This window comes from Methylomonas sp. PHL2-19 (assembly GCF_059331595.1).
The window spans coordinates 2,132,698-2,248,040 of the sequence record NZ_CP196839.1 but is presented as its reverse complement, the minus strand read 5'-3'; the positions used below and the strand labels follow the sequence as shown (position 1 = coordinate 2,248,040).

Annotated in this window: 93 protein-coding genes (2 of these 93 only partly in view); 50 read left to right on the top strand and 43 right to left on the bottom strand. The window is 53.9% G+C overall.

Translation table 11 applies throughout. From position 1 onward, the window contains the following. Both ACR02O_RS10555 and ACR02O_RS10550 read right to left on the bottom strand, forming a co-directional pair. Positions 1–837, bottom strand: the 5' portion of a protein-coding gene (locus tag ACR02O_RS10555; RefSeq protein ID WP_494523335.1) for a hypothetical protein. 534 nt of this gene lie to the left of the window's left edge; the window shows 837 of its 1,371 coding nt (coding positions 1–837); the start codon lies at positions 835–837; the stop codon falls past the left edge of the window. Between the two features lie 104 nt (positions 838–941). After that, positions 942–1,982, bottom strand: a complete 1,041-nt coding sequence (locus ACR02O_RS10550; RefSeq protein ID WP_494523334.1) for a M14 family metallopeptidase — start codon at positions 1,980–1,982, stop codon at positions 942–944. 264 nt (positions 1,983–2,246) lie between these two features. Here ACR02O_RS10550 and ACR02O_RS10545 point away from each other — a divergent pair, with 264 nt between their 5' ends. Then, positions 2,247–2,603 (top strand): Imm51 family immunity protein, encoded by a 357-nt coding sequence (locus ACR02O_RS10545; RefSeq protein ID WP_101055290.1) that lies wholly within the window; start codon positions 2,247–2,249, stop codon positions 2,601–2,603. A gap of 148 nt (positions 2,604–2,751) precedes the next feature. On the opposite strand, the gene ACR02O_RS10540 is transcribed toward ACR02O_RS10545, so the two are convergent. The 8 genes from ACR02O_RS10540 to ACR02O_RS10505 all read right to left on the bottom strand — a co-directional run bounded on the left by ACR02O_RS10540 (position 2,752) and on the right by ACR02O_RS10505 (position 13,073). Then, complete coding sequence (locus ACR02O_RS10540) at positions 2,752–4,182, bottom strand: glutamate-cysteine ligase family protein (protein WP_494523333.1); 1,431 nt, start codon at positions 4,180–4,182, stop codon at positions 2,752–2,754. A 111-nt stretch (positions 4,183–4,293) separates the two neighbouring features. After that, entirely contained in the window at positions 4,294–4,653 is a 360-nt protein-coding gene (locus tag ACR02O_RS10535; protein WP_458137103.1) for a DUF4186 domain-containing protein, read from the bottom strand. A 9-nt stretch (positions 4,654–4,662) separates the two neighbouring features. Continuing rightward, on the bottom strand, positions 4,663–5,676 hold the full coding sequence (locus tag ACR02O_RS10530) for a dihydroorotate dehydrogenase-like protein (RefSeq protein ID WP_458137102.1): 1,014 nt from the start codon (positions 5,674–5,676) through the stop codon (positions 4,663–4,665). Continuing rightward, entirely contained in the window at positions 5,669–9,301 is a 3,633-nt protein-coding gene (gene nifJ, locus ACR02O_RS10525; protein WP_458137101.1) for a pyruvate:ferredoxin (flavodoxin) oxidoreductase, read from the bottom strand. Before nifJ ends, ACR02O_RS10530 begins: the two co-directional genes overlap by 8 nt. Before the next feature lie 306 nt (positions 9,302–9,607). Beyond that, positions 9,608–10,150, bottom strand: a complete 543-nt coding sequence (locus ACR02O_RS10520) for a hypothetical protein (RefSeq protein ID WP_319963160.1) — start codon at positions 10,148–10,150, stop codon at positions 9,608–9,610. A gap of 92 nt (positions 10,151–10,242) precedes the next feature. After that, positions 10,243–10,707 (bottom strand): SRPBCC family protein, encoded by a 465-nt coding sequence (locus tag ACR02O_RS10515; protein WP_458137100.1) that lies wholly within the window; start codon positions 10,705–10,707, stop codon positions 10,243–10,245. Positions 10,708–10,875: 168 nt separating this feature from the next. Beyond that, positions 10,876–11,247 (bottom strand): hypothetical protein, encoded by a 372-nt coding sequence (locus tag ACR02O_RS10510; protein WP_458137099.1) that lies wholly within the window; start codon positions 11,245–11,247, stop codon positions 10,876–10,878. A 68-nt stretch (positions 11,248–11,315) separates the two neighbouring features. Further along, complete coding sequence (locus ACR02O_RS10505) at positions 11,316–13,073, bottom strand: L,D-transpeptidase family protein (protein WP_458137098.1); 1,758 nt, start codon at positions 13,071–13,073, stop codon at positions 11,316–11,318. A 382-nt stretch (positions 13,074–13,455) separates the two neighbouring features. Between ACR02O_RS10505 and ACR02O_RS10500 the strand changes: the two genes are divergently transcribed. From ACR02O_RS10500 to ACR02O_RS10485, 4 genes are read left to right on the top strand one after another with little or no spacing between them, the layout of a single operon-like run. Continuing rightward, positions 13,456–14,745 carry a hypothetical protein gene (locus tag ACR02O_RS10500; protein ID WP_458137097.1) on the top strand — a complete coding sequence of 430 codons (1,290 nt, stop codon included), beginning with the start codon at positions 13,456–13,458 and terminating at the stop codon, positions 14,743–14,745. Positions 14,746–14,759: 14 nt separating this feature from the next. Beyond that, complete coding sequence (locus tag ACR02O_RS10495) at positions 14,760–14,975, top strand: DUF2905 domain-containing protein (protein WP_458137096.1); 216 nt, start codon at positions 14,760–14,762, stop codon at positions 14,973–14,975. Between the two features lie 25 nt (positions 14,976–15,000). Further along, positions 15,001–15,504 carry a YqiA/YcfP family alpha/beta fold hydrolase gene (locus ACR02O_RS10490; protein WP_458137095.1) on the top strand — a complete coding sequence of 168 codons (504 nt, stop codon included), beginning with the start codon at positions 15,001–15,003 and terminating at the stop codon, positions 15,502–15,504. A 17-nt stretch (positions 15,505–15,521) separates the two neighbouring features. Next, positions 15,522–15,695 (top strand): rubredoxin, encoded by a 174-nt coding sequence (locus tag ACR02O_RS10485; protein ID WP_319963167.1) that lies wholly within the window; start codon positions 15,522–15,524, stop codon positions 15,693–15,695. A 19-nt stretch (positions 15,696–15,714) separates the two neighbouring features. On the opposite strand, the gene ACR02O_RS10480 is transcribed toward ACR02O_RS10485, so the two are convergent. The 4 genes from ACR02O_RS10480 to ACR02O_RS10465 form a co-directional block, all read right to left on the bottom strand. After that, a complete protein-coding gene (locus ACR02O_RS10480; RefSeq protein WP_458137094.1) occupies positions 15,715–16,071 on the bottom strand; it encodes a hypothetical protein in 357 nt (118 codons plus the stop codon). A 105-nt stretch (positions 16,072–16,176) separates the two neighbouring features. After that, positions 16,177–17,142, bottom strand: coding sequence for a protease modulator HflC (gene hflC, locus ACR02O_RS10475; RefSeq protein WP_458137093.1), 966 nt, complete (start codon positions 17,140–17,142; stop codon positions 16,177–16,179). Next, complete coding sequence (gene hflK, locus ACR02O_RS10470) at positions 17,139–18,116, bottom strand: FtsH protease activity modulator HflK (RefSeq protein ID WP_458137092.1); 978 nt, start codon at positions 18,114–18,116, stop codon at positions 17,139–17,141. Before hflK ends, hflC begins: the two co-directional genes overlap by 4 nt. Before the next feature lie 119 nt (positions 18,117–18,235). After that, on the bottom strand, positions 18,236–21,499 hold the full coding sequence (locus ACR02O_RS10465) for a bifunctional diguanylate cyclase/phosphodiesterase (RefSeq protein ID WP_458137091.1): 3,264 nt from the start codon (positions 21,497–21,499) through the stop codon (positions 18,236–18,238). A 314-nt stretch (positions 21,500–21,813) separates the two neighbouring features. Here ACR02O_RS10465 and ACR02O_RS10460 point away from each other — a divergent pair, with 314 nt between their 5' ends. Beyond that, positions 21,814–22,359, top strand: coding sequence for a peroxiredoxin (locus ACR02O_RS10460; protein ID WP_458137090.1), 546 nt, complete (start codon positions 21,814–21,816; stop codon positions 22,357–22,359). A gap of 58 nt (positions 22,360–22,417) precedes the next feature. Here ACR02O_RS10460 and corA read toward each other — a convergent pair whose 3' ends face one another. After that, the gene (corA, locus tag ACR02O_RS10455) at positions 22,418–23,383 is read right to left on the bottom strand and encodes a magnesium/cobalt transporter CorA (RefSeq protein ID WP_033155758.1); all 966 of its coding nucleotides are present in this window, start codon (positions 23,381–23,383) and stop codon (positions 22,418–22,420) included. A gap of 36 nt (positions 23,384–23,419) precedes the next feature. After that, the gene (locus tag ACR02O_RS10450) at positions 23,420–24,625 is read right to left on the bottom strand and encodes a hypothetical protein (protein ID WP_415880448.1); all 1,206 of its coding nucleotides are present in this window, start codon (positions 24,623–24,625) and stop codon (positions 23,420–23,422) included. Positions 24,626–24,772: 147 nt separating this feature from the next. On the opposite strand from ACR02O_RS10450, the gene ACR02O_RS10445 reads away from it, so the two are divergent. Next, positions 24,773–27,484: a cation-translocating P-type ATPase gene (locus ACR02O_RS10445; protein WP_494523332.1), complete on the top strand. Its 2,712-nt coding sequence runs from the start codon at positions 24,773–24,775 to the stop codon at positions 27,482–27,484. A 118-nt stretch (positions 27,485–27,602) separates the two neighbouring features. Here ACR02O_RS10445 and ACR02O_RS10440 read toward each other — a convergent pair whose 3' ends face one another. Both ACR02O_RS10440 and ACR02O_RS10435 read right to left on the bottom strand, forming a co-directional pair. Next, complete coding sequence (locus ACR02O_RS10440; RefSeq protein WP_171695882.1) at positions 27,603–28,400, bottom strand: flagellin N-terminal helical domain-containing protein; 798 nt, start codon at positions 28,398–28,400, stop codon at positions 27,603–27,605. A 62-nt stretch (positions 28,401–28,462) separates the two neighbouring features. Next, the gene (locus tag ACR02O_RS10435; RefSeq protein WP_171695883.1) at positions 28,463–28,852 is read right to left on the bottom strand and encodes a hypothetical protein; all 390 of its coding nucleotides are present in this window, start codon (positions 28,850–28,852) and stop codon (positions 28,463–28,465) included. A gap of 316 nt (positions 28,853–29,168) precedes the next feature. On the opposite strand from ACR02O_RS10435, the gene ACR02O_RS10430 reads away from it, so the two are divergent. After that, on the top strand, positions 29,169–29,459 hold the full coding sequence (locus tag ACR02O_RS10430) for a hypothetical protein (protein ID WP_494523331.1): 291 nt from the start codon (positions 29,169–29,171) through the stop codon (positions 29,457–29,459). 150 nt (positions 29,460–29,609) lie between these two features. Here the strand turns inward: ACR02O_RS10430 and ACR02O_RS10425 are convergent, their stop codons facing one another. Beyond that, complete coding sequence (locus ACR02O_RS10425; RefSeq protein ID WP_494523330.1) at positions 29,610–30,575, bottom strand: MlaA family lipoprotein; 966 nt, start codon at positions 30,573–30,575, stop codon at positions 29,610–29,612. A 233-nt stretch (positions 30,576–30,808) separates the two neighbouring features. On the opposite strand from ACR02O_RS10425, the gene tfpB reads away from it, so the two are divergent. Continuing rightward, positions 30,809–32,590 (top strand): type IV pilus assembly ATPase TfpB, encoded by a 1,782-nt coding sequence (gene tfpB / locus ACR02O_RS10420; protein ID WP_415880442.1) that lies wholly within the window; start codon positions 30,809–30,811, stop codon positions 32,588–32,590. A gap of 151 nt (positions 32,591–32,741) precedes the next feature. On the opposite strand, the gene ACR02O_RS10415 is transcribed toward tfpB, so the two are convergent. The 5 genes from ACR02O_RS10415 to ACR02O_RS10395 all read right to left on the bottom strand — a co-directional run bounded on the left by ACR02O_RS10415 (position 32,742) and on the right by ACR02O_RS10395 (position 40,696). Next, positions 32,742–32,897: a hypothetical protein gene (locus ACR02O_RS10415; RefSeq protein ID WP_165786410.1), complete on the bottom strand. Its 156-nt coding sequence runs from the start codon at positions 32,895–32,897 to the stop codon at positions 32,742–32,744. 204 nt (positions 32,898–33,101) lie between these two features. Further along, the gene (locus tag ACR02O_RS10410) at positions 33,102–33,818 is read right to left on the bottom strand and encodes a YebC/PmpR family DNA-binding transcriptional regulator (protein WP_494523329.1); all 717 of its coding nucleotides are present in this window, start codon (positions 33,816–33,818) and stop codon (positions 33,102–33,104) included. A 182-nt stretch (positions 33,819–34,000) separates the two neighbouring features. Further along, complete coding sequence (locus ACR02O_RS10405; RefSeq protein ID WP_494523328.1) at positions 34,001–37,267, bottom strand: bifunctional diguanylate cyclase/phosphodiesterase; 3,267 nt, start codon at positions 37,265–37,267, stop codon at positions 34,001–34,003. Between the two features lie 24 nt (positions 37,268–37,291). Beyond that, a complete protein-coding gene (locus tag ACR02O_RS10400; protein ID WP_494523327.1) occupies positions 37,292–37,921 on the bottom strand; it encodes a biliverdin-producing heme oxygenase in 630 nt (209 codons plus the stop codon). Positions 37,922–38,038: 117 nt separating this feature from the next. Beyond that, complete coding sequence (locus ACR02O_RS10395) at positions 38,039–40,696, bottom strand: putative bifunctional diguanylate cyclase/phosphodiesterase (RefSeq protein ID WP_494523326.1); 2,658 nt, start codon at positions 40,694–40,696, stop codon at positions 38,039–38,041. 473 nt (positions 40,697–41,169) lie between these two features. On the opposite strand from ACR02O_RS10395, the gene ACR02O_RS10390 reads away from it, so the two are divergent. Continuing rightward, on the top strand, positions 41,170–41,817 hold the full coding sequence (locus tag ACR02O_RS10390) for a DUF2076 domain-containing protein (protein WP_319962600.1): 648 nt from the start codon (positions 41,170–41,172) through the stop codon (positions 41,815–41,817). A gap of 313 nt (positions 41,818–42,130) precedes the next feature. Here ACR02O_RS10390 and katG read toward each other — a convergent pair whose 3' ends face one another. Further along, positions 42,131–44,353 carry a catalase/peroxidase HPI gene (gene katG / locus ACR02O_RS10385; protein WP_458137083.1) on the bottom strand — a complete coding sequence of 741 codons (2,223 nt, stop codon included), beginning with the start codon at positions 44,351–44,353 and terminating at the stop codon, positions 42,131–42,133. Between the two features lie 285 nt (positions 44,354–44,638). Here katG and ACR02O_RS10380 point away from each other — a divergent pair, with 285 nt between their 5' ends. From ACR02O_RS10380 to ACR02O_RS10295, 18 genes are all read left to right on the top strand, one after another. Beyond that, positions 44,639–45,514 carry a LysR substrate-binding domain-containing protein gene (locus tag ACR02O_RS10380; protein ID WP_033155321.1) on the top strand — a complete coding sequence of 292 codons (876 nt, stop codon included), beginning with the start codon at positions 44,639–44,641 and terminating at the stop codon, positions 45,512–45,514. Positions 45,515–45,834: 320 nt separating this feature from the next. Then, positions 45,835–46,116, top strand: a complete 282-nt coding sequence (locus ACR02O_RS10375; protein WP_458137082.1) for a hypothetical protein — start codon at positions 45,835–45,837, stop codon at positions 46,114–46,116. 37 nt (positions 46,117–46,153) lie between these two features. Beyond that, a complete protein-coding gene (gene hemP / locus ACR02O_RS10370) occupies positions 46,154–46,345 on the top strand; it encodes a hemin uptake protein HemP (protein WP_033155322.1) in 192 nt (63 codons plus the stop codon). 82 nt (positions 46,346–46,427) lie between these two features. After that, positions 46,428–47,213 carry an energy transducer TonB gene (locus ACR02O_RS10365; RefSeq protein WP_494523325.1) on the top strand — a complete coding sequence of 262 codons (786 nt, stop codon included), beginning with the start codon at positions 46,428–46,430 and terminating at the stop codon, positions 47,211–47,213. Between the two features lie 3 nt (positions 47,214–47,216). Then, complete coding sequence (locus tag ACR02O_RS10360) at positions 47,217–47,957, top strand: MotA/TolQ/ExbB proton channel family protein (protein ID WP_458137080.1); 741 nt, start codon at positions 47,217–47,219, stop codon at positions 47,955–47,957. After that, positions 47,957–48,379 (top strand): ExbD/TolR family protein, encoded by a 423-nt coding sequence (locus ACR02O_RS10355; protein ID WP_458137079.1) that lies wholly within the window; start codon positions 47,957–47,959, stop codon positions 48,377–48,379. Before ACR02O_RS10360 ends, ACR02O_RS10355 begins: the two co-directional genes overlap by 1 nt. 262 nt (positions 48,380–48,641) lie before the next feature. Then, positions 48,642–50,843 carry a TonB-dependent siderophore receptor gene (locus ACR02O_RS10350; protein ID WP_494523324.1) on the top strand — a complete coding sequence of 734 codons (2,202 nt, stop codon included), beginning with the start codon at positions 48,642–48,644 and terminating at the stop codon, positions 50,841–50,843. 12 nt (positions 50,844–50,855) lie between these two features. Beyond that, positions 50,856–51,980: a PepSY-associated TM helix domain-containing protein gene (locus tag ACR02O_RS10345; protein ID WP_458137077.1), complete on the top strand. Its 1,125-nt coding sequence runs from the start codon at positions 50,856–50,858 to the stop codon at positions 51,978–51,980. Beyond that, complete coding sequence (locus ACR02O_RS10340; RefSeq protein WP_494523323.1) at positions 51,926–52,210, top strand: hypothetical protein; 285 nt, start codon at positions 51,926–51,928, stop codon at positions 52,208–52,210. The genes ACR02O_RS10345 and ACR02O_RS10340 overlap by 55 nt, the downstream gene beginning before the upstream one ends. A 353-nt stretch (positions 52,211–52,563) precedes the next feature. Continuing rightward, positions 52,564–54,999: a TonB-dependent hemoglobin/transferrin/lactoferrin family receptor gene (locus ACR02O_RS10335; protein ID WP_494523322.1), complete on the top strand. Its 2,436-nt coding sequence runs from the start codon at positions 52,564–52,566 to the stop codon at positions 54,997–54,999. A gap of 14 nt (positions 55,000–55,013) precedes the next feature. Then, positions 55,014–55,259, top strand: a complete 246-nt coding sequence (locus ACR02O_RS10330) for a hypothetical protein (RefSeq protein ID WP_101055249.1) — start codon at positions 55,014–55,016, stop codon at positions 55,257–55,259. 145 nt (positions 55,260–55,404) lie between these two features. Further along, a complete protein-coding gene (locus ACR02O_RS10325; RefSeq protein ID WP_458137074.1) occupies positions 55,405–56,136 on the top strand; it encodes a VPLPA-CTERM sorting domain-containing protein in 732 nt (243 codons plus the stop codon). 121 nt (positions 56,137–56,257) lie between these two features. Beyond that, positions 56,258–57,259, top strand: coding sequence for a ChuX/HutX family heme-like substrate-binding protein (locus ACR02O_RS10320; RefSeq protein WP_494523321.1), 1,002 nt, complete (start codon positions 56,258–56,260; stop codon positions 57,257–57,259). Positions 57,260–57,327: 68 nt separating this feature from the next. Then, positions 57,328–57,873 (top strand): HugZ family pyridoxamine 5'-phosphate oxidase, encoded by a 546-nt coding sequence (locus tag ACR02O_RS10315; RefSeq protein WP_033155328.1) that lies wholly within the window; start codon positions 57,328–57,330, stop codon positions 57,871–57,873. Positions 57,874–57,976: 103 nt separating this feature from the next. Continuing rightward, positions 57,977–58,879: a heme/hemin ABC transporter substrate-binding protein gene (locus tag ACR02O_RS10310; protein WP_033155329.1), complete on the top strand. Its 903-nt coding sequence runs from the start codon at positions 57,977–57,979 to the stop codon at positions 58,877–58,879. Continuing rightward, the gene (locus ACR02O_RS10305) at positions 58,876–59,970 is read left to right on the top strand and encodes a FecCD family ABC transporter permease (RefSeq protein WP_458137072.1); all 1,095 of its coding nucleotides are present in this window, start codon (positions 58,876–58,878) and stop codon (positions 59,968–59,970) included. The genes ACR02O_RS10310 and ACR02O_RS10305 overlap by 4 nt, the downstream gene beginning before the upstream one ends. 1 nt (position 59,971) lies before the next feature. Then, on the top strand, positions 59,972–60,787 hold the full coding sequence (locus tag ACR02O_RS10300; protein ID WP_494523320.1) for a heme ABC transporter ATP-binding protein: 816 nt from the start codon (positions 59,972–59,974) through the stop codon (positions 60,785–60,787). A 491-nt stretch (positions 60,788–61,278) separates the two neighbouring features. After that, positions 61,279–61,995: an HNH endonuclease gene (locus ACR02O_RS10295; protein ID WP_084153201.1), complete on the top strand. Its 717-nt coding sequence runs from the start codon at positions 61,279–61,281 to the stop codon at positions 61,993–61,995. An 82-nt stretch (positions 61,996–62,077) separates the two neighbouring features. Here ACR02O_RS10295 and ACR02O_RS10290 read toward each other — a convergent pair whose 3' ends face one another. Continuing rightward, entirely contained in the window at positions 62,078–63,121 is a 1,044-nt protein-coding gene (locus ACR02O_RS10290) for an IS110 family RNA-guided transposase (protein ID WP_494522208.1), read from the bottom strand. Positions 63,122–64,184: 1,063 nt separating this feature from the next. Here ACR02O_RS10290 and ACR02O_RS10285 point away from each other — a divergent pair. From ACR02O_RS10285 to ACR02O_RS10255, 7 genes are all read left to right on the top strand, one after another. Continuing rightward, a complete protein-coding gene (locus ACR02O_RS10285; protein ID WP_494523319.1) occupies positions 64,185–65,462 on the top strand; it encodes an HlyD family secretion protein in 1,278 nt (425 codons plus the stop codon). A gap of 8 nt (positions 65,463–65,470) precedes the next feature. Further along, a complete protein-coding gene (locus tag ACR02O_RS10280; protein WP_494523318.1) occupies positions 65,471–66,619 on the top strand; it encodes a cupin domain-containing protein in 1,149 nt (382 codons plus the stop codon). 50 nt (positions 66,620–66,669) lie between these two features. After that, a complete protein-coding gene (locus tag ACR02O_RS10275; RefSeq protein WP_168030509.1) occupies positions 66,670–66,915 on the top strand; it encodes a hypothetical protein in 246 nt (81 codons plus the stop codon). 430 nt (positions 66,916–67,345) lie between these two features. Continuing rightward, positions 67,346–67,609: a hypothetical protein gene (locus ACR02O_RS10270; protein WP_171695909.1), complete on the top strand. Its 264-nt coding sequence runs from the start codon at positions 67,346–67,348 to the stop codon at positions 67,607–67,609. A gap of 300 nt (positions 67,610–67,909) precedes the next feature. Beyond that, entirely contained in the window at positions 67,910–68,338 is a 429-nt protein-coding gene (locus ACR02O_RS10265) for a hypothetical protein (protein ID WP_458137067.1), read from the top strand. Positions 68,339–68,532: 194 nt separating this feature from the next. Further along, positions 68,533–71,298, top strand: a complete 2,766-nt coding sequence (locus ACR02O_RS10260; protein ID WP_494523317.1) for a M16 family metallopeptidase — start codon at positions 68,533–68,535, stop codon at positions 71,296–71,298. Beyond that, positions 71,285–73,393: a peptidase domain-containing ABC transporter gene (locus tag ACR02O_RS10255; protein WP_494523316.1), complete on the top strand. Its 2,109-nt coding sequence runs from the start codon at positions 71,285–71,287 to the stop codon at positions 73,391–73,393. Before ACR02O_RS10260 ends, ACR02O_RS10255 begins: the two co-directional genes overlap by 14 nt. A 66-nt stretch (positions 73,394–73,459) precedes the next feature. Here ACR02O_RS10255 and ACR02O_RS10250 read toward each other — a convergent pair whose 3' ends face one another. After that, positions 73,460–73,705, bottom strand: a complete 246-nt coding sequence (locus ACR02O_RS10250; protein WP_033155341.1) for a hypothetical protein — start codon at positions 73,703–73,705, stop codon at positions 73,460–73,462. 53 nt (positions 73,706–73,758) lie between these two features. Continuing rightward, positions 73,759–73,968 (bottom strand): hypothetical protein, encoded by a 210-nt coding sequence (locus tag ACR02O_RS10245; protein ID WP_494523315.1) that lies wholly within the window; start codon positions 73,966–73,968, stop codon positions 73,759–73,761. Between the two features lie 435 nt (positions 73,969–74,403). Here ACR02O_RS10245 and ACR02O_RS10240 point away from each other — a divergent pair, with 435 nt between their 5' ends. From ACR02O_RS10240 to ACR02O_RS10225, 4 genes are all read left to right on the top strand, one after another. Then, positions 74,404–76,596, top strand: coding sequence for a TonB-dependent receptor (locus tag ACR02O_RS10240; protein WP_494523314.1), 2,193 nt, complete (start codon positions 74,404–74,406; stop codon positions 76,594–76,596). A 119-nt stretch (positions 76,597–76,715) separates the two neighbouring features. Next, entirely contained in the window at positions 76,716–77,426 is a 711-nt protein-coding gene (locus tag ACR02O_RS10235) for a PepSY-associated TM helix domain-containing protein (protein WP_033155344.1), read from the top strand. A 3-nt stretch (positions 77,427–77,429) separates the two neighbouring features. After that, complete coding sequence (locus tag ACR02O_RS10230; protein WP_494523313.1) at positions 77,430–78,113, top strand: Fe2+-dependent dioxygenase; 684 nt, start codon at positions 77,430–77,432, stop codon at positions 78,111–78,113. A gap of 524 nt (positions 78,114–78,637) precedes the next feature. Continuing rightward, positions 78,638–80,647 (top strand): TOL_0244 family TonB-dependent receptor, encoded by a 2,010-nt coding sequence (locus tag ACR02O_RS10225; RefSeq protein WP_494523312.1) that lies wholly within the window; start codon positions 78,638–78,640, stop codon positions 80,645–80,647. Positions 80,648–80,783: 136 nt separating this feature from the next. Here ACR02O_RS10225 and ACR02O_RS10220 read toward each other — a convergent pair whose 3' ends face one another. The 10 genes from ACR02O_RS10220 to ACR02O_RS10175 form a co-directional block, all read right to left on the bottom strand. Next, positions 80,784–81,170, bottom strand: a complete 387-nt coding sequence (locus ACR02O_RS10220) for a NifB/NifX family molybdenum-iron cluster-binding protein (protein ID WP_494523311.1) — start codon at positions 81,168–81,170, stop codon at positions 80,784–80,786. 226 nt (positions 81,171–81,396) lie between these two features. Beyond that, positions 81,397–82,260 (bottom strand): class I SAM-dependent methyltransferase, encoded by an 864-nt coding sequence (locus ACR02O_RS10215; protein WP_494523310.1) that lies wholly within the window; start codon positions 82,258–82,260, stop codon positions 81,397–81,399. 34 nt (positions 82,261–82,294) lie between these two features. Then, positions 82,295–85,015, bottom strand: a complete 2,721-nt coding sequence (locus ACR02O_RS10210; RefSeq protein ID WP_494523309.1) for an EAL domain-containing protein — start codon at positions 85,013–85,015, stop codon at positions 82,295–82,297. 6 nt (positions 85,016–85,021) lie between these two features. Beyond that, on the bottom strand, positions 85,022–88,321 hold the full coding sequence (locus ACR02O_RS10205; RefSeq protein ID WP_101055209.1) for a PAS domain S-box protein: 3,300 nt from the start codon (positions 88,319–88,321) through the stop codon (positions 85,022–85,024). Between the two features lie 3 nt (positions 88,322–88,324). Continuing rightward, entirely contained in the window at positions 88,325–88,945 is a 621-nt protein-coding gene (locus tag ACR02O_RS10200) for a YfiR family protein (RefSeq protein WP_240618119.1), read from the bottom strand. Positions 88,946–89,068: 123 nt separating this feature from the next. After that, a complete protein-coding gene (locus tag ACR02O_RS10195; protein WP_494523308.1) occupies positions 89,069–91,531 on the bottom strand; it encodes a TonB-dependent siderophore receptor in 2,463 nt (820 codons plus the stop codon). Between the two features lie 285 nt (positions 91,532–91,816). After that, complete coding sequence (locus ACR02O_RS10190; protein WP_494523307.1) at positions 91,817–92,266, bottom strand: roadblock/LC7 domain-containing protein; 450 nt, start codon at positions 92,264–92,266, stop codon at positions 91,817–91,819. 20 nt (positions 92,267–92,286) lie between these two features. Continuing rightward, on the bottom strand, positions 92,287–92,700 hold the full coding sequence (locus tag ACR02O_RS10185) for a roadblock/LC7 domain-containing protein (RefSeq protein WP_033155353.1): 414 nt from the start codon (positions 92,698–92,700) through the stop codon (positions 92,287–92,289). Positions 92,701–92,733: 33 nt separating this feature from the next. Next, positions 92,734–93,282: a V4R domain-containing protein gene (locus tag ACR02O_RS10180; protein ID WP_051669630.1), complete on the bottom strand. Its 549-nt coding sequence runs from the start codon at positions 93,280–93,282 to the stop codon at positions 92,734–92,736. A gap of 23 nt (positions 93,283–93,305) precedes the next feature. Then, positions 93,306–94,133: an OmpA family protein gene (locus tag ACR02O_RS10175; protein WP_494523306.1), complete on the bottom strand. Its 828-nt coding sequence runs from the start codon at positions 94,131–94,133 to the stop codon at positions 93,306–93,308. Positions 94,134–94,449: 316 nt separating this feature from the next. Between ACR02O_RS10175 and ACR02O_RS10170 the strand changes: the two genes are divergently transcribed. After that, on the top strand, positions 94,450–95,244 hold the full coding sequence (locus ACR02O_RS10170; protein ID WP_101055199.1) for an EAL domain-containing protein: 795 nt from the start codon (positions 94,450–94,452) through the stop codon (positions 95,242–95,244). 3 nt (positions 95,245–95,247) lie between these two features. Here the strand turns inward: ACR02O_RS10170 and amrS are convergent, their stop codons facing one another. Beyond that, positions 95,248–96,330, bottom strand: a complete 1,083-nt coding sequence (gene amrS / locus ACR02O_RS10165) for an AmmeMemoRadiSam system radical SAM enzyme (protein ID WP_494523305.1) — start codon at positions 96,328–96,330, stop codon at positions 95,248–95,250. Between the two features lie 155 nt (positions 96,331–96,485). Between amrS and amrB the strand changes: the two genes are divergently transcribed. The 8 genes from amrB (at position 96,486) to ACR02O_RS10125 (ending at position 105,116) form a co-directional block, all read left to right on the top strand. Then, positions 96,486–97,265, top strand: a complete 780-nt coding sequence (gene amrB, locus ACR02O_RS10160; protein ID WP_494523304.1) for an AmmeMemoRadiSam system protein B — start codon at positions 96,486–96,488, stop codon at positions 97,263–97,265. Next, positions 97,252–97,809 carry an AmmeMemoRadiSam system protein A gene (amrA, locus tag ACR02O_RS10155; RefSeq protein WP_494523303.1) on the top strand — a complete coding sequence of 186 codons (558 nt, stop codon included), beginning with the start codon at positions 97,252–97,254 and terminating at the stop codon, positions 97,807–97,809. The genes amrB and amrA overlap by 14 nt, the downstream gene beginning before the upstream one ends. A gap of 204 nt (positions 97,810–98,013) precedes the next feature. After that, the gene (zwf, locus tag ACR02O_RS10150) at positions 98,014–99,480 is read left to right on the top strand and encodes a glucose-6-phosphate dehydrogenase (RefSeq protein WP_494523302.1); all 1,467 of its coding nucleotides are present in this window, start codon (positions 98,014–98,016) and stop codon (positions 99,478–99,480) included. A 31-nt stretch (positions 99,481–99,511) separates the two neighbouring features. Continuing rightward, positions 99,512–100,222, top strand: a complete 711-nt coding sequence (gene pgl, locus ACR02O_RS10145) for a 6-phosphogluconolactonase (RefSeq protein ID WP_033155358.1) — start codon at positions 99,512–99,514, stop codon at positions 100,220–100,222. 104 nt (positions 100,223–100,326) lie between these two features. Next, complete coding sequence (gene edd, locus ACR02O_RS10140) at positions 100,327–102,147, top strand: phosphogluconate dehydratase (protein WP_494523301.1); 1,821 nt, start codon at positions 100,327–100,329, stop codon at positions 102,145–102,147. A 141-nt stretch (positions 102,148–102,288) separates the two neighbouring features. Next, positions 102,289–103,734, top strand: coding sequence for a decarboxylating NADP(+)-dependent phosphogluconate dehydrogenase (gnd, locus tag ACR02O_RS10135; protein ID WP_445368547.1), 1,446 nt, complete (start codon positions 102,289–102,291; stop codon positions 103,732–103,734). Between the two features lie 89 nt (positions 103,735–103,823). Then, positions 103,824–104,453 (top strand): bifunctional 4-hydroxy-2-oxoglutarate aldolase/2-dehydro-3-deoxy-phosphogluconate aldolase, encoded by a 630-nt coding sequence (locus ACR02O_RS10130; RefSeq protein ID WP_171695930.1) that lies wholly within the window; start codon positions 103,824–103,826, stop codon positions 104,451–104,453. A 108-nt stretch (positions 104,454–104,561) separates the two neighbouring features. Continuing rightward, positions 104,562–105,116 (top strand): cytochrome b, encoded by a 555-nt coding sequence (locus tag ACR02O_RS10125; RefSeq protein WP_445368546.1) that lies wholly within the window; start codon positions 104,562–104,564, stop codon positions 105,114–105,116. 54 nt (positions 105,117–105,170) lie between these two features. Here the strand turns inward: ACR02O_RS10125 and ACR02O_RS10120 are convergent, their stop codons facing one another. The 3 genes from ACR02O_RS10120 to ACR02O_RS10110 form a co-directional block, all read right to left on the bottom strand. Then, positions 105,171–105,584: a Dabb family protein gene (locus ACR02O_RS10120; RefSeq protein WP_445368545.1), complete on the bottom strand. Its 414-nt coding sequence runs from the start codon at positions 105,582–105,584 to the stop codon at positions 105,171–105,173. A 61-nt stretch (positions 105,585–105,645) separates the two neighbouring features. Further along, entirely contained in the window at positions 105,646–106,659 is a 1,014-nt protein-coding gene (locus ACR02O_RS10115) for a M48 family metallopeptidase (protein ID WP_458137058.1), read from the bottom strand. Next, entirely contained in the window at positions 106,660–107,697 is a 1,038-nt protein-coding gene (locus ACR02O_RS10110; RefSeq protein ID WP_494523300.1) for a YjgN family protein, read from the bottom strand. Positions 107,698–107,910: 213 nt separating this feature from the next. Between ACR02O_RS10110 and ACR02O_RS10105 the strand changes: the two genes are divergently transcribed. Continuing rightward, positions 107,911–109,491: a methyl-accepting chemotaxis protein gene (locus ACR02O_RS10105; RefSeq protein WP_494523299.1), complete on the top strand. Its 1,581-nt coding sequence runs from the start codon at positions 107,911–107,913 to the stop codon at positions 109,489–109,491. Positions 109,492–109,627: 136 nt separating this feature from the next. Here the strand turns inward: ACR02O_RS10105 and ACR02O_RS10100 are convergent, their stop codons facing one another. Next, positions 109,628–110,194, bottom strand: a complete 567-nt coding sequence (locus tag ACR02O_RS10100; RefSeq protein ID WP_171695937.1) for a thioredoxin family protein — start codon at positions 110,192–110,194, stop codon at positions 109,628–109,630. A gap of 97 nt (positions 110,195–110,291) precedes the next feature. On the opposite strand from ACR02O_RS10100, the gene ACR02O_RS10095 reads away from it, so the two are divergent. Beyond that, on the top strand, positions 110,292–115,343 hold the 5' portion of the coding sequence (locus ACR02O_RS10095) for an AAA family ATPase (RefSeq protein ID WP_494523298.1). 69 nt of this gene lie beyond the right edge of the window; only the first 5,052 of its 5,121 coding nucleotides appear in the window; its start codon is at positions 110,292–110,294; its stop codon lies off the right edge, out of view.

Genomic DNA, 115,343 nt, shown 5'->3' with positions numbered 1-115,343 from the left:
CGCGATGGCTACCAAGGCGGCGCTGACCACGCTGACCACCCGGGTGGTGGCGGTAAATCTGACGCTGACCCGATCAAGCAAATGGTCGAAATTCAAACATATTTTCGCCAGAAAATCGCTGGATGCTTCTTGTAGCAAGGCATTGGCCTCGCGCACGTCGTGCGCCAGTTCCGGGTTGGATTTTTCAAATTCCAGCGCCAGCATCCGCGCGTTTTTCAAGGTAGAGGCCGGATCTTCGATACCATTGTCGTGCAGCACGGATTTCAACTTGCCCAGCAGATCGATTTGTCCGGCGACGATTTTCTCCAACTGCTGAAATTTTTGTTTTTTGGTTTCGGCCTTTTCTTTTTTGATCTTGGCAAGCAAAGCTTCAATATCCAGACGCTTAAAAAACAGCGGATATTCCAGCAGTTTGCTCTCCAGGGCCTCCGTGGCTTGGCCAACATTGATGGTTTTATTGGCTAGCCTGGCTTTGATCTGTTCGAATTCGGTTTTGATCGACACATCGTAGCCAGCCGCTAAATCCAGCAAAATCTTGATAAATTCTTCGCGATGGATCACTTCGCCGAACTGAAAAAATTGCAACCACGCCGGCAGTCGGCAGCGACAGCGGCCGCCGATAGTCCGTTGCGTCAGGGTTAAGGCGGCGATGGCCTCGGCCTCGGTTCGGGAAAAGCGGGCATCCAACAATTCCAGCAAGTCGGCCAAACCGGTGCGCAGATTGCGGCCGCGGCTGGCCAGTAAATTCAAAATGCCCTGACTGATTAAGGTTACCGCCATGCTGACGATCAACATCACCACCGATAAACCCAGTAACACGTCGAGTGACTTCAACATTATTCTTCTCCTTTGGAAGGCCGTTGCGGCCGAATGAATCTAACATTCCCGCAAAAGCGGCGTCCAGGATTTTGGTTTTAAGCGCTTCCCGCCGCAACACAAACTCAAATGCCAGTCTCCACAGCCAAGCGCTCCATCAAATAACACAAACAGTCCTGGCGGATGACTCGTTCGTCCAGGGTTAGCATGGACGGCATCGTTTGCCGGGTGATCTGCACCTGGCCATCCGTAACAGTCAGAAATTGCTCGGTCACCGGCTTACCGTCGTTGTCCCTGGCGATCAACGGCATTTGTGCAGAATCGGTTGTCCCCAATACGGTGCCGATCGGAATCTCCGTGAAATTCAGGCTTTCCAGTTCCGGATCGAGACGCAGATTGGCCGTGGCATCGCTAAAGCTATAACTGACATCTTCGGCAACAGTCACTTGCGCGACCGTGTGATAAAGATCCACATCCTGCTTCGCGACCGGTTGAGCTGGAAATTCATGCAAGTGCAGGCAACTGTCGAGAAATTGAAACGCATGTTCGGTACCGTGTGGCTGGCCGGGACGGCCGCATTCCAAAGTCACCGCCGGACAAAACTCGGCAAAGGCACTGGACTGCGTCCCCTTGGGATGGGTGAAATACACCAGCAAGCGGCCGAACAGCGCACCCAGATGCAGAAAATCCTTATCCAATTTGTTGATGCAGGCGTAATGCGGATTCAAACCGGTATTGTTATGCACATCCACGCTGGCAAACACCTTGCGCTCGCGCATGATCTGGCAAATCTGCGCCGCCCAAATCGTCTCCGGCGACTCGGGTAACGCATTGCCGGGCCAGATGCGGTTGAAATCCGGCTGGCCGTCCAGTCGTCTTAAATTGAAACGCGCCGCCTGGGTATTGCCGAAAAACAGCGTCAAGCCGCGCGGCAAGCTTTGGCAATGATATTTTTGCAGCAGCTTTTGCACGGCCAGGAAGCCGGTGGATTCGTTGCCGTGCAGCAAGACTGAGACGAACAGGGTTTCCGGGCGTTTGCCGGGGAGGTGGAAAAGCGTGGGCCCGGGGATTAGGGTGTGTAGGTTATTAACCGAAATATCCAGCAAACCGTTTGGCAGGCTGTCGAATTGTTTGGGGATGCAATTGGCGAGTGAAATCTGTGGCATAACGAATTTAACTGATTTGCTTGGAGCAATTCTATCGTTATTTTCAGGCTGACATAAATGAAACCGGGAAAACCACCTATGCTTACCGGGCCACAGCCTTATTAACCCGGCCCTATTTATCCCTGGTGCCCCGTTAAGGCTGAGCTCGCAGAAGCCTGAGGTGGCTGGCCCTTCGTTAAACTCAGTACCCTCAGGGCAAAGGCGAATGGCATTTCCGATCTACGCACCCGCTACATTTCACTAAATTTACATCCCGAGGTCCTTATGGATAAAGACAATACAGACAAGACTACCTATGCGCCTTTCGTTCTTCTCGACTCGGGAGAATACCGGTCTCTAATACTTTCCGACCAGGATATGGTTGAGAAATTGCATGTATTCGAAGAGCGGGCTGACGAAGGCTGGAATGGCAACGGTTACGACTGGAACTCAATTGCTCAAGTCGTACTATTCGAACAACTGCCCGATTTACAAGATGAGCTCGATTTCGATCCGGAGGCGGGAATGTTTTCCGCACAAGGATCACGTTCTGCGCTGGAACGTCTCGGAAAAGCAATGTCATTGGCCTTTAACAACGAAGAGGTACTTCGAGATCTGCTGTCACGGGCTGAACTTGATTGATCGGTTGGCGTAGAACATTTGTTTATCATTCCCACGCTCCAGCGTGGGAATGTAGCCCGCACCGCTCCAGCGGTGCACATCGGGACGCTGGAGCGTCGTGCAACCCTGTTCCCACGCCGGAGCGTGGGAACAATGATGTTGTGCTTATTCATATCCCCCACCCGGCAACCGCTTCCTCGCTCCGCTGCCGCTGCAAATAAACCCGCGTCAGCTCCGCAAATTCGCCCGGATTTTCCTTGATAAACCGCCGCTGCCAGTGGCTGCCGGTCTGTTGATTGGCTAGGCGCTGGCGAATCACATCCAGATAATTCTCACAATCAGCAGTGCAGATGCCCAAAGCCTGCAAGCCCTGAACGGCACGCGGCACTAGCTCCTGCTCGATCAGCACCGCCAACCGTAGTTTATGTTCACCAAACCAGACGACATGGCTATCCAAACCGTGCCGCGCCGCTTGATAAAAATTATCCTTGGCCTGGGCGAAGGATAACTCCGCCCCGCCCGCTTGCCGTTCGTCGGCCAGATTTTTCACCAGTCCATAATAAAAGGCGGCGTTGGCAATCATGTCCAGTACGGTCGGCCCTGCGGCCGGCGTACGGTGTTCGATACGGATATGCGGCGTACCGTCGGCATCGAAACCCACCAGCGGCCGGTTCCAACGCCAGATCGTGCCGTTATGCAGGCGTAAGTGTTGAAACGCTTCCGGCGCATCGTCGAAATACTCCGGCAGCAGAACCGGAAAATGCTGCTGGTTTTCTACAAAGCATTCCAGGATCGAATGCCGGGCAAAATCGGAGCCAAAACTGACCCGGTGCAAGGGCCCGTCGGCGGCCCCGGCATAGCCGCCGGTGGCGATGGCCTGTTCGAACAAGGGAATACGGGTTTCCGCCCAGATATCCTTACCAAACAAAAACGGCGCGTTGGCAGCCAATGCCACCATCGCCGCCGAAGCAATGATAGCCGCGTTGTAAACGTGATGGGCAATGTTCAAAGGACATTGGATATGCAATTGAAACGAGGTGGTGGCGGCCTCCAGCATCACATCGTGATGCTCTATTTTCAGATGTTCATGCCCGCATATATCCAGCACAATCGGCCGGCCTCGGCAGCGCAAAATCTGTTGATTCAAGGCCCGGTAGCGATTCATGTCCGACATATTGCCCAAATGCAGATCGCTTTGCTGCAAGGTTGGCAAGGTGCCTATCGCCAACAAATGCAAATCCCGTTGCCGGGCGTGCTGTTCGGCTTGCTGCCAGGTGTTTTGCAAATCCTGATGCATGCGACTGAATACGTCGCCGGTCAACGCCAGCGGCGGCGTGTTCAGTTCGATATTGAATTTGGCCAGTTCCGGACCGGCCATCGGGTGGGCAAAAGAGTGCAGATAGTCCTGATTCATCGGTGCCGGCCGCATGTTGTCGTCCAGCAGCCAAGCTTCGATTTCAAAACCAGCCACCGGCTCGGCTTCCGAACAAGCGCGGCTGTTAATCAGCCTGCCGAGCAGTTCGGTTTCTGCGGATAGACGCTCGCGGAAACTCTGAAAGTCGGCATCTTGATAGATTGCGGCATGAATTTCTTGACCCATGACATTTGCGCTCGTAGTCCGGCGGAATAGCGGGGAATAGTAAGACCATTGCAGCTAAAGCACGAATTTAATCCATTTATGCGAATTACATATCTGCCGTTATCTGGCTGATTAAATATCGGTAACAGCAATCTTTAACCACCGCTCCAACACATTACAAACATAGGTTTGTTCGTCGTCACTCAACTCCCTGCCCTGCGGAATTTTATGCCATTTTTCCAGGCATCCTCGACAGCAGCAGGCGGTGGCGTGTTGCGCGACGAATACCGGATGGCCGCGAAACGGGGTTTGTTTGCCGTCATTGCGCGGCTCGGCGGCGGCCAGGCGCTTTTCGACAAAGTCCCTGGCGTGGCTCAATACCGTTTCCAGGCCTTTGCTCTTTAGATAATCCCGGTCTTTGGCATTAAAACGAAACTGGCTGCGGAATCTGGATTTAGCCAAACCGGCGAATAGTTCATCCAAATCCCGCACGGCTTCAGGCTATCTCAACACACCGGCGGACGGCGTGTAACTGTCCAATACATGGATGTAATTGGCACGCTCATACGCGCTAGGGTCTATGGCGTGTTGCTGGCTGACGCTGCCTTTCAGTTGGTTGATGGAATCGTATTCGTGTTCGATCAGCCATTGTTCCAGCTCCGCGCGAATTTCGCTGAGTTTGCCCACACCTTGCGCCAACAACACGCTGCACAGATGCACCACGTCCGCGCCCGCCAGCAAGGCTTTGATCACATCCGCGCTATGGTGAAAACCACCGGTGACCGCCAAGGACAATTTCACGCGACCATATAGCAAGGCCGTCCAGCGGATACGCAGCAAGGCTTCGGCTTGCGAAGACAATTGCAGTTTCGGCACCACTTCCAGGGTTTCCAAATCAATATCCGGCTGATAAAACCGGTTGAATATCGCAATACCATCCGCACCGGCGGCTTCCAGGCGTTGGGCGAAATGAATCGGCGAGCTGAATTGCGGACCGAGTTTTAAGGTCAGCGGCACACTCACCCGGCTTTTCAACTCCCGCAAAATATCCAGATAGCGGTTTTCCACCATTTCGCTGCTTTCATCGGCATTAGCCGCCAGATGGTAGATATTCAGTTCCAGGGCGTCGGCCCCGGCTTGTTGCAAGGCTTGGCCGTATTCGATCCAGCCGCCCTGGGAAATGCCGTTCAGGCTGGCGATCACCGGAATATGCAAACTACTTTTCAAGCGTTGCAGATGTTCCAGATATTGTTCCTGGTAAGTCAAAATATGGTCCGGCACAGGATGAAAGGAATCGGCCTCGCCATAGCCTATGCCCTGCCCGTAAAAAAACCGCTCCATCTGTTGCTGTTCGGCTTCGATCTTTTCTTCAAACAAGGAAGACATGACGATGGCCGCCGCGCCGGCATCTTCCAGGCGGCGGGCGCTGTCCAAGTCCTTGCTCAGCGGCGATGCTGAAGGCACCAAAGGATGCGCCAGTTTCAGGCCCAAATAATTTGTCGTTAAATCAACCATGTTGGCTCTCCTGGGCAAGATCGGCTTTCAGTGCGGCTTTGGCTGCCGCGACACTGGTGGCATCGCTCCATTCCAGCGCGGCCAGTTGTTGATAGTAGCGGTAGCGGTTTTTAACGTCCTGCTGCGCCTGTTTCAAAAACGCTTCGGCATGGTCGGGATGACTTTGCCAGAGCATGCTGAAGCGGGTTTCGCTCATCACAAACTCGCGCAGCGGCACCGACGGTTCCGCAGAATCCAATTGCATCGGATTCTTGCCTTGCTGGATGCGGCCGGGATTGAATCTAAACAAAGGCCAATGCCCGCTTTTTACTGCCAGATTTTGCTGTCTATGGTTGTTGGACAAATCCACACCGTGGGCTATGCAAGGCGCGTAGGCGATGATGATGGACGGGCCATTGTGGGCTTCCGCTTCCAAGAAGGCGTTGAGGGTTTGTGTGTCCTTGCCGGCATAAGCCACATGAGCCACATAAACATTGCCATAGTCCAGCGCCAGCAGCGCCAGATCTTTTTTCGCGGTGGCCTTACCACCGGCCGCGAACTTGGCCACCGCACCCAGCGGTGTAGATTTGGAAGTCTGACCGCCGGTGTTGGAATACACTTCCGTATCCAACACCAGGATATTGACGTTACGGCCGCTAGCCAATACATGATCCAGACCGCCATAACCGATGTCATAAGCCCAACCGTCGCCGCCGATGATCCAGACGCTTTTCTTGCACAGATAATCCGCCAGGGGCAACAGGGCTTGCGCGGCTGCTTGCTTCAGCGAGGGTAAATGCTGTTTTAATTCGGCGACGCGTTGGCGTTGTTCGTAAAGGCCGGCTTCATCGGCTTGGTCGGCGTGTAAAATCGCATCGACCAATTCGCCGCCCAAGGTTTCCCGTAGCGATACCAGTAATTCGGCCGCATGCTCAGCTTGTTTATCGATTGCCACCCGCATGCCCAAACCGAACTCGGCGTTGTCCTCGAACAAGGAATTATTCCAGGCCGGCCCCCTTCCCTCGGGATTTTTGGTCCAGGGCGTGGTCGGCAAGTTGCCGCCGTATATCGACGAACAGCCGGTGGCATTGGCTACCACCATCCGGTCACCGAATAGTTGTGATGCCAGCTTCACATACGGGGTTTCGCCGCAACCGACACAGGCGCCGGAGAATTCAAACAAAGGCTGTAACACCATCGAGCCTTTGATGGTGTTGGTTTTTAATAAGCGGCGATCGTATTCCGGCAAGGACAAGAAGTAATCCCAGTTTTGACTTTCCGGTTCGCGCAGCGGCGCTTGCGGCCGCATGTTCAAGGCCTTGCGGCTGGCGTTGGATTTGTCGCGGATCGGACAAATGTCAACGCAAAGTCCGCAGCCGGTACAATCTTCCGGTGCCACCTGATAACTGATCGACAGGCCGGCAGGAAAATCTTTACCCAGCATCGCCGCGTGCTTGAAGGTTTCGGGCGCATTGCTCAAGGCTTCGCTGGGCACGATTTTGCTGCGGATCGCCGCGTGCGGACAAACCATCGGGCATTTGCCACACTGGGTGCACAAATCGGTTTCCCAGACCGGAATCTCCAGCGCCAGATTGCGTTTTTCGTAGGCAGCGGTGCCGGTCGGGAAGGTGCCATCTACAGGCATTGCACTGACCGGCAAGGCATCGCCACGGCCAGCGATGATTTCACCGGTGACGCGACGAATAAATTCGGGTGCGCTATCGGCAATCAACGCGGCAATATCGAAACCGCTGTCGGCTTGCTTGGGTAAGGGCACATGGCGTAAGCCAGCCAAAGTTTCGTCGATGGCTTTGAAGTTTAAATCGACAATGCGCTGGCCTTTTTTGCCATAGGTTTTTTCGACGGCATGTTTAATCGCGGCAATGGCTTGCTCCTGCGGCAACACCCCGGAAATCGCAAAAAAACAAGTCTGCATGATGGTGTTGATGCGTTTGCCCATACCGGATTTTTCCGCTACCGCGTTGCCGTCGATCAGATAAAAACGGATTTTCTTATCCAGCATTTGCTGCTGCATCTTGCGCGGCAATGTCTCCCAAACTTCATCAGGCGACGCAGGGCTGTTTAATAGAAACACCGCTTTGTCGGCAGCGTTGGCCAGCATGTCATAGCGTTCCAGAAATACGGTTTGATGACAGCCGATGAATTGGGCGTCGTTCTCACCGATCAAATAGGTGGAACGAATCGGCTTCGGCCCAAAGCGCAGATGCGACACGGTAATTGCCCCGGACTTTTTAGAGTCGTAAACAAAATAACCCTGGGCATATAAATCGGTTTCTTCGCCGATGATTTTGATGGTATTTTTGTTCGCGCCAACGGTGCCGTCGCTACCCAAACCGTAAAACATGGCTTGAAAGGTTTGATCGTGGGTATCGGTGCGGTAAGCGGGGTTCCAATCTAAGCTGGTGTGGCTGACGTCGTCGTTGATGCCGACCGTAAAGTGATTCTTCGGTCTGTCGTTTTTCAGTTCGTCGTAAACCGCCTTGATCATGCCCGGCGTGAATTCCTTGGACGATAAACCGTAGCGGCCGCCCACCACTTTGGGCAGGCTGGTAAATTTTTCGCCGTCGCTGAAGGCTTGGGCCACGGCGGCCAATACATCTTTGTACAAAGGCTCGCCGTCGGCACCCGGTTCCTTGGTGCGATCCAGTACCGCGATTTTTCGGCAACTGGCCGGCAAGGCGTCGATCAAATGCTGCGGTGAAAACGGCCGAAACAAGCGCACTTTCAACAAGCCCACCGCTTCGCCCTGGCGATTCAGATATTCCAGGGTCTCTTCCACCGCTTCGGCGCCGGAACCCATAATCACGATTACTCGCTCGGCTTGCGGCGACCCGACGTATTCGAACAAGCGGTATTGACGGCCAGTCAAACCGGCTAGCCGGTCCATGGTTTGTTGGGCAATCTCCGGGAGTGCAGCGTAGTAAGGATTAACCGACTCGCGACCCTGGAAATACACGTCCGGGTTTTGCGCGGTACCACGCAGCACCGGCTTATCCGGCGTCAAGGCCCGGCCGCGATGCTCGCTAACCCAGCTGTCATCTATCATCGCCCGAATGACGCTGTCGTCGATCTCGACAATTTTGGCGACCTCGTGTGAGGTGCGGAAGCCGTCGAAAAAATGCATGAACGGGATGCGGCTTTGCAAAGCCACGGCATGCGCGACCAGCGCCAAATCTTGCACTTCTTGCGGCGAGTTGGAACACAACATCGCGTAGCCCGTCATCCGCGCCGCCATCACGTCGCTATGATCGCCAAAGATCGACAAGCCCTGGCAAGCAAGTGAACGGGCGGCGATATGAAACACCGTCGGGCTCAGTTCGCCGGCGATTTTGTACATATTCGGCAGCATCAACAACAGGCCTTGCGAGGCAGTGAAGGTGGTGGCCAAGGTACCGGCTTGCAGCGCGCCATGAATGGTGCCGGCCGCGCCGGCTTCGCTTTGCAGTTCGACTACGCGAGGTACGGTACCCCAAAGATTGGGTTGATCGCGGGAGGCCCATTCGTCGGCCCATTCGCCCATCGCCGAGGACGGGGTAATCGGGTAAATTGCGATCACTTCATTGAGTTTATAAGCAATGCTGGCCGCAGCCTGATTGCCGTCGATGGTGAGGGTTTGCTTTTGCATGGGATAACCTTTTCAGGAAATAAAACGGGGGGCCGTCGGGCAAAGCCGACGGCTTTTTTATGATGCTCTAAGCATAGTCAAAAATTGCCTGACTAATTTTTAGTCAATTTAAAGATGTCCCAAACAGGACGGGCGATTGGCTGGTTTGCTCACGATTTGATCACAAGTTTATCCACAACTTCTGTGTATAACTGTACTTTTGGACAATGGCTGCCACCGATAACAATAGCCTAAAACCCATAGACTCAAGCTGATTATTCCTCCCCCAACGGCTTATCCGCCGCCTAACATTTGCAAATCCTGCGTTTATTCAGCCCAGTCGTCGCGCAGTACGATAGGCATCACTTGATCTTCGACTGCAATCACGGCCTTATTCAACACTACCAATTGTTTATCCTCGACAAACTGCACACCCAACATATAAAAAATCGGCCCCCAAAACGGGTTGATCATCAAGCCACCGAGTATGCTTTTCGCGCTACGTTTCAAATTTTTTAACGGGTTAAAAGCGACAGCCAGTGTTTGCTGGGGATGCTCGGCGAATACGTCGGTGATCGGCTTAAAAGTCTGTTTATCCCGGCTTTCCAGTTCATCCAAGGCAACCGAGAGCTTGCGAGCCATTTTGTAAAAATGCAGACGCGCCGCAGTCGCCGATACCGCGAAGGCAATCGCCATCAGCGGCAACAGAATACTGGGCGGCAACAAGGGAGCGAAAGCCGGCGCCAGCAATACCAAGCCATATCCCAACATGACGGTATCTTCCCCGCGCTCGACATCGCGGTCCAGATTTTTAACGATAGCAACCACTTGATTGCCGGACTGATCCAAATAACCTTTGTCTTGAGCCATATTCGTCTCCTTCAGGTTGAATGTGCAGGGTCTTGATTAGATGCCTGCGGTTAAAAAAAGTCAACTGCCAAACCGATACCAAATTGCATGCGCTACGGCCCGCCAACGCCCCACTTTGCTTGCAGATAATCGCGGCGCGTATCGAAAATACGCTGCAACTTATCGCCGATAAAGCCATGCAACAACTGACCCAACCAGCCGAAGGGCATCGTATAAAACACGATGTCTTCCAATACGATGCCCTCCTCGCAAGGTCTTAGACACACTTCATGGCTCCAGAATCCAAATGGACCAACCGCTTGTTGATAGACAAACCGGTTGGGCTTATCGCAGTGGCTGACTTCCGACAGCCAGGACATGGGCACCCCCAAAACCGCCTTCATCCGGTAACGGATCAATAAGCCAGGGTAAATATCCTCGGGCACCGGCGAAGTAATATCGACATGAAAAAACTCCGGCGTAATTTGATTTAAATAGTGCGGAGAGGAAAAGAACGCCCACGCCTGCTCCTGACTGAGCGCCAAGCGTTGCTGGCGGTGGATGTGGTAAATTTTCATGATACTGGCGGACGACGATGCTGAGCTACTGCGATAGCCAGCAATCTACCGTAAAAATATTTTTGCGGTAGTGCTGCTTATGCACCGCAGTGACGCGGATACGAGAGCCCGGTCATCAGAACACCCGCAGGCGAGGCAAGATCCGGGTAAACCCAAACAAACCGAAGATTAGAGAGTCTTGCCGCTTTCTGCCTTGATTTCAGCAATTAAATCGCCGAGGTTTTCGCGTTGTCTCAGCACGAAATTTCGGCTTTCCACTGCGGTGCGACTACCCAGCACGATGATGTCCTTGCGGTGTTTATGCGCCAAATACCCGGCCAGCAAACCACCGGAGAATAAGGCAAGCGGATGGCGGATCAGTGCACGGGTGATGCTTTTGCTGGCGTGCGTCAACCCGGAAATCACGATACCCATCACGACACCTTTGACCAAAATCTCGCCATTGGTCGGCGGTGCCATTCTAACTTTCTTGCCTTTGCGCGCCGGCGATTTCTTAACTTTCTCGGTAACCGCCTGGTTTACTATTTTTGCTTGCGTCATATCCCTGTCTCCCAAAAAACCACACTCCGGATAACAGCATAATCCAAAACCCTTAAAACTGAACCCCGTTAACCGCCGCCGGCACTATTTACCGCTTTACTGACCAATTGTTGTTTAGCGCCCGGATTGGCGGCTTTGCTCAAAGCGGTTTGTAACAATTGATCTTGACCATAAATATCCGGGTAAAAGCGCGGTTTATCGTCAAGGCCCACAAACACAGTGGTATAAAAAAACAACACAGGTATCGATTTTTTCAGCGTGACCCGTTGAGTTTTGGGCCCGGCCATGGCTTGCTGTATCGTTTGTTGGTCCCATTCGGCTTGGTCGCCCAGCACAAATTCCGCCAGCTTTTCAGCCTCCGCCACTCTAACGCAGCCGTGACTGAGATCGCGGCGATCACGATTAAACGCGGCTTTGCCCGGCGTATCGTGCAAATACACATCGGCTTTGTTCGGAAAAATAAATTTCACCCGTCCCAAGGGGTTGCTGCTGCCGGGTCGCTGCCTGGCGCGGACCCGCCCGCTCTTGATTTCGTCGACGATGCTGTCCTGATTTTCCTCTTCATCGTCGTCGGCGTCACGTCCCACCAATTCTATATCCTGATTCGCCAGAAACTCTTCATCGCTCACTAACTTGGGCAGCATTTCCTTGTCCATAATACTTTTCGGGATATTCCAATACGGCATGAATTCCAGATATTTCATTTCTTCCCAGAGTACCGGCGTCTGATTTTGCTCGGCTTTGCCGACGATGACTTTCATCGTCAAAGGCTGTTGATCGTCACGGGAATTGAAAGCCCATAACTGAAACGCCGGAATATTCACAAATATCCTCGGCCCTTCCGGCAACTCAGGCATCCAACGCAAACGCTCCATGGCTAATTCAAGCATCGCAATTTTTTCGGCCGGCGTTTGATTCAATAAGGCCAGAGTTTGTTTACCGATCACCCCATCGGCTTTTAAGCCTTGTTGCTGCTGTAAGCGTTGCACTGCTTCCGTCGCGGCCGCATCGTAAAGTGTTTCCGTGTTGCCGGCACCAACAACGTCTTCCGCTTTCAGTACACCCAACTCCGCCAAACGCTGGCGTAACTCGGGCAATTGCGCGTCTTGCTCGCCTGGGCGCAACGATTTGGCAAAAAGCAGTTTTGGCTTCTGCGCCCCAGTATTTTGCTGACGATAAGCAGCCAACAAAGTCTTTAACTGCTGATATTGCTTGAATTTTGGCGCCAGCGCCGCCGGCAGTTCGGCAAGGGATTGTTGTTGGATATGTTGATTCAGCGATACGGCGACCTCGCTTGCCGATTTGGCGGCAAACTGTGGGGGATAATTGAAGTCGCGCGGATCAACCCGGCCAATATGCAGATCATGCGCGTAATGCACCAATGCTATCGACAAAGCCACGTCGTAAGAGACCAACTGCGTCGTTGCAGTGTGTGGCAGCGCAACGGCTTGTTGTATGTAGCCGCGCAAACGCTCAACTTCATAAACGTCCGGATTTAAACCATCGACTTTGGCATTGCTCAGCAAGCTCAAAGCGTCTTCGCGATTTTTCGCGGCTCGACCTTCCCCCAGCCAAATCAGCTGGTTGGCATTCATCTGATACAGCTGTTTTAGTGCGTCGCTATACTGCGAAAAATCCGCTTGCGACAGCAAAGGCTGCTGTTTGCCGGCTAGTAACGATTGTATGGCTTGCCCTACAGAAGGCTCCGGGCTCTGGCTGCTGGCGGATTGCGAAAAACCATACAACAGCATCAGTACCGTCAGCAGATACGGTGGAAAGTTGCGCCTGGTTGTTTGATTGGTGCGTGATACGGCTTGCTGGGTCATGATTTTTGCAAGTTCAAATTCGGACAAAGGTTGCCATATTGACAAAATACGGGCTCAAGTTCTAGTTTTGCCCGATAAAAAGGGCTTAATGCCATACAGTTCAGCGATCATTGCCGCACCCTAAAAAGTTACGGCTAAAGTGATGCTGCTATCGGCAAAATACCGTGCAGGCTCAAGTTTCACAAGTTTGGATCATGCTGTTCAGAACATGTCGATCAGCATGTACGCTAGCTAACAAAATAAGCTCAACCGCCTGTTTGTAAATGATTTTTGCCGATCTAGCAGGCATCTGTATAAGAATTTACCGATTAACGGACAGGCGTATCGCGCTAGAATAGCGGCGTAAATTCTGTTTCAGCACCCATCCGCGCCTATCGTTTTCATGCATCCCCATCCAGAACCCGAGCAAACACCTAACGCCAGACAGCTAAATAGCGATTGCCGCTGCTCATCACTAAATCGCACAGCGCTGCGTCGCGAACTGAACAGGCTGGACGAAAACGGCGATTTGTATCGGATGATTGCGGAGGAGCGGCCGAATTTATTTGCCGAGTCCGCGGTGTTTATCGATCAAGCTTGCCTGGACCAACAATTGGCAATCATCGCCGCGCTGGAACACGTAATTGCCTTGCCGGCGTATCAACAACAGGTACTTACATACGCACCGGACGCGGCGCGGTTTTTAGCCAAAGCCCATGGCGTATTTCTAGGCTACGACTTTCATTTGAGCGCCGACGGCCCAAAACTAATCGAAATCAATTCCAATGCCGGCGGCGCGATGATTAATGCGTTATTGATTCGCGCGCAAAACAGCTGTTGCGAAATCGCCGGCAACCAGCAGCCTGGCACACTTAAATTGCCTGGGCAGGATACTCAGCCAGCCGAAACCTTATTTATCGACATGTTTTACCGGGAGTGGCGCGCGGAGCGTGGCTTGGCGCCGCTGCGCAGCATTGCCATTGTCGATGAAGACCCACAAAATCAATACCTGTGGCCGGAGTTTCTGTTGTTTAAACAGTTGTTCGAACAACATAAAATCAAAACCGTAGTCTGCGACCCCAAGGCCTTGCGCTATGACGACGGCGCACTTTGGCACGGTGATCTGCAAATCGATCTGGTTTATAACCGCTTGACCGACTTTGGCTTGGAATCTCTAAAATGCCGGAGTTTACGAGAAGCCTATCTGGCCGATGCAGTCGTGCTGACGCCGCACCCCAGAAATCATGCGCTGTATGCCGACAAAAGAAATCTGGTCTGGCTGGGCAAAGACGACTTTCTGCGTACAATCGGCGTCGATGAGCGTACCCGAACACTATTGCGAGAAGGTATCGCCCACACGATGCTGGTTGATGCGCAGAATGCCGATCAGTTCTGGGCGGAACGTAAGCAGCTGTTTTTCAAACCCGCCAGAGGCTATGGCAGTAAAGCGGCGTATCGCGGCGATAAATTGACCCGGCGCGTTTTCGAGGATATTTTGCAACACGATTATGTAGCGCAGACGCTGGTAAAACCCAGCGAACGGCATCTGGATGCCGGCGAGTTAAAACTGGATTTGCGCCACTATGTCTATCAAGGCCAAACCCAATTGCTCTGCGCCCGCCTCTACCAAGGCCAAACCACCAACTTTCGCACGCCGGGCGGCGGTTTCGCGCAAGTGGTAGTCATTCCGTAACGCATAGGAAAAAAATGGAACCCGGTAAAGCACTCATTACTATCGGCTCGGCCATCCTGGTGCTCGGCTTGGTTCTGAATTACGCCCCATGGTTGGTGAATTGGTTCGGCAAGCTGCCTGGGGATATTCGGATTCAGAATAAAAACTGCTTCGTGTTTATACCGATTACATCGATGATTGTGGTCAGCTTGCTGATCACATTGCTGGCCAACTTGTTTTTCCGAAAATAATCTTTCCGACAGCGAGAAAAAGACTATGAGCAAACTGGTGATATACAACCACGGCAAGGACAGTATTCCCTGGGGCGAAAAGCCATTGGCACTGGCGGAGGTCGCCAAACGCCAAGGGTTTGAATTTATCAGCCCGGATTATCAAGCCAGCAACGATCCGGACTGGCGCGTGCAACAGCTATTGGCGCTGGATGTATCGGGATATGAAACGATAGTGCTGGTGGGCTCCAGCATGGGCGCTTATGTTTCGACCGTCGCGGCGGAAATCATCAAGCCGAAGGGTTTGTTTTTGATTGCGCCGGCATTTTATTTGCCAGGCTATGCGCGTACCGAGTTTAAGCCTAGCACCGCCAACATTGAGGTCTTTCACGGCTGGCAAGATGATGTGGTACCACCGGAGAACGCCTGGCGCTTCTGCCGCGAACATCACGCGCGTCTGCATATATTGGATGCCGACCACCGCTTATTAAGCATATTGCCCGTAATGGCGACAGCGTTCGCAAGATTTCTCGGCGATTGTGCCGCTTAACACCCAGGGAAAATCCAATGAGCAATTACAAAAAATACCATTGCCAGGAATGCGAACACATTTACGACGAAGCCAAGGGCGACCCGGATAGCGGCATCGCGCCCGGCACCCGCTGGGAGGACATCCCCGACGACTGGGATTGTCCGATTTGCGGCGCGCCGAAAAGTTTTTTCAAGTTACTGGAATATTGAGCGCTCCGATCAGGCAATCTCAGTACATACCGTTACCGAGCAAAGCCCCGGCGGCGGCACCAATGCCGGCGGCAATCGGGTCGCCATTTCCGAGCTGATAGCCCATCGCACTACCGACCATCCCACCCAACAAACCTTGCGGCGAGCGTTGATCGTAGCCGTAATAAGCCGGTGGCGGAGGTGGCGCGTAATACTGGGGGGCCGGCACATATTCAACGACCGGGGCGGGTTGATAATAAACCACTTCTTCCCGGTACATCGGCCGATAATGCCCGTGATGATGGTGGCCATGATGATGCCCCCAATGCTCATGGTCGGCCAACGCAGCCGACGAAACCAATAAACCCAAAACGATGACTGTTGTTGTTTTTAACATCGCAAACCTCCTGTTAAACAATTATTTGCTTGCGATAAAGTTTGCCGTCCGTAGCTTAATTTTTGCTTATTGGCGATACAAACAGCAGCGCTGTTTTGGCGACTATCAACGATTCTTTTGCTCCACCCGCTTCAACAGGCCAAATAAATCACTGTTGGTAGACAGCACTATAGTGGCGTCGCGGTCTATTACTTTGCGGTAGGTTTCCATGCTCTTCAAAAATTTGTAAAACTCGGCGGACTCGGACTTTTGCCCGTATGCCTTAGCGTAAATTTCCGTGGCCTTGGCATCCGCTTCGCCTTGAATTTCCTGCACTCGCTTGTAGGCCGTCGATTCGATTTCGTTGATATCCCGGTCCCGATTACCGTTAATTCTGGCCGCCTCGCCTTCGCCTTCCGAGCGGAAGCGCTGGGCAATTTGCAAGCGCTCGCTGATCATCCGTTGGTGGATGCGCTCCAACACTTGATGGTTGTAATTGATGCGTTTAAAGCGCACATCCAGCAGTTCGATACCAAATTCCGCCAATTTCGGCGCTGCGGCATCGAACACATCTTTTTCGATTGCCGCCCGGCCCACCCGGATTGGCCGCAGCACCCCTATGGTGCCTTCGCCGGTCAACGGCCCTAAACTTTCGTCTTGCAAGGGTTTGCGATCTTTGTCAGAACGCACCACTTCGATCAATTCATGGCGGGCAATCGCGGTGCGGGTCTCGCTACCTAAAATATCTTCCAAACGCGATTGCGCGCTGCGTTCGTCGCGTAATCGCAAGTAATATTGCATGGGCTGGGTGATGCGCCAGCGCGCGAAAGTATCCACCTGCACATAAGTCTTATCTTTGGTAGACATCTCCACCATCGGCCCATCCCAGGCCAGATAACGCTTATCAAAGCTGTTAATTTGCTGGGTAAACGGAATTTTGAAATGCAAGCCGGGATCGGTGATCGGCTCGCCGACCGGTTTACCAAACTGGGTGATGATGACTTGCTCGGTTTGATCGACAGTAAACACCGATTGCCACAGCAAAAACCCCGAAACTACGATTAACAGCCAGGTTCTTATCGATAAATTCATTTCACTACTCCCGCTGCCTGACCGGGAAACGGCAACATCGGCAATATTTGCTGCACCGTGTCATCGACAATAATTTGCTGGCTGGCTTGCGGTAACACCTCGCCCATGGTTTCCAGATAAATCCGCGCACGAGTCACGTCCGGGGCTTTTAAATATTGTTCCAACACTTGATTGAAAGCGGTGACATCCCCTTCCGCTTCGTTAATTCGTTTAAAACGATAACCTTCGGCCGCGCGAACTTTCTGGTCCGCTTCACCACGTGCACGCGGCACGGCTTTGTTATATTCGCCATTAGCCAAATTGATGACATTCTCTCTATCTTGCTGAGCACGATTCACTTCATTGAACGAGGGCTGTACCGGCTCGGGTGGATTCACATTTTTGAGCTGTACCTGGTTAATTGACACCCCCAATTGATAGCGCTCGGCCAACAAGCGTGCTCGCGCCAGCACGGTTTCTTCAATTTCCTGTCGACCGATGGTGATGATTTCATCGACAGTGCGATCACCGACCACTTCCCGCATCACGGCTTCGGAAATATCCCGCAAAGTCACACCGGGGTCGCGGACCACAAATAGATATTTTTCCGGATCGGTGATCCGGTATTGCACGATCCACTCGACCAGCGCCGAGTTCAGATCACCGGTTACCATAGATTTTTCCAACGCGGGCTCGTCGCCAGTTTGATCCGGGTTGGTGAAACCTGCCGTGGCAAAGCCAAACTCCAGCTTCTGTTGCCGCTGAGTCGGCACGGTGATGACGCTATCCACGCCAAATGGCAGTTTGGCGTGCAAACCGGACGGGACTTTTTCGATGTATTCGCCAAAGCGCAACACAATCCCCTCTGACTCGGCGGGAATGGTATAAAACGACATGCTCGCGCCGACCAGCACCGTGACGATAATCAGGATCGACAATGGCGAAATCGGCAGCGAATCGGGCAGATTTTTAAAAATGGGATTGACGTCGTTCAAGGGCTGACTCCGTTAAGTCGGCGAAAAATCAAGATGCAAGGCATTGCCAGTCACCAGCACCGCCGAATTTAGTAAGCAAGCATGGACCCGCTCCACCCTTTCGTCAATTTGTATGCTATTCAAATCGCTATGGTGGACTCGATAACACTTTGCCGCAAAAACAGCTCAAATTGTTCGCTGGGCATCGGCTTAGCGAATAAATAGCCTTGAATCTCCTGACAGCCCTGTTCGCGCAAAAACTCCCGTTGTTCAACCGTTTCCACACCTTCGGCTATGGTCCGCAAACCCAGGCTGGCGGCCAAACTAATCACCGCATTGACAATGGCTTTATCTTCCGAATCAGTACTGATGTCGCGCACGAAAGATTGGTCTATCTTTAATTTGTATACTTTAAATTTTTTCAGATAACTCAGCGACGAATAACCGGTACCAAAGTCATCGATAGACATGCGTACTCCGCGCTCATGCAATTTATTCATCACCGCTATAGCCGCTTCTGGATTCTGCATCGACACGCCTTCGGTCAATTCCAATTCTAAATATTCGGGCGGCAAGCCCTCCTCTTCCAAAATACGCGACACCATCTCCGGCAAGGCCGGATGGCTAAATTGAGCAGCCGAGAGATTGACCGCCATGATCAAAGGCCCCAACCCCTGATCAAAGCAGGTTTTCGCTTGCCGCACCGCCGTTTGCAATACCCACTCGCCGATAGGCAAAATCAGTCCGCTATCTTCCGCCACCGGGATGAATTCGGCCGGCGAAACCATGCCAAACTCGGGATGCCGCCAGCGCAACAAAGCTTCCGCACCGATCACGCGCCCGCTATGAATGTCCGCCTGCGGTTGATAATAAACATGCAGTTGTTGACGGTCCAAGGCATGGCATAAGGCATTAACCAGTTGCAGATTACGCTGGGCGCGAGCTTGCATTTCCGGTGTAAAAAAGCGGTAACCGTGCCGGCCATCGGTTTTGACTCGGTACATGGCCACATCGGCGCTTTTAGACAGGCTTTCCAGGTCCTCGCCATCGTCCGGATACAAGGCTATGCCAATCGATGCGCTCATCGTCAAATCGAATTCCTCAATCCGGTAAGGTTCGGCTATCGCATCAAGAAGCTTCTGCGCGACATTCGCGGCCCCGCCGGCATCGGTGCCCGGCAACAAGAAAATAAATTCGTCGCCGCCCAAACGGGTCACGGTATCTTCTTCGCGCAACACGGCACAAAGCCGATTGGCTAACTCCACCAATAGCGCATCGCCGACGCTATGCCCCAAGGTATCGTTAATATTTTTGAAATGATCGAGATCAAGAAACATCAGAGCTAAGTGGCCGTTACTCCGTTTGGCCAAACTCAATGCATATTTCAAGTGATCGTCCAATTGACTGCGATTCGGCAAGCCGGTGAGCGAATCGTAATTGGCTAAGTAATAAATGTGCTCCTCCGCCTGCTTACGTTCGATAGCTAAGGCGACGAAATGCGCGACCATTTCCAGCAAGCGCAATTCATGTTTGCTGGGAACGGCAGGGTGACGATGATAAATCGCAAAGGTACCCAGCACTTTTTTACCGGCGGAGAGTACCGGCTCCGACCAGCATGCCGCCAAACCGGCCCGTTCTGCCAGCGGCAAAAAAGGCTGCCAAAAGGGATGCTCGGCCAGATTTTCCGCAATCGTTCTTTGCCCGGTGTACGCGGTGTTGCCGCACGACCCCGCTCCGGCACCAATTTTTAGCCCATCGATCGCCTGATTGTAGAAATCCGGAAGACTAGGTGCCGCGCCTAGCCGTAGACGTTCGTCATCATCCACAAGCAAAATCGAACAAACGCTACCAGCCAACATAATTTCCAGTTCGGTAACCGCATCATGCAAAATATCCGTCAACTGCAGGTTACCGTTGAGCCGTTCCAGCATAAACACCCGCAAACTTTCCATCTGCTGTGCTTGCTGGCGCTCGGCCTCACGCTCGAAGCCACCGATGGCATGATCGATGTCCATGGCCATTTCCAACAGCAGATTGCGCGCGGCATCGTCAAACACATTGATTTGATCGCCGTACAGCATAAACGCCCCAGCCGGCTTGCCGTTTCGATGCAAGGGTAAGGCCGCGGAAGCCTGCCAATCGAATTTTGCCCCACGCGCATGCCAGGCTATGGTGGCGGGGTCGTGTTGAAAATCCTGACACCAATATGGCTTGTCCTCTCTGACTGCGGTACCGGTTGGTCCGCACCCGGTCGGCAGGTTCTCGTCTATTGATATTTCAATGCCATCCAGATACTCGATGCCGATGCCATAACAGGCAACCGGTTTGATAGTTTGGCTGTTTTGGTCAAGCATGCCGATCCAGGCCATTTTCATGCCGCCAAATATCACGGCGTCGCGGCAGATTTGCGGGAATAATTCGGCTTCGCTGGTACAGCGAACGATGGCTTGGTTACATTGACTTAGCGCGGCATACAATTGCGTCAATCGCAGATTTCTTGCCTCGGCAGTGCGGCGCGCGGCTTCAACGCTTGCCAAACTGGCCCGCGTTTCCGCCAGCCAGCCCAACACGCTGTTGCGCATGCCCTTGCATACCGGAATATCGGCGGAAAAATCGCCGCTACCCAAACGCACGATCTGATCGTGCAATTCATCGACCGAGGCTCCCAATATTGCGTGTAAAGTCCGATACGCCCGCCAAAGCGTCAATAACAACATAACCCCGAACACCACAAACACCACCCGCAACCAAAAGGCAATACGCGCTCTGGCAACCACACTCTGTTGCGTGCGCAGGTCTATCAATTCGAAGGCGTCGATGATCGATTGCATGACTTTCGCTTTTGCTCGATGGTAAGTCGCATCGTGCAGCATTAGATTGACTTGATGCCATTTGCCGTCGGGCATTCCCTGATTCGAATCAACCATGTCCATCGCCGTGCGCTCTATTTGGATAAGTGCAGCGGAATCGGCCGTGGCTTCGGCCATTTTCGCCAGTTCCTGCTCGGAAAACCCGGCTTGCCGCATCAACTCCAGCAAGGCCACCGGCTGCGTGCTTGATTGCGGCGCCGGATGAGCATTGGCGATCACCAAGTCCCAATACATGTCGTGATAATTTTCGGGCCTGGGCAGTTTGCCGTCGCGAATGTCGATAATCTCTTGAAAATAGTGTTTATAAACCGGATCGCCGGTCGCGACATAACTGCGCGCCACATGCGAGAGATCGTTGGACGATTGCCTAAATTCATCGGCCAGCAAGTGTGACGCAAAGCGGATTTCGTTGGCGCGATCAATTTGCTTCTCGGCGCGCACGTAAACCGCGAATGCGATCACGAAAATCACAAACATGACCAGATTCAGCCACAAAATTCGAGAAAACCGGGAAAAGTAATACGGTCGCGTCATTTTGCTTATTCCGTTATTCAACTCCAAAATAGACACCAGCCGGCCAAAAACTTAAAAACAACCGGCCTAAAACCACGAGTAATATAAGTGAAATATAAGGTGAACCGTAACACTAAAGTTTTCCGGCTTTCGGTCCGGACGCCCGAACCATGGGGCTTATCTGTTGAAAATGGATGTCGGGCCTATCCAAACGAATCACTGCGATTACCTATTCACCATTGTGTAAGCGGCTTTCTGCGGCATACTGGCGATTATAATTAAACACAAAAACATTCGGTATTTCACCGTCGTAAGCCCCTTAAGGGAGATCATGCATGCAAAAATACACTCTTACATTCAGGCTCTTGGTCTTCATGCTGCTCGCCTTACCAACGTTTGCGATGACAGCAAACGCGGCTCCGCTGCAAGTTGGCCAATCGGCACCGATATTTCAACTGCAAGCGCACGCTGGCGACCCAGTAAGTTTAGCCGCTCGGCGCGGGAAAGGTTGGACAGTCTTGTATTTTTATCCTAAAGCCGGTACACCCGGATGCACTGCGCAAGCTTGCGCTTTCCGCGACGCCATCGAACTGATCCGCAAACAAAATGCCGAGGTATACGGGATCAGTACGGATGACGTCCAGGATCTGTTGGCATTTCATCAGCAACACAAACTGACCTTCACCTTATTGTCTGACGCGGACGCCAAAGTCAGCGAAGCCTACGGCGTAAAAATGCCCATATTGAACATGGCCAAACGCTGGACCTTTATCGTCGATCCCGACTTAACCATACGCCGTATCGATGACGATGTAGACCCGGCCCTGGATGCCAAACGGGTCGCGGAAACGCTGAAGCAATTGCAGGCGAGCGGGAACTGATACAAAGCCAAGCGGATAAATATTCACCCAACCGGGAAACTCTTAGCGGGTTTGTAGTTCACAACCATCCTGCCCGCTTCAAACGCCAATACAAGGCCAAGCTGCACACTGCCACGCTACCCACTACCAAGGGATAGCTATAGGCCCAATCCAGTTCCGGCATATGCCGGAAGTTCATGCCGTACCAACTGAATACCATAGTCGGTATCGCTAAAATCGCCCCCCAACCGGCCAAGCGTTTGACCACTTCGTTTTGCCGCACGGTTTCGAAAGTCAGATGCACCTGCATCGCCGCCAGCAACATCTCGCGCATACCGTGGATAGCCTGATCAACGCGCTTGATGTGATCGGCTATGTCGCGGAAATATACTCTGACATCCTTATGTATCAGGCCAACATGAAAGCGCATCAACTCGTTGCAAATGTCGATGACCGGATTAATCGCCCCTTCCAAAAGCAATAATTCGCGCTTTAGCTCGTATAAGTCTTCCATGGTTTGCCGGCTGGGCCGGTATTGAAATATCGCGGATTCCAGCACATCGAAGCGGTCCTGCAAGCCGGCAATTGCCACCATGTAATTATCGACGATGAAATCCATAATCGAATACAAGGCAAAACCCGGCCCCTTGCTGAGTTGGTGCGGCATGGCCTGACAACGCTCACGCACCTTGCTCAAACTCTGCGACGCGCCATGGCGCACGGTGACTACAAAGCGCGGCCCCATAAAAATGTGCGTCTCGCCGAATTCCACTTTTTTCTCGATCAATTCCGCCGTGTGCAACACGATAAACAAGGAATCGCCGTATTCCTCGATCTTCGGCCGCTGGTGCGCGGCACAAGCGTCTTCAATCGCCAGATCGTGCAAACCAAACTCCTGCTGAATTTTTCTCAATATCTCGGCATTCGCCTCGCGTAGACCCAACCAGATAAAGGTATCGTCTTTCAGCAACACTTCGCTGATGTCTTCGATGGTAACGTCACCGATGCCCAGGCCTTTTTGATAGGCCACGCAGCGCATCACCATGTTTTTATCGATAGTTTCGCTCAAAATGTCTCCTGTTTATTTGGAAATGGTGATTTCCGGCGCACCTTTGCGCGCCAAATCGGTCATGGTCATTTGAAAAATCTGGCATAACAATCTAAAACCTTCCCGATTCCATTGATAGCCGGTTTCCGGCTCTAAGGCATAATAATAATCGCCGAAGCGCACGCTAATCTCGGTTGCTGATGGCTCGTCTTCATCGACCAATAAAGCCATGGTGTGCACCGGGTTCTCGCTCACCGAAGGCGTGCGAGGATGCTTGTCAACGGGGTACTCCGGATCATCATTTATCGCTTGTCCGATAAAATTCAACACGTTGTGAAAGCTGCGCAAGCGAAATACACCGTGCAGCGGCCACTCGCCACCAGGATAGCCTGCTCGAATATCGACGCTGACATCGTTCTCGGCGCCTTGATCGGCTTCTTCATGCAAACGCAAACGCTCTTCGTTGCTCAATGTTACGGGATCGTAATTGGTCAATAGGATTCGTCCGGTCACCCGCTTAGTTAAGGTCAGTTGCTTTTGGTCTGCGCTAAACTCAACTTTATAGTCTTTTTGCAAAGCAGCCAATTGCTCGGCGTTTAGCGATTCGGCAGGCAGACTCCAGCTGCGATTGAATATCAACGGTTCCACAAACAACTTATGGCTATCCTGAATGGACGACAAATGCAGCACAGCTTGGCGGAACAGCCTATAACCGTCACCATCCATGGGTTTGTTCAAGTACACGCCAGCCTGCTCGCCGCCGTTTAGCCGCAGCTCGCCAGCAAGCAGACGCAGCACCAAATCCACGTCCACGCCTTGCCGCAACAACATGGTCAGCTTGCTTTCCTGAAACGGTGTCAACAAGCGCCGGGTAAACTCTTCGCCTTCGATGGGTACGATACTGATCGTCGGATTTTCCGACATCGTCCCGCCAAATACCGGTGTCATCACCGAACCGACTTCACCGGTAAAAGCCGGCGTGGCGCCGGCATTGAATTGAAAATTAAACGTAGCGGCGATGTTCGAAACACCCGTGAAATGCATGGGTTGGTGCTGATGGGCCCGGCCGATGTTCAGCAACAACTGTTTCGACAAAATATCGGTGGCAACCTTGTCGTATTCGACAACTGCCCTGTCCAGCGCCAGCGGCGAAAAGCAGCCTTGCAAAGCACATAAAGCCAACACAGTCGTGTATCTGACGGCGAAAGGCGCGAGAGAATAGCAGCAATTCAAGCTCATCTTTTCTGTCCAAACCAAAAATGAGAGAGTGTGCCTGCTACGCCATCCAAAACGCAAGTAAGCTGATGGACACACCGCGACGCATACCGGAAATACTCCGAGTCGTTTTAAACTGCCGAACCTAATTCTGCTGATCGGATTACGAGCATGAAAATTCACCATCTAAGCCCCGAAGAAGCTCTGGACAGTTTAGACTCCAGCATGGACGGCTTGGCCGATGCCGCCATTGAAGGCCGTTTACATGAATTTGGCTTCAACCGTATCGAGGAATCGAAAAAGACCTCGGCGTTGCTACTGTTTGCCCAAGAGTTTCTGCACTTTTTTGCCTTAATTTTATGGTTGGCAGCCGGCTTGGCGTTTTTCGCGGAATCCCGGCAACCCGGCGAGGGCATGGCCACTTTGGGCTATGCGGTGCTGGGCGTCATCGCGATCAACGGCTGTTTCTCATTCTGGCAACGGCATCAAGCCGAGCAGGCAATCGCCGCCTTACAAAAGCTGTTACCGCATCAAGTCAAAGTGATCCGCGACGGCGAGCTAAGCTTGGTGTTCGCCGACGAGTTGGTGCCGGGCGACCTGCTGGTATTGCAGGAAGGCGATAACGTGCCGGCCGATTGCCGGCTGCTGGAAGCATTTAATTTGCGGGTAAACAACGCCACCATCACCGGCGAGTCACTCCCCAAGGGCCGCGATGCGCAAGTGTCGGATGTCGAGGACATCAGCCAAAGCCGCAACATTCTGCTCGCCGGTACCTCGGTGGTAGCCGGCGAAGGCAAGGCACTGGTGTTTGCCACCGGCATGCATACCGAGTTCGGCAAGATTGCTCACACCCTAAAAACCACGATCAAAGGCCAATCGCCGCTGCAATTGCAAATCCGCCGCCTCAGCCGTTTTGTGGCTTTGCTGGCCCTGCTGTTGGGTGTGGTGTTTTTCTTTATCGGGCAAATCATCGGCCTTACGTTTTGGGAAAATTTCATGTTCGCAATCGGCATCATCGTCGCCAATGTCCCGGAAGGTCTGCTGCCCACCGTGACGCTGTCGCTGGCGATGGCTACCCAGCGCATGGCCAAGCGTAATGCCTTGATCCGTAACCTGCCCTCGGTGGAAACCTTGGGTTCGACCACGGTGATCTGCACCGACAAAACCGGTACGCTGACTCAAAACCGCATGGCGGTTAAGCAGCTGTTTCTGGACAATCAATATTGGCAACCCGAGCAATTGGGCAGCGATAGCCTGCAACATCACACCGCCTTTTTAGCCAACGCGGCTTTGTGCCATAGCCTGAAACACGTGGAAGGCAAAGGTTTGCTGGGAGACCCGATGGAAGTGGCACTGGTGTCCATGGCACATGAACAAGGCATGCGCATCGATTACCCGAAAATCGGCGAAGTGCCCTTCGATACCGACCGCAAACGCCTGTCGACTATTCACAATACACCACAAGGCAAAATGTTGTTTTGCAAAGGTGCGCTGGAAATGGTGCTGCCGCTGTGCCGGCAGATTGTGATGCACGGTAACGTAGAACCTCTCGGTGACGCTAGTCGTCAACAGCTGGTAAACGCACTAAAAACCTTGGCCGACCAAGGATTGCGCGTGCTGGCGTTTGCCTATCGGCCCCTATCGGACCCAGTCGAAGCCGAGCCGGAACAAGCCTTGATTTTCAGCGGCCTGGTCGGTCTGGAAGATCCGCCGCGGCCGGAAGTCGCGGATGCCATCGCGCAATGCCATATCGCCGGCATTAAAGTCATCATGATCACCGGCGACCATCCGCATACCGCGGTGGCGATTGCCCGGCAGATCAAGCTGATCAAATCGGATAATCCCAAAGTGATTACCGGCGACAAATTAAAAAAACTCACGAGCAGCCAGTTGCAAGTGGCGTTGGATGCCCCGGAAATCATTTTTGCCAGGGTTGGTGCCGACCAGAAAATGCTGATCGTGGATGCCTTGCAGCGCAAGAAACATGTGGTCGCGGTGACAGGCGATGGAGTCAACGATGCACCAGCCTTAAAGAAAGCCGACATCGGCATCGCCATGGGCAAGGCCGGTACCGATGTCGCCAAGGAAGCGGCGGACATGATTTTGCTGGACGACAACTTTGCCAGCATCGTGGCCGCCATTGAGGAAGGCCGCGCGGTGTTCGACAATATCCGCAAATTCCTGACCTATATCCTCAGCTCCAACATCCCGGAACTGATCCCTTATCTGGCCTTTGTGTTGTGCAAAATTCCGCTGCCATTGACCATCATCCAGATTTTGGCGGTTGACTTGGGCACCGACATGCTGCCGGCTTTGGGCTTGGGCGTGGAAAAACCGGATGCATCCGCCATGAACAAACCGCCGCGCTCTTACAAGGAAACGCTGATCGACTGGCGCTTGCTGGCCAGGGCTTACGGCTTCCTAGGTCTGCTGGAAGCACTCGCGGCAATGGCTGCATTCTTTTTTGTGTTGCATCGCGGCGGCTGGGATTATGGCGAGATATTGTCCAACCATCACCCGCTCTACCTGCAAGCCACTACCGCCTGCCTGACCGCAATCATCATGATGCAGATCGCGAATGTGTTTATTTGCAAACAGCGGCAACGCGGCCTGTTAGCCACATCGTTCTTGGACAATAAACTGATCCTGTCCGGCATTGCTTTGGAAATTGCGTTGATTCTGACGATTGTCTACACACCGTGGGGCAACGCGCTGTTCGGCACCGCGCCGATAGACATCAAAGTTTGGCTGTTTACCTTGCCGTTTGCGCTCGGTATGCTGCTGCTGGAAGAATTCAGAAAATGGTTGGTGCGGCGCTTCGGGCTTTTTCCTGTCCTGGTAAAACCGCTGAAACTGCGTAAGCGCTTACTGAGTCGCCACTAAGCAATCACGCCCACTAGGTTCCGCCTAAGCAGCGGCAGCGCGCCGATAAAACAGCGGAAAAGCGATAGGCGATTGCGGACAATCAAAACCTGACGTGTAGATGCAGGTCACACGGCGTTCAGATTCCGGTTAACAACGCCGATGCGGCTTTTTGATTGTCTTGATATAGCTTGAGCGCGTAGCTAGCCACCTGGTTTTGCAACTTTCCCTTGTTCAAGTCAGCAGCCGTTTGCGCATAGTCAGTGTCTTGAATACGGCTGCGGGTTTCGGCCAGATTCTGATAGCTGCTGCTCAGATTCGCCAGATTTGAATTTAAGCCTGCAGCAGTACTTGCCAAGTTACTCTGCTGATTCCCGACATTTTTAATCGCACTGTCTATGCTATCCAGCGCATTGGACGCATTTGTAGCGCTCGATACATCCAATCCCGACACACCCAGGGCTGTGCTGGATACATTACTTAGGCTTAAGCCAAGGGTATCTCCGGGATTGGGGCCGATTTGCAATTGACCGGAAAAACTGCCGTCCAACAGTTTTTGATCGTTGAACTGGGTGTTGCCGGCGATACCATCAATGCTTTTACCCAAGCCGTTGATCTCGTCCTGAAGGCTTTGTCGATCAGCGGCCGACAGAGAGCCGCTTCCGGCTTGCACCGTCAGTTCACGAATGCGTTGTAGGTTGTCGGTTACCTGAGTTAATGCGCTACTGGCTGTATCCGTAAGCGACAGACCCTTGCCGATATTGCCGATTGCTTGGTTTTGCCCTCCCAAGCGACTACTTATGGCATCGGCAATTGCCAACCCGGCAGGGTTGTCGGCGGCCGAATTGATCCGCTTCGCGGAGCTAAGGCGCTGGATGCTGGTTTGGATCAGACTTTGGGATTTGTCCAGGTTGTTAGTATTGATTGACGACAACATGATGTCACCTCGCTTACTGTTTTTTGACGACCTCTTGCTTATCTACCTGAACGGTAATCAGGCTAAGCAACGATGTCTATTGAACTCCCCACTGCTTTATTGTAATCAGCCGCAGAAGTTGTGGTTATACCCGCCAAGGTTTGCGAATAGGTAGACGGTCTTACCTCGGCGTTCTGAATAGTCTTAGTTAACTGCGCGCCTGCATCTTGAAAAGCGTTGGACAGATTCAGTCTTAAGTGCGCGGCGTCAGAGTCCACCTTGGCCTTACTGGCTTGGGAATCGAGCGCCTGGGCTTTGGCTGCATATTGGTCGGCTTGGGCTTGAACGGCATCCGCCTGTTTTCTCAAGGCTTGCGCCATTTGCTCGGCTTGGTCGGCATTTCTTTTGGCCGTCAGCGCGCTCAACTGTTGAAAGCCGGATTGATTAACACTGGAAACAGTTAGGGAAGACATAGCGTTCTAAACTCCCTGAATACACCGTAGGCTGGCGGCAGATTTCGGAATGAACATGCAGTTTCACTCCAATAGGACACCGTATTACTCCAGGTTAAGAGGAATGTCAAACACCAATTTCGGATATTGCCGGCACTCAGCGCAGCAAAGAAACCTCAGCCCGATAACGCCAACGAATGCCGACAATCTTCGCCAGCATTCGCTGCCCACTCCCGCTGACAAGCAGCTCGAAACTGACTAAAATGCAGCCGATTTTTCTGCTGAGCCGCCGGGAAACCCGGTTGCGATTAGTCCACCAACTACGCCCGCAATCCACATGAACCACGAAGTTATTGCCACTAGGGTAGAACATATCGCCATGGCGACAGGCATCATTGCCGGGCTATCGGCTGTCGCGGCGACAATAGCCACGCCGACCGGCCTAAGCGCTTTTGGCGTCTGGTTGGGGCTGGTCGATGAACCTTTGATAGTAACCGTCGCGCCTATTCTGGATAAATTAGCCACAGTATGCGGCACCATTTCCGGCATGACCTACTTTTATGCTGTCAGGAAAAAGCGGCAAACCGCTAAGCAATCTGAATCCGATCATTCCGCACCATCCGATTAGATCAAATTCGCTCAAACACCAAACCTCTGGATTGCCCCGAGGCGTTGCTTAGTACATCCTGGAAAAAAGGCCCTCTCCAATACGTTAACTAAACAGTCAAAAGAGCTTACCTGGATAAGACCGCGTAGCGGGCCTTATCCAGGTCTTTACTCACCTTCTACGTCTGTGCTTACTCAGTTTATCGAGCTTGTTTGAAGCTTCCTCAAACGATTGCAGCATGTTGTCAAAGGCATTGGTATCGGCAATAGCGCCGACGGCAGGCTGAGTGGAGGGGGAACCACTCTGTTCAGTCTTGTTGGTGGTGTCTAGCGATGGCTTGAGTACTTCCGAGCTGCTGGGTTTGGGTTCAGACGCAGCGTCAGCGGTGGGATCAATATCGAGATCATAGTTCGCGCTGTCGCTTTTTCCGTCGTTGACCAAATTGCGCCGATATTGCAGGAAGGATTCCCGAGTAAACACATAAGGGTCTAAAGCAGCCTCATTGATAAAGTTCAACGCCCCTTCGGCATTTGCACGATCATTAATCCCCTCGAGAATACCGGTACCCGGCACGTAGGTACCTGGGTTGGCGGCTCTATCGAGGATGCCCGCGCCGCCATCGCGAATAGTGGTGGGCCCAAAAACCGGCAACACCAAATACGCACCTTGCCCGACTCCCCACACAGCCAAAGTTTGCCCAAAATCTTCAACGTTGTTTTTTAAACCGACTTCGCTGGCGACGTCTATTAATCCACCCACGCCGATGGTGGTATTGGTTAAAAAGCGTCCGGCGTCCGAAGCGCTCTGTTGGAATTTACCCTGAAGGACATCGTTGAGCACCACGTTAATACCCTTCAAGTTGGTGAAGAAATTATTGACGCCAGTTTCCATGAAATCAGGTGTAATAAATTTATAACCATCAGAAACCGGCTTAAAAAAATATTTGTCCAGTGTCATATTAAAACCGTACATGGACCGGTTAAATCCCTCGTACGGATCAGCATGGCCCGCTTCACTAACGGAAAGCTCGTCACGCTTTTCCGTACTCGCGCATCCGGGCAGTAGCAGTGCACTGGTCAATAAACACACTTCTATCAAAAGTGCCCGGTTCTTGCCTGGATGCAATTGGGTAAACATCGCTTAAAAATCCTGAAAGTAGTTTGTTTCTGGAAGCTTTAATTGTAGGGTTAAGACTTAAACCACTCCATATTAAAGAATCGATTCGCTATTATAGCTCTTGTCGTCGTCTCACATTGCCTTTTTGCAGTGTTCCATGCTCTGCCTGAAAATTCCACCGCCAAGCTTTAAATCTACACAGCGTCCTGCATATTTGGCTAGACTAAACCTTTATATCATAGCAAACCAGGCGTATGCGGGAAGAACACAAATCCGAAGACAGAAAGCTGGACATCAACCAGATCGTAAAGTGGCTGGAAGAAGACGGCATGTTATCCGCCAAGGATGTCGAAAAGTGCCGGCAATACGCAGCCGCCAAAATCAATCTCAACAAGCATCCGTTAAAGGTCTTAGCAGAGTGCGAACTCGCCGACCAAAGCCAGCTCGGCACGCCGTTGACGCAAGAAGACTTGACCCAATGGCTGGCGAAAAAGCTGGCTATGCCTTATTACTATTTCGACCCGCTAAAGATCGACGTACCTACGGTCACTGCCTTGTTCAGCAAGGCTTACGCCGGCAATTATAATATTTTGCCGATCAAGATCGACGCCGATGAAATCGTGGTAGCCACCGCCGAACCCTTCATCCGTGCCTGGCAACTCGACCTGGCGAAGATGCACCACGGCAAGATTCGCTGCGTGTTTGCCAATCCGGACGAGATCAAACGCTATCTGGACGAGTTTTATAACTTTTCCAAATCGCTGAAAGGCGCGCAAACCCACAATGATGGCCGCACTGCGGAAGGCCAGAACTTCGAACAGTTGGTCGAGCTGAGTAAAAGCGCCGATTTGGACGTGAACAATCAGCATGTGGTGAATTTGGTCAACTGGTTGCTGCAATATGCCTTCGACCAGCGCGCCAGCGATATTCACATCGAACCGCGCCGTCAGCAAGGCAATGTGCGATTCAGGATCGACGGCATTCTGCACAAGGTTTATCAACTACCGATGCCGATTATGAATGCGGTCTTAAGCCGCTTGAAGATTCTAGGCCGGATGAATATCGCCGAGAAACGCCTGCCGCAAGACGGCCGGATCAAGACCCAAAATAGCAACGGCAAAGAGATAGAACTAAGACTTTCCACCATGCCGACTGCGTTTGGCGAGAAGCTGGTGATGCGAATTTTCGACCCGGAAGTGCTGCTGCGCGATTACGAGCAGTTGGGCTTTAATAAACAGGAGCTGGGGATTTGGAACCGGATGACCAGCCAGACCCACGGCATTATTCTGGTGACAGGCCCGACTGGGTCCGGCAAAACCACTACCTTATATTCCACGCTGAAGCGTTTGGCCACCTCGGAAATCAATCTATGCACCGTGGAAGACCCCATCGAGCAAATAGAGCCGGCTTTCAATCAAATGCAGACTCAAGCCAATATCGGCTTGGATTTCGCCAGTGGGATTCGCACCCTACTTCGGCAAGATCCCGACATTATTATGGTCGGGGAGATACGCGATTTGGAGACGGCGGAAATGGCCGTGCAAGCTTCGCTGACCGGACATTTAGTGATTTCCACCCTCCATACCAATAGTGCACCGGCTGCGGTGACACGTTTGTTAAATCTTGGCTTGCCAGGCTATCTGATTCAGCAAACCATTTTGGGGGTAATGGCGCAACGCTTGATAAGGGTGCTATGTGGGCAATGCAAAACCGCGACAACCGTAGACCAAGCACAGTGGCAGGCATTGGTGGCGCCGTTTAAAGTCGCTACCCCTAAACACATTTATAAAGCTGTTGGTTGCAAGACCTGCCGCAATACCGGCTTTGCCGGCCGTATCGGCATCTACGAAATTTTCGAAAACCAGCCGACCCTGCAAAAATTGATCGTGGAAGGCTGCGACACACTGTTGCTGCAACGCCAAGCGATCAGAGAAGGTATGCGCCCGTTGCGGCTAAGTGGCGCGGAAAAAGTTGCCGCCGGCATTACCACCATTGAGGAAGTGTTGCGGGTGGCGCCGGAGCGGATAGATTTTTAAATCTGTCGACCAAATGCAAATTTATTGATCGCCTAGATTAGGATAAAACCGAGAAGAGACAGCAGACTCCGGAAAAACCCGGCCTAAGCCGATGCCTTATTTCCCTGCTAAAACGATATAGGCCAATATAACCGCCCTATAGTAAGCCAGCTTAATCCTGGCGCTTTTTCCGATTTGCGTTGATGTTGCTCGCAACAGTCGTTGAAGCAAATAGTGCCGATGAAAGAATAAATTCGCCTGACATAAAACCGATCACGCCGGTGATAAAAGCCAAACCGTTCAAAATATCTTTTTGTAAGTCATTCATTTTTGTTACTCCGTAATAAACACGCTTACACTATAAGATAGATATAATTTATCAACAATACCCTCTAATACATATTGTTTGTTTTACTAAAAGAAACAATAGCCAGGTTATCCTGCTAAAACAAGCAATGGCAATGCACTTTAGTGGATCAGGAACGCTGAGGTTCCTGAATGCAATATCTCAAATTACTGAACGGTTTTGCCTTTAATACTCGGCATCATGGAAAACGTTTTGCACGTCATCCAGGTCGTTCAACATATCCAAAAACTTTTCGAACATCACCACATCGTCGCCGCTGATAGGGGACACGCTTCTTGGTATAAACTGAATTTCATCCACTTCAAAATCGATCTCGCCCAACAAATCCGTCAAGGCCTGCTTAGCTTTCGCGTAGTCGGCATGGGGGGTAAACACGGTCAACTTGCCGTCCTCGTTTTCGATGTCGGATACATCCACATCCGCACTGAGCAGGGCTTCCAACACGGCATCTTCGTCGTTGTGTTTAAACGCCAGGATTGCCGAATGATCGAACATATGGCTGACAGTGCCTTGCGTACCGATCTTACATTTGGTTTTGGTAAAGCACAGCCGCACATCACCAAACGTGCGATTGGGATTATCGGTCAAGCAATCGACAATCACCATACAACCGCCAGGTCCAAAGCCTTCATAGCGGGCAGGCGCAAAATCTTCCCCGCCACCACCCTTGGCTTTATCGATAGCTTTTTCGATGACATGCGTAGGCACTTGGTCCTTTTTGGCTCTATCGATCAAACCCCGCAAAGTCAAGTTGCCGGATGGATCGATACCGCCCGATTTGGCGGCCATATAGATTTCCCGACCATATTTGCTGTAAACCTTGGCCTTGGCGTCAGCCGTCTTGGCCATGGACACTTTACGGTTTTGATACGCTCTACCCATTCGACTTTTGCTCCCCGGATCGCTTGGCAAAAAAACCGCGATTCTACAGATAAGTATTTGCTGTGGGAATTTTTTGACCGGTATAAGCCAGGTCCGACTCTAGGAATGATGGTTAGACTCGCCGCAAAACCAAAATCAAAGAAGCCAGCATTACGGAAGCTCTAATCACATCCGCCGGCCGGCTAAACTTGTTCACCCCCTGAGGGTAACAAGCGTTCAAAGCTATCTAACGGTAAGGGTTTACTGTAGAGATAGCCTTGAAATGTATGGCAGCCATGGTTTTCCAGAAAACTACGTTGCTCTTCGGTTTCCACCCCTTCGGCTATGACGTCCAAACCCAGATTATTGGCCATGGCAATAATCGTTTGGACGATCACGGTATCGTCCGGATCGACAGAAATATCTCTTACAAAGCTTTGATCAATCTTCAATTGATCGATAGGCAGTTTTCTAAGATTAGATAACGAGGAATTCCCGGTACCGAAATCATCCATTGAAAAACGCACGCCAATTTCCCTTAACGCATGCATTTTACGGATGGTCTCATCAATATCGTCGAGCACCAGACTTTCAGTTAACTCCAACTTCAAGCGATTGGGATTGATATCGCTCTCTCGAATGATTTGCCGCACCACGTCGACGAAATCAGTTTGCCTAAACTGCCGCGCGCTGACATTCGCTGCCAACTGCAAATGTTGAGTATGTGCGCTGCTTTCCCAAATCTTTAGTTGTCGGCAAACGGTTTCCAGTACCCAACGCCCTATCGGCACAATCAAACCAATATCTTCGGCCAAAGGTATAAACTCAGCCGGTGAAATCAAGCCGCGTTCGGGATGTTGAAAACGGATTAAGACTTCAGCACCGATAATATCCAAACCTTGCGAGACTTGCGGCTGATAATACAGTTGGAATTGCTTATTCAGTAAAGCACCGTGTAAATCCGCCTCCAATTTGACCCGCGCATTGATACTGGCCTGCATGGCCGGGTCGAAGAAACGTATGGTATTCCGCCCGGCTTTTTTGGCCTGGTACATGGCAATATCGGCTTGTTTCAGCAAGCTTTCTATGTCCGAATCATGGTCGTTGAATAACACCGCGCCGATACTGGGCGAATTGCGATATTCGTGGTCGGCAAGCCGGTAGGTTTGCGTCAAGGCAGTAAGGATTTTATTCGCTATCACTTCGGTCTGCGCGCCGGCATCCAGCACTTCATCGCTCAGATCGGTCAACATCACCACAAATTCGTCCCCACCCAGCCGCGAAACCGTGTCGCCTTCGCGCACGCACGCCACCAAACGTTGTGCCACCAATTGCAACAATAAATCACCCATGTCGTGACCGAGGGTGTCGTTTAAGGTTTTGAAATTGTCCAAATCGATAAACAGGATGGCCCCCTCCCGCCCGCTACGCGCACTGGCAATCAGCGCTCGTTTCAAACGATCTTGCAGTAATCGGCGATTCGGCAAACCGGTCAACGGGTCATAAAACGCCAAGCGCTCAATTTCCTTGGCAGCGGCTTTAATCGAGGTAATATCTACAAACGTGGCCACATAATTTTTAATGCAACCCGTCGGGTCTTTCACCGTACTGACGGCCAAATGCATGGGAAACACCGCACCGTCCTTGCGTTTACTAGAAATCTCACCTTCCCAGACCCCTGAGTTATTGACCCTTTCCCACATCTCCTTGTAATAGACCAGACCCTGCAAATCCAATTCCAATACCCGCGGATTCTTGCCTACTACTTCCTCGCTGAGGTAACCGGTAATACGGGTAAACGCCTGGTTTACCCGCAGTATCAAGCGATTCTCGTCCAAAACCACGATGCCTTCCTGCGACTCAAAAGCGGTAGCGGCAATCCGCAGCTCGGCGTCCAATAACTGTTGCTTTCTCAGCGCGTGCTCCAACCGGCTTTTTTGTGCCAAGCCCTCGGGTAAGGTCATCGCCAACATCCGGGCAATATCTATTTGTACAGGCGACCAAGGTTCGCTGCGACCCCGCCATAATTCCGTCCACATTTCAAATGACTTACGCGGTGTCAGTTGGTAGTTTCCGCTTTTGTCCATCACCAAGCCTTTCTCGGCCTTGCCCGCCCAGCTTACGGTGCGCGGCTTTTCCTGTCTGAACCAAACTATGACATTGCGCATATCGCCGGGCAGCGGTGTGGTCAATATCCCTGAGGCTATTTCCTGGTATTTTTCTGCCGGTACAAAATCATTGGCAAGATGATCAGAACTAAATATCTGGCCGCTGGCTTGTTTGCCCAGCCAGAGCAATAATGCCCCTAGATCTGCAGGCTTCAACACCTCGCCGTAAACATGCCGCTTACCTTCCACCACAGCTAATATCCCGGTTGCATCCAGCAACGCCATCAATGGCGGTAGTAACCTTTGCAGGACCCGTTGCTCGTGATCGGTAAAAATATAATTCAGCAACTCACCGATCACATGGTTAGCGCTGGCAACACAGTCGTACTGCTCCAAGGCCTCAATCGAGGATAATTTCGACGACACCATCCGGCTTATAAACGTCACCGCTTCGCGTTGGGCAATCGACACACGTTTTGCCGTGAAGTGATGACAAGCTATCAATCCCCACAATCGGCCGTTTTGCAGCAAAGAAATCACCATCGAGCCCTGCACACCGATATTGCGCAAATACTGGATATGTATCGGCGACAGGCAACGCAACGCCGAGTAACTCATATCCAGCGGCCGCTCGGTTACGGGATTGAGGCCAGGTAAAATGGGCACCGGCTCGGCATCAATATCGGCAACCAAGCGTACCAGATTACTCGTATAAAGCCGCCGCGCTTGTGGCGGAATGTCACTGGCCGGAAAGTGCAACCCAAAGTAGGACGGCGCATGATCCACGCTGTTTTGGCTGATCACTTGACCGTTCCAATTAGAGTCAAACCGATAGATCATCACGCTATCGTAGCCGCTCATCCGCCGCACCAACAGCGCGACATCATCGAAATAGCGGGAGAAATCGCTATTCGCGTCGTATCGCAGTAATGACTCCTGCATTTGCATCAGAAATTCGGACAATCGCCCTTCCTGGTCGGCGTCGTGATCAGGCACGAGCTCCAACACAAATAGCCCGTCACTGACATAAGCGTGGGCCTGTAGCTCAAGAGAGCCGCGGCGTTGAGGAATGCTGAGTTTCCCGGCGGCCGTATTTTTACGCTGCGCCGATTGAAACATTTGCTCGATTTGCCCAGCAGTTTTTTCGCCGACCAGTTCCTGAAGCGGTTTGCCGCAAACATCGCCGGTCAATTCGCTGAAAAATTCGCTAACGTTGGCACTGGCCTGTAATACCGTGTAAGGACGATCAGCGCTCAAAACCAACAAGGCGCCATGCGGCTGAATCTGCCCGATTTGGTGAATGGGCTCTGCCGCGCACTTTTCCAGGGCTTGTTGCAACGCCTGTTGATCAATATCATCCATTAGACCGGGCGGAGAACGTGTAACTTACGAATAGGCATAATCATCCAACACCTGAATAAAAAATTGAAAAGTTTGGCAGGCCGCCTGCTCGGCAGCCGAACGCTGGTCATCGTCACCGGCAAGGTTGTCCGCAAACCGCAGAAAATCTTGCCACATAGGCCCGGTGTTCTGACCATAACCGCGGAAAAAGCAAGCGCCGGCTTCGCCATTTAAACCGTGGTAGGCCTCAAGGCTACGCGAAATAAGCTGTCCACCCAACATCGATCCCTCTATCACGTATAAAACCCCGGTATATTCACCCATGCTGGCTACCTGCGGTGCCGGCAGGTTTTGCGCCATGTTGCATTCCCTAAGCGGGTCTATCCCCAAAAACGCCAGATCGCGGCAAATCCAAGGCAGCTTAAGGCGTTGAGAATAGTCGAATTGACAGTCTTGAGAAGACTGAAAGGCAATTAACCGCTGTTCCAAAGCCTGATAGAGATGGTAGTAAGCGGACAGCAGCTTTCGATATTTAGCCAGCGAATAGTCTGGTTGGGTGATTCCGACCAACAAACTGTGCTGATTTAAGCGGTTGTGATAGTCATTGCTTGCGCCTTTTAACGCCTCGCGGACTGCCAGCCGGGAATTGTGCGGATGTGTATCGGACGATTTCATTCGGAGCCCCGGCAAAGCCAATTTAGTAAAAACGGCACTAATCGGAAATATACCAACAATTCCGCGAAAGGCCAGGTGCATGCCTGATAGCCGGAGCGGCTACATTGACAGGCAGGGTCAGCACTTGGGCAAACGCCGACTCCAGGCCATAAACTCGTCTATCGGCACCGGCTTGCTGAACAAAAAGCCCTGACAGGCGTGGCAGCCGTGCTGTTCCAGAAACAAGCGCTGCGCTTCGGTTTCGACGCCTTCGGCAATCACTTCTATCCCCAGATTGTGGGCCATGCCGATGATGGTTTGTACGATCACCGCATCGCTGGTTTTGATACCGATGTTATGCACAAAGGAGCGGTCAATTTTTAACTGGTCGAACGGCAACTGCGTCAGATAGGAAAACGACGAGTATCCGGTCCCAAAGTCGTCCAACGAAAAGCGCACGCCCATCTCTCGGAGCGCGTGCATTTTAGAGATGGTGTCGTTGATATTCTCAAGGACCAGACTTTCGGTCAGTTCCAGTTCCAGCAAGTCCGGGTTAACGCCATGGCTATCCAGCGTCCGCCGCACCTGCTCGACAAAATCCGCCGCTCTAAACTGGCGCGCACTGACATTAACGGCTAGCCGAAATTGCCGCGAACGCGCATGCTGCTCCCACTGCTTCAGTTGCGTGCAAGCGGCTTCCAACACGCATTGGCCAATCGGCAAAATCAAACTGGTTTTTTCCGCCAAGGCAATAAACTCCAACGGCGACACCAAGCCGCGTTGCGGATGCTGCCAACGCAACAGCGCCTCGGCGCCCACTACTTGGTGGTTTCGGTAGATCTGCGCTTGAAAATACAGCTTGAACTGATTTTGAGACAGCGCAAGGCGCAAATCTTTTTCCAAATCGGCGCGAGCCGTGGCCAATGCCTGCATGCTCGGGTCGAAGAAACGCACAGTATTACGCCCGGCCATTTTGGCTTGATACATAGCAAGATCGGCGTGCCGGAGTAGCTCCTCCGCAAGCTCGTGATCACGGTACAAGCGAATGCCGATACTGGCCGAACAATGGAACTCATAGCCGTTTATGTCATAAGGATAAGCCAACGCATCCAGCAATTTTTCGCCGACTTGCTTGGTTTGCATGGCGGCAAGCTCGACATCGGCGCTCAAATCTGAGAGCAACACCAAAAACTCATCCCCACCCAGACGGCCGACGATGTCGCATTCGCGCACGCTAGTACGTAAGCGCCGCGCCACCTCTATCAATAATTGGTCACCGGCCTCATGGCCGCGCGTGTCGTTAAGCGTCTTGAAATTATCCAGGTCCAAGAACAGGATAGCGCCATACAAGCCGTTGCGGGCGCCGGCAACCAACTCCTGGCCCAAGCGGTCTTGCAGCAAACGCCGGTTAGGCAAATGGGTTAAAGGATCGTAATAGGCCAATCGGTGGATTTCCGCCACCGCGTCCTTGTTCTCGGTAATATCCGAAAATGTACCGACGTAATGGGTAATGCGGCCATCGGGCGCGACTACGGCGGCAATGGTCAGCCATTGAGCAGCAATCAGGCCATTCTTATGCCGATTCCAGATTTCACCTTGCCAGTGGCCGGTTTCCTGTAATGAAGTCCACATGGCGGTAAAAAATCCCTTGTCGTGCCGACCGGAGTTGAGCATCTGCGGCGTTTGCCCCATTACTTCTTGCGCTTCGTAGCCGGTCAGCGCGGTAAAAGCTCGATTCACCCGCAGGATTATCGCGTCCGGGGAGGTGACGATCATCGCCGCCTGCGATTCGAAGGCGATGGCGCTGATACGCAGCATTTCTTCCGCCTGCTTACGCTCGCTGATGTCCCGAATAATCGCAATACCGCCAACAATCTTGCCGGCGCCGTCGCGGGACGGCGCGCAGCTCATGTCTATCACTATGCCGGCGGCATCCGGCGCCGGCCTGAAATTGCCTTCATAACTTACCTTTTCACCGTTCAACGCCTGATGCAAAGCGGCAAGTATTGAACCGTCGTTAAAACCCTTAATATCCAATCCGACCACGTTATCGACGCTATTCTGCAAAATAGCGGCAAACGGTTCGTTGCAGTAAGTGACGATCAGGTCGGTGTCGTAATGAAAAATTCCGATGGGCGAATGTTTCAGCAACAAGCGATAGCGCTGCTCGCTGATACGCATGGCCTCTTCTCTTTCCGCGGCGTCGAGATGCAAGACAATATTCTCGGTGATGCTTCGATTGATACGACGCAAGCTGATCACCATGAAGCACAGGTATAAAAACCCTGCCACGCTCATCGCCACAAACAACCCATTGCCGGACATGAACAAGCGGACAATGATGGGCAGCAGCGAGCTCAAAGAAAATAGCACCGCACTAAGCAGATCGGCGGAAAAAGCCACCACGCCGCCGGCGGACAAGCCTGCCAGCATGAAAACCAAAAAGAGTTGGTGCTGCGAACTCTTGGCCGGGAACATTAGAAAACCGGCCGCTCCCCACACCAAGCCCACGGCCAGCACCCCAATCCGAAACCTTTTCATCCAGAACCGAGTGCTTTCGCCCACTTCCGGCGCGGCGGACCGATAAGCCTTGACCAGCAAAGTGCGGGAAACCGCCACCAACACAATCAGCGTTAACCAACTGAGCACCACATGAGCCGCAATCATGTCGCGCTGCATATAAGCCAGAATAGCCGCCAGTAGCGTACTGCTGATCAATGACACATTGCTTGCTGCAAACAGTTGCCGAAGCTGTGCCGCTTGAATTGCTGCTTGTTTGTTCGGGTTACTGATCACGTATGATTTAGCGGCCGGCTACTAACTAACGACTGAAGTGGGTTTGAAACGACTAACGAAGTACTCTGGATTGTACGCTAACCGGACTAACAGGCAATGCTGTTTTTGGCTGGCTGCTTTAACCGCGCCCTAGTCACCGCCCTTACAATTTTGGTTTTATGATGCCCTACCCCCGACCCTTTCCCGGAAAGTGCAGGAACCCATATTCCGAAATTTGCAATGCCAAAGATAAAGCAGCAATTGCAGCGCCAGGTGCCGGAGCATAGTCTGTCGCGCCGTTGGAACAGGACCGGCAGCGATTGAATAAGTTGCCCTTTGCCGCTGGAAAGAAGCAATTTCCGCCATCAACTATTTCACCCGGACTATTGAAACTTCCTAAACCACACCCAACTGAAAGAAACTTTGCAGCGATTTTGCAGTCTTTGCCCATGCCGGCGTTTAGCCGGGTTATATCTCACGATAGGAGTTATTGAATGAATTCACAGGAACGCAACCAGCTCAGCCAGTTTCTGAATCAACTGAACGAAGTAAAGCTCGCCCAAAAAGACGCCGAGGCCGAAGCCTTGATTAGAGATGCGGTGGCCAAACAACCCGATGCCGCTTATCTGCTGGTGCAACGCGCCTTGTTGCAGGATCAAGCTTTGACTGCGGCTAAAGCACAAATCGCCGAGTTGCAAAATCAATTGCAAGCCGGTGCAAGCCCACAACGTGGCGGGTTCCTGGGGAACGATCCGTGGGCTCAACCTGCCAACAATAGCGGAGCGGTGCCCGGTGCCGGTAATTATCAAATGCCGCGCGGCGCCGCTCCCGCGCAAGCGCCCGGCTTCTTCGGTGGTGGTGGCGGTAGTTTTTTAGGTAATGTCGCAACCACGGCAGCGGGCGTCGTCGCCGGTTCGTTTTTGTTCCAAGGCATCGAAAGTCTAATGGGTCATCACGGCTCCAGCGCCTGGGGCCAGCAAGCAATGGGCGAACACAGCGGCCTTCAGGAACAGACAGTAGTCAACAACTATTACGGCGACGATGCCATCCAGCAAGCCAACTTGGATAATAGTGACGATTTTTCACTTAGCGACGCAGACTACAGCGTGCCGGACGACAGCAACGATTCCGACTGGATTTGATTCACCTTGAGTTCTCCCTCTTTGGGCAGTCTTTGCACTGCCCTTTTTTTTGACTTTTCTCTGTGAGGGACCCTGGCACCACTGGGCACAAACTGAGGTGTTTGCGGCTTGCCACCAGCCTGGTATTAACCCGACGCAGAAAACCGTTCTCCCCATCGAAGAACACAGCAGCCACGGCTTTGACGGGCTCAGCCCAAACAGCATGCCCGTGACAACTAGGACCGGGTTAATAAGTTGACGATGAAAGGCATTTTTGCGCAAGGCAGCCAACTTGACCCAGTTTCGGCCAAATTGGCTGCCTCGCAAGCCAAGCTTAGCGCTTATCGAATCGATCCAGTTCCATCACTTTGGCCCAGGCATTGGCAAAATCCTGCACGAACTTTTCCTTGCCGTCTGCCGAGGCATAGACTTCCGATACTGCCCTTAACTCGGAGTGGGAACCGAAGATCAAATCCACTGGTGTGGCAGTCCATTTAACTTGATCGCTGGCCCGGTCCCGTCCTTCGTAAATGCCTTCAGTAGCTGACTTGGTCCATTTCGTGGACATATCGAGCAGATTAACGAAGAAATCGTTACTGAGCGTGCCCGGACGACTGGTGAACACCCCGTGTTTGGCATGGCCGGCGTTCGCATCCAAAGCCCGCATGCCGCCCACCAGCACCGTCATTTCCGGCACGCTCAAGGTCAGAAAATTCGCGCGTTCGACCAGCATTTCCGCAGGCGAATGCGCATTATCTTTGCCAAAGTAATTTCGGAAACCGTCAGCTTTGGGCTCCAGCACCGCGACAGAATTGACGTCGGTTTGCTCTTGCGCCGCATCCATCCGCCCCGGTTTGAACGGCACTTGCACCTTATAACCGGCTTTTTTGGCCGCCTCCTCCACCGCTGCCGAACCGCCCAGCACGATCACATCGGCCAGCGACACTTTTTTGCCGCCTTTCAAGGAGCGGTTGAATTCGGTTTGGACGGCTTCCAGTTTTGCCAGCACTTTGCCCAGTTCGGCGGGATCATTGACCTCCCAGTCTTTTTGCGGTGCTAACCGAATCCGCGCACCATTGGCTCCGCCGCGCATGTCGGTGCCACGGAACGTGACTGCCGAGGCCCAGGCCGTTTTCACCAACTCGGGAATCGTCAGATCCGCAGCCAAGATGGCTGATTTCAATTTGCCAACATCCTTGGCGTCAATCAATTTGTGATCAACTTTGGGAATAGGGTCCTGCCAGACGAAGTCTTCGGCCGGTACTTCCGCACCGATATAGCGGGCTTTGGGCCCCATGTCGCGGTGGGTCAGCTTGAACCAGGCCTTGGCGAAGGCCGCCTCGAATTCTTTTGGATTATCCAAAAAGCGTTTGGAAATTTTTTGGTAATCCGGGTCCATTTTCAAAGCAATATCGGTAGTAAACATGATCGGCGGATGGCGTTTGCTCTGGTCGTGTGCGTCCGGTACAAAGTTATCGCCTTTGCCGTCTTTAGGTATCCATTGCGTGGCACCGGCCGGACTTTTGCTTTGTTGCCACTCGAAGGTGTATAGCCAGGTCAGATAATCGTGGGTCCAGCGCGTAGGGTTGGTCGACCAAGCGCCTTCCAGGCCGCTACTGACGGTATCGACGCCGTTGCCGGCACCGCATTTATTCGCCCAGCCTAAGCCTTGCTCTTCAATGCCGGCCGCGGCGGGTTCTTTACCCACGCATTCGTCGGGTTTATGCGCACCGTGGGCCTTGCCGAAGGTATGGCCGCCGGCGATCAGCGCCACGGTTTCCTCGTCGTTCATCGCCATCCGGCCGAATGCTTCGCGGATATGTTTGGCGGCTGCCAATGGGTCAGGATTACCGCCAGGGCCTTCGGGGTTGACGTAAATCAAGCCCATTTGCACCGCCGCCAAGGGTTTCGCCAGCTCACCTTTACCGTCGTGGCGCTCATCGGCCAGAAATTTCTTTTCCGTGCCCCAATTGACCACTTCGGCCTCCCAATCATCGGCGCGGCCACCGGCAAACCCCAGAGTTTTGAAGCCCATATCTTCCAAGGCCACATTGCCCGCCAGCACCATCAAGTCGGCCCAGGACAGTTTGGCGCCGTACTTTTGTTTGACCGGCCACAACAGGCGGCGGGCTTTATCCAGATTGACATTGTCCGGCCAGCTGTTGAGCGGCTCGAAGCGTTGCTGACCACCGGACGCGCCGCCGCGACCATCGAAAATCCGATAGACGCCGGCACTATGCCAAGCCATGCGAATAAAAAACGGCCCGTAGTTGCCATAATCGGCCGGCCACCAGGGTTGTGAGGTATGTAGCACGCCGGCGATGTCTGCTTTCACGGCTTTCAAGTCCAGGGTTTTGAATTGCTCGGCATAATTAAAGGCCTTGCCCAAGGGATTGGATTCGGCGGCGTTCTGCCGCAACGGTTGCAGATTCAGTTGCTCCGGCCACCAGAAGCTGTTCATGGTCGGTTCCGGCTCGGCCTGCACCGGTGTGGCGGTCAATGCCGCTGATATGGCTAGTGCCAATGTGGATGCCAGGAAAATTTGTTTGCTTGTCATGGTGCACCTCTGTTCCTTGTTGTGATTTAAGATAAAAACCAGCCGTTGTTTTTTTTCGTTTTAAAGACCGCACGGGATTAACTGTAGCGGCATTTAGTTGTAACGGCACCCTATCCCTTCAGAAAACGGGTTCGGTGGACATATTCAACGGGAGATTGGCCGCAAACTGAAATTGATTTCTTCGATGGACCGATAGGCCAAGTCAATAATAGGCGCTTCCAAGCTGGTATGATTCCGGTCCGGGTGCACTTTCGGAACACTTACCTCAACAGCGGATAACAGTCGATGAACTTGCGGGATTTAAGCTACCTAGTGGCCGTAGCGGAATTGAAAAACTTCAGCCAAGCGGCTGAGCATTGTTCGATTAGCCAGCCGACGTTGAGCACGCAGATCAAGAAACTTGAGGATTATTTAGGCGTGGATTTATTCCTGCGCGAAAAAAATGCGGTGGAAACCACCGACACTTGCCGGGAAATTTTACCGCTCGCCCGCCGTATACTTGACGATGCCCGCTCCATTCGCCAAATCGCCGCCCACGCCAGTGATCGGCACCGCAACATGTTGTCGTTGGGGGCTTTTCCTTCACTGGCAAGCTACGTATTGCCGGAATACGTATTTCGCATCAAGCAGCATTACCCCGAGCTGAAACTCCAACTGGTCGAGGAAAAAACCAACGCTCTGGTAGCCTTGCTGCTCGACAAAAAGCTGGATGCTGCCTTGCTGGCCTTGCCTGTCGAACAGGCGAACCTGGAATCGCGAACCCTATTCGAAGACCCTTTCACCCTGGCGGTGTGCGCCGACCATCCACTTGCCGAGCAGGCGGAAATTGACCTGAACACGGTGGCCAAAGAAAATCTGCTGTTGCTGGACGAGGGCCATTGTTTGCGGGATCAGGCGCTAAAATTATGCCATCCGTCGCGCTTCGTGGAGCACGACTTCCGGGCATCCAGCCTGGAAACCTTGCGTTTCATGGTCAAAAACGGCGTCGGCGTGACGCTGATGCCTTCGGTCGCCGTGCAGCCGGACGATCATGACATTCGTTATATCACCATCCGCCAGCGGCCCAGCCGGCAAATCGCGCTGGTCTGGATCAAAAATCATCCCCGTAGCGAACTCCTGGAAACGCTGGCCGGACTACTGGCTTACAAACCGCTGCCCTAAAGCTGCAAAAAGCCGAAGCCACGCTATAAGCCTGACCAAGGGTGGCGACTTCCGCTGCCATTTGCAGTCATATTCTCAAATCATTTACCACAAACAAAACACCTCTATCGTCTTCCCAACCACCTTGGCCCTGCCAATTGCTTCCCGACAAATTCCCAAACCACCCACAGCAAAATACTTTTGCTTGACATATAGATGATAATCATTATCATTTGTATCCGACAGTCATCTCTCGTGCTGTCATTGCCGCACCTGCACAGCCTCCTAAGTTATCCAGTGTGCGGCAATTTAACTTATAACTTATGCAACCCGAGGTCATCATGTTTGAAGACAACTCTATCGGCGCGCCGAGAAGCCGCGATGTGGCGCAAATTCATGCCGCAACCTGCGTGTTAATGACCCAATTCATCAACGGCCACCACAACCCAAAGTTGGCGCATCTGATCGTACAGCAATTGGGCCGGTTACTGAGCCATCCGGAACTAGAACATAGTGCTTCCAGCCGGGACATGTATCTGCAATTGCTGGAACACTGGCAAACAGTCACCAACCTGTTATTAGAGCGAAAAACAGCTCGCCAGCAGTCGGTAGCAGCGCATTGAGCGGGTTTGGCATTTATTCGTCATCATTTTTAGTCCTATGAAAAATCCGTCCAACCCAGTGCGACTTAGCCCGTCAACCGCCGACACGCCGCCGGAAATACCGCAAGCCAGGCAGCGGGTGAATAGCCGTTTATTGTTCGGCACCCAAAACGAAATTGTCATCGAACATCAAGGCGACGAGTACCGTCTGCGCATTACCAGCAACGGCAAATTAATTTTGACCAAGTAAACCGTAATACCCGACAACACCAGCCAGCCAACCCCAGGGTAGCCAGCCAATCGTTTTCAGCTCAGTTAATCGAGAGGCCTGTATGTTACCGACCGCCAGTTTCCGCCAGCTTGCCTGCCTGGCCCCCATGCGCCTCGTAGCCAGCGAAGAGCCGTATAAATCGATAGCCACAATCCAAAAAGCCGAATATAACGAACGCGGCCTGGGCTTGCTAATCGCGCTCGGCCTGCATTTAGCCTGGTTCGGCCTAATGCCGAACAGCGAGAAACCGCAGCCCGTCACCCCGCCGCAACCTATCATGGTGCAATCGATCGGCGACACCCAAACGCAACAGGCACCGGCCAAACCACCGGTACAGCAAGCCCAACCAGCGCCGGAAAAAGCCGTCAACAAACCTAAAACGCCACCCAAACCGGTTAAAAAGCCGAACCTATTGTCGACCGCCGGCAGTGCGCCGACGGCAATCGCCGCGCCAGAGCCAACGCCGGAACCACCGCGCGCCGAACCTACACCAACGGCCACTGCGGCCGCGCCTGCCCCGGCACCCAGTTCCGCCAGTAACAGCGAAGCGTCGTCGGCGCCGATGACCTTGCCCAACCTGAACGCCGACTACTTGAACAACCCGGCCCCGGCCTATCCTAGCGCATCGCGGCAACTCGGCGAGCAAGGCAAGGTGTTGTTGCGGGTACTGGTCAATACCGACGGCGCGGTCGAACAAGTCACGCTACGTAAATCTAGCGGCTACGAGCGCCTGGATCAAGCCGCCCAGGAAACCGTGCAAAAATGGCGTTTCGTCCCCGCCCGCCGCGGCGAACAGGTGGTTTCCGCCTGGGTCGTGGTTCCCGTTTCATTCTCTCTCGAAGGATAAATCATGGCACTCAATCAAAGTCTCGACCATTTCCTGGCGCAAACCGACAGTGTCGGCGCCTTCCTATTCAGCTTGCTGATCATCATGTCGGTAGCCAGCTGGTATTTCATAGTCGTCAAGGCCTGGCACGCCATCCAGGTCCGCCATCGCGCCGAGCTGTTTTTACAAAAATTTTGGGCCAGCGACACCCTCACCGACGTCGCCAGCCACTTGCCCGACGGCACCCAAACCGACCCGTTCTCGAATCTGACCCGCCACGCCTTAGCCGCCTCGCAACATCATGCCCGCCACGGTAGCCATGGTTTGCAACAGGCGGGCTCGACTGCCGAGTTTCTGACCCGCTCGATGCGCAGGGTCATCGACGAAGAAACCGCGCAACTGGAGTGGGGCTTGACCGCACTAGCGTCCATCGCCAGCACCGCACCGTTTATCGGCTTGTTCGGCACGGTCTGGGGGGTTTACCACGCCCTGGTCAATATTGGTCAAGGCGGATTGGGCGGTTTGGATCAAATCGCCGGACCGGTCGGCGAAGCACTAATCATGACCGGTCTGGGCTTAGCGGTGGCGATACCGGCGGTACTGGCCTATAACGATTGCGTGCGCAGCAATCGCTTGTTGTTAGCCCGCTTGGACGGCTTCGCCCACGATTTGTTTGCGTTCCTGACCACCGGCGCCACCATCGCCAGCGCGCCAGCCGCCGCTATTGCCGGCGTTGAAATGGCCTTCGCCACTGGAGAACACTAATGGCATTCGGCGGCTTCGATCAAAACAAGGGCGGCGGCCACACCGTCGCCGAAATCAACATGATTCCGTTAATCGATGTGATGCTGGTGCTGCTGGTGATCTTCATGATCACCGCACCGCTGATGACGCATGCAGTGAAAATCGATCTGCCCAAAGCCAGCAGCGTACCGCAACAACCTAGCGACGACCCGGTGGCGCTGTCGGTGGATGGCGAAGGTAAATTGTTCTGGAACCAGGAGCAAATCGACCGTAGCGTCTTGAATCAGCGCCTGGCGGACATAGCCCAATCGCCGCAGCAGCCGGAACTGCATATCCGCGCCGATCAAAACGTACCGTACCACTTCGTCGCCGAAACGCTGGCGGATGCGGCCAAAGCCGGGGTCAGTAAAATCGGTTTCGTCTCGGAGCCGGAGAAAAAATAGCGTTTAAAACCCCGGCGCTTTGCCAACTTGCAAAGCAGGGGTCATGAAAAAAATTTGCCGGTTTTGGGATGTCTGGTAGATGGGCAAGGCAAGGATGCCGCCTTGTAATGGTAACGAAGTAAAGCCCCTGCCTGCCGGACATCCCAAAACCGGAAATAAAAACGTTACCCGTTTTCCGACGGGTAACCAACAAACCCGCCACCCAGCCTTTCCCGCCAGGTAGCCATGACTTTAACGACATTGCTAACCCGACGGAGCACGCATGCCCCAACCCAATTCACGCCGCCGGCACGAGCCGGCGGATTCCCGAGCACTGATGGCGGCACTGCCGCTGGCCGCCGCGCTGATCTGCCCGGCGCCGGCCGCGGCACAGGATACCGACAAGGATTCGTCGGCCGACAAGGATGTCACCCTACCCGTCGTCGAAGTCAAAGACCAAAGCACACGCCGCGACGTCGGCTTCGTGGCGACCACCTCCAGCGCCGCCAGCAAGACCGACACGCCGCTGCTGGAAACGCCGCATTCGATTTCGGTGGTCACCGACGACCAACTGGAAGCGCAAAACGTCGGCACTATCGCTGAAGCCCTGCGCTACACGCCGGGCGTGCAAAGCGAATCGTTCGGTTTCGAACCGCGCACCACTTATTTAAAAATGCGCGGCTTCGACGTGACCGAAACCGGCCTGTTTCAGGACGGCTTGAAGCTGGTCAATCCCGGTTTCGCCGTCAGTTACAACCTGGAGCCGTTCGGCGCCGAGCGCATCGAGATCCCGCGCGGCCCCGCCTCGGTGCTATACGGCCAAGCCGGCGCCGGCGGTCTGGTTAACTTCGTTTCGAAAAGGCCGATCTTCGGCGCCTTCGGCGGCGACATCAAATTCGAGGCCGGCAACTACGACCGCTTACAAGGCGAGCTGGACCTGCACGGTTCGCTGGACCGGGCCGGTACCTTGGCGGCCCGGCTGGTGGCTTTGGGCCGCGACAGCGAAACCCAAATCGACGCTATCGACGACAACCGAATTTATCTGGCTCCGTCTCTGACCTGGAAGCCGGATGAACGTACCACGCTGACCTTTTTAAGCCATTACCAGCAAGACCGAACCCAGCCCTCGCAACGCTATCCGGCGGCCGGGACCTTGTTCGGCAATCCGAACGGGCCACTGCCCAGCAACCGTTTCACCGGCGAACCGGGCGTCGATCGATATGATCGCGAACAGTTTTCGGTCGGTTACCTATTCGAACACCGCTTTAACGACACATTGGCGATTCGGCAAAATACCCGCTATTACGACAATACACTGGACGCGCGCAGCGTTTACACCGCGGCGCTATTGGCCGACCAACGCACCATCAGCCGCTACTACTACGAAATTGACGGCCGCGTGCAGGGATTTAGTCTGGACAACCAAGCCGAATTGAAATTGGCGACCGGACCTATTGCCCACACCTTGCTGGCCGGCCTGGACTTTCAACATACCGACGCGACCTATGTGTTGCCGTTCGGTAGCGCGCCTAATCTTGATCTGTACGCGCCGGTTTACGGCGCGGCGGTACCGGCCGCGTCGCCTTACCAAAACGATGTCTCGGTGCAAGACCAGATCGGCTTGTATTTGCAGGATCAAATTAAACTCACCGAGCAATGGCTGCTCACCTTGGGCGGCCGTTACGATCTGGCCGACAGCGCCACCACGGATCGTTTGGGCGGATCGGCCAGCGGCCAGCAGGATGAAAAGGCGACCGGCCGCGCCGGCTTGGTCTATCTTGCCGACAATGGCTTGGCGCCGTATTTCAGCTACGCCACCTCCTTCCTGCCGGCGCTCGGCCGCGACGCCCTGACCGGACAAACGTTCAAGCCGGAAACCGGCGAACAATACGAGTTCGGCGTCAAATATCAGCCCAGAAACCAGCGCAGTTTCGTCAGCCTGGCCTATTTCGACCTGACCCGCGACAACTACCTGACCACCGACCCAACCAGTTTCCAGAACGTGCAGAAAGGCAGCGCCCACTCGCGCGGCGTCGAATTGGAGGGCTTGGCGAGTCTGGATAACGGTCTGAATTTGACAGCCAGTTACAGTTATTTGGATGCCACCGTCACGAAGAGCTCGTTTGCCAGCGAAGTGGGCGAGCGCCTGGAGTACGTGCCGGACCACAAAGCCACGCTTTGGGCCGATTACACCGTAGCCAGCGGCCCGGCCAAGGGCTGGGGCATCGGCGGCGGCGCCCGTTACATCGGTACCTCGTACGGCAACAGCTATTACGGCCGCAACACCACCGAGGTGCCGAGTTACGTGTTGTTCGACGCCAGTCTGCATTACACCTGGAAGCAGATACAACTGGCCTTCAATCTGCAAAACGCGCTGGACAAGGAACATGTGACATCGGCCTTCGATTACGGCAGTCCGGCCGACGGCTTCGCCACTTACGGCATGCGCCGGGTGATCACCGGTTCGGTCAAGTACAGTTTCTAACGGTTGTTAAACATGTCCGCCAGATCGACGTTCAAAATTTGGTATTGGCTCCACCAATGGACCAGCCTGGTCTGCACGCTGTTCATGCTGCTGCTGTGCCTGACCGGTTTGCCGCTGATTTTTGCCGAGGAAATCGATCTGGCGTTGGGCCGTCACATCGCGGCGCCGGAACGGCCTGACGACCAGCGCCAAGCCGACGTGGACGCCATCGTTGCCGATGCCTTGGCCCGCCGGCCCGGCGACACCGTGCAATTTCTGGTCGGCGATGCCGACGAGCCGGCCTTGTGGTCGGTACGGCTCGGTAAAACCGCGGCCAGCGGCGACGTAAGCGCGTTTTATCTGTACGACGCCCGCAACGGCGAGTTTTTGCACGATGTACCGCTGGACAGCGGCTTTATCAACCTGATGTTTCGCTTGCACTACGACTTGTTCGCCGGCTTGCCCGGCAGCCTGCTACTCGGGGCGATGGGCGTGCTGCTATTGGCGTCGCTGGTCTCCGGCGCCGTGCTGTACCACTACCACATGGCTAAATTTCCATTCGGCAGCGTGCGCCGCGCCGGTTCGCGGCGTCTGGTCTGGCTGGATCTGCACAACCTGCTCGGTATCGCCACCCTGGTCTGGCTGGCCGTGGTCGGCTTGACCGGCATCGTCAACACCGTGGCCGAACCGATTTTTCAGCGTTGGCAGGACACCGAACTGGCGGCGATGCTGGCGCCTTACCAGGGCCAGGCACCAGTCAGCGGCCAAGGCCGGGCCGCCGCGGCATTGACGGCGGCCTTGCGCGCCGCGCCGGACATGGCTCTGAGCTTTATGGCCTTTCCCGGCAACGAGTTTGCCGGCCCGCGCCAGTTCGTCGCCTTCCTGCAAGGCAACACGCCGCTGACCAGCCAATTGCTGACGCCGGTTGTGATCGACGCCGCGTCCGGCGAGGTATTGGCGAAACGCGAACTGCCGGCTTACGTCAAAGCCTTGCTGCTGTCCAAACCGCTGCACTTCGGCAATTACGGCGGCCTGCCGCTGAAATGCCTGTGGCTGGTACTGGATTTGATCGCCATCGCAGTGCTGATCAGCGGCGTGTATTTATGGCTGGCCCGGCGCCGCTGGCGGCTTCCGGCGGTTGCCGGGGCGGCGGCCTGATGCGGACCGCCAGCCGACGTTCGGCCTGGCAAATCTGGCGCCTGCCGCTGGCGCTGGGTTTGGCCAGCGCGGCCGGTCTGGCGGCGGCATTGGTTGGCGACGGCGCGTGGGATGTTGCCTCGTGGGCCTTGTTGGGTTTGCCGGCGGCGGTTAGCGGCCTGGGATTGTTGCCGTCGAAGAGTAACTCCGGTGGTTGCGACAACGGACCGGTTGGGGACAAACGGGAGTGAGGGGATTGGTTTGGGGAATCTCCCCCCGCCCCTCTTTTGCAAAGAGGGGCATTAATAGCGCCAAATCCTGACTTTTTGGCATCGCCAAACACCGGAATTGGAAAAACGAAATTTCCGCGACGCGGAAGCACATACAAACGACTTAGTAACTATTCAGCGAAACGCACAAGCTACCGAATACCGATAGCCTGCTCCCTCTCCTCGCGGGAGAGGGTTCTGTTTTGGCTTTTACGGCACCCTTCACAAGAAAGGGAATGATGTGCTTCGCGCAGAATGGATACACGACTGATCGAATTATCCCGCCAGCCCTCCTAGCCATCGCGCCAGGCAGCCAGCAGTAACTACTGTATGCCATGGCAAATAAACCGACTGATTTAGTACCCACTCTGCACAACCGCCCCAAGGCGACCTGCTCCGGAATTCCAGGCGACTGCCGGCGCGCCCTGCTTGGCGCGCTGCTGTGTGTGCTGGCCGGCACAGCCTTGGCTGCCGAACCCGAGGAGCTTGAAATGCCCGAAGAACTGGAACTGGAAACCGTCACGGTCAAAGCTCAAGCCGACAAACCGGCCGCCGCACCGCCGGGCACCCAATCGACGATAGACGACAAAACATTGGAACAACGCATGGTCCGCAATATCAAAGACCTGATCCGCTACGAACCCGGCGTCAATGTCGGTAACGACCCGCAACGTTTCGGCGCCAGCGGCTTTACCATCCGCGGCCTGGGCGGCAACCGGGTGTTGATGCAAATCGACGGCGTGCGCCTGCCGGAAGCCTTTCGGATCGGCTCGTTTGCCAGCGCCAATCGTAATGCGGTGGACATGGATGCTTTAAAAGCCGTGGAAATCGTCCGTGGTTCGGGATCGGCCTATTACGGCGGCGACGCCATGGGCGGCACCGTCAACTTCGTCACCAAAGACCCGCGCGATTACTTGAACGTATTCGGCAAGGATTACTACACCGGCCTGAAACTGAACTACAACACTACCGACAACGGCTTCGTGCAAACCGCAACCTTGGCGGGTGCCTGGGGCGGCTGGGAAAGCATGGCGCTATTCACCCACAATCAAAGCAACGAAACCGATAACAAGGGCACGGCGGATTTTGCCGACGGCCGCCGCACCACACCCAGTCCGCAAGAAAACGGCAGCTACAATCTGCTGGCCAAACTGCTGTATCGCTTTAACGACGACAACGTGTTGCGCCTGACCGGCGAATGGCTGGACAGTCGAGCCGATATTGACGCCCTATACCTGCGCGGTGCCGACATCAGCCTGCGCAACGTCAACAGCATGCTCACCACCGATACCCAATCGCGCTGGCGGCTGACGCTGGACCACACCCTGAAGCATCTGGATACGCCGCTATTCGACGCTGGGTTGTGGAAGTTTTACACGCAAAAATCCGCTACCGGGCAAGTCACGTTGCAAGATCGCACCGCCAACGTGGACGGCAACACACTCACCGAGCGGATTTTCGATTTTGCCAACGACGACTTCGGCGGCGAACTGCAACTGGGAAAGAACTTTGTTTTAGGCGAGACCGCGCATGCACTGAAATACGGCGGCCAGATCAGTAAAAACGCCATAGTCCAACAACGCGACGGCAGCTACACCTGCGTCAGCGGCTCGGTTAACCCGCGCACCGGACGGCCCAATAACATTTGTCCCAAAGGCCGGATCAGCAAGACCGTGACGCCGGATGAGTTTCCGGTCCGCGACTTTCCGCTCTCCACCGTCACCAAGGCAGGCGCTTACCTCGAAGACCACATCGGCTTGTTCAACAAACGTATCGAGCTGATCCCCGGCGGCCGTTGGGAATATTTCCGCTTATTGCCCAAATCCGATTATTTATTAGAAAAAGCTTCGGCGGGCGCGGTTGCCGAAGGCGCCGATCCGGTTATGCCCATCATCATCGACGCCAACGCCTTTTTACCCAGATTCGGCGCCTTACTGCACCTCAACGAGATATTCACGGTGCACGGCCAGTATGCGCATGGCTTTCGCGGCCCCAACTTCAGCGAGAGCAATCTCGGTTTTACCAATATCACCGGCGGATACACCAACCTGCCCAATTACAACATTCAGCCGGAGACCAGCGTCGGCGCGGAAGTGGGTTTGCGCGGCCAGGGCGCTGCCGGGAGTTTCGACATAAGCCTGTTTCGTAACGATTACGACCACTTCATCTATAACGCGGTGATTTGCAACCCGGCGACCGCCGCCTGTCCGCCGTTGGGTTTTACCACCTATCAAAACATCAATAGCCCTGATCCGATCCGTATTCAGGGTATCGAAATCAAAAGCCGGTTTTATCTGGACTGGCTGGCGCCGTCGTTGTCGGGTGCCAGCCTGCTATTCAGCGGCTCCTTCACCGAAGGTTTGAATCTCAAGAGCCAACGCAGCGACGACGACGCCTTAAGGCAAATCAGCCCGATGAAAGCCGTCGTCGGCCTGCGCTACGACCAACCCAGCGGCGACTGGGGCACGGAATTAAACCTGACCTTGGTCGGCGCCAAACAAGCCAATACCGCCCCGGCTGACGCCCTATTTCTGCCCAGCGGTTACGGCGTCATCGATTTCAATGCCTACTACAACGCCGGCAAGCATCTCTCGTTCAATGTCGGGGTGTTCAACCTGCTGGATAAGAAATATATCGACTGGGAAGACATCAACACCCGCGCCGGCGATCCGCATACCACGCTAGGCAATTTCGCCGACGCCCGCTACTGGACCGACCGCTATTCGCGTCCCGGACGCAATCTCGGCGTCACCGTAAAACTGGCTTTTTGACGGAGAACAATCTTATGACCAAGGGATACAGGGCCAAGAAAGAGGCGCGGAAAAAACTGGAAACGCTATTCGACGAATTGCTGGAACACGAGGGCTTCGGCGAATTGCGGATGGAAATGCGCTTGTTAAAACGCGGGCAAAAGGAAGTGATCATCCATTGCGGCAAACAGTACCGCTACGTGCTGGACTTTCAGGTGCAAGGCACGCCGAACGGCAATCGCGATGGTAACGCACTTCCGGAATGCCGCGAGCCGCACTGAGTTTTAAATCTCCGCCACCGCAAAGGCCAAAGGCCAGCGCGGATAGCCGGCATGGGGCCGAAGCGGCGGACGCTATTTTGACGAAAGCAACGGATCGTCTTCGCGGTGAAGAGATGCGTCAATTTATTTACATAGGAAATCAACCATGAAAACTGCACAAAAACTGACCTTAATCGCCGGCCTGTTGGCCGTTTCCGGCAGCGCTTCGGCTGACTTGACCAATGGTCCGGACCCTTACGCCACCGGCTACGGCTTCGACACCCCAAGCGAAGCCGCCTGGGGCAACTGGAACCGGGGCGATGCCGGCACGCTGTATGCGGAATGGGACAGCTTCGTGGATGGCTCTTATCCCGGCATCCGCACCGCAGCCCCGGATGTGGGCAGCGCCGGCACCACCGACGCCAATATCGGCTGGAACGCCGGCACATTCGCGGCCGGATCGGGCAATTTGTACAGCTTCAGCGTCGTCGAGAATTTCACGGCCTCACTGAGCGGTGCTACCGACAACCAACCCTTAAGAGCAGCGTTGCAATTCGAAACCTGGGGCGTGCAAATGGACTACACCAGCCTGTTACTGAATGGCGTAGCCCCAAGCTTTACGACACAAACTTTCTACGATGGCAACTACGAAAGCTCATTCGGCCCGGTCGAGCTAGTGCAATACCTGGCTTATTGGGATTTATCCGGACCGGCTAGCAATTATTTGTTCTCGTTTGGCAGCGCCGAACATAGCTTGAGTTTGGGTCAAGTGGCTATCGACATCGGTCCCGCCGCCGATCCGGTAACCAGTGTGCCGCTGCCCGCGGCGGTATGGCTGTTCGGCGCCGGCTTCATGGGCTTGCTGGGTTTAAATCGTAAAAAAGGCCTGGCGGCATAAGCGCCGGCCTGTAAACGCTTTGCAGCCAGGCCGAGGGCCCGGCTGCAAAGTCCCTAAAGTGCGCTTCCCTGAACATTCGCAGCACATTCACTTAACGGAGCTCAGCGTAATGGCAAAATCCATGACTAAACAACCCTTATCGATTGCGGACACTTTGAAACAAGCGTGGCAAGACCTGCTCGCCGATCACCCGCATATGCGGATTCGCGATGCGGCGGCGACGTTGGGCGTCAGCGAAGCCGAACTGCTGGCAACCGACTGCGGCAACCGCGTCACCCGTTTGCGGGCACACTGGCCCGCGCTGCTGAGCGCGGTCGGCACACTGGGGCCGGTGATGGCCTTGGCCCGCAACGCTTTCGCGGTGCATGAAAGCACCGGGCTCTACGAGGATATCCGCCCCTGCGGCGACGCCATTCTGGTAGCCGGACACCATATCGCATTATGTCTATCCATCAGTATTTGGCATTCGGGTTTCGCCGTGACCGAGGAAACCCATCTCGGCCCGCGCCACAGCCTGCAATTTTTCGACACGGGCGGCGAGGCCGTGCACAAAATCTATTTGACCGAACATGCCGATGCCGGCCTGTACCGGCGTTTGGTCGACATCTTTCGGGCCGACGATCAGTCGCCCAATCTGGAACCACCTACCGACGGCACCAAGCCGGCGTTTAGCGCCATCGCCTCATCACAGGATTTACCGGAACACTGGCGGCGCTTGCTGCTAGCCGACACGCCCGAGGCTGCCGTCACAGGCCGGATTGCCGCATCGGCACTACGCGAGCTCATGCGGCAACTGGCGGACCTGATGTTGCCGATACAAGTTCTAGTCGGCAATCCCGGCGCGATGCAACTGCACGACGGCCCGATTCAAAACCTGAAAATCACCGGGCCCTGGTTCAATGTTCTGGATCGGGATTTCAATCTGCACCTTAACGAAATGGCCGTGGCCGGCGCGGACATCGTCCAACTGAGGTACCGGCAACACGCATTAACCGGCCTGCTGGTGCGCGGCCAAAACCAGCAGACCATCGCCTCCGTCTTCGGCGGTTACGACGACACCAACGGCGAAAACGGATTTTGGCGCGACTTGCTCCGAGCCTCGGCGCTTGCTGGAGGTTCCTAGCCTTTTGCGTCGATACCCAACCCCATAAACCGATACTTTTATCGATAACGCCATATCAGGAAACCCGCATGAACCAGAAAACCATCGATCTCGAACAAGTCAGAGCAGCCTATACCGCGCTGCCGCAAACATTTTCCTCCGCGCTAATGGCCACGGTCAGCGCTTCCGGGGAGCCCGAAGCCAGTTACGCCGCCTACGTGAGGCACGACGGTCATTATTACGTGTATGTCAGCGAACTGTCGGCGCACACCCAAAACCTGTTGCACAACGGCCGGGTTTGTCTGTTGTTCGTCGAGGACGAAGACAAAGCCGCGCATTTGTTCGCCCGGCAACGGGTTACCTATCACTGCTCGGCCGGCGAAATCGACCGCGAGTCCGAAGCTTTCGCCTACATCATGGGCTTATTCGAGGAAAAATTCGGCGCGTTCATAAAACAGCTACAAAAAATGCAGGACTTTCATCTGTTTCGCATCCGTCCGCAACGCGGCAGTTTCGTGCAAGGTTTTGCCAAGGCATTTTCGATAGAAGGCGACGATTTGGGGCAAATCCGCCACGTCAATGACGTCGGGCATAAACAGCGGAAGGCCGAAGCGGAAGCCGATGCCCCGGCTTAATTGCAAAACCAGGTAATGCGCGGAGGCTAGGCATTCGGTAGGGATGCACTTGGTCGCGATTAGCGCCGACTTTTGATTTGTAGAGATCATCTAAAACCCGAACATGAAACAGACCACATCCCTAAGCCATAAACTTGCGCGAGCCGCATGTGCGGCCTTCCTCTGGCTAACCGCCGCCGCGCCGGCCCATGCCGCCGGTCCGAGCCGCATCGTCTCGGTCGGCGGCGCGTTGACCGAAATCGTCTATGCGCTAGGCGGCGCCGAGCGCCTGGTCGGCGTCGACAGCACCAGCCTGATGCCGGCCGAAGCCAAGACGCTGCCGCAAGTCGGTTATATGCGCACACTGTCGGCCGAAGGCGTGCTGTCGCTACGCCCCGACCTGCTGCTGGCCAGCGCCCACGCCGGGCCGCCGGCGGTGCTGGAGCAATTGCGCGCGGCCGGCGTGCGCATTGAAACGTTACCCGAAGACTATTCCGCCGCCGGCATTGCCGCCAAAATAGGCGCCGTTGCCGCCTTGCTGGAACAGCTCGAACGCGGCCGGGAACTGGCCGATCAAGTGCAAGCCGACTTCGATCGACTGGCGCAATGGCGCGCGCAAAGCCGTGAACACCCCAAAGTGCTGTTTTTGATGGCGGTCGCCCACGGCGCGCCGCTGGCCTCAGGTCGCGGCACCGCCGCCGACGTGGTGTTAACGCTGGCCGGCGCCGCCAACGCCGCCGGCGAACTGCAAGGCAACAAACCGATAGGCACGGAGGCAATGGTCGCCGCCGCGCCGGACGTGATTTTGTTGACCGACGTCGCCGCCAACGCCATCGGCGGTCTGGAGGCGTTCTACCGGCAACCCGGCATCGCCCACACCCCAGCCGGCCGGCAACGTAAAGTCTTTATCGTCGATACCCTGGCCTTGCTCGGCTTTGGCTTACACAGCGGTCAGGCGGTGCTGGAACTGGCCGAACGGCTGCACGGCGAACCGGCAGTTGCCGCCGACGCAGGGGCAGGCCGATGACCGTCCATGCCGCGATGGCGACGGCCGGACCGCGTCTTCGGCTAAAACCGACCTTGAGCCGCGCCGGCCTGTGCTGGATGCTGGCATTGCTGCTGGTCGCCGTAGCCTTGGCCGCTCTGGGCAGCGGCGCGGTCGCCATCTCGGCCGGCCAGGCCGTCGCCATCGTCGCCGACCGCTTCGGTATCGCCCTGCCCTGGCCGTTCGGCGCCGACCAGCAAGCGGTGTTGCTGGCGATCCGCGCGCCGCGCCTGGTGTTGGGTTTGCTGGTCGGCGGCGCCTTGGCCGCGTCCGGCGCGGCGATGCAGGGCTTGTTCCGCAATCCGCTGGCCGATCCGGCCTTGATCGGCGTTTCCAGCGGCGCGGCGCTGTCTGCGGTGGCGGTCATCGTGTTGCGCGACAGCCTGTTCGGCGCAATCGCCGGCGTATTCGGCGCCTATTTATTGCCGCTCGCGGCCATCGCCGGCGGTTTTGGGGTCAGTTGGCTGGTATACCGGCTGGCCGACAGCGGCGACCGGCTGGACGTGGCCTCGCTGTTGTTGTCGGGCATCGCCATCAACGCGCTGGCCGGCTCGGCCACCGGTTTGCTGGTCTATCTGGCCGACGACGACCAGTTGCGCAGCTTGACCTTCTGGAGCCTGGGCAGCCTGAACGGCGCCGGTTGGGACGGCGTTGCCATCGGCGCGCCGTTTTTACTCGCCAATCTGCTGCTGTTGCCGTGGCTGGCCGATGCCTTGAACGCCTTGTTGCTCGGCGAAGCCGAAGCCGGCCATCTGGGTTTTCCGGTCGAACGCATCAAAACCGGCGTGGTGGCCTTGGTAGCGCTCGGCGTCGGCGCGGCGGTGGCCTTGTCCGGCGTGATCGGCTTCGTCGGTCTGGTGGTGCCGCATCTATTGCGGCTGGCGTTGGGGCCGGACCACCGCTGGCTGTTGCCGGCGTCGGCGCTGCTCGGCGCCTTGCTGTTGATCTGTGCCGATTATCTGGCCCGCAGTTTGGCGGCGCCGGCCGAAATCCCGATCGGCATCGTCACCGGCCTGCTCGGCAGTCCGTTTTTTCTGTGGCTGCTGTTCCGCCAAAAACTAATGGGCCATTGACATGCTGCAAGCCATAGACCTGAGCCTGCGCGTCGGCGCGAAAACCTTGCTGGACGGCGTGACGCTGGCACTGCGCCCCGGCGAAGTACTGGCCGTGGCCGGCCCGAACGGCGCCGGCAAATCCAGCCTGCTGCGGGCCATCAGCGGCGAGCTGGCGCCGTTCGCCGGCCTGGTGACGATGAACGGCCGGCCGCTGGCGGAATGGCCGCCGCAACAGGCGGCCTTGCTGCGCGGCGTATTGCCGCAAAGTGCCGGGCTGGCATTCCGCTTCACGGTGCGCGACGTGGCCTTGATGGGCCGCAGCCCGCAACGCAAAACCCACAGCGCCGCTCGAAACCGGGCCATCGCCGAACACGCGCTGGCGATGACCGATACCGGCCATCTGGCCGAACGCATCTACACCACGCTGTCCGGCGGCGAACACCAACGGGTGCAACTGGCGCGGGTGCTGGCGCAAATCTGGGAACCGCAAGACCCGCTGCACCGCTATTTATTGCTGGACGAACCCACCTCGGCGCTGGACCTGGCCCACCAGCACGCGGTGTTGGCCATCGCCCGCCGCTTCGCCGACCAACAACAGGCCGGGGTCCTGGCGGTATTGCACGACCTGAACCTGGCTGCGCTTTACGCCGACCGCATCGCCCTGCTGCACCAAGGCCGGCTCGCCGCCATCGGCACACCGGCGCAAACCCTGAACAGCGAGCTGATCCGGCAAGTGTTCGCTTACCCGGTCAGCATCGCCAGCCATCCGCAAATTCCGGCGGTGCCGTTGGTGATTCCGCGGCGGCAAGTGGCGCCAGGCGTTCAAGAGCGATGAGTTATTAGCCGGGCCCTCGAATACCGTTCGCCCTGAGCTTGTCGAAGGGCGCACCGACCTGGCTTAGCCGAGCTCGGCCCGAACGGAATACCCGTGCTCAATAGGGCCGGGTGAATCGTCAGCCATGCGGCAGGCATTCGATTACCCCGGAATACCCGGTTTAGCGGGTTCGGAGGAAGACGTTAACAACTCCGCCACGGAGGGCGGCACCTTACGATTCGATGCTGCAGATTCTTCGGCATGGCGATGGTGTTATTGGAGGTAAAATCGAATAAACTGGCAGCGGACACTAGCCCGGTTGCAATCGGTCGATCCAGTGGTTCAAAGACGCCGATTGCTCCGTTATCGGTCATTAGTTTCGGTTGCCGAATGGTATATCGACAGGAAAATTACATGCTGACCCATCAGTTATTGAAAATATTGAAAAAATGAGTATTAGCTTGGCGATATACGGAAACCGCTTAACAACTGGTTAGGGAATAGAGATCGCAATGAAATGTATATTCTGTGGGTATAGTGGAAGCACAAAATCAGTTTCCCATATAGTTCCAGAATCTCTGGGTGGAAAACATTCACCTTCCGCAAATAGCGGTGTAACTTGCGATTCTTGTAACCAATATTTTGGCCAAAAAGTCGAATCAAAGGCTTTAAATAGCTTTCCTTTTATTGGGTTTAGAGTGCTTTCGGGAGTTCCGACCAAAAAAGGAAAAGTATCAAATTTTATGGGTACCGCAGGAAGAATATTTGGCACCGGAAAATTTGGAGTTGTAGCGCTTGAACCCCTAAACAAAGAAATTCAGTCAAAGGTTCTTTCTGGTGAGAAAACTCAGTTTAGAGTAATTGCTGAGGTCACAGAGCCTCTACCAGTCTGTAGATTGCTTATAAAAATGGGGCTGGAACAACTTGGTAGTCATTTTCATGAAGTCGCAATATCTGAACGAATGAATGCAGCTCGAGACTTCGCAAGAAGGCCAAAACGCGGAAGCAGTTGGTGGTTTATTTTAAGAAGTAATCCTGAAGAACTCTTTAATGAAAGTTCAGCAAAGTTTGAATCAGCAATTGAAATTGCAGAGCATCAAGGTATTTTAATGGCTACCCTAAAGCTGCCCGGCATCTCCACAATTACCCCGTTGGAAAGTGAAGTTATACCACCCAATAAAAGTGAATTGGCAGAGCCAGAGTACCGAATTATTTGGGCGCAATGTTGAACTGTGCCTAACAAAGCCATCAAACGGATGGTTTTTAAGTCCGGTAGATACTCTGTTCAAAAGCAACAAATTTCATCATTTTTTACTCGGCGATGATGGATTCAGGGATGGCATAAAACCGTGTGTTATCGAACGGCTGATCGTGCTTCAACATGCCATGGATCGCATGCAGTAATTTACGCATGACGGCGCAGACGGCTTGCAAAGGTTTCTTGCCGTTGTCGATCAAATGCTGGAAATACGCTCGCACATGCGGATCGTGCTGTTTGGCACTCAAGGCCGGCATATACAACGCCGAACGAATATGCCGGTTACCGGCCTTGGATAGCCGCATTTTCTTGTGTACGCTTTTGCCCGACTCAAAGGCCTTGGGATCGAGTCCGGCAAACTTGACCCATTCGCGATGCGACAGGTTGGGCGGCAATAGCAGTAGTTCGCCCATCAAGGCAATGGCGCTGGTTTGGGCAATGCCTTTGATGCCGGTCAACAGGTCGAATATTCGTTGCAGTTCCGGATGCTGGTCGATCAACGCCAGCGCCTCGCCAGCCAACGTATCGATGCGTTTTTCCAGCTGACTAATCGCCAATTTGGCATCGCGTAGTAGGGCCTTCGGCGTTTCCTCGGTCGCACTCAGCGCATGTAGATGATTTTTCGCGGCGGCCTTCTGACCGGTTAGCGCGTCGATACGGCGAGCATAGCCGCGCAAAGCCAGCGCTTGATTCGAAGGACGAGTCCAGGCGACGAAATCCATGCGCTCGACATATTCGGCCAAGGTGTTGGCATCGACGGCGTCGGTTTTACTGTTTTTCATCAATACCTTAGCGAAGTGATGCGAAGCCTTGGGATTGACCACCATCACAGGTACACCGACGTCGTGTAGCGCAATAGCAAGATCGAAATGGTAAATACCGGTGGCTTCCAGACAGACCTTGATGCCGGGTAATTTGATCAACTTATTCACCAGACGCGCACGGTCGCTACGAGTATTAGCATATTTTTGCGGGTCGAACGGCTTGCCGTTCTTGCGGATCACTAAAACCAATTCGTCGGCGCCGACATCCACGCCGGCAAACAGGCGATGGACAGATTCAGCGGGGGTGTTGAGCGAGCGGTTCGTCATCATCATTTTTAAATACAGTTTAAAGGGAAGTACACTATTCACCGGTTCCCGACCCTGCACATGCACCTACCTTCCTTGTGTATGCAGGCTCTAAGCCTCGGATACTCCACGGTATGGGTGAATAGGGCGGGGGCCAATCTACACGACAGGCTCTGGTAAACTACCAGTCCTCAGGGTGGGACGGCCTCCCAATGAACAATCACAGCTTAATCGGTTTTTCTGGGCTATCGGTTGTTAAAATTCATCATACAAGGGTGGGCACGGGGTTTTGTGCCCACGCGGATTTGAATGGTGGGCAATTTTGCCCACCCTACCTCTGCTCGCAACATGCGCTGGAGTAGGCTGCCGGTGAGCTTGCGAACCGCACCGTTCGCGAAACGGTAGAATTTACTCCTTGCGGTTCGTTACCTCACCGCTAGCCGCGAACCTCCGATCTTTTCACAGCAGGCCCGGCGCATACCCGCCGAAACCGGCAGCGACACGACGCTGCCAACCGTCGAAGTTAAAGCGCAAGCCGCAGGCGATCAGGTGCCTGGGACGAATGTTTAAATCTGCTCGGCTTCGATATACCTTTCGAGACGGGCAAATACAAGATTGGTTATTCAGTCGAAGCCTTGGCTGCTGCAAAACTAAGCAAACAAGACCTACCGCATAATATGAGTTGACACCAAGCGAGAACTTCCTTAAAGTCCACTCAGCCTTCGCGCAGAAGGCGTATTGCCAGCCATGTCTCCTGACTAGCCAGCCCTCACGGTGCTAATCAATTCATCCAGGGGACCTTATGACCATATCATTTTTTGCTAGCCGCCATTTCGTTTCCGGCTTTCTTACTAAAGCCGCAAAGTCCATCCAACAGCTGATTTTTAGCTCGACGTTATTAACCCAGCCCTTAAACACCGTTCGCCTCAATGCCCTGGAGGGTACTTTGCCTGTCGAAGGGCCAACCCGCTCACGCTTCGACGCGCTCAGCCCGAACTGGGCGCCAAGGATAAATAGGACCGGGTTAATAGCCTAAGCGGCCCAACGAAACGCCTCGCTGTCAAACATCGAAATTCGATAGGCAGGACGCATGTTTTCGACGAATCTTTATCGCGCAGAAGCCATGACAGCGCAGACCGGACGCTTGGAAGGCGACATCCTGCTGGCGAGATCCTGGTCGTCGTGGCTGGTATTCGGGATTGTGTTAACGCTTGTTGCCATCACCGTTTTATTTATCAGCTTTGCGTCTTATACCAAACGAACCAACGCTGCCGGCATGTTGGTCCCGAACGGCGGTGCGATTATTATTGCCACGCCCGCGCCAGGGCTTATCTCGGCGGTTCATGTGGAAGAAGGCCAAACAGTTCACGCCGGAGACACCTTATTTACGTTAAGAGACGAACGCCACCTTTCTTCATTCACAAACCGGTCGGACGCCAGCGGAGCCCGATTCGCCGATCAGCTTGAAGCGGCACTGCTCGCGGAAGAAGAAGCCAATCTCCGGGAAAAGCGCCAATTAAGCACCCTGCAGGACAAAAATAATTCGGCACTATCCAGACAGTTGGCGGCAATACAAGTATCGATTGCCGACGCCAAACAACAGATAACTCAGCATCAGGAAAGATTGTTCCTGGCGGAGCAGCGCCTGAATAAGCATCGCGGCCTGGCGGCATCCGGCTTTATTGCAAAAGATAAATTGGACGAGGAGCTGGACAACCTGACGCTATTGCGTGCCCAGGCAGCGGATTTAAAGCGGGATTACGACGAACTGGAGCGAAAAAAATTGGAGCTGGAGGACGAAAAACGCATCGCACCGGAAAAAACCCAAATCAGCATCGCCAATATCGACCAGGACTTAAGCATACTCCGCCAAAAAATCCAGGAAACCCATATTCAAAGCCAATTGGCTATCGTCGCCCCGATTGACGGCATGGTCACCGGTATTAGCGTGCACCCCGGCCAAATTTCGGATAAGGATGCTTTGGCAACCTTGCTTGGCGATGGCGCGGAACTGACAGCGCAATTGTACGTGACCACGCGCGGCATCGGCTTTGTCGAATCCGGCCAGAAAGTACGTTTGCGTTACCAAGCCTACCCCTATCAAAAGTTCGGCCAGTATTCCGGAACGGTCGCAAGCGTCTCGAAAAATCCGGTTTCATCGAAGACCTTACCGAATTTATTCGCCAATTCCCCACCGGACGATTATTACCGCGTCACCGTAAAACTCGATTCGCAGTTTGCCTCGGTGTACGGCGAACCGAAACGGCTGGTATCCGGCATGATCGTGGAGGCTGACATCGAACAAGATACGCGGCGCTTAATCGAGTGGATGATCGAACCGCTTTACGGATTAACCAAATATAACTAGGGAACGCTATGTCACTGATTCATTTCGGCATCGATAGAACACAATTTTTCGATGCGCATTACCAAAGCCGGTGGTGGCTGAAGCGCCAAGTGCTGTCCGAGAACAATTTAAATTGGAAGCATATCGACCAGGCGCTTTACGCCATGGAAAACGCCAATACGCAAATTAAGTTATTTAAAGACGGACCGGTCGATCCGAGCCGCTATACCGAGCCCTATTGGGAACTGGGCGAACAACGCACACGTATCGTCAAAGACGTTTTGTACCGTTATTTAACGGACGGCGCGACCTTGGTATTAAACAAACTACAGCTCTACCTCCCGGAAATTAACGACTATTGCATGGACGTGGCGCAATTCGTCGGCGAAAAGACCAACGCCAATGCCTATGCGGCATTCGGCGGCGACGGTTCGTTCGGCAAACATTGGGATACTCACGATGTGTTCGCCTTGCAACTGATCGGACGCAAAAGATGGCGCCTCTATCAACCCACATTCGAATTGCCTTTAAACCATCAAACCAGCCTAAACCATAAAGCGGAATGCCCGACGGAACCGGTGCTGGATACGGTATTGGCGGCCGGGGATTTGTTGTATATCCCAAGAGGCTGGTGGCACGAGGCCCTGCCTATCGCCGGCGACGAGACGTTTCATATCGCCATAGGCACCTTCCCGCCTAAATTATTGGATTATCTGCTTTGGCTATGCGGCAATCGACTGCCGGACCGCATTGAAAGCCGGGGGTCTATCAACCCTTATCTCAATACGACGGGTCTCATTGAATGTTTTATCCCGCTATTACAAAGCACGCTAGCCGAACCGGAAAATCTCCATAATTTTTACATCGCGTTTACGGAACAACAAAGAGTTAAATCGCGATTTAATATTGGCAGTTTGTCTCCGACCGGCATATCGGATAACCCTGCCCTTCTGCGCAATAACATTCGAATAAACTCGTTCCTACCCATATCCAACGATCAGAAAACTTTATTAGCCAACGGCTTCAAGATAAATCTCGACACCGAGAGCGCCGATTTTCTTGCCGGCATCAGTTCAGCCGATAACTCGCCGGCTAATAAAAGTACCAAGCAATTGTCCGATAAGGAGAATCAACTGTTGAAACAATTATCGATACTCGACCTTATTGAGAGGTTTTAGATAATTCGATAAAAAATAATTTTATAATCTTTATTCAAGGAGATAAATATATGCGTGAATTAACTATTACGGAAATGGAGATTGTCAGCGGAGGGGTTGACTGGGATGAAGTTAGCGGTGGTTTAGCATTTGTAGGAACCGGCATCGCATTAGTTGCGGCTGCACCTGAAGTGGGCGCTGTAGTCGTTGCAACCGGGGCGGCGGCCGTAATCTTAGGTGGATTTGCCATAGGAGATGGCTTGGTTGAAGGCGGTGCTTTGAGTAGCGGTGGCGGGGAAGATGGCGATGGAAGCTAAACATCATTCACTCCCACATTTATCAACTTAACATGGCGTTATTGCGATATGAACGAGACACAGACTTATTTATTGGTTTTCGGCGTTATCCTTGTGATAATTACAACCATTATAGGAAAATCAAGATTTATTAAACCCAGCTCAGAAACAATAAGAAAGAGAGTGCTTTGGATTAGTTTATCAATTATTTATATCAACGCCTTGACTCATTTTACCATTAAACTTTTATCGTAAATATATTACCTAACCCCATAAAATCCGCCACACCAAAATGTTCGGCATTGCTTATAAGACTGGGCCTATTGATTATTTAAACTATCAGCACTGCGAACCATTATCGCAATCCACCTTGAATCAACAACAAAAGCATTGAGAATCGGTGGCCGGTAAAAACAAATATACCTATTAATTAAAAGATAAGGAGATAGAAATGCGTGAATTGACAATTCGTGAAATGTCTGTTGTCGGCGGAGGTATATCAGTCGGCGATCAAATCCAAGGCGGAACTGTTATCGCCACCGGGGGTGGCTTTACAGCTGCGCAAGCTGCTGCGGTTGGCAGTGTCATAGGTGTTGCTGTCGGTGTTGTAGGCGTTGGGCTGGGATCTTTTCTTCTGGCAGACGCCATGCTCAATGATGGAGCATTATTTGCACAAATTCAGCGAGAATTACATGGTGAAGATGGCGACGGTTAGTAAGTTTTGGAGGGTTACTTTACCGATTATTTATTGAGGATGGCGCAATGATTTATCTTTTTATTAGTTTATTTTTTTCTGCAATGGCCTCTGTTATCTCTCTTGAAATGGTGATTAAAAGTCAATTACGTAAAGACAAGGACGCTATGACAAGATTTCAGTTTTTACTTCATTTTCTGAATTCGATAGCTATTTGCTTAATTGCATGGTTTATATTAAAAAGTTGATAAAATAAAAAATGGCTTGCCAAAGCCATTTTTTATATCTGCCCTATATTAATTTTTTCTACCTAAACTCATCATGAAAAATCACCCATTTTTAATTTCAGTTACCTCGGCTTTTACCCTATTATCGGCACTTACGGTATTAGCATTCGTATTTCCAAAATCGACTGCAGATATCAGCTCTCATCTCCATGGCGAAGAAGCGGTTATCTTGTATATCGCCTTCTTTTTGATATTTATGGCAGGCGTTTTTTATTTTAAAAAAAACCAAGATAACATAGAAAGATTATTCTCAGGGAGACAAACTACCGAATTCGTGTATCGACGCGATATAACAACTTACTTAATGGCAGGATTTATTTGTGCCGGCGCGTCTTCAGAATTAGTTACCCAAGACAAAGCACTGCACGACAAGATTGTTACGGTCTCTGGAGTATTTTTATTACTGAGTATCATAGCTGTTATTTATCGAAGATTTTGGCCGTCAACAAAGCCATTTCGATAATACTTCCTCAGATATTGGTTAAAGCTTAATTCCCGCCTAACGAGTCGGATTGCCTATCAATATTCATCCGCATGAGATTTCAAATATGGCGCATCTCTGTTGTATTTATTGACGTGTATCTCTCTAAGTTTCGTTATTGCCGATCGATATTTAATTAACCTCGACTTATCCAACCCTAGAAAGGAATCTTACCCATGAACCCTACCCGCTCGACCTTAATAGCATGTTTAATACTAACTCTCGTCAACGTTGGTACCGGGCACGCCACGGAAAATAATACAAACAGCGCCGCCGCCGAGAAATACGGCGCGATCGAACGGCGATTCGAGAACGGTTTCCGAGCCGTGTTGGTTCCCGATATTAAGGCCGAGCAGACGGCGGTGACGCTGGTGTATTTCAGCGGTTCGCTCGCCGATCCCGAGGGAAAGTCCGGCCTTGCGCATTTGCTGGAGCATTTGCTATTTAACGCGCCCACGACGCCGGGCGATCATTTGCTGGTCAGCGAGCTGGCGCGCCGCAACATTGCCTATAACGGCAATACCCATTTCGACCGCACTATCTACCACGCCGCCTTTTCCAGCGACCAGCCCACTCTGAACTGGCTGCTGGAACAAGAGGCCTTGCGCATGCATAAACTGAAGATTACGGAAACGGATATTGCCAGGGAATTACCCGTGGTATTGCGGGAAAAAGAGCTTGGCGATAGCAATCATCAGCAAAAATTGGCGCAACAAATACTGCCGGTTGTCACTCGCTTTGCGCCCTATGCGCGTCCGCCGATAGGTAACGAAACTGAATTACGCGGTATCGCCATCGGCGACGTCCGGGCTTTTTATCGGACCCACTATCGTCCCGACAACGCGCTGTTGATCATTACCGGCCGATTTGACGCAGCCGCAACCTGGAAGCAATTGGACACTCATTTTGGTGAGATTAAATCGCCAAAAATCGGGCAAGCACCCGTCTTCCAAGCGGGGTCCCGGTTGGAGGGCGGCGACCCGCAACCGAGTTTTCGCGGCGAAGGCGATGTTGCTTCCGTGTCGTTATTTTATCCGTTACGCCATTCGTTCGATGCCAAGCATGTTGCGGCGATGGGCCTACTGAGCGGCTTGCTGGCCGGTTCGCCCGCCAGTCGCTTACATGAATCGCTGGTTAGTGCCGGACAGGCAGCCTCTGTCTCGGCTATGCCCTTGCTATTACGCAATGCGGGTGCATTCGAAGTAACCGCGCTGCCGCTGTCAGCCGATAGCGAAGCGTTGGAACAACTCCAACACACCTTAGCAAAACAGTTGCATTCGCTGGGCGATACCGCGTTCACGGAAACAGAACTGGAACGCACCAAAAACTTGATCCGCAACGAAGCTTTACACGTGCAATCTCAAGCCGCTGCTTTTGGCTACCGTTTGGCGGAATTTGCCTCCCTCGGCGACTGGCGGCTGTGGTTCGAGAGCATTGACGCGGCCCAAGAAATGTCTTTGGCGGAGATTCAGCAAACGGCCAAAACGCTTTTCCAGCAAGGTCTCCCGGTTGCCCAGTTGATGAGCAGTCGGCATGCGGCAAGTGTCACGGCGCGGAAAGAAGCCCTCGTACCGCAAGCGACAAGCGCCGAACTATCCCCCACGTCCGCGCCTGCGCACCTGCCGGAAACCACGAGCCTGGCGGCTAACGATGCGACGGCGACGGCCCTTGATGCGCAAATCGAGCGCTTTAGCATTAACGAGTCGCTGGCGGTTGCCCTCTGGCCCAAGCCCATACCGACCGGCCGGGTGCAGGGACAGTGGAATCTACGTATGGGCACGGCGGACAGCATGCTTGGCAAACGTATGTTGGCGGACCTAACCGGCAGCCTGTTGGCGCACGGTTCGGCCAGTTTAGATCGGCAACAACTGTTTGATCGCTTGGTGGGTTTGGATGCCCACTTGTCTATGACGCCGATGGAGGACCGCTTGGCGATTCGCTTCGATCTGCCCGCGAAGTCGTTGCCGGAATTTCTGGACGTTCTAATCGATGTTCTTCGTCATCCGGCACTGCCGGAGCAGGGATTCAAAGAAATCGGCAATCAGTTGCGCGTCGCCTACCAAAGCCTGGGCGCTAAACCGCAAGTCGTCGCGGAACAAGCCTTGACCGCACTCACCAGCCCATACCCAATCGGCGACATCCGCCGCGAGCCCGGCATGGCGGAAGCGCTCGCCGCGTTGGAGCGCATCGAATTGAACGATGTAAAAGCCTTCCACGCCGATTATTACGGCGCGAATGGGGAGTTGCTGCTGTCCGGGGAGTTTGATGCCAACGCGACACGCCGGCAGTTGGAAAGCCTGTTAGGTCCCTGGCGCAGCAAGCAGGCCTACCAGCGGCCGCCCCTGCCTTACACCACTTTGGCACCCGGCCGGCATGTCATGACCGTAGCCGATGGCGCGCACGGCATTTACACGGCACAGCTTAGACAGCCGTTGCAAGCGGACGAGACGGACGCCCTGGCCTTAATGCTGGCGAATGTCGCGCTGGGCGAGGATGCGATTCAATCCCGCCTCGGTCGCCGCCTGCGTCAACAAGAGGGTATTTCCTACGGCGTGGCCAGCAAGATCAGCGCTTCCGCCTTCGAACAGCGCGCCACCCTGACCATCAGCGCAAGTTATGCGCCGGCCCTGCGGCAACAACTCTCCAAAGCCGTGCACGAGGAACTGGCGCTGCTGGTTAAAGACGGCCTCAGCGCTGCGGAATTCGACAGTGCAAAAGAGAACTGGCGCCATCGCAACGATCTGAGCAAGCTGGATCATGACAAGCTGTTCGGCAAGCTGAATCTGCTATTACGCTTAGGGCGCGACATGCACTACTACACCGACATCAATGCCCGCGTTGAAGCCTTGACGCTGGCCCAGGTGAATGCGGCGATTGCCCGCCACATCAATCCCGATCAGTTGCTGGAAGTGTTTGTCGATACCAACAATGAAGCACCTTAAGCACTCGCACCATTCGTCGTACTTGCAAACCACCGCGGCCGAATGCGGCTTGGCCTGCGTAGGCTATATCGCCGCCTGCTACGGTGCCGCACACAGCATGAGCGACTTACGCGCCAAGTATGCGGTGTCGCTACGGGGCTCCACGCTGATGGATTTGGTCGGAATCGGCGCGGCATTGGGATTTTCATGCAGACCGCTAAGACTGGAATTGGCGGAGCTCGACCAACTCAGTCTCCCCTGTATTTTGCATTGGCAAATGAGCCATTTTGTCGTGCTAAAAAAAGTGGCGCGCGGCCGGGTGCTGGTCCACGACCCGGCCAAGGGCGAAAGGGAGCTGGCTATAGCCGAAGTCAACACCCTGTTTACCGGCGTGGCCTTGGAACTGACACCTGCGCCGGCGTTCGAGCGTATTACGCCGAGGTCGCGTATTCCTCTCGCTAAACTGGTCGGTAAAGTCGACGGCCTGATCCGGAGCTTGACGCAAATCGCGGTATTGGCCGTTGCCATGCAATTATTCGCCTTGCTGACACCGATAGTTGCCCAATGGATCGTGGACGGTGCGATTGTGTCCGGCGACCGGGATTTCCTGTTGGTATTAGCCTTGGCCTATGCCTTGATTGCCGTGATTAAGATCGTGTTGGAAGCCGTTAGAAGCTGGCTGGCCATCGTGCTGGCGACGCAATTCAATCTGCAATGGGCCGGCCGCATTATCGGCCATTTGTTAAGGCTGCCCGTGCATTGGTTCGAACTACGGCACACCGGCGACATCGTATCCCGATTTCAATCGATGCAAGCCATTCAACAGACGCTGACCGGCAAATTAGTCGAAGTGGTCTTGGACGGCGGATTCGGTTTAATTGTCCTGGCGGTGATGTTGCTGTACAGCCCCACGCTGAGCGCTTTCGCCGTCGCCGCCGTATTGGCCTATTTGCTAATCCGCGTTTTGCCCCATGGGATTTATCATCGGTTAACCGATGAAGCACTGGCGCACGAGGCCAAGGCGCAAAGCCATTTTCTGGAAAGCATTCGCGCCGTGCACACCACAAAGTTGGCGGGTTTGGAAGAGCAGCGCCGGGCACGCTGGCTGAATTTGTTCGTCGCTGGCGTGAATAAACGCATCGGCGCGCAAAAAATGTCGCTGGGATTTTCGCTGGGTTATAGCGCGGTGTTTGCCGCCGAAGCCATCGCCGTGCTGGCGGTCGGCGCGACCATGGTCATGGACAACGCTTTGACCGTCGGCATGCTGATGGCGTTTATTTCTTACAAGGACGACTTTACATCGCGGATGCAACGGCTGATCGACAACCTGATGTCGATGCGCATGGTCAGCCTGCATGTGGAGCGTTTGTCCGATATTGTCTTGGCGGAAAAAGAACAGACTGACGGCTGCGCCGCAGACAAAGTCATCAACCGAAAGGATTTCAGCCCCACCATCGAGTTTAAAAACCTGGGCTTTCGCTACGGCGCGAATATGCCCTGGATATTTCGCAATTTGCATCTGTCCATCCAACCCGGCGAACACATCGCCATCGTCGGCGCGTCCGGATGCGGAAAAAGCACCTTGGTCAAACTCTGCTTGGGCCTGCTGGAACCGACCGAGGGTGTCATCGAAATCGACGGCATGCCTTTAAGCCAATTCGGATTGGCCAATTGGCGCCGGCTGGTGGGCGCGGTATTGCAGGAAGACCAGTTATTCTCCGGGAGCCTTCAGGAAAATATTTCCGGCTTCGACTTACAAACCAATTTCGAGCTGCTGAAACAAAGCGCTCAACTCGCCGGCATCGACGATGAAATCGAGGCTCTGCCCATGCGTTATCTGTCCCAGGTTGGCGATATGGGCAGCAGTTTTTCCGGCGGGCAAAAGCAACGGCTCATCATTGCGCGGGCGCTCTACAAAGTGCCGTCGGTACTGGTCCTGGACGAAGCGACCAGCCACTTGGATGTCGAAACAGAGCGGAAGGTGAATTTGGCAATCAATTCGTTAAGCATCACCCGCTTAACTATCGCCCATCGGCCGGAAACCATAGGCATGGCGGACAGAGTCGTGTCTCTGGATACCAGCATACACAGTAAAAGCAGAATGGGTAGTTTCTGAAGGCTATTCCGCCACCCCACTATCTTAGGCAAACCTCCGGGGAATTTTCCGGCAAGTGCGGTTTCGCTAATTGAGTCTGGTGCTGGATTTAACCACCGTAAAGCCGGCGCGTTTGCTTTTGTCTTTTTGACCGGCTCTGGCCTGGTGCGCGGCTTCGGCCATGGTGTCGGCAAAGCTCAGAAAATCCGCCACTTCCAGGCGCAATGACATGTTCTGCAAATGCAGGTGGACGACGCCGCATTCGCGGCAAATCAATACCTTGCTTAAGGCCGTCGCCGCCAAACATTCGTGGGTACAGGGTTTGTTGCTCATACGTTTACTCCTTCAAAAATCGTCAGGGATTGGGTAAAAAACTTTTAAGCGGACTAAAGCTCGGGATTCGCTAAACCATGATTGAGCTTGGCTATTGCCTGAGACAGGAACATTTTCCAAACGATTTGTTTCGACCCTAAATCAAGACAGCGGAAATCCGTGGCATGGATTTCGCCTTTTTCGACCAACGCCGCCAAAACTTCCGGAGCGATTGCCAAGCGCACAGCCTCGGGTTCTCTAAATAAGGGGAATAATCTTTTCACGTCGCGGCAGCTGATTTTTAATCTGTTTCAAATGATAATTATTCTCATTTGAAAAGTAAAGTATTTCTTCCTCCTTGAAATTTCAGCTATTAACTCGCCGTTGGTTTTGCAGCCTAAAGGCTAATTTCCGCAAGCCTTTAGGCTGTCGAGCGCCAGAAACGGCTGGAATGCGCTCAAAAACTTAAGCCTATCCAAGCTTTGATTTCGAATTGGGAAACAGTCTGCACGCAAATTCCGGAGTTGACATTAGCCTCAAAAAAAATAAAATGAGAATCGTTATTATTTGAGAATGATCTTATTTCTTGGCTTTTTGGAGCCACATATCTCGAATAGCGATCAATAACCGACGGACAATAACTGTCGGTTCGTAAAATCTTAGCCACCCAGCATTCCCAGCCAGGCAGCCAGCACTATTTATTCAGTTACGGGAATACTATGTCTGCAAACCATTCGACCACGAAAAAAAACACCCCTGCCAAGTGGCGCTTGGGGGCTTTATTGCCGCTGGGCGCGGCTCTGAGCGGAGCAGCATTCGCCGCCGACCAGACCGCCGACGTAGCGGCCAACAATGATCAAGAAGTGGTTTTGGAAGACGTTAAAGTCAAAGCCAACCGCGAAAAGCAAGCCATTCGTTTCAAAGCCGAAACCTCGACCACCGGCAGTAAAACCGAGATGGCACTGCGCGATATTCCGCAGTCTGTCAGCGTGGTTAAAAAAGAACTGATCGAGTCGCAAAACGCCTTCAACCTGCGCGACGCTTTACGCAACGTCAGCGGCCTGACCATTGCCGCCGGCGAAGGCGGCCGTACCGGCGATTCCATTACCTTGCGCGGCTTCGCGGCCAGCTCCGACCAATATCTGGACGGGGTCAAAGACAACGGCCAGTACACTCGCGACACCTTTTTCATCGAAAGAGCCGAAGTGCTGAAAGGCGCATCGTCAATTTTATTCGGTCGCGGCGCCACCGGCGGCGTGATCAATCAAGTAGCAAAGAAGCCCACCGGTAAAACCGGGATTAACGGCAGCTTTACCTACGGCTTGTACGACTTCAAACGCACCGCCATCGATGCCGAAACCAAATATCAAGATTTATCGGCCCGGCTGAATGTGATGTATCAGGATGCCGATTCCTATCGCGACTACAACTACAGCAACCGTTGGGGTATCGCGCCTTCGTTCAAATGGGACATCAGCGCCGATACCGATTTGACGCTAAATCTGTTGCACCAACAGGATGAAGGCGTGTTCGATTACGGCGTGCCCATGTATCGAGGCCGGCCGGCCGGCGTGCCTATCAACACCTTTTACGGCTTCACCGATAACCGGATGATGGACACCGATGTCAATGTGGCCACCGTGGCGCTAACCCACCGTTTCGACCAGGACTTCTCGGTGAAAAACTCAATCCGCTACGGCGACTACGAGCGTAAATACCTGACCCATCTGTATTCCGGCGCAGCGGCCTATACCGGCGCCAATGCCGGCACCATCGCCCGTTCGCAAGCCTTGCGCCTGAACACTCAGGAAAACATCTACAACCAGACCGACTTTGTCTACAAAAAGCCCTTGTTCGGCTTCAACAATACCTTGATGTTCGGTAGCGAATTCGGTTGGGAAGAATACGATTACAAATCCAAAAACTCGACCGGCGTCAGCCGGGTGTCGATATTCAATCCGCGCCTTACCGCCAGTACCACCGGCTTGGCGTACGACTTCAGCGGCACGCTGGACACCAGCCGTCTGACCCAAGCCCAAACCTACGCGGGTTATGTGTTGGACCAATTCGAGATCAATCCGGAATGGAAATTACTGGCCGGCACCCGCTACGATGTGTTCGAGGCCCAACAGACTGATCGGATAGGCAGCGCCGACTTCAATAGCAGCGTCGATCAATGGAGCCCGCGCGGCGGCATCGTCTGGCAGCCCAGCAAAGCGCAATCCTATTATTTCAGTTACGGCAAGTCGTTTAATCCGTCTGCGGAAAGCCTGAGTTTGTCGGCCAACAACGCCAACCTGCCACCGGAGCAGAATCATAACTATGAGATCGGCGGCAAATGGGAACTGTTCGACGGCAAATTATCGGCCACCGCCGCCCTGTTCCGCCTGGAAAAAACCAACGCCCGCACTACCTCACCGCTGGATGCCAATCTGCAAATCCTTGCAGGCGAGCAAAGTACGGACGGCTTCGAAGCCGGTCTGGCCGGCGAAGTGTTGCCGAAATGGGATGTGTCGCTGACCTATGCTTATCTTGATTCGAAAATCACCAAGTCCACATCAACAGCCACCGGCTCGGTCAGCGGCTTAGTGAAATCGTTCGAGGGGATGACGGCCGTCAACGTGCCGGAGCACAGCGGCGTAGCCTGGAGCACTTATCATCTAACCGACAACTGGGAGATCGGCGGCGGCGTGTACTACGCCAGCCACCGTTATGCCGACAGCGTCAACGAAGCGGTATTACCGGGTTACGCCCGCCTGGACGCAGTGGTGGCCTATCATCAAAAACATTACGACGTGCAACTCAACGTGTTCAACCTGACCGATACCGTCTATTACGAATCCGGACAAACCAACTCGGCCTTGCCGGGCACGCCGGTATCCGGGCAGTTGACGGTGAGCTTTAAATACTAAACTCGACGTGTGCGAACGGTTAAACAACATCCGCTATTGGTGAGATGGTTTAACCGTTCCGCCCAATCCGCAAAACCCCTTATTTGCAATTGCCATAGCCCGCTTTTGGAACCCGACCCATGAACACCGCAACCGACTCATTATTGACGCCAGCCAACCGCCCGCCCAAGAAAACCAACGGCGGCTACTTGTTTTTACCGAAAAGCCTGTCGCGCGGCGCCTTTCTTAAATGGCTGCGCCGCACCCATGCCTGGTTCGGGCTGTGGGGCGCGGCGTTGGGCTTGCTGTTCGGCTTTACCGGGATTTTAATGAATCATCGTGACATCTTGAAAATTCCGATTGGTCGCATGGAACAAAAAGAAATCCAGCTGGCCTTGCCGGAACCGCATCCCGCGGACCCGAAAGCAATGGCGGCCTGGCTGGGTGAAACGCTGAGCATCGATACGTCCCACGCCAAAATTCGCAAGGAACCCGGTAAAACCGTAACCTGGAACAATCAACCGGTTCAGCAGCCGGCCTCCTGGCAGATCAACGTGCGCAATCCGCAAAGGATACTGTCCGCCGACTATTGGGAGGGCAACGCCTTTGTCACGGTCAAGCAAGGCGAGGCCAACCTGTTGACCACTTTGAATAATCTGCATAAGGGCACCGGCATGGGCGTCGGCTGGGTCTTATTGGTCGATACCTTGGCGGGCGGTTTGATCCTGCTGGCTTTGACCGGCACCCTGTTGTGGACCAGGCTACACGGCAACCGGTTGGCCGCCGCCGGCTTAGGGCTGGGCTCCATGAGTCTGGCGGTGTTTTTTGCCTTGCAAGCCATCTCGGGTTAGACCATGTTGATCCAAATTCCGGAAGTCCTCTCCCCTGCCGAACTGCAACAGCTGGGCGATATGCTGGCCGACGCGCCTTGGGCGGATGGCCGCATCACCGCCGGCAGTCAGTCGGCACAGGTCAAAAACAATTGGCAATTGCCGGAGCAAACCGAGCAAAGTCAGGCGGCCCGTGCCATCCTGCTGAATGCCCTGAATCGCAATCCCCTGTTTCTGTCGGCGGCGCTGCCGAAAAAGATTTTCCCGCCTTTGTTTAATCGCTATGCCGGAGAACACAACACCTTCGGCAACCACATCGATAACGCCATCCGCCACTGCCCGATCAGCGGCGAACGGGTGCGTACCGATTTATCAGCGACGATTTTCCTGGCAGACCCGGACAGTTACGATGGCGGCGAACTGGTCATCGAAGACACCTACGGCGAACACGCCGTGAAGCTCGCGGCCGGGGATATGGTGTTGTATCCCGGTTCCAGCCTGCACCGGGTGGAGCCGGTGACGCGCGGCGCGCGGCTGGCCTCGTTCTTCTGGCTGGAAAGCATGGTGCGGGAAACCGAACGCCGCCGCCTGTTATTTGAAATGGACATGGCTATCCTGGAATTGCGCAATACGCAGGGCGACAACAACCCGACCGTCAATCTGACCGGCTGCTATCACAACCTACTGAGGATGTGGGCGGAGGTGTGAAACCCGCCTGATAGTTTATTCCGGCTCCTATATAGACTCAGTATCGTCATCCCTAGAACGCGGTAACCTTAGCGCCGCCCTTTTGGCCCTGGGCGGCGCGGGGCCGCTGATATATCAGGGCCGGGGAACAACAAACTGCGTCAGCTTAAGTCCTCGTGCCACTGCCGTTGGCATAGCGCTGAAAACTTTATCTTCATCCCGCCGCCAACGGCCAACAGCGTATCCCCTCCTCCCCTATTTGCGTGGCCCTCACGCGCAGCACATTCCATCGCACCTGTCAGCGCAGAACGCTGTCCGTCAACAGATTGACCTATTGACCAGCCTTTTCTTGCGTTCACCATTTCCATTAAGGCGGGCGGCATGATACTTGAGGGCCGGAAAGGCCAGCACCTTTATGCGCCTGACAAAGTAGAATGCATAAATGCTACAAAAACTTTGTGATAAATCGATGCTGCGCTACATTTGCAGCTGAAGAATTAACCCGAGAGACACGCTGTCTCTTGCCATGCCCCATTTGCTACAGAATGAAAAATACCTTTTACCCCGTTTGGATAGGCGCGCTGTGTTTGGCTGTTCATACGGAGATCGCTTCGGCCGATACCGATTTAACCGAGTTGAATTTAGAAGAACTACTATCGGTAAAAATCACATCCGTTTCCAAAAAAACCCAAGCGCTAGGCGATGCGGCGGCGGCGGTATTTGTGATTAGCAACGACGACATCAAACGCGCCGGCGCCACTAACATTCCCGATGCGCTGCGTCTGGCTCCCGGCATTGACGTCGGCCGCATCGACGCCAACAAATGGGCCGTCAGCTCGCGCGGTTTTAATGGCCGGTTTTCCAATAAATTACTGGTGCTGATCGACGGTAGAAATATCTACACACCGGCTTTCTCGGGTGTTTATTGGGAAATGCAGGATGTCATGCTGGAGGATGTGGAGCGCATCGAGGTGATTCGCGGCTCCGGCGCCGCGCTGTGGGGAGCCAACGCCGTGAATGGCGTCATCAACATCATCACCAAACATGCCGCCGATACCCAAGGCGGCTTACTCAGCGCCGGCGGCGGTAGCGAGGAACGCGGATTCGGTGCATTCCGCTATGGCGGCAAGCTCAACGAAAACACCAGCGGCCGCGCCTATCTCAAAGGTTTTGATCGTGACACGCTCAGCAGAGCCGACGGCCAGCCCGCCGGCGATGCCTGGAGCAAAATGCAAGGCGGCTTTCGCATCGACTCCGACTGGTCGGCCGCCGACTCCGCCACCGTGCAAGGCGATGTTTATCATAGCAATTTAAACCAGCAAATCGGATTAGCTACGTTCACCGCGCCTTATCGAGAAACGATTGCCGACCAGGTACAAGCCACCGGCGGCAACTTGCTGGGCCGTCTACAACATCGCATTTCCGACACCTCAAATTACGCTCTACAACTGTACTTCGACAGCTATGACCGTCGGGAAAGTTTTATTGAAGAAGAGCGTTATACCGGCGACGTCGATTTTCAACACCGCTTTGCGCTAAACGACTGGAACGACATCATCTGGGGAGCGGGTTATCGATATACCTATACTAAAGAAAACCAAGTTAAGCAGACCTTAGTTAACTTCACGCCACCTCAACGCGGCGAGAGTTATTTCAGTACCTTTCTCCAAGACCAATTAACCTTGGTGGACGAGCTGCTATGGCTGACGCTGGGTTCCAAACTGGAGCACAACGATTACACCGGCATCGAAGTGCAACCCACCGCCCGCCTGCTGTGCGGACCGGATCCCAATCACCGGCTGTGGGCCGCTATTTCCCGAGGCGTGCGCATTCCGTCGCGGGTGGATGCGCATATGGAGTTAATCGGCCAAGTCGTGCCGCCACTTACCAGCCCCAACAGCACGCCCTTACCCCTGGCCCTCGCGGTAACCGGTTCCAACGCTTATCAATCCGAGGAGGTGCTAGCCTATGAAACCGGCTATCGATACACCCCCAGCAACAGCTTTTCCTTGGATGTATCGTTGTTTTATAACGATTATCAAAATCTGCGCTCCTATCATCCTGGAGCGATAGACCCGGCAAATTTGCCGTTTTTTATCAAACAGCCTTTGATTATCGACAATACCGGCAAGGGCAAAACCTATGGCGTGGAAACCTCGGTAGTTTGGAAAATGCTGGATTGGTGGCGCTGGGACCTGAGTTATAGCGTGTTGAAAACCGAGCTGACCAGCAATCCCTATTATCAGGAAGCAGTATCGCCGCAGCACAAAACCTCGTTGCGCGCGATGCTCAATCCGACACCGGACGTTACCCTGGATGCCTGGCTGCGATATGTGGACAACGCCAGCGCCTTTACCTTAAGCGGGCCGGCATACATTAAAGCCTACACCACCCTGGATTTGCGTCTGGCCTGGAAGCTCAATCAAGCCGTCGAATTATCGCTGGTCGGCCAAAACCTGTTGGACAACCAACATCTGGAATACATTCAGGAAACTTTCACCCAAGCTGCCGAAGTGCAACGCGGCGTTTACGGCAAAGTGGTTTGGGAGTTTTGAGTTTGTAGTAAAACAACTGCGCCGAGCTAGTAAGCGACACGGCCCTTGAACTTACCAAAGCAGTAATACCGCTCAGCGAACCAAGTCCGGCAACTGGGCTCCCGCCTGTGCGGGAGCGACAATATTTGAGTACGGATCACTGATCGCTGGTTTTTAGGCAATGTGCTTCCTCGTGCGGCAGGCCATCGACAAGTTCGCCGGCCAGATAGGCGGCCACTGCTTGCAAAGGCGATGTCTCGCTGGTGGTATGCAGCTCAGTATTTCTCTCCAGCAGGTTCCGCTTCACCCCGTCTCCCGCCGACCCGGCAATCGCCACATCAACATAATGCAGCGGATGCCGATTGCCGTCGCCGCGCACATGCCATTCGTGCAGGCTGCCAATCTCGGTTAGATCAAGCGTCCAAGCCAGACTCGCCTCCGCTGCATTTTCGGCAACATAAACCAGCCAGCGCGATGCCCTGCCGGCATGCGGCGCGATATTCCCCTCTTTTTCAACAGCCACGGCAATTAGTATTTCGTTCATCGATTCGGCACCTTTATAACCAAGAAAATTTCCTGTGGAGTAGACGCCCTCATATCGAAATAGTCAACGTTAGCGTAAGCCGTTAGCTAATTCAAAGGTACGTCCCGTAAGTCGTCATTTCGGCAGGGATTGCCGAAATCCAGACTGCATGGATAGCTAGAAGCTTGCCGTCCATGGCGCTGGATGCCCGCTCTTGTGCCCTGTGGCTTTTTTTGGGCTAGCTGAGCTATTGCACCGCACCAAGCGCCGCGCCAGGCTTTATAAACCGCAAGGTCATTCGATCACTTTCGCCGATCGCGGCGTATTTATCCCTATCCTTGCTGCCAAGACCAAATGCCGGCGGCAAGCGCCACACGCCGCCCTCGCGGTCTTTGCTGTCGGCTGGGTTGGCATTGATCTCGCTGGCAGCCTGCAATACAAAGCCGGCCGCACCGGCCCAGGCAATCAGCTGATTTTGGCCGATATACCCCGAAAAATCGTCGTCCGCCACATCGCCGTTTGCCCGATGTTCGACCAGCCCCAGCGTACCGCCAGGTTTAAGCACGTCGAAAAAACCTTTGAACATCAATGCCACGCTATCCGCTTCCCGCCAGTTATGGACATTGCGGAACGTTAGCACCACATCCGCTGAAGCGGGTGCGCCAAACGTCGGCTTGGCTTCGTCATAAAGCCGAATCTCCGGACTACCGTATAGGCTCGGTGAGGCACGCAATTTGCGCTCAAGCGCGTTGAGTTGCTTTGCATAATAATGTTTGGCGCTGTTCTTGACGGCACTCTCAGGGTTTATCACCGCGGCAATGTAATGGCCGTTTTCCCGAAGCAAAGGCGCCAGAATCTCCGCGTACCAACCATAACCCGGCGTAATTTCGATCACAGTCTGTCCAGGATTCACGCCGAAGAATGTCAGCGTTTGCAACGGATGCCGCCAGTTGTCGCGGGCGACGTTGGCAGGGTCGCGCCACTTGCCGGCAACCGCTGCTTCCAGTGTCCATACCGGCTCAGTGCCCGTCGCTGTGGAATGTGCGTCCTCCGACGCAGGACAGGCAACCAGCGCTGCGATAACTGCGGTGGCAAGCAGTATTCGAATCACAGTCGCTTCAGCCCTCTTTGCATTCGGCTTATATTCAAGGCAATCCAAAAGACTCCGGCTTTTTAATGCACAGTGCTTCAAAATCAGCCAACGGTATCGGCTTACTGAACAAGTAGCCCTGATATAACTGACAGCCTTGCCGTTCCAAGAATGTCAACTGCTCTTCGGTTTCAACGCCTTCGGCGATACTTTCGATACCCAAGTTATCGGCCATGCCGATGATGGTTTGCACAATCACCGCATCACTTTGGGATACCGTAATATTGCGCACGAAGGACTGATCGATCTTCAATTGGTCTATCGGTAACTTGGTCAGATAGTTCAGCGACGAATAGCCAGTGCCAAAATCGTCCATCGAAAAACGCACGCCAAAATCACGCAGTTGCTGCATCTTCACAATCGCATCGTCAATGTCATCCAGCACCAAACTCTCGGTGAGCTCAAGTTTCAGCCGATTAGGGCTCAAGTCGCAGCGCGCCAGGGCAAGCCGGACTTGCTCAACAAAATCATCCTGATGAAACTGCAGGGCGCTGACATTCACAGCAAGCTGTAACTCTGACTTAAGCGGATCGTTTTCCCAGGCTTTGAGCTGCGCACAAGCCGAGTCCATGACCCATTTACCAATCGGCAAGATCAAGCCAGTGTCCTCAGCCAATGGAATAAATTCCGCAGGCGAAACCAGGCCGCGCTCGGGATGGAGCCAACGTATCAAGACTTCTGCGCCAAGAATCTGACCGGCGCGGTTGACCTGCATCTGGTAATACAGCACCAATTGCTGCTCGCTTAGCGCCACACGCAAATTGCTTTCCAATACCGCGCGGGTTTCCAAAGCAGCCTGCATCACCGGATCGTAAAACAGCAGCTTGTTACGGCCGCCGCGTTTGGCTTGGTAAAGCGCGGTATCGGTGTATTTCAGCAATTCCTCTGCCGTAATATGTTGGTTGCGAAACATGCAGATACCCATGCTGGCCGAGCAATGGTGATCGTATCCCTGCAACGAATAAGGCTGATTAATGGCAGAAAGAATTTTACCGGCCAGCATTTTGGTATGGGCAGACGCACGGGTTTCGTCTGCACTTAGGCTGTTCAATATCATCACAAATTCGTCGCCGCCCAACCTGGCGACGGTATCGCCTTCGCGCACGCATTCTCGCAGACGTTGGGCAACCTCGATCAGCAGCAAGTCGCCAATCGTATGGCCTTTGGTGTCGTTGAGCGCTTTGAAGTTATCCAGGTCAATAAACAAGGCCGCGCCATGCTTATCATGCCGGGCATTGGTGACTATGGCTTGTTGCAGGCGGTCGTAAAGCAGACGGCGATTCGGCAGATTGGTTAACGGATCGTAAAACGCTAGGCGCTCGATCTCGGCTTCCGCCTGTTTTTGAGCCAACGCGCGGCTGAAATTCTCCAAGGCGAAGTTAATATCCATGGACATTTCGACCAACAGGTCGCGCGCCGCATCGTCGAAGGCGTTCGCTTCATCAGCGTACAGTACGAATGCGCCTACCGCCTGGTCGTTTTTGAGTAGAGGCAACGCAGCCGACGCCGCCCAGCCGGCGCGCAAACCTTGTTCGCGCCACGGCACGGTCATCGGATCGTTAATAAAATCCTGGCACCAGCAAGGGCGTTGTTCGCGGATTGCCACGCTGGCGGGACCGCGGCCGAAAGCACTGGCGGCATCCATGCACATATCGATAGTAGCCAACTCTTCCGCGCCTTCCCCAAAACTGGCGATCGGGCGTATCGAGCACTGATCGGCCGCAAACAAGCCAACCCAAGCCATTTTCATACCGCCAAACTCCACGGCAGCACGGCAAATTTCCAGGAACAGTTCTGTTTCGTCGGCACTGTGGACGATGGCTTTATTGCAATGACTTAAGGCCGCATAGAGCTGCATGTGACGTTGGACTTTCGCTTCTGCCGCTTTACGCTCGGTCACGTCGCGGGCAATGCCGAGCACGCCTATCGGTTTGCCGTCCTGATTCAATACCGGTGTCTTCAGAGTTTCGAACAAGCCGTAGTAACCGTTATCAGCGAAAGTCAGCCATTCTTCGTTGGCGCAAACCTTGCCGGCGGCCAGCGCTTTGCGATCATGGTCCCGGAAAAAATCGGCCAGTTCCCTGGAGGTAAATTCGTAATCGGTCTTGCCGACGATGTCGGCTTCCTTGGCGCCGTATAAGCGTTCGAATTGCAGATTGCAGCTGATATACACACCCTGCAGATCCTTTAACCAGACCAGATCGGGAATAGTCCGCAGCAAGGTGTGCATGAGGCTATGGGCCGCAACCAGATCGTTCAGACTGGCTCTGAGCTTTTTCTCGCTCTCCAGGAGCTGGTGGCTACGCTCTTCCACCAACTCTTCCAGATGATTGCGCAGCCGGTCGATTTCCAAATGTGTGCGCACGCGCGCCAGCAGTTCCTCACGTTGATACGGCTTGGTGACAAAGTCCACCGCGCCTAGCTCAAAGCCTTGGACTTTTTCTTCCGGGTCCGACAGCGCACTGATGAAAATAATCGGCACATGGCGGGTATCCGGATGCGCTTTGAGCAGACGGCAAACCTCAAAGCCGCCCATACCCGGCATCAAAATATCCAGCAACACCAAATCAGGCGGATTGGCGGTAGCAAAATTAACGGCCAGCTCACCGTTTATCGCCGAGCGCACCTCGTACCCTTCAGCCTTAAGCAGGTCCGACAGCAACTTCAAAGACGCCGAAGTGTCGTCAACGACCAGAATTTTGCCTGCATTTACCATGATGTTTTAGTTAGTTCCCAATAGATTAAGAATAGTCGGATATTCGTAAGCTTCGGCAAGCCGAGTCAATGCAGCGGCCACCCGCAGATCGTACGCTGCAATCTGTTGAATAATCCCGCCTATACGCTCGCTATCCAGATTATTCACTGCCAACTGCAAATCCTCGCGTAAATTCTGCGGCACGACCGACAGCATCTCCGGCGTCAAAATCACGCCCTCCGGCATCATTGCCGGTGAGTCTGCATAAACATAGCGCACGCCCAAGAGCCGGGTTAGGCAGTCGTAGATTTCGTTGGCCCGGAAAGGCTTACAGATTAAGTCGTCCATGCCGGCCGCCATAATATCCGCCCGTTGCTCGGTGAAAGCCGACGCCGTGACCGCGACGATCTTCACCTGTTTGCCGCCCGGCAAGCTTCGAATGATTCTGGTCGCTTCCAAACCATCCATGACCGGCATCTGTATATCCATCCAGATTAAGTGTGGCTGCCAACTTTGGAAACATGCCACGCCCAACTCGCCGTTCTCGGCTACCTTAACCTGAAAGCCCACGGCCTCCATCAGATTCACCAGCAATAATCGATTCTCCAGCTGATCTTCGATTATCAGAATCCGATAATTATCCTGCCCCGGCATCAGCCCCAGCACCATGCGTTCTTCCAATCGGTACAAATCGGTAATATCGGCGGCTTGCGCCTGCTTCAGCGGCACATCAATGCGAAACAGCGAACCCTTTCCCGGTGCACTCTCCAGACTGATTGAGCCCTTCATTAATTGCACAAATTGGCGGGTGATGCTTAAGCCCAGCCCGGTACCTTTGTTGTCGGCCAGGTGTCCTATCTGCACAAACGGTTCGAAAATGTGCTTTTGGTCTTCAGCGGCAATCCCAGGACCGGAGTCCTCCACTTCAATCAACAGATGGGCGATGGCGTTGTTCTTGGTGGACAAGCGTATGACCACCCCGCCTTGCTGGGTAAATTTCAACGCATTGCCCACCAGATTGATCAATATCTGGCGCAAGCGGGCCTGGTCACCGATGATATAGCGCGGAAATGAGGAAGACTGATCGACGACTATTTGCAGATTTTTCTCGGCCGCGCGTACCTGCATCATTTTCATGACATCCAGCACCATTTCCCCCAAATCGAATGGCGCATCTTCCAACTGGACCCGGCCCGCTTCTATCTTGGCCATTTCCAGCACGTCATTAATCAAGTTCAACAAGTGCTCGCCGCTACGATTGATAATTTCGACGTTGGCGCGATCACCGTCTTGTAGCCGGGCATTTTTCAGCAGAATGGCGGAAAAACCGAGAATGGCGTTCATCGGCGTGCGCAATTCGTGGCTCATGTTAGCCAGGAATACGCTCTTGGCTTTATTAGCCGCTTCGGCGGCGTCGCGAGCCAACAGCAATTCCGCCGTCCGTTGCTGCACAGTGTTTTCCAACTCGTTTCGGTAGCGCATCAGTTCATTTTCTGCGCGTTTGCGATCAGTGATGTCGCGGGCAATTTTGGAAGCCCCGACAATTTCGCCTTTTGAATTTCGCAGCGGCGACACCGTTACCGAAACGTCAATCAATTGCCCATCCTTACGGCGGCGGATCGTCTCGTAATGCCTAATCGATTCTCCACGCCTTACTCTATCCTGAATTTCCCGCTCCTCATTTTGGCATTCTCCGGGTATCAAAATAGCAATCGAATGACCGACGATCTCGTCGGCCCTATAGCCAAACATGCGTTCCGCACCCTTGTTCCAGCTGGTAATGACGCTATCGAGAGTTTTACCGATGATGGCATCTTCAGTGGATTCAATGATCGCGGCGTATTCCGACAACAATTTCTCGGCGTTTTTGCGCTCGCTGATATCCCGGCAAATCGCCAGATTGTATGTCTTGCCATCAAACTCAAAACAGTTACCGGTCACTTCCACAGGGAAAACCCGCCCATCACGTGTCCGGTGACTGGTTTCGAATTGCATTTGGCGACTCACGGACAACACCGGCCAAAATTTCTCCCACACGTCCGGCGACCAGCTGGGATCAATATCAAACACCCCCATACCGCGGGTAAGCTCATCTCGACTGTAGCCTAATCGGTTGGCGGCCCCTTGATTCGCATAGAGAAATTTCGGATCGTTCCCCGGCATCAGGAATATGGATTCCTTCACTTGATCCAGGGCATAAGTCAGCAATTGCAGTTGGTGCTGCGCCTGTTTCCGCTCGGTCAGATCGTAAACCAAGCCAACGAACCCGCTAACGACGCCGCCCTCTCCCTGTAAGGCCGTTATAGACAGATTGACCGGCACGCGCGTCCCGTCCTTGCAGATAAAAGTCCACTCGTTTTCTTCGCGTAGACCCCGTTGAGAATGCGCGGTAAACACTTCAAATCCCGGATTAATCAAGACACCCAATTCTGCAGACAATGTTTGAGCACGCCGTTGGATCTCGGCTGCATCGTGCCAAAGTGCCGGGGAGTGTTGGCCTATCAACTCGTCGGCCGTATACCCCAACAAGCGCTCCGCGGCTAAATTGAAGCTGGTAACAGTGCCGTCGGCGGATGTAGAGACGATGGCATAGGCCGCGTTGTCCAAAATCGTACGATGAAAGGCGTTAAGCCGGGACAATGCCATTTCACGTTCTTCAACCGCTTCCAACATGGCGTTGAAGCTTTCCCCCAAGCGCGCCAATTCATCGGCGCCGACAACAGGAACCCGGTGCCGGTAGTCGGCGGACAGCCGAACCCGCTCCGCAGCGACGGTTAAGGAAGCAATCGGCTGAATGATAGTCCGCCGCAGCACCGCCAGTTGCCCTAAGGTAGCGGCCAACAGCACCAGCATACCGGCACCGAATAACCAGAGCAGCTGGTGAGTTTGCTGACTCAATTGCTCCAAACCCATCACGATGCGCAAGCGCCCGCCTTTGCCTAAACCCTGCAGTAACTTCGCGGTATCGTGGTTTAGATAAATGCCATCGGCTAAGGTTGGCATACTCCGCGGCGGCTCGGAGGCAGTGTGGTTGAGGCTGGCCAGCATCCGCCCATCATCTAAAAAAATATCCGCCTCTTGAATTTGCGGATTGGCGCGCAAGGTATCCAGCACTTCCTGAGCCCGCGTGGGATCTTCGAAAGCCACCGCAGCCTCTGTGCCCACAGCGACCAACTGCGCGTATGGCTCCATGATCTGCCGCACGCGCTGTTCCAGGGTCATACTGTGAAACAGCGCCAGCCCCGCCACAGCCAACACGAACGCCAACAGCGCCGCCCCCCAGAGCACTGCCGCAAGTCTGTTGTAAATAGTGGCTTGGATGGACATGACTTATCTCATTCGGCGCAGCTCGCCGTTTTCCAAAATCTCACTGGACACTTCCAACATTTTGGTCTGAATCGTCAAGGAAACCGCTCGGGCTTGATCGAGGTTGACGCTCATCCGCACCCTATCCGTCACTTCAAATCCTATGACTCCACCATCCGGCAAGAATTCCGGCTCGTCACTGACCGTCAGAACCGGTTGCTGTTTCAACACCGCCAGCGCCGTGCGCCGCTTTGCGGCATCCGCATAAGCCATGAAAACAATCTGACACGGCGGCAATTCCGCCAACGTAGCGGCGCGAACAATGACAAAACTACGGCCCTGCTCGGTTCGTCCGCGCAAGGTGGTTTCTAAAATATCGCCAAACGGATCGGGCCCCAAAACACCGATACACCAAGGTGCATTTCCGGCGGGAAGCGCCTGTTTCGGCCAGACCACGTAATGGGCAAAATTACGCAGAAAGGCTGCTTTTACTTTGTAGGGGTTATCGACTATCACCTCCTGGCCGACTGCCAAACCCGGCAGCAGCAACAGGGCAGCAAGCCAAAGGGCCGCTCTGGCATGGCGCCTCGGACATAGCTTATTGCCTGCACATTGACCGCAAGCCCCTGATGAATTAACAGTCAAAACCGCACTCCTTGCGTAACACATTCAGCATAACGCCCAACATCGGCAATGCCCAATGCTAACCGGCTTGCCGCTACGAAACAGTACCGATAGTCGGCTAGTGTCATAGTCTTAGCCCCGGTATCAAAACTTCACCGAAAAGTTGATCATCAACTCGCGGGGCCTGCTACGGCTGCTTTGCGAAGGCCGGTATTGTTCGTCCAGCAGGTTTTTGCCCATCAGATCCACGCTCATACTATGCCCTCCCACTTCCCAGGTATAACCGATGAGGGCGTTCAACAAAGCATAAGTCTGCCGCGAATTAGCCGGGCTATCGGGTAACAAAGTCTGATCGAAGACCAGATTGACACCGCCGCCCAAATGCAGGCCGCGCAACGCCTCAATGCTAAAGTCGTAACGTGTCCAAAGGTTGGCCAGATGCGGCGCGCTCATTTGCAGCGGCGCGTTGTGGAAGCGATTGACGTTCTTGTAGTTAGCCAGCCCCGCCGCATCGAGCGTGCCGGGGTCTTGGGCGAGGATGGCATGGTCCTGACCGCTGAATTCGGTAATCCTGGCATCCATATAGCTGTAGGACAGATACAGTTGCCAGTCGTCTGTCAGTTTAGCGGTGGCGTCCCATTCAATACCCCGGGAACGCTGTTCACCGCTTTGCAGACCGTAAATGGTGATGCCGCCGGCGGAATTGGTCAACGCCATATCGTTGACGATGTTTTTATTTAAGATCTCGAAGTAAGTCAGCGTGCTGGACAAACGACCGTCAAACCAGTCCGCTTTAATGCCGACATCGTAACCCCAGCCCTCAGTCGGCCTAGGAATCGACGTGCTACCGTCCAGATTGTTGGCCGGAAAAGTACCCGGCACGAACGATTCCGCGTAGCTGGCGAACAACGACCATTCGGGTGCCAGCTTGAAGAGCAGCCCGTATTGGGGCGTGACCGCACTTGCGGTGGCGCCCTGTGCTTGGCCGGTCAGACGGTTTGTGTATTGGCTTTCTGTTGATGTCCAGCGCCAACCGGCCAACAGCAGCAAACGGTCATCGAAAAAACCGAAGGTAGAGCTGCCGTAGACCGATTTATCGACAGCGTTCACATTCTCGTCGGTGAGGCTGGTCGTCAGCCGGGATAAGGGTATCGCCGTATGCCGGTTCCAGGTGTTGGGATTGCCGAGATCCCACAAAGGCAAGGGCGAAGCGGTGGGATTGCTGCCCAAGGCCGGATCGTTGGGTGCCTGGCCGGCGGTGCGATGGAAGTTGCGGTCAATGTATTGACCGCCCAACAGCAAGCGCAGACTGGCGAAGCCCAGGTCATACTTACCCACGCCTTGCAGTTCTATCGTATCGTCACGGTTGCTGTAGGCTTGCTGCCTGACTCGACGACCCTGCATCAACGTTGTGTTATTGCTCATGCCCAAGTTACCGGTAAACAGGGCATCGACATCGTATTCCAGATGCGAATAGCCGGTGCGCAGATTCCAATGTTCGTCGGCCTTAAAGTCTATCCAGGTACTGAGATTGTGGGTGTGGCTACGCCGATAGTCGCTGTAAGCCATGCTGTTCCAATTGTCGGGCAAACCCGGTACATCGACGCCGGAAAGGTTGGGGTCCGCGGCAGTGGGCAACACGCCGGCCTGCGTGTTGTAGCCGGGCTTTTGCATGAGTTGGGGCTCTTCTATTTTTTCGAAGTTTTCGTATTTTACCGAGACACTCAGGCGGTCGCTGGGTTGCCAAAGCAAAGAAGGCGAGATGTTCCAGGAATGCGCATCATAAGGCTCCCAGTAATGCATATCCTGATCATAAGAAGCCGCCAGCCGGTAGAACAGGCTTTTTGTAGCCGGTCCCGTTACGTCAACATCAAAACGGTACTCACCGTAGGAACCGTAACGCGCATCCGCAGCAGCGGCAAACCGGCGCTGCGGGTTTTTGGTGATGACATTGACGATACCGCCGGGCGCGACCTGACCGTACAGAAACGATGCCGGCCCCTTGACCACTTCAAGCCGCGAGATATTGGTGAAATCCAAAATGGACGGACCGTGGACGCCGTCGCGCAACGTGTGAATATTGCCGCCGGCCAGAGAACCCACCGCAAAGCCGCGAATGGCCAAGTTGGCGTTGCCTTCGTTGAAGTCATTGCTGCGGTAAGTGACTCCCGGCGAATAGCGGGCTATGTCGAAAATATCGCGGGGTTTTTGATCCTTGATGAACGACTCGGTGAAAGCCTGGAGCGCAAACGGCAAATCGCTGATCGGTGCATCGAAACGGGAGCCGGACACCGAATTCGAAGCAAGGTATCCGCTATCAAGCTGGGAAGACACATCGAACGGCGACACCTTGACATTCACCAGCTCCAGCAGATCCATATCCGCCACATCCCTGCCGGCCTCATCGGCCTGTTCGGAAAGACGGGTGTCGATAACAGCATCGTCAGCCGCTTTCAAATCAGTCGAAAACGTCCGGCCAGCCTGGGAATCGGCTTCGAAGTCGCCGCCGGGTTCCGCCGCCAGCGTTAAGGGCTGGCGTAGCACGCTAAACACAAAAACCAGTCCGATAGACCAGCCGACGCCAAATTGAGACCCACAGTCTTTCATTTTGCATCCCCCCAGTGAGATTTATTAACCCGGCCCTTAAACATCGCCCACACCAGCCTGGACTTCGACGAGCTCAGCCCGGACGGCATACCCGCGACCAATAGGGCCGGGTTAATAACGCGAAGATCTAGTTATTTTTTTAAAACCGCGGGACAACACCCGCCGTTCACTAAACAGCTTAGTTCAGTTGGTAACGGAGGGCAATTTCTACGAACGTGGGGATGGGGTTTCTCGCCAGCACCCGACGAGAAGGAAGAAACGACGGCTGGATAGACTTGCCGCCGTCTATTTAGCCTGACTTAACACAGAGGCCAGGTTGACGCCCTTGGGACTGGAAATACACAAAATGATAGGCCCGACGCTGAGCATTGCCAGCTTGTTGACGGCACCGACAATGACGATCTGTTCGATCTCGCCCAAACCCAGCGAGGTTTCACCGTGCTGTGCAGCGCGAATGGTTTCCTGAATAATCGCCCCGAACGCATCCGCATCCATATTGGACGCTTCCGCCGATTGGGCCAGAATCAGGCCGTCGTGGTAGGCTGCGCAAGCGCTTACGCCATTGATCTTGACCACTTTATCCACCACAGACTGCACGGCGTCGATGAATGCCGCACGCTTTAAGCGGGTGGCTTCACTGACATTGACGATGTCGGCCGCAGGTTGCCGGCGCGCGGCGAGATAATCGTCGGCGAGCGTATCCAACTGCGCCAACTGCGATTCAAACCAATGCATATTTAAGCTCAAGACGGCGGTTAATTGGCCAGATAACTGGTAAACAATTTTTTCAATACCGGAATGGTTTCTTTTAATTCAAACCGCACCCGTCCTAACAACGCTTCCCGCTGGGTGACCAGAGCCAGAATAAAGCCCGCGTCTATCGGCGTCGATAAAATGTAACCGTCGTTGTTTTCGCAGATCACCATATTGGTTAAATGATGGCCGACATGTTGCGCCGCTTTGGCCGCCGCGCCGAATACCACCTGCACCGAGGCGCCGATGGCGTCGGTGTTGATTTCAAAATCGCGGTGAATGTGCGTGACAAAACCGTCGCTATCGACAATGGCCGCTGCCGATACGCCCTGAATGTTCATCAGATTGCGCAAGATGGAATCTATTTCGTTGTTCTGAGATTTGCGCGGATCGAGAAATTGGACATTACTACTCATGTTGCTCTCCTGATGCTTTTAATAATTATCAACCTACAGTAAGTCGACGCGGATTAAACACGTCTTGTCACCCAGCGCGTTGCACTTGGTTTCGGTGGCCTTTACATTACGATTGAAAAAAGTTTTAACGATACCGCCAACCATGCCGGCTTCGAAATGGCAAATAGGCGCCGACACATGATGAATACCGGCGCAGGACACGCATTCGTCCACCCTTAACTCCAGCACGCCCGCGGACAAGTCCACTTTATCCGGCACTACCAGGCCGATGCTGAGCTGCCGGCACAGCAATTTGATTTTGCCGACATAGGTTTCCAGGTCTTTATCGATATTGGCGGCGGCAATTTGGCCCATCGCCAAACCCAAACTCTGGCCGGAATGATAAACCAGCGACGGCGCCCCCTGACCTAATATGTCTTCTACGTTGGAACCCAAAGCCACCATGCGCAAGGCTTGAAACAAGCGAATGGGAATCAGCGGGCCCAGATCATTGCGATTTTCGATATCGAACTCGCCGGAAATAATACCGTCGAGAATTTGCTGCTGGGCTATCTGATAGTCTGATTTACTGTTTTGTATCATAGCGTCTACCCTCTTCAATTCGGTTAATTATCCACACACTGCAATTCGACCCGACGATTTAAGGCCTGGCCCTCTTTGGTATCGTTCGGCGCCGCCGGATTTCTCATACCTTCCGATGCGGTGAAGATGGCTGTTGAACCGATACCTTTGCCGACCAACAGTCTTTTAACGGCATTAGCCCGCGTCAAGCCCAACTGCACGTTGGCGGCATCACTACCCAAATTGCAGGTATGCCCGGTTAGTTTGATCCGGTTTTGGCAGCTTCTGGCCGCGCTCAAAAGTTCGTTGCTGCTGTTCGCAGATTCCGGCGTTAATTTGCTGGAATCGAATTTAAAATACACGGTAAAAGACGACGTGCCAGAGGTTTGCGCCGCACTATCCGGTGAGGCTTTGGGAATACCCGCCGCGGTCGGCTCAGTAGGTAACTCAGGCATCGGATCCGATGTTTGCGGATTGCCGTTGCCGGATGCCGACTGTTGCGCGTCTTGCTTCGCAGCAATCGCTTGATCCGGTTTAGCCTCGGCAAGCAAGGTTGGAGCGGCTTCTGTTGAGGGCTGCGGCGCTTGGGTATCGGGGGTTGCCGGCTCAGGACCGGTTGCTGGTGTTGCCGGTTTATTCAAGGCTGCGGTCTGGGTAATCGCTGCCGGCTTTTGCGCTAAATCAGGCACTAAAACCGCCACCACGGCCAGCAAACCAATCACACCAAGCAACCACGGCACATTGCTGCGCAAGGGTTTTTTAAAGGTTTTGTCTGATTTGCCTTGCGGATTGGCAGAACTCAGCCGCGCTTTGTCCGTAGAAGGAATAATGCCATCCAGGCCGTCGTGATCGAGTGATCGAGGTTTTTTCATGGAATTCCCTTAAGTTCCGTTTGCCAAGCCTGCTGAATATTTGCAGGGACAGTGTGAGCAGGCACCGACTTAAATTTGTTGGGCTATCATATGCAAGTTTCCCTGCAGAATCAAAATTGATGCTGGTTCAAATAATTAAATCTTAGGATTTGACACTGAACTATTTGGGTGAACCCCGAACCGCACCATCGAATATTTGCGAAGCAAATGATGATTCGCATCAACTTCGCTACACTTGATAATAACGATTACCAGGGAAGCAAGCCTGCTCAAGCAAGGATGATCAACATCCTGACATCGATTTCGAGAATCCGTTATGCCAGAAAAAACCACGCCAAATTCGCCACAGACCAACACCAATACCGACCTGCCCAGTTGTAACCGTTGCCGAGACCTGGAAGAACTGGATTTCGATTTTAGTTTTGCCTATCAGCCCATCGTCAATTTTTTTGCCCGCACCGTTTTTGCCCACGAAGCGCTGGTGCGCGGTGTTAACGGTGAGTCGGCCGCATCGATACTCGCCAAAGTCACCGATGCCAACCGCTATCGCTTCGACCAAAACTGCCGGATTAAAGCCGTGGAAGGCGCAGCGAGGTTGGGTATCCAGGAGTTTGTATCGATTAACTTCATGCCGAATGCGGTTTACCAACCCGAAGCCTGTATCCGCTCGACTTTTGAAGCCGCGCAACGCTACAACTTTTCCAAAGACCGCATCATTTTCGAAGTGATTGAAGGCGAGGATGTGTCCGACCGTCCGCATTTAATCAATATATTCACCGAATACCGGCGCTTTGGTTTTAAAACCGCTATCGACGACTTCGGCGCGGGCTACGCCGGCCTGAACCTACTCGCCGAATTCCAGCCGGATGTGCTGAAACTGGATATGGATTTGGTGCGCGACATCAATCTCAGCAAACCCAAACAGGCGATAGTGGGAGGGGTTGTGCAAATCTGCCGCGAACTCGGCATCGAAGTGCTGGCGGAAGGCATCGAAACCAAGGCCGAACGGGATTTTCTGCTGGGCTGCGGCGTCACGCTGTTTCAAGGCTATCTATTCTGCAAACCCACATTTCAGGCTATCGGCCAAATCAATCCGGATGCCTGGTCTTAAACCTTAAAACTTGACTGCCTGGCGCTTGGCGCCCCAATCGCCGGGTAAAGGATTAAACACCCCGGCACAAGAACATCCGCAAAACCGGCAGTTGCCGGCGGCATCCAAATTCCAATCCGACAGTTCGTACCAATCACGACCGATCAAAATTTTCCCGCAGCCGTGGCAATAGGTGCTCTCCGCCGATTTGTCGTGAACATTGCCGACATAGGCGTAACGCACGCCGTTTTTCAAGGCAATGCTGCGCGCCAGCAACAATGTGGACCGCGGCGTGTGCGGGGTATCCGTCATTTTCCAATCCGGATGAAACGCGGTGAAATGCATGGGCACATCCGGACCAAGATGCTCGACCACCCATTGGGTCATGGCTTCCAATTCGGTCTCGGAATCGTTGGCGCCGGGAATCAGCAACGTGGTCAACTCCAACCAGACCGGGGTCTCGTGTTTTAAATATTGCAGCGTTTCCAGCACCGCTTGCAGATGGCCACCGGTGATCTTGTGGTAAAAATCCTCGGAGAAGGCTTTTAAATCGACATTGGCCGCGTCCATGTAGCGGTAAAACTCGGCGCGCGGCTCGGCGCAGACGTAGCCGGCGGTCACAGCCACGGACTTCAAACCCAGCTCCCGGCAGGCTTGCGCCGTATCGATGGCGTATTCGTGGAAAATCACCGGATCGTTGTAGGTATAGGCGACGCTGCTGCAACCATGTTCCAAAGCGGCCCTGGCTATCGCTTCCGGCTCGGCCCGGCTCATCAGCGTGTCCATCTCCCGCGACTTGCTGATGTCCCAATTCTGGCAAAACTTGCAGGCTAAATTGCAGCCCGCGGTGCCGAAGGAAAAAATCGGCGTGCCGGGTAGAAAATGGTTTAACGGCTTTTTCTCGATGGGATCGATGGCAAAACCGCTGGAGCGGCCGTAACTGGTCATCACGATTTGACCATGCAGATTCTGCCGCACAAAGCACAAGCCGCGTTGGCCTTCATGCAATTTGCAAAAGCGCGGACACAAGTCGCACTGCACCTTGCCGTCCGCCAACACATGCCAATAACGGGTGGCTGCTGTATCCGCGCTGAGTAAAGTAGTCATGGCGATGCTCCTTGAACCCCAAGCATAAAATCGGGTCGTTATCGGCGAGAGTTAGCAGTAGAATAAACCCAAGATGGGCGGGGTATTCAATTTTTTGATGCGCCGCTATCCGCCCGGCCTCTGATCGTATTAAAACTTTAAAAAAGGATCAGCGCATGAACAGAAAACCCGCCGTAGCAGGACGGTTTTATCCTGCACACCCCCAACAACTCCATGATGCGGTGTCCGGTTATTTGCAGGACGTACGCCCCACCGGCAAAGCGCCCAAAGCCATGATCGTGCCGCATGCCGGCTACGTTTATTCCGGGCCGATAGCCGCTACCGCTTACGCCCGTTTAAAGCCAGCCGCAGCCAGCATTACCCGCGTGGTATTGATCGGCCCTTCCCATCGCGTGGCGTTTCGCGGCTTGGCAGTCAGCAGAACCCTGGCTTACACCACCCCGCTCGGCGATGTCGAGGTAGACAAGGCCGCTATCGAAGCCTTATTGAGTTTGCCGTTTGTCGAATACATCGAACAAGCCCACACGCTGGAACACAGCCTGGAAGTGCATCTGCCGTTTCTGCAATCGGTTTTACAGCAATTCACGCTGATCCCCATCGTGGCCGGCGACGCCAGTCCCGAACAAGTCAGCCAAACTCTGGAGCTGTTGTGGGGCGGCGATGAAACCTTGCTGGTCATTAGCTCCGATCTCAGCCATTATCACGACTACGACACCGCCAAACGCTTGGATCAAGCGACCAGCCGAATGATAGAACAGTTGCAATACAATGAAATTTGCGGCGAGGCCGCCTGCGGCAAGGTGCCGGTCAACGGCTTGTTGAAGCTACTGAAACAAAAAGGCCTGTCTATTAAAACCATAGATCTGCGCAATTCCGGCGACACGGCCGGTAACAAACAGCAAGTGGTGGGATACGGTGCCTATGTCGTTGACTGAAACCTCGCAAAATCGCTTGCTGGCACTAGCCCGGCAATCCATAGCCCACGGCCTGCAAAGCGGTCGGCCGTTACCGGTTGATTTGGATGCTTATCCAGCGGAATTACGCGAAATCCGCGCGACTTTCGTCACTCTGGAACACCGCGGCCAATTGCGCGGCTGTATCGGCATGCTGGAAGCGGTAAGGCCTTTGGCGGAAGACGTAGCCGAAAATGCCTTTGCGGCAGCATTTCGGGACCGGCGCTTTCCGCCATTAGCCGCTGGTGAACTGGCCGATCTTGACTTACATATCTCTGTGCTTAGCCCCGCCGTAGCGCTGACATTTTTGTCCGAAGCGGATCTGATCGCGCAACTGCGCCCCGGCATAGACGGCATCATATTGCAGGAAGGCGCCCGGCGCGGCACCTTCCTGCCCTCGGTGTGGGAAGATTTACCCAACCCCACCGAGTTTTTACAACACTTAAAACAAAAGGCCGGCTTACCTGCCGCCTATTGGTCTGACAAGATACAAGCCTATCGTTATACCACCGAGATGTTCGGCTAGCAGTCAAGCGTTTTGTGCGCCGCCAACCCCTATAAATCCGGCCTTGGCGGCCTTTGATCTTGTTCCAAACCGACAACGAACATTATAATGGCGGCATTTTCGACTGATCCGGGCTCAGAGTTTCCTGCAACGTGCGTTTAGTTTATGCGCGGAAATCGACATGCCAAAGCCGATCAACCCTCTTCTTCATTCCTAGTATCACTGATGAAAAATCAAAATTACAAACCTTGCGACCTGGTGATTTACGGCGCATTGGGTGACCTATCGAAACGAAAGTTACTGATTTCGTTGTATCGTCTGGAAAAATCCAATTTGCTGGAAGCCGATACCCGGATTATCGGCGTCGACCGTTTGGAGGAAACCAGCGAAGGCTTCGTCCAAATTGCCCATAACAGCCTGAAATCGTTCTTAAACAAAGAGATAAACCCCGAAATCTGGGAGCGGCTGTCGCAAAGATTATCGTACTTGAAAATCGACCTGACTCAACCGGAGCAATATCTGCAGTTGAATGCCGCAGTCGATCCGGAAAAGCGGGTGATGGTCAACTATTTTGCGGTAGCGCCGTTTCTATTCAAAAGTATCTGCCAGGGCTTGCAAAGCTGCGGCATATTAACCGCCGAATCGCGGATGGTGATGGAAAAACCCATCGGCCACGACTTGAAGTCTTCCAAGGAGATCAACGACGTCGTCGAAGAAGTCTTCCAGGAAGATCAGGTCTATCGTATCGACCACTACCTGGGCAAAGAGACGGTATTGAATCTGCTGGCCCTGCGTTTTGCCAACTCGATTTTCACTACCAACTGGAACCACAACACCATTGATCATATCCAGATTACGGTGGGTGAAGACATCGGCATCGAAGGCCGCTGGGAATACTTTGATAAAACCGGCCAGTTGCGCGACATGTTGCAAAACCATTTGCTGCAGATTCTGACCTTTGTGGCGATGGAACCGCCAGCTGATCTGGAAGCGGAAAGCATCCATATGGAAAAAATCAAGGTGTTGAAAGCCTTACGGCCGATTACCGCGCGCAATGTCGAGGAAAAAACCGTGCGCGGCCAATACACCGCCGGTTTCATTAAAGGCGCGGCAGTGCCGGGTTATCTGGAAGAAGAAGGCGCCAACAAGGAAAGCACCACCGAAAGCTTCGTGGCGATTCGGGTGGACATCGACAACTGGCGTTGGGCCGGCGTACCGTTTTATATGCGCACCGGCAAACGCATGCCCAATAAACGTACGGAAATCGTCGTCAACTTTAAACAATTGCCGCACAACATTTTCAAAGACAGCTTCCGCGATTTGCCGGCCAACAAATTGGTGATTCATTTGCAGCCCAATGAAGGCGTGGACGTGGTGATGTTGAACAAAGTGCCGGGCATAGACGGCAATATCAAATTGCAACAAACCAAGCTGGACTTGAGTTTTTCGGAAACCTTCAAGAAAAACAGTATTTTCGGCGGCTACGAAAAACTGATTCTGGAAGCCCTGCGCGGCAACACGACGCTGTTTTTAAGCCGCGAGGAAATCGAACAAGCCTGGGCCTGGGTCGATTCGATCCAAGACGCCTGGGCGCAAAACCACAGCGCTCCAAAATCTTACCCGGCTGGCAGCTGGGGGCCGATTGCCTCCGTGGCATTATTGGCCCGCGACGGCCGCGCCTGGGAAGAGTAATCAATCTGTATCCATCACGAGAACAACGAACATGGTTAGAGAATTTTTTTTCGAACAACGTAACCACCTGTTTACCGCCTTGGTGGCCGAATGCCAGGATGTGTTATCCGAAGCCGTCAGCAAACACGGTCAAGCCACTTTATTGGTATCCGGCGGCAGCACCCCTGCCCCGCTTTATGAAGCTTTGTCCAAATCTGACTTGAATTGGAAAAAAATCAAGGTGGCGCTGGTGGATGAACGGTGGGTGGACAATCAACACAGCGCCAGCAACGAAGCTTTGATTCGCCGCAGCCTGCTGATCAACAACGCCAAAAACGTTGAGTTTATCGGCATGAAAACCCCGGCTGCCAAGGCCAAACAAGGTCAGGCAGAGGCTGAAGGCCGTTACGCCAAACTGCCGCAGCCTTTCACGCTGAGCATCGTCGGCATGGGCCCGGACGGTCATACCGCTTCGCTGTTTCCGCACGCAGAAGGTCTGGCCAACGCATTGAGTGAGGACAATCAAAATCTGACCGCGGCCATCACCGCCATTCAAAGCGAAGTGACCGGCGCCAATACAGAACGCCTGACCCTGACCCGCAACGCTTTATTAAAGTCGGAACGCATCGTGATTTTGTTCACCGGCGAAGATAAGTTGGCGGTGTTCAACAGCGCCCAGAAACCGGGCCCGGTAGAGGACATGCCGATTCGGGCCTTATTGAATCAGGAAGACGTGCCGGTGGAATTGTACTGGGCACCTTAGCCGCTTAAATTTAGGGTGGGTTAGACGCGCATAACCCGATCACTCTCGATTCCAAAACGCCGTTCGGCGCGTCGACACCACCTATCTGCTGCCCTGGAGAGCTTATGCATCCTGTTTTAGAAAAAGTGACCGCCGACGTGGTGGAACGTAGCCGGGAAAGCCGCGCTGCTTATCTGGCCCGCATCGACGCCGCCATTGCCAACGGCCCACAACGTACCAATCTGCCTTGCGCGAATCTGGCCCACGGTTTTGCCGTCTGTTCGGCGGCTGAAAAAGACGCGCTGTCGCATGCCGTGAAAGCCAACGTCGGCATTATCTCTGCTTACAACGACATGCTGTCGGCACACGAACCGTATCAACACTACCCGGAACTGATCAAACAAGCAGTGCGCGAAGCCGGCGGCGTCGCCCAGTTCGCCGGCGGCGTGCCGGCCATGTGCGACGGCGTCACCCAAGGCATGCCGGGCATGGAATTGTCGCTGTTCAGCCGCGACGTGATTGCGTTATCCACGGCGATTGGCTTGAGCCATAACATGTTCGACGCCGCCTTGTATTTGGGCGTCTGCGACAAAATCGTGCCCGGCTTGCTGATCGGCGCTTTGAGTTTCGGCCATTTGCCTGCGGTTTTTGTGCCCGCCGGGCCGATGACTACCGGCATCTCCAACAAGGAGAAATCCCGCACCCGGCAAAAATTCGCGGAAGGTAAAGTCGGCGAAAAAGAATTGCTGGAATCGGAATCCAAGGCCTACCACAGCCCCGGCACCTGCACCTTCTACGGCACCGCCAACAGCAATCAGATGATGGTGGAAATCATGGGCCTGCACTTGCCCGGCAGTTCTTTCGTCAACCCGTACACCCCGCTGCGCGACGAATTAACCAAAGCTGCTGCCAAACAGGTATTGAAATTCACCGCGCTGGGTGACGACTTCCGGCCGATTGCTCACGTCGTCAACGAAAAAGCCATCATCAACGCGATTATCGGCTTACTGGCGACGGGCGGCTCGACCAATCACACCATCCATTTGATCGCCATCGCCCGCGCGGCCGGCATTATCATCAACTGGGACGATTTCGATAATCTATCCAAAGCGATTCCGTTATTGACCAAGATTTACCCGAACGGTCCGGCCGACGTCAACCAGTTCCAAGCGGCAGGCGGCATGGGCTTGTTGATCCAGGAATTGCTCGAGCATGGTTTACTGCACGGCGACATTCTGACCATCGGCGACCAGCGCGGCATGGCGCAATACAGCCAAGTGCCGACGCTGAACGACGGCAAGCTAAGCTGGGAAGCAGGGCCGGCTGTGTCGCTGGATCCGGACGTGATTAGCAGTGTGGCACAACCTTTCGCTGCGGGCGGCGGTCTGCACGTGATGCACGGCAACCTGGGCCGCGGCGTCTCAAAAATTTCCGCCGTTGCGGAAAAACACCAGGTAGTTACCGCACCGGCAATGGTGTTCGACGACCAACTGGACGTGGTGGCTGCCTTCAAACGCGGCGAACTGGAAAAAGACGTGATCGTAGTGCTGCGCTTCCAGGGCCCAAAAGCCAACGGCATGCCGGAATTGCATAAATTGACGCCGGTATTGGGCGTATTACAAGACCGGGGCTTTCATGTCGCCTTGGTCACGGACGGCCGCATGTCCGGCGCGTCCGGCAAGGTACCGTCGGCGATCCACATGTGGCCGGAATGCATAGACGGCGGCCCACTGGCCAAAGTCCGCGACGGCGACATCATCGCGCTGAACACCCAAACCGGCGAAGTCAACGTCCAGGTGGATCAAACCGAATTCGATGCTAGAGTGCCAACGCCCAACAGCGCCACCGGCCATCATTTTGGTATGGGCCGCGAACTGTTTGGGGCGATGCGGGCAAACGCATCCACCTCGGAAACTGGAGCGACCAATCTGTTTTTCGTGGACTGATATTCACACGTTTTAAGCAATGCCGTCTTAGTTTCACTTTGCCAAATCCGTCCTTCCACGGAAGGACGACTTTCTTGAAACCAGAATTAAGCAACATTGTGTCATCACCCCACAACGACAACGTTTACAGTAGGCAAGCACATGAAAGCAAATATCGGTTTAATCGGCTTGGCGGTCATGGGACAGAATTTGGTTCTGAACATGAACGACCACGGTTTCAAAGTGGCGGTGTATAACCGCACCGCCAGCAAAGTCGATGAGTTTCTCGACGGCCCGGCTAAAAACACCCAAGTCATCGGTACGCATTCTCTGGAACAACTGGTCAATAGCCTGGAGTCGCCGCGCAAGGTCATGTTGATGGTCAAAGCGGGTACTGTCGTGGATCAATATATCGACGACTTGCTGCCCTTGCTGTCAGCCGGCGACATCATCATCGACGGCGGCAATTCGCTGTTTACCGACACCAACCGCCGCACTCAATATTTGCAGGAAAAAGGCCTGCTCTACGTCGGCACCGGCGTATCCGGCGGCGAAGAAGGCGCCCGGCACGGCCCATCGATCATGCCCGGCGGCAATAAGGCGGCCTGGCCAGCGGTTAAGCCGATTTTTCAAGCCATCAGTGCTCATGTCGACGGCGACCCTTGCTGCGAATGGGTCGGCGATAACGGCGCCGGTCACTATGTAAAAATGGTGCATAACGGCATCGAGTACGGCGACATGCAGCTCATTTGCGAGGCTTATCAATTGCTGGCTGAAGGCTTGAACTTGAGCACCGACGAGATGCAGGCGATTTTTGCTGAGTGGAATCAAGGCGAATTAAGCTCGTATCTGATCGAAATCACCGCCAATATCCTGGCGTACAAAGAAGACAACGGCCAACCTTTACTGAACAGCATCCTGGATACCGCCGGCCAAAAAGGCACCGGCAAATGGACCGGCATCAATGCGCTGGACCTAGGTATCCCGCTCACCTTGATCGGCGAGTCGGTTTTTGCCCGTTGTCTGTCTGCACAAAAAGACGAGCGCATCCGCGCAGCCAAAGCCCTGCCGAAAACCAGCGCCAGCTTTAGCGGCGACAAAGCGGCGATGATTCAGGCTATCCGCCAAGCCCTGTATGCCTCGAAAATCATTTCTTATGCACAAGGCTTTCGACTGATGCGCGAAGCCGCCAAGGAATACAAACTGGCGCTGAATTACGGCGAGATTGCCTTGATGTGGCGCGGCGGCTGTATCATTCGTAGCCAATTTCTGAACGACATCAAACAGGCTTACCAGCAAAACCCCGATCTGGAAAACTTGCTGCTGGCCGATTTCTTCGTCGATGCCATGAAACAAGCCGAAGCGGGCTGGCGCCAAGCCGTGATACTGGGCATACAATTGGGCATTCCGACGCCGGCCTTCTCGTCTGCCTTGGCCTATTTCGACGGCTACCGTACCGAAAGACTGCCGGCCAATCTGCTGCAAGCACAAAGAGACTATTTCGGCGCGCACTCGTATGAACGTACCGACCGACCCAGAGGCGAGTTTTTTCATACCGACTGGACCGGACACGGCGGCAAAACCGCATCGACAACCTATACGGTTTAGGGTTTACCCCGAGACCGTTGTCGTTTTGTCAAACACGCACGCTTCACGGCGTGGGTTTTCCAAGCACCCTCACATTAGGAAAATAACAAATGACCGTATCAATAAAAGAAGTCATGACCACCTCCCCGGTAATGCCGGTGATGGTAATCAATCAACTGGAACAAGCCGTGCCTTTGGCCCGCGCGTTGGTGGAAGGTGGATTGAAAGTATTGGAAATCACCTTACGGACGCCCGTAGCACTGGACGCTATCCGCCGCATCAAAGCCGAAGTACCGGGCGCGATTGTCGGTGCCGGCACCATCATTAATACCCAAACCCTGAAAAACGCGATTGACGCTGGCGCGGAATTTATCGTCAGTCCAGGCGTCACCGACAGCTTGCTGGATGCGGCTCTAGCTTCCGGCGTGCCGATTTTGCCTGGCGTCATCACTCCCAGCGAAGTAATGCGCTTGATGGACAAGGGCATTACCGCGATGAAGTTTTTCCCGGCCGAAGCGGCGGGCGGCATCCCGATGCTGAAATCCATCGGCGGCCCGCTGCCGCAAGTGACCTTTTGCCCGACCGGCGGCGTCAATCCGAAAAACGCGGTGGAATATCTGGCGCTAAGTAATGTGGCCTGTGTCGGCGGCTCCTGGATGGCACCGTCCGAACTGGTCGATGCCGGCGATTGGGCGGAAATCACCCGCCGCGCCGCTGAAGCCTCCGCTTTGAAAAAATAAACCCATCGCTAGGTTTTTAAATCATCCAGTCGCGGGCATCGTTTGGCAAATCGGCTCATTGCAAATTCGGCGTATTATCATTTTCTCGGAAAAAAGGAGTAATTAACGATGCAAAACCATGCAAACGAACGCTATTGCACGATGACGATTGCCTTGCACTGGCTGACATTCATCGTGATGGCAGCCGGGTATGCCTGTATCGAGCTACGCGAGTTGTTCCCCAAAGGCAGCGACCCGCGTGAAACCATGAAAGCCTTGCATTTTATGCTGGGTTTATTGGTGTTAATGCTGCTGTTACCGAGACTGGGTTTCCGTCTGGCCAGCCCCACACCGGCCATATCGCCGGAACCGCCGGCCTGGCAACGGCAGGCGGCACGTCTGGTGCATCTATTGCTTTATGGATTGATGTTGGGAATGCCGATAGCCGGCTGGTTGGCATTAAGCGCGGCAGGTAAAACAATTCCATTCTTTGGCCTGGAGTTGCCGGCGCTGATCGCCGAAAACAAGGAACTGACCAAAACGATCAAAGAAATACACGAAACCGGCGGTGTGATTGGCTATTACCTGATTGGCTTACACGTCTCTGCGGTACTCTTTCATCATTACGTGCAGCGCGACAACACCTTAAGCCACATGCTGCCGGCGCTGAAAAAGCCAGACTGATGCTGTCCAGCCATTCCTGTCTACAGATCCGGGAAACGGCTGGTCACAACGTCATTACTCGATAAAATCGTAAATCTTATATTTGTCCACCAAGGGCCGCAGCACCTGTTGCGCCACGCGCAGATATTCCGGATTCTGTAAAAACGCCTCGTAAGCCTGCTGGCTTTCGTAAATGCCGGATACGGCCACATCATAGCTTTCATCTAACGCAGCATTCGCTCGTCCACGATTAATCGCCGCCGGTGTACCGACATCGTAAGCCAGCACGCCCGGCAATTTAGCCAAGCCTGCACTGTCTTGAATATATTGTTGCCGCAGTTTTTCATCACCCGCCTGTTTCAGCCAGACTATCACCACGTGGTGTACTTTGCGATTTTGCGCCTGCTGGTCTGGTTTGGCAGTATAGGCACAACCGGTTCCGCCGGCTGCCAGCAGCCCCGCCAGCGCGAGGACATAAAGACGTTTCATGGTGTTTTATTCTCCTGATACCTATAAATGAATAGCCAAAATACTCCGGCTACCGAGCATTTTACAGCCCGCGCAAGCGTTTGATCCGTTCTTCGGTATTGGGATGGCTGGATAAATAATCCAGCGCTTCAAGCGATTCTACGGGTTGTTTGGGTACTGTGGTTTGATGGGCGGCCTCCAGTTTTTCCAATATATCGGCCAGCCGACTGACCGGAATAGCGTTGGCGCGCAACAGTTCTGCGGCAAAAGCGTCGGCACGGCGTTCGAAATCGCGCGAATAGCGGGTTTGTAATAATACGGTCGGCGCGACGGCCAGCAGACTGCTGACATCGCCGATGTACCAAGCCATCGCCAAACCCACCACAGAAGCCTGAAGCATTTGCCGCAAAGCATGTTTTTCGTGGACATGGCCCATTTCGTGGGCCAGCACCGCCAAAATCTCTTGGTCGTTACTCGCCAAACTCACCAAGTCGTCGAGCAGCAGCACGCTGCCGCCAGGCAACGCAAAGGCGTTGGCGCCCAATGTCGAGCTAGCGCGAAATTCAATATGCGCGGGCCTATCCTCACCCGACGGCAAAGCCAAGCGCTGCCAGCCATCCTGAATAGTTTGCCGACGTTCGTCGGATAGTGTGCTGGGCTTCAATAAGGTTTGATCAAGGCTGGCGAAAAACTGCGTATCCATCCGTTCCAGCAAATAAATCGGCACTTGGTCCGCCGCCGCCCGCGCCGCATAAGGCAATCCAAACAAATACGCAACAACGAGCAGGCTCAGAGTTAACAGCAGCGCCGCCAACGCATACCACCAACTATTTTCCATACCCGTCACCGCGCTACTACCTGCATCCTGCAACATCTCGGCAAAGCCTTGCCGATCAGCGACTTCACAACGGCCGCCATCGGCGAACAAAATCAGGCGCGGCGTGCTGCCGAGCGGCGGCGGAATTTTCAGACTGGCTAAATCTTCGCGGCGGACAATGTCTCTGCCCTGCAACAATAATTTGTCACCCTCTAAGCAGAGGGTAACAGGGTGCGGCCTGGCTTGCCGCCCGTCGTAGTAAACGGCCGTAAGCAACATTTACAAGGCAATATCGAAATCAAACATCTCGGCCAATTCTTCACCGGCGGCGGAAGTATTGGTCTGCAAACCGGCCACAAACTCGTCTATGTTGCCGCGCGGTAATAATGCGACGCGCTCGATGCGATAGCGCGCCAAACGAATATCAGCAAACGGCTTGTACAGCCCCAAGGTCAGCAAAGTCAACAGGACGTTGCTAAACATAATACCCAGCATCTCCCGCGCTTGAAGCTGGGCCTGAAACCCGTGCGGACCCAATTGCGTGCTATTCCAGACTAAGTTCTGCAGACGCGCCGCGACATAGGGATAAGCCAGTAAAAATAAGGCCAAATAGGTGCCTATCGCGGCTACCAATACGCTCATCGCCACTAATTGCTCAGCCTCGACCGGAATCAGCTCCTTGCTACCCAGCAACATAACGCTGACCATCAGGCCGGCAAACACCAGCACACCTATGAATATCGTCATCAGATAGATGCGGTAGTAGGCGCCAATGCCGGCAAAGAATTTAAAAAACTCATTACCGTAAGTGCTGTTTTCCCGGGTGTAACGAGCCATGCGCTGTTGCGCCAGCGGCCACAGCAACCCCAGAGTCAACGCCGATAATACCGGCAATAGCAGAAAATTGAAGTACGCCGCGCCGGTGTTGCCATGAAACGCAAAACGTAAGCCTCGGTAACTGGTGTTATGCATTCTAAAGCGGAGCGAACGCATCAATAACCAGGGCATCACCGATACGATCACCAGCAAAATTGCCAAGCCTGCAAGCTGATCGAATTCACCGAGCAAGGTATAACCAGCAAACAACAGAAAAGCGACGATGCGTCCTTTCAAGATCGCCTTGGGATCGCCGTGGTAGTCAAAACCCGCACCGGCTAAGGTAGTGTGGCGGTAAAAATATTGGTTACGTTTGACTTTGGCCCAGGCTGAGTAAACGCCCAAGGTGACGATACTCAAGCAGACATTGACGATCCAAATCCGGAAATACTCGCCACCGCTGCCGCTGAATTGCAACTGCCGTGATTGATATTCTGTCATTTCCATCCTCATTTTAGGTTTTTCCGTTGCAAGCATAGTGCATCGCCGCTATCTAACAATAAAAACGGCCTGCACATAACACACGCTAGTCAGGGGCCGGCTTTTGCAATCGCCGTAAAGCCTTTTATACTTCCTCGACAAAAGCGGTGCAGACCAGTCAGCCAGCGCTTGCGTGGGAACTTACCTTTCTATCTCTGCCGACCCGGTACAAAAATGAGAAAAAACCTACCCGTTACCCAACGTGAATTGATTTACTCAGCTTCGGCTACCATCACATCCGGGACAGATCCCGCCGGCAAGATCAATTATGTCAACCAAGATTTTTTGAACACTAGCGGCTTTAGCGAGGCAGAGCTGTTAAACCAGAGCCATAACATCGTTCGCCATCCCGACATGCCTTCCGCCGCATTCGCCGATTTGTGGCAAACCGTGAAGAGCGGCCGGCCATGGATGGGAATTGTCAAAAATCGCTGTAAAAACGGCGACCATTACTGGGTGGATGCTTTTGTCACCCCGCGCTTCGAAAATAGCAAGATTGTCGGTTACGAATCGGTGCGGGTTAAACCGGACGTGACCTGCGTGGCCCGCGCCAATACTGTCTACGAAAAGCTGAACCACGGCAAAAATATCGATTCGCCTTTGAGCCGCATCGGTTTGTCCGGCAAACTGACCGGCGGTTTTGCAGTGATTCAATTAATCACCGCCATCAACCTTTATCTGAGCGAAACGTGCAGTTTTGGCGTAGCGACAGCAATCTTCGCCGGCCCCTTAGCGGTCGGTTATGCCTGGGTTTGGCTTGTATTACAACCTTTAAAAGACGCAGCGGCGGAAGCGCGCCGGGTGATCGACAATCCGGTGATGCAGCAGATTTACACCGCCGATGGCGGCGAAGTTGGACAATTACTGTTGGCGGTGAAGCTGTTAAAAGCCAAATCCCGAACCATCATACGCCGTCTAACTCAAGCCACAGAACCCTTGGCAGGTAAAGCCGATACGAGCTACCAGGCAGTCAGCCAAGTTAGCGCAGCGATGGATAGACAGCTGGCGGAAATTGAACAGATTGCCTCGGCGATACACCAAATGAGCGCCACCGTCAGCGAGGTCGCCCGCAGCGCCGCCAACGCCGCTCAAGCCGCCAATGATGTCAATCGGCAATCGCAAGAAACGCTTTCGCGGGTCAACAATACCATCCAAATGATAGACCGCTTAGTGGTCGCGGTCGGCCAAGCCGAAACAGTCATTAAAATTGTGGCCGATCACAGCAAGAAAATCGGCGGCGTCCTTGATGTGATTCAAGGGATTGCCGAGCAAACTAACCTGTTGGCGCTGAATGCCGCCATCGAAGCAGCGCGCGCCGGCGAACAAGGCCGGGGATTTGCCGTCGTGGCCGACGAAGTCAGAACCTTGGCCGGACGCACGCAAAAATCCACGGAGGAAATCCACAAAATGATCGACGGCCTGCGTTCCGGCGTCAATAACGCCGTACAGGAAATGGCTAAAGTCAGGGAAATGGCGGCAACCGGCGCGGAACACGGAAAAAACTCCACCGAATCGCTGCAACAAACCACACTGTCGGTCAATATCATTAACGACATGATCGTGCAGATCGCCAGCGCAGCCGAACAGCAACATATTGTTTCCGAAGAAATTTCCAGAACGGTAGAAGCCGTCGGCAGCTTATCGCGACAAACCACAGAGCATGCGGTTCATGCCAGTACGGCCAGCGGCGGTGTCTCGGCACTCAGCAAAGAGCTGGATATGTTGGTTGAGCAATTCGACGACGTACCACGCTAAAAACGCACCGTGCCGAAGGCTGGGGGCAATGATTTGTCAGCCTGAATACACTCCTGCGCAAGCCGCCGCCAGAAAAGTTCAAAAACCTGAGCGGCGGTTTTTACCGAAGTGACAACGGGTTGCGGATTACCGGCATTTACTCCGCAAGTTTCCACTTGATGTTACAGCCGATGCTGGGAATTTGTATCGTATCGACAGGCTTTCCCGCCAGCAAATTATCCAAGGCATTGCGCAAATCCTCGCCGGTAACCGGCACATCATTCTTCGGCGTGGCGCCATCCAGGCGGCCGCGGTAAACACAAGCCAGATCGGCATCGAACAGGTAAATATCCGGGGTGCAGGCTGCCTGGTAGGCTTTGGCCACCGCCTGCGATTCGTCGTACAAATACGCGGCAAACGGATGCCCCCAGTCCGCCATCATCTGCTGCATTTTATCCGGCGCATCCTGCGGATAGTTTTCGATGTCATTGGCACTGATCGCCACCGTCGAAATGCCTGAGGCCGCGTATTGCCGGGCAATGGCGATCAATTGCTCTTTGACGTGCAACACATACGGGCAGTGGTTGCAGATAAACAAAATCAAAGTGCCGCGTTCGCCTTTCAAGTCCTGCAAAGCATACTCGCGGCCGGTCACGGTATCCGGCAAACAAAAGTCCGGGGCGATACTGCCCAGAGGCAGCATAGTGGAGGCTGTCGCGGCCATGGCTAATCCTGTTGAGTCAAAACAAGACTAGAATTATAAAACAGCCCGCCCCCGGAACTGCCGCGAAAATCGCCTTAACTTTCCCACTCGCCAGCGCATGATCGATATAAGCACCCGAACCGTTCCGCTTCAAAATGCTCCGCAACTGGACAGCTATGTGCTGACCGACAAACTCGGCGAAAGCCTGCAAGCCACGGTTTATAAGGGCTATCACAAACACGTGCCGGAATACCCGCTGGTGGTTAAATGCCTGAAATTGTTGTCCAGTTGGGACGACCAATCCCGGCATCTGCGGCAAAAAATCGAACGCCTGAAAGTATTGCACGACCCGCGCGTCTGCACGCCCTTGGCTTTGGAATCCAACGACGGCGATCAATTCATCGTCCAGCCTTGGTTCAACGGCCAACCGTTGAATGTATGGATCGCTCAACAACAAGCGGTGAATCTGAGCGATTTTTTTACATTGGCCTGCTCCTTGGCCGATACCCTGCAATCGGTGCACGATGCCGGCATTACCCATGGCGGCATCAAACCGCACAATATTCTGGTGCAATCCGGCAGCTTGAATTTGCGCCTGACCGACTTCATCACGCCGCTGGACATCCGCGATGTCAGTCACTTTATCTACGATCCGGAATTTGTCCGCAACACCCTAGCCTATACCTCGCCGGAGCAAACCGGGCGCATCAACTACCGGGTCGATTTCTCCACCGATTTATATTCGCTGGGTATCGTGTTTTACGAACTGCTGACGGGCCGACTGCCGTTTTTTTCCGACGATCCGCTGGAACTGATTCACTCGCATCTAGCCGAGGAAGCCATCAAAATCCACGACATCAGTCCGGGCATCCCCAACACCCTGAGCGAAATCATCGCCAAACTGATTTTGAAGCAACCGGAAAAACGTTATCAAAGTGCTTCAGGTTTGTTGGCCGATTTGCTGCGCTGCCAAAAAGAACACGAAACCACCGGCAGCGTATCGAATTTTGGCATAGGCCAACACGACCGCAGCCGCCGGGTGGTTTTCATTTCGAAAATGGTCGGCCGCCAAAGCGAAGCCGAGCTCATTCGTCAGGAATACAGCGAGGTGACCCAAGGCCGGTTTCGTTCGGTGCTTATTTCCGGCCTATCCGGCATCGGCAAAACCCGGCTGATTCAGGAACTCCAAAAACCGCTGGTGAAAAATCGCGGTTATTTCAGCTCCGGCAAGTTCGATCAATACCAAAAAAATATTCCCTACAGCTCACTAATCCAGGCCTTGCGCAATTTGATACGCACCTTTCTGACCGAAAGCGACGCCCAAGTGCATGATTGGTCCGCAAAAATTCTCGACGCGCTGGACAATGCCGGTGGAGCGATCATTGATGTGGTGCCGGAGCTGGAATTCATCATCGGCCCGCAAGCCGAAGTACAGCCCTTGCCGCCGGTGGAAGCGCGTAACCGTTTCAACAATTTGTTCGGCCGCTTCCTGGCTTGCCTGGCCAGCGAGGACAATCCCTTGGTGTTATTCATCGACGATCTGCAATGGTGCGACAGCGCCACCTTCGATTTTTTGCAAAACCTGTTCGCCAATCACCGCGAACACCCCTATCTATTTTTTCTGGGCGCATATCGACATAACGAGGTCGATAGTGGTCATCCTTTGACCAAATTGATCCGTAGCGTGCGAGAAAACGCCGGCCCACTGGCCGAGATCCATTTGACCGAACTCAGCGACGCCGATTGCCACGAAATGGTTGCCTACATTCTGGATTCGTCGCTGAACGCCACCGCCAATTTGGCCGACTTTATCGCCCATCTGACCGAAGGCAACCCCTTATTTGTCAGTGAAAGTCTGGCCTGGTTGTACAACGAAGGTTTACTCAGCATCGACGCCAATCAACACTGGCAATGGGATATGAACCGCATCCGCGACACGCAAATGCCGGCCAGTGTGGTGGAACTGTTCAGCGCCAAAGTGCGTAAATTGCCCAGCCGGACTTTGGATATTCTTTATCATTGCGCCTGTATGGGTAATCGCTTCACAGCAGAGGATGTCGGGCTGGTGCTGGACAAGCCCATTGAGCGACTGTTCGAGGACTTAAAACCGGTATTAAGCATGGGCCTGATACTGGAAAATAAAGCCGACCTGCAATTTGTCCATGACCGGGTACAGGAAGCGGTATTGCAGCAAGTTGCCGCCTCGGCGCGCCCCGGCATCCATTGGCGGATCGGCAATCGCTTGCTGTCGGCGGTGCCACCGGGTGCCGAGCTGGTCAGCCTGGACAATTTATTCACCATCGCCGCCCATCTCAATCAAGGTTGCCCGGATAATCTGGACGAAGAAACCGCCTACTGGCTGGTAAATATCAACTTCAATGCCGGCAATAAAGCCCTGGATGCTTTGGCCGGGGATGCCGCCAACGAATTTTTCCTGAAAGCCCATAATTATCTACCGCCAGATTGTTGGGAAACGGCCTACGCGCTGACGTTTCGGATTTATCAGCGCTTAGCAAAAACCGATTTGATGTGCGGCCGCTACGACAGCTCGGAAGCCTTGCTGAACCGGCTGATCGAGCATGCGGTCAGCGACCTGGATAAGGCCGAGGCGTTGGCCGATCAGACTACGTCACTGTCTTCATTCGGCAACTTTAAGCAAGCTATCGCCACGGCCAACCGTGGCTTGGCGTATTTCAACAAATCCATTCCCGACGATCCCGAACAAGCCCGGCAACGCATGGAAAGTCTGATGCTGATCATTGAGCAGCAAGACGATGTCTGGCAAAAAATCCTGAACATGCCGTTTACCGAGCAGCGGCAAAGCAAAATCGAGCTGGCTTTTTATAGCGAGTTGATTCCGGATTTGTACATGTGCGGTCTGGTCCCGCAGCTGTATTTATCCGCCGCCCAATCCACCCTGCACTGCCTGGAAGGCGGCATGGACGAGTCGGTGATTTATTCGTTTTCCATCATGGGCCTCAATCTGGGCGAACAGGGCAAATTCGCGCAAGCGTTTCTCTATCAGGATTTAGCGCACGATTTGTGCGCCAAATACCCCAACACCTTTGGCGCCACCCGCGGCATGAACGGCATCGTCTGGTGCAATATGCACTCGCGCAGCCACCCGGCCGATATTGTCGATTACGCGCACAAGGCCATTCAGTCCGGCAAGAACTGCGGCGATCTCTACAACGCCGGCCTGTCCTACGGCCCGCTGATGTGGAATCTATTGGCCCAGGGTAAAAACCTGCGCTGGGTCGAGGAAGCCGCCGATGAATGTCTGCAATTTTCCCGCAAAAACCAGTTGTCGTTTTCAATAGGCCTAGCCCAGGCGGTGCTGGCCGGCTGGGTATTACCGATGAAGCCCGATTACCGCCCGGTCGATATGCAAACCACGCTGGCGGACTGGCAGGCCAATAACTATGTGGCAGCTACCGGCAGTTACTTCGCATTACTGGGTTTTGCCCAATATTACCTGGGCGACTATGGTGCGGCGGCAGTATCGCTGAAAGCCGTGGAAAACTATTTGCACGGCTTAACCGACAATGTTTTGAAACGTCTTTGGTACGCCTTTCGGATCTTGAACTTGCTGCGCTCGGAAATGGATGCGGCGCGAATCGATGCCGAAATTGCGCCCTTGCTTGCGCAACTGGAAGTGTGGGGGCAACTTGGTCCCTTGCTGAAACCCTACCTAATGTTTGTCCATGCCGAGCTTGCCAGACAGCAGGGCCAATACCGCGAAGCGCGCAATCTGTACATGGATGCCATTGCCTTGTCACTGGCGCAGAACTATGGCCTGCTGACCGGCCATATATACGAAACGCTGGCAGATCTGTTGCTGAAGCACCGCTTGGGCGACGCGGAACTGTATTACGGCGAAGCGCGCCGCCACTACCGCTTATGCCGTGCCGATGCGAAAAGCAACCAGCTGCAGGAACGTCATCAATACGTCAGTCCGGAGACCGGCGCCAGAATAGCCAAACCTCAGCCCGCTCCCACCACCTTACCTAGTCTGGACATCAGCTATCTGATGAAATCGGCGCTGGCGTTATCGGCAGAAATCGATCTGACACAATTGATGCAAAAAATCATGGCCGTGGTCTTGGAAAGCTCTGCCGCCCAGCACGGTTATCTGTTGATCAAACAACAAGACGAATTATTGGTGGCCGCCGAGCAGCACGTCGGCAAAAAGCGCACCATACACAAACACTATTACAGCTTGAACAAGGTGCGCGGCATCTGCCACGCCATCGTCAATTACGTGCAACGTACCCACGAAAAAGTCGTGCTGAGCGACGCCTGCAGCGACGGCGAGTTTCAAAATGCGCCCGAGGTTGTGGCGTTTGGCTTACGCTCGGTATTGTGTTTGCCGGTGATCAAGCAAAGCGAATTAATCGGCTTGCTTTACCTGGAAAACCGGCTATCCGAAGGCGTATTCACCCCGGAAAAAATCAGCATGACCGAGCTGTTGACCGCCCAAGCGGCCATTTCGTTGGAAAACGCCCGCTTGCTGGAACAAACCCGCCAAGCTTACAAACAATTACAAGAAAACCAGGATCATATGCTGCAAATGGAAAAGCTGTCGGCACTGGGCACGCTGGTCGGCGGCGTGGCCCATGAGATCAACAATCCGCTGATGGGCGTGATGAACTTCGTGGAATTTGTCTCGGACCGCACGGAAGATGCCAAATCCAAGCAAATACTGGCGCAAGCCTTGCAGCAAATTCAACGCATCAAAAACATTGTGTCGAATATGCTGGTGTTCATGCATCAAAAGACCACGCCAACCGGCAGTTGCTCGCTAGAGGAAGTTTTAGGCCAAACCTTGTTGTTGCTGGAAGGCGAATTGCGCAAAACCGCTATCCAAGTCCGTACCGAGATACCGGAAAACTTGCCCAAACTCGCCTGCACGGCGGAAAGCATGCAACAGATTCTGATCAATCTATTGATCAACGCCCGCGATGCGCTAAGCGGTATTGCCCAACCCGAAATAGAAATCAGCGTCCGTTGTGCGGAAAAAATGCTAGAGTTGAATATAAAAGACAATGGTCCCGGCATCCCCGACGAAGTACAAGGCCGCATGTTCGACCCTTTCTTTACCACCAAACCGCCCGGCCAAGGCACCGGCCTGGGTTTATCCGTCACCCGCCGCTTGATTCAAGATGCCGAT

Bases quoted from the DNA above. Each gene is read 5' to 3' on its own strand.
- hemP (WP_033155322.1), top strand. From the start codon at position 46,154: ATGAAAAATCCGTCCAACCCAGTGCGACTTAGCCCGTCAACCGCCGAC.
- ACR02O_RS10195 (WP_494523308.1), bottom strand. From the start codon at position 91,531: ATGAAAGACTGTGGGTCTCAATTTGGCGTCGGCTGGTCTATCGGACTG.
- ACR02O_RS10115 (WP_458137058.1), bottom strand. From the start codon at position 106,659: ATGTTGCTTACGGCCGTTTACTACGACGGGCGGCAAGCCAGGCCGCAC.
- edd (WP_494523301.1), top strand. From the start codon at position 100,327: ATGCATCCTGTTTTAGAAAAAGTGACCGCCGACGTGGTGGAACGTAGC.
- ACR02O_RS10450 (WP_415880448.1), bottom strand. From the start codon at position 24,625: ATGAGCTTGAATTGCTGCTATTCTCTCGCGCCTTTCGCCGTCAGATAC.
- ACR02O_RS10340 (WP_494523323.1), top strand. From the start codon at position 51,926: ATGGCTGGCCCGGCGCCGCTGGCGGCTTCCGGCGGTTGCCGGGGCGGC.
- ACR02O_RS10295 (WP_084153201.1), top strand. From the start codon at position 61,279: ATGAAATGTATATTCTGTGGGTATAGTGGAAGCACAAAATCAGTTTCC.
- ACR02O_RS10285 (WP_494523319.1), top strand. From the start codon at position 64,185: ATGTTTTCGACGAATCTTTATCGCGCAGAAGCCATGACAGCGCAGACC.
- ACR02O_RS10290 (WP_494522208.1), bottom strand. From the start codon at position 63,121: ATGATGATGACGAACCGCTCGCTCAACACCCCCGCTGAATCTGTCCAT.
- ACR02O_RS10505 (WP_458137098.1), bottom strand. From the start codon at position 13,073: ATGACCCAGCAAGCCGTATCACGCACCAATCAAACAACCAGGCGCAAC.
- ACR02O_RS10460 (WP_458137090.1), top strand. From the start codon at position 21,814: ATGCAAAAATACACTCTTACATTCAGGCTCTTGGTCTTCATGCTGCTC.
- hflC (WP_458137093.1), bottom strand. From the start codon at position 17,142: ATGAATTTATCGATAAGAACCTGGCTGTTAATCGTAGTTTCGGGGTTT.
- ACR02O_RS10390 (WP_319962600.1), top strand. From the start codon at position 41,170: ATGAATTCACAGGAACGCAACCAGCTCAGCCAGTTTCTGAATCAACTG.
- ACR02O_RS10545 (WP_101055290.1), top strand. From the start codon at position 2,247: ATGGATAAAGACAATACAGACAAGACTACCTATGCGCCTTTCGTTCTT.
- ACR02O_RS10305 (WP_458137072.1), top strand. From the start codon at position 58,876: ATGACCGTCCATGCCGCGATGGCGACGGCCGGACCGCGTCTTCGGCTA.
- ACR02O_RS10550 (WP_494523334.1), bottom strand. From the start codon at position 1,982: ATGCCACAGATTTCACTCGCCAATTGCATCCCCAAACAATTCGACAGC.
- ACR02O_RS10275 (WP_168030509.1), top strand. From the start codon at position 66,670: ATGCGTGAATTAACTATTACGGAAATGGAGATTGTCAGCGGAGGGGTT.
- ACR02O_RS10380 (WP_033155321.1), top strand. From the start codon at position 44,639: ATGAACTTGCGGGATTTAAGCTACCTAGTGGCCGTAGCGGAATTGAAA.
- ACR02O_RS10400 (WP_494523327.1), bottom strand. From the start codon at position 37,921: ATGAAATCGTCCGATACACATCCGCACAATTCCCGGCTGGCAGTCCGC.
- ACR02O_RS10375 (WP_458137082.1), top strand. From the start codon at position 45,835: ATGTTTGAAGACAACTCTATCGGCGCGCCGAGAAGCCGCGATGTGGCG.
- ACR02O_RS10130 (WP_171695930.1), top strand. From the start codon at position 103,824: ATGACCGTATCAATAAAAGAAGTCATGACCACCTCCCCGGTAATGCCG.
- ACR02O_RS10490 (WP_458137095.1), top strand. From the start codon at position 15,001: ATGAGCAAACTGGTGATATACAACCACGGCAAGGACAGTATTCCCTGG.
- ACR02O_RS10185 (WP_033155353.1), bottom strand. From the start codon at position 92,700: ATGAGTAGTAATGTCCAATTTCTCGATCCGCGCAAATCTCAGAACAAC.
- ACR02O_RS10495 (WP_458137096.1), top strand. From the start codon at position 14,760: ATGGAACCCGGTAAAGCACTCATTACTATCGGCTCGGCCATCCTGGTG.
- ACR02O_RS10280 (WP_494523318.1), top strand. From the start codon at position 65,471: ATGTCACTGATTCATTTCGGCATCGATAGAACACAATTTTTCGATGCG.
- ACR02O_RS10170 (WP_101055199.1), top strand. From the start codon at position 94,450: ATGCCAGAAAAAACCACGCCAAATTCGCCACAGACCAACACCAATACC.
- ACR02O_RS10430 (WP_494523331.1), top strand. From the start codon at position 29,169: ATGAACCACGAAGTTATTGCCACTAGGGTAGAACATATCGCCATGGCG.
- corA (WP_033155758.1), bottom strand. From the start codon at position 23,383: ATGGTGATGCGCTGCGTGGCCTATCAAAAAGGCCTGGGCATCGGTGAC.
- ACR02O_RS10345 (WP_458137077.1), top strand. From the start codon at position 50,856: ATGTCCGCCAGATCGACGTTCAAAATTTGGTATTGGCTCCACCAATGG.
- ACR02O_RS10485 (WP_319963167.1), top strand. From the start codon at position 15,522: ATGAGCAATTACAAAAAATACCATTGCCAGGAATGCGAACACATTTAC.
- katG (WP_458137083.1), bottom strand. From the start codon at position 44,353: ATGACAAGCAAACAAATTTTCCTGGCATCCACATTGGCACTAGCCATA.
- ACR02O_RS10410 (WP_494523329.1), bottom strand. From the start codon at position 33,818: ATGGGTAGAGCGTATCAAAACCGTAAAGTGTCCATGGCCAAGACGGCT.
- ACR02O_RS10360 (WP_458137080.1), top strand. From the start codon at position 47,217: ATGGCACTCAATCAAAGTCTCGACCATTTCCTGGCGCAAACCGACAGT.
- ACR02O_RS10500 (WP_458137097.1), top strand. From the start codon at position 13,456: ATGCATCCCCATCCAGAACCCGAGCAAACACCTAACGCCAGACAGCTA.
- ACR02O_RS10365 (WP_494523325.1), top strand. From the start codon at position 46,428: ATGTTACCGACCGCCAGTTTCCGCCAGCTTGCCTGCCTGGCCCCCATG.
- ACR02O_RS10315 (WP_033155328.1), top strand. From the start codon at position 57,328: ATGAACCAGAAAACCATCGATCTCGAACAAGTCAGAGCAGCCTATACC.
- ACR02O_RS10225 (WP_494523312.1), top strand. From the start codon at position 78,638: ATGAAAAATACCTTTTACCCCGTTTGGATAGGCGCGCTGTGTTTGGCT.
- ACR02O_RS10465 (WP_458137091.1), bottom strand. From the start codon at position 21,499: ATGACGCGACCGTATTACTTTTCCCGGTTTTCTCGAATTTTGTGGCTG.
- ACR02O_RS10210 (WP_494523309.1), bottom strand. From the start codon at position 85,015: ATGGTAAATGCAGGCAAAATTCTGGTCGTTGACGACACTTCGGCGTCT.
- ACR02O_RS10405 (WP_494523328.1), bottom strand. From the start codon at position 37,267: ATGGATGATATTGATCAACAGGCGTTGCAACAAGCCCTGGAAAAGTGC.
- ACR02O_RS10415 (WP_165786410.1), bottom strand. From the start codon at position 32,897: ATGAATGACTTACAAAAAGATATTTTGAACGGTTTGGCTTTTATCACC.
- ACR02O_RS10520 (WP_319963160.1), bottom strand. From the start codon at position 10,150: ATGGCTCAAGACAAAGGTTATTTGGATCAGTCCGGCAATCAAGTGGTT.
- ACR02O_RS10250 (WP_033155341.1), bottom strand. From the start codon at position 73,705: ATGAGCAACAAACCCTGTACCCACGAATGTTTGGCGGCGACGGCCTTA.
- ACR02O_RS10515 (WP_458137100.1), bottom strand. From the start codon at position 10,707: ATGAAAATTTACCACATCCACCGCCAGCAACGCTTGGCGCTCAGTCAG.
- ACR02O_RS10180 (WP_051669630.1), bottom strand. From the start codon at position 93,282: ATGATACAAAACAGTAAATCAGACTATCAGATAGCCCAGCAGCAAATT.
- ACR02O_RS10325 (WP_458137074.1), top strand. From the start codon at position 55,405: ATGAAAACTGCACAAAAACTGACCTTAATCGCCGGCCTGTTGGCCGTT.
- ACR02O_RS10445 (WP_494523332.1), top strand. From the start codon at position 24,773: ATGAAAATTCACCATCTAAGCCCCGAAGAAGCTCTGGACAGTTTAGAC.
- amrS (WP_494523305.1), bottom strand. From the start codon at position 96,330: ATGACTACTTTACTCAGCGCGGATACAGCAGCCACCCGTTATTGGCAT.
- ACR02O_RS10440 (WP_171695882.1), bottom strand. From the start codon at position 28,400: ATGTTGTCGTCAATCAATACTAACAACCTGGACAAATCCCAAAGTCTG.
- ACR02O_RS10480 (WP_458137094.1), bottom strand. From the start codon at position 16,071: ATGTTAAAAACAACAACAGTCATCGTTTTGGGTTTATTGGTTTCGTCG.
- ACR02O_RS10425 (WP_494523330.1), bottom strand. From the start codon at position 30,575: ATGTTTACCCAATTGCATCCAGGCAAGAACCGGGCACTTTTGATAGAA.
- ACR02O_RS10235 (WP_033155344.1), top strand. From the start codon at position 76,716: ATGAACACCGCAACCGACTCATTATTGACGCCAGCCAACCGCCCGCCC.
- ACR02O_RS10125 (WP_445368546.1), top strand. From the start codon at position 104,562: ATGCAAAACCATGCAAACGAACGCTATTGCACGATGACGATTGCCTTG.
- ACR02O_RS10510 (WP_458137099.1), bottom strand. From the start codon at position 11,247: ATGACGCAAGCAAAAATAGTAAACCAGGCGGTTACCGAGAAAGTTAAG.
- ACR02O_RS10350 (WP_494523324.1), top strand. From the start codon at position 48,642: ATGCCCCAACCCAATTCACGCCGCCGGCACGAGCCGGCGGATTCCCGA.
- ACR02O_RS10255 (WP_494523316.1), top strand. From the start codon at position 71,285: ATGAAGCACCTTAAGCACTCGCACCATTCGTCGTACTTGCAAACCACC.
- amrA (WP_494523303.1), top strand. From the start codon at position 97,252: ATGTCGTTGACTGAAACCTCGCAAAATCGCTTGCTGGCACTAGCCCGG.
- ACR02O_RS10435 (WP_171695883.1), bottom strand. From the start codon at position 28,852: ATGTCTTCCCTAACTGTTTCCAGTGTTAATCAATCCGGCTTTCAACAG.
- ACR02O_RS10330 (WP_101055249.1), top strand. From the start codon at position 55,014: ATGACCAAGGGATACAGGGCCAAGAAAGAGGCGCGGAAAAAACTGGAA.
- ACR02O_RS10240 (WP_494523314.1), top strand. From the start codon at position 74,404: ATGTCTGCAAACCATTCGACCACGAAAAAAAACACCCCTGCCAAGTGG.
- ACR02O_RS10120 (WP_445368545.1), bottom strand. From the start codon at position 105,584: ATGAAACGTCTTTATGTCCTCGCGCTGGCGGGGCTGCTGGCAGCCGGC.
- ACR02O_RS10265 (WP_458137067.1), top strand. From the start codon at position 67,910: ATGAAAAATCACCCATTTTTAATTTCAGTTACCTCGGCTTTTACCCTA.
- ACR02O_RS10300 (WP_494523320.1), top strand. From the start codon at position 59,972: ATGCTGCAAGCCATAGACCTGAGCCTGCGCGTCGGCGCGAAAACCTTG.
- tfpB (WP_415880442.1), top strand. From the start codon at position 30,809: ATGCGGGAAGAACACAAATCCGAAGACAGAAAGCTGGACATCAACCAG.
- amrB (WP_494523304.1), top strand. From the start codon at position 96,486: ATGAACAGAAAACCCGCCGTAGCAGGACGGTTTTATCCTGCACACCCC.
- ACR02O_RS10105 (WP_494523299.1), top strand. From the start codon at position 107,911: ATGAGAAAAAACCTACCCGTTACCCAACGTGAATTGATTTACTCAGCT.
- nifJ (WP_458137101.1), bottom strand. From the start codon at position 9,301: ATGCAAAAGCAAACCCTCACCATCGACGGCAATCAGGCTGCGGCCAGC.
- ACR02O_RS10190 (WP_494523307.1), bottom strand. From the start codon at position 92,266: ATGCATTGGTTTGAATCGCAGTTGGCGCAGTTGGATACGCTCGCCGAC.
- ACR02O_RS10205 (WP_101055209.1), bottom strand. From the start codon at position 88,321: ATGTCCATCCAAGCCACTATTTACAACAGACTTGCGGCAGTGCTCTGG.
- gnd (WP_445368547.1), top strand. From the start codon at position 102,289: ATGAAAGCAAATATCGGTTTAATCGGCTTGGCGGTCATGGGACAGAAT.
- ACR02O_RS10320 (WP_494523321.1), top strand. From the start codon at position 56,258: ATGACTAAACAACCCTTATCGATTGCGGACACTTTGAAACAAGCGTGG.
- ACR02O_RS10175 (WP_494523306.1), bottom strand. From the start codon at position 94,133: ATGAAAAAACCTCGATCACTCGATCACGACGGCCTGGATGGCATTATT.
- ACR02O_RS10230 (WP_494523313.1), top strand. From the start codon at position 77,430: ATGTTGATCCAAATTCCGGAAGTCCTCTCCCCTGCCGAACTGCAACAG.
- ACR02O_RS10270 (WP_171695909.1), top strand. From the start codon at position 67,346: ATGCGTGAATTGACAATTCGTGAAATGTCTGTTGTCGGCGGAGGTATA.
- ACR02O_RS10100 (WP_171695937.1), bottom strand. From the start codon at position 110,194: ATGGCCGCGACAGCCTCCACTATGCTGCCTCTGGGCAGTATCGCCCCG.
- pgl (WP_033155358.1), top strand. From the start codon at position 99,512: ATGGTTAGAGAATTTTTTTTCGAACAACGTAACCACCTGTTTACCGCC.
- ACR02O_RS10540 (WP_494523333.1), bottom strand. From the start codon at position 4,182: ATGGGTCAAGAAATTCATGCCGCAATCTATCAAGATGCCGACTTTCAG.
- ACR02O_RS10310 (WP_033155329.1), top strand. From the start codon at position 57,977: ATGAAACAGACCACATCCCTAAGCCATAAACTTGCGCGAGCCGCATGT.
- ACR02O_RS10110 (WP_494523300.1), bottom strand. From the start codon at position 107,697: ATGACAGAATATCAATCACGGCAGTTGCAATTCAGCGGCAGCGGTGGC.
- zwf (WP_494523302.1), top strand. From the start codon at position 98,014: ATGAAAAATCAAAATTACAAACCTTGCGACCTGGTGATTTACGGCGCA.
- ACR02O_RS10530 (WP_458137102.1), bottom strand. From the start codon at position 5,676: ATGGTTGATTTAACGACAAATTATTTGGGCCTGAAACTGGCGCATCCT.
- ACR02O_RS10260 (WP_494523317.1), top strand. From the start codon at position 68,533: ATGAACCCTACCCGCTCGACCTTAATAGCATGTTTAATACTAACTCTC.
- ACR02O_RS10355 (WP_458137079.1), top strand. From the start codon at position 47,957: ATGGCATTCGGCGGCTTCGATCAAAACAAGGGCGGCGGCCACACCGTC.
- ACR02O_RS10335 (WP_494523322.1), top strand. From the start codon at position 52,564: ATGGCAAATAAACCGACTGATTTAGTACCCACTCTGCACAACCGCCCC.
- ACR02O_RS10220 (WP_494523311.1), bottom strand. From the start codon at position 81,170: ATGAACGAAATACTAATTGCCGTGGCTGTTGAAAAAGAGGGGAATATC.